The following is a 114,483-nucleotide window of genomic DNA, read 5'->3' as shown; positions in this document are numbered from 1 at the left end:
TTGAGGCCGCTCCGGTCACCGTGGCATGGCTGCCACCCCCTCCGGTTATGCGCGGCCCGGGGTTCCCAGGGCGGAGGCTGCCCGATAGATTGCGCGCCTGGTCCGGGGGCGCAACTGCACCATGGTCGTGGCATTTCGTATGGGATTGCGCCTTGTCGCCGTGGCGCTGCTGGCGGCGGGCCTCGCCGCCTGCGGCGAGCGGCCGGGCAGCCTGATGCTGCATCCGGTGGCGCCGACGACCATCGGCACGCCGGTCTCCGTCCTGGTCGTCACCACGCGCGAGCGCTCGACCACCGACCAGTTCGCCTTCACCGATCGCCGGGCGTCGGCGCTCAACTATGAGCGCTACGTGATTTCCATCCCGCCGAACCACCAGACCGGCCTCATCGAATGGCCGAGCCGGCCGCCCGGCGACCCCGCCCGCAATTTCGTGGTGACGGAGGCCCAGCGCCTCGACAAGGCGAGCTTCTCCGCCGATCTGACCGCCCGCCGCTCCGACGGCCGGCCCTATCACGGCGACGTGGTGGTGTTCGTGCACGGCTACAACACCAACTACCAGGAGGCGGTGTTCCGGGTGGCGCAGCTCACCAAGGACAGCGGCTTTCCCGGCCGCATGGTGGCCTTCGCCTGGCCCTCGCTCGGCACCCTGACCGGCTATGTCGCCGACCGTGAGAGCACGACCTATTCCCGCGACTTCCTGGAGCTCTTCCTCAACGACCTCGCCCGCACGCCGGGGGTGAAGCGTATCCATATCCTCGCCCACAGCATGGGCAATTGGCTGGCCGTGGAAACGCTGCGCCAGGCCCGGCTGCGCGGCAACTCGCCGTTCATGGCCAAGCTCGGGGAGGTGCTGCTGATGTCGCCCGACATCGACGTCGATGTGTTCCGGACCCAGCTCGACGTGATCGGCAAGCTCAACGAGCCCATCACCATCGCCGTCTCCAGCGACGATCGGGCGCTGGCGGCCTCGCAGCGCCTCGCCGGCGACGTGCCGCGCGTCGGCAACGTGCTGGTCGACACGCCGCAGGCCCAGGCCGCGATCAGGCATTACGGCCTCAGGGTGATCGACCTGTCGGACCAGGCCAGCGCGGACTCGATGCGCCACAGCAAGTTCCTCGGCATCCTGCCGTCGCTGCAGCAGGTGGTGCGACGCGACGCCATGGTGCAGCGCGGCAACCCGATCTCGCGCACCGGCACCTTCGTGGTCGACACCGCCGGCACCATCCTGACGGCGCCGCTGCGCCTCGGCGAGGCCGTGCTCGGGCAGTAGAACGTGGTACGCAGGCCGAACCTCTTCACGATCCCGCCCGGCGCGCCGTTCCTCGCGACGCTGGTCGACGCCCTGCTCGACGGCGTGCTGGTGCCGGGCTTTGCGCCGCGCGGCGACCCGCTGGCGCTGGCCTCCGCCACCCTGTTCCTGCCGACGCGGCGCTCGATCCGGGCGCTGCGCGCGGTGTTCCTGGAAAAGCTCGGCGGGGAGGCGGCGTTGCTGCCGCGCCTGCTCGCCCTGGGCGAAGTCGACGAGGCCGATGCCGCCTTCGACGCCGGCGCCGAGCCTCTCACCCTGCCCGAGCCGATCAGCGGCCTGGAGCGCCAGATCGCGCTCACCCGGTTGATCCTGGCCTGGAGCCGGAGCCTGCGCGGCGCGCTGCTGCCTGTCGCCGGCGAGGACGAGCCGCTGCTGATCCCCTCCTCCTCGGGCGACGCGGCGGCTCTGGCCGTGGAGCTTGGCCGCTTCATCGACGGCATGACCATCGAGCGCGTGCCGGCCGAGGCGCTGGAGACGCTCACCACCGAGCACCAGGGCCGCTACGACCGCTACTGGGACCTGACCATCCGCTTCCTGGAAATCGTCACGGCGCAATGGCCCGCCCATGTCGCGCAGCAGGGGCGCATCGACGCGAATGTGCGGCGCAACCTGCTGCTGGAGGCGGAAGTCCGGCGCTTCTCGGAAGGCGCGGCCGGACCGGTGATCGTCGCCGGCTCGACCGGCTCGATCCCGGCGACGCGCGACCTGATGCGGGCCGTCGCCGTAAACCCGCAGGGGGCGGTGGTGCTGCCGGGACTCGATTGCGACCTGGACGAGGCCTCCTGGCGGGCCATCACCGATGGCGACGGCGCGCCGGGCCATCCGCAGGCCGGCCTCAAGGCGCTGCTGGCGGCGATGGCGGCGGAGCGGGCGCTGGTGACGGTTCTCGGCCGGCTCGCACCGGCCAAGGCGGAACGCCAGCGCATCCTGTCCGATGCGCTGCGCCCGGCCGAGACCACGCATCTGTGGGCGGGGAATGCCGACCCCGGTCCCGCCGGCGGCGAGGACGCCTTCGCCGGCGTCGCTCTGGTGGAGGCGGCGAACGAGGCGGAGGAGGCGTCGGCCATCGCGCTTGCCCTGCGCGAGACGCTGGAGACGCCGGGGCGCCGCGCTGCGCTGATCACGCCCGACAGGGCCCTCGCCGCACGGGTGGCGGCGGAGCTCGGCCGCTGGGGCATCGAGGCCGACGACAGCGCCGGCCGCCCGCTGATCGCGACGCCGCCCGGGGTCTTTGCCCGGCTGGTCCTGGACGCGGCCCTGTCCGACTTCGCAGCGGTGCCCGTGCTGGCGCTGCTGAAGCATCCCTTCGCCACATTCGGCCTCGGCCGCGCAGCCGTGCGCCGCGCCACTCTGGCACTGGAGACCGGCGCGCTGCGCGGCCCGCAGCCGCCGCCCGGCATCGCCGGCCTGAGACAGGCGCTGGCGCTCGGCCATGCCGGCGCCGGCGGGCCGCATGTGCCGCGTCCGCGCCGGTTGCTGGATCGGGCCGACTGGGCCGCAGCCGGGGCTCTGCTGGATGCCCTGGACGCCGCCGTCGCGCCATTGCGCGCGGCGTTGCACCAGGCGGGCGCGGCGCCGGCCGCTCTCCTGTTCCGAGCCCATGTCGCCGCCGTCGAGGCTGCGGCGGCGGGTTCGACCCAACTTTACGGCCTGGACGCCGGCGAGGCCCTCGCGGGCTTCTTCGCCGAGCTTGCGGCGGTGCCGCCCGAGGCGCTCGACCTGCCGGTGGCGGAGTATCCCGGCCTGTTCGCCGCGCTGGCAGCCGGCCGCTCGGTGCGCGGCGGCGAGCCCCGCCATCCCGACGTCGCCATTTTCGGCCTCCTGGAAGCGCGCCTGATCCCGTTCGACCGCCTGATCCTCGGCGGCCTGGACGAAGGCGTCTGGCCGCCCGACGTGCGGGCGGATCCCTGGCTCAACCGGCCGATGCGGGCGGCGATCGGCCTTCCCGCGCCGGAGAAGCGCATCGGCCTCACCGCGCACGATTTCGAGCAGGCCTTCGGCGCCGACGACGTGATCGTGACGCGGGCCCTGAAGCGCGGCGGCGCACCGAGTGTCGCCGCCCGCTGGCTGCAGCGTCTCGCCGCCGCCCGGCCCGACATCCATGCGGCGATCGTCCGGCGCGGTGCGGTCTGGCGCGACCTCGCCGGCCGGCTGGACGCGCCGCGCCAGGCGCTGCCGGCGCTGCGCGCGCCTGAGCCGCGGCCGCCGCTGGCGCTGCGTCCTTCGTCCCTGTCGGTGACGCAGGTCGAGACGCTGGTGCGCGACCCCTACGCCGTCTACGCCCGCCATATCCTCGGCCTCGAGCCGCTCGACGACATCGCCACGCCGCCAGGCGCCGCCGACCGCGGCACGCTGATCCACGAGGCCGTCGCCGAATTCTCGGCGCTTTGCGCGGCCGGCGTGCCGGCGGATGCCGAAGCGCAGCTGCAGGCGATCGAGGCGCGCCTGTTCGCCGGGCTGACCGAGTATCCCGATGTCCAGGCCTTCTGGCGCCCGCGCTTCCAGCGCATCGCCGCCTTCCTGATCCGCTGGGAGCGGGAGCGGCGCGACCGGCTCGCCGACGTCTATTCCGAGATATCGGGCCGGGTGTCCTGGAGCACGGTGGCCGGGCGCATCTTCACCCTGAAGGCGCGGGCCGACCGGATCGAAGCCTGGCGCGACGGCGGCCAGGGCATCGTCGACTTCAAGACCGGGCAGCCGCCGACCAGCAAGCAGGTGCAGACGGGCCTGGCGCCGCAGCTCGCCCTGGAGGCGGCGATCCTGATGGGCGGCGGCTTTGCGACGGCTGCCGCCGGGCCGCTGGCCGGCCTCTCGATCGTGCGGCTGGCCGGCGACCAGGAAGGCGGGCGCGAGCGACCGATCGAATTCGAGGACGAGACCCTGGAGGAGGGCGCCGCACGTTCTCTCGCCCGGCTGAAGGGCTTGATCGACCGCTTCGAGAATCCGGCGACGCCCTATGCTTCCCGCCTGCACCCGATGTTCCGCAAGCGCTTCGTGGGCGACTACGACCATTTGGCGCGGGTGCGCGAATGGTCGCTGGCCGGCGAGGGGGAGGACGGGGAGTGAGCCGCCGGATCCCGCCGCTCACGATCGAGCGCCAGCGCCGCGCCTCCGATCCCGGCGTCTCGGCCTGGGTTTCGGCCAATGCCGGCTCGGGCAAGACCACGGTGCTGACGCGGCGGGTGGTGCGGCTGCTGCTGGCCGGGGCGGCGCCCTCGCGCATCCTGTGCCTGACCTTCACCAAGGCCGCGGCCGCCAACATGCAGAACCGCATCTTCCGCGACCTCGGCCGCTGGGCGCGCCTGCCCGACGCCGATCTGGGTCGCGAGATCGCCGCGATCGAGGGGCGGACACCCGACGCCGCCGGCCTGGCGCGGGCGCGGCGCCTGTTCGCGAGCGCGGTGGAGACGCCCGGCGGCCTCAAGCTCCTGACCATCCATGCCTTCTGCGAGCGCGTGCTGCACCTCTTCCCCTTCGAGGCGAACGTGCCGGCCCAGTTCTCGGTGCTCGACGATCGCGGCGCGGCCGAACTCCTGAACGGGTCGCGCGCGGCCATGCTGGTCGAGGCCAACCTCGCGCCCGAAGGCGAGCTCGGCCGGGCGATGGCGCGGGTGGTGGCGGAGGCTGGGGCGGAGGCCTTCGACCGGCTCGTGCTCGAGCTGACCGGCGAGCGCGAGGTGCTGCGCGCCATCCTGCGCAGGCACCGCTCGGCCGCCGGCGCCGCCGGCCGGCTGCGCCAGGCGCTGGGCCTTGCCGAGACGGAAACCGTCGCGGCTATCGGGCAGCGCATCCTCGAGGAAGGCCTGCCGGCCGCCGAGTGGCGCGCCATCGCCGCCGAGCTCCGGGCCGTCGGCGGCAAGACGCAGCTGGGCATGGCGGCAGCGTTCGAGGCCGCCTTCGCCGCGGCCGATGCGGGCGAGCGTCTCGACGCCTATGCCGGCATCTTTCTGACGAAGGAAGAGGCCCCGCGCGCGGTGCTGCTGACCCAGGACGGACGCAAGCGCCTGCCGGCCCTGGCCGAACGGCTCGACGCCGAGCAGGAGCGCGTCGCCGCCCTGGCCCCGCGCCGCCGCGCCGCGGCCTGCGTCGAGCGGTCGGAGGCGCTGCTGGTGCTGGCGCAGGGCCTGATCGACGGCTACGAGGCCGGCAAGCGCCGGCGTGCGGGGCTCGACTTCGACGACCTGGTGGCGCGGACGCTGACGCTGCTGCAGCGGGCCGGCGCGGACTGGGTGCTCTACAAGCTCGACCAGGGCATCGACCATATCCTGGTCGACGAGGCGCAGGACACCAGTCCCGAGCAGTGGCAGATCGTCGAGCTGCTGGCGGGCGAGTTCACCACCGGCGCGGGCGCCCGCGCCCTGCAGCGCACGCTGTTCGCGGTGGGTGACGAGAAGCAGTCGATCTACTCCTTCCAGGGGGCGGCGCCGGATGCCTTCGCCCGGATGCGCCGCAAGTTCGGCGGCCGCTTCCGCCAGGCCGAGCTGACGTTCGAGGAGATCGACCTCACCCATTCCTTCCGCTCGACCCGCGACGTGCTGGAGGCGGTCGATGCGGTGTTCGCCGATGTCGCCAACCGCCGGGGCCTGTCCTTCGACGACACGGCGACCGAGCATCCCACCGTCCGCGGCGAGGAGCCGGGGCGGGTCGAGGTCTGGCCGGTGGAGGTGCCGGACGCGGCGCCGGAGATCGAGGCCTGGGACGCCCCCTTCGACGAGACGCCGCAGTCGAGCCCGGCCGTCAAGGTGGCGCGGCGGGTGGCGCGCGAGATCAGGCGCCTGATCGACGAGGGCGACCCGGCCACCGGCGCGCGCTACCGGGCCGGCGACATGATGGTGCTGGTGCGCAGCCGCAACGCCGTGTTCGAAGCGGTGATCCGCGAGCTCAAGCTGCAGCGCGTGCCGGTCGCCGGCGCCGACCGGCTGGTGCTGACCGACCATATCGCCGTGATGGACCTGATCGCCCTGGCGCGCTTCGTGCTGGCGCCGCAGGACGACCTCACCCTGGCGGCGCTCCTGAAGACGCCGCTGGTCGGGCTGGACGACGAGGCGCTGATCCGCCTCGCGCCGGGCCGTGCCGGTTCGCTCTGGTCGGCGCTGACGGCGGCGGCCGAGCAGGATGCCGCCTGCCGCACCGCGCATCGCCGTCTCGCCGCCTGGGCCGACGAGGCCGCCTTCAAGTCGCCGACCGCCTTCTTCACCGACCTGCTGGCCCGCGACGGCGGCCGCCGGGCCATCCTGGCGCGGCTCGGACCGGAGGCGGTGGATGCGCTCGACGAATTCCTCAACGCGGCCGCCAACTACGAGCGAGCGGAGACGCCGAGCCTGCAGGGCTTCCTGGCCTGGCTTGCCGCGGCCGATGCGCAGGTCAAGCGCGACATGGACGTGGCGCGCGACGAGGTGCGCGTCATGACCGTGCACGGCGCCAAGGGGCTGGAGGCGAAGGTGGTGGTGCTGGCCGACACCTGCGGCACTCCTTCCGGCCGGCACGATCCGAAATTGTTCTTCCCGCCCGACCCGGCTTCGCCCCAGGGCGTGCCGCTCTTTGCCTGGTCCCCGAAGACCGCAGCCGACCCGCCGCTGGTGGCGGAGGAGCGGGCGCGGCTGCGCGCCGCTGCCGAAGGGGAGCACCGCCGCCTGCTCTACGTGGCGATGACCCGTGCCGAGGAGAGGCTGGTCGTCGCCGGCTTCGAGGGCAAGGCCCGACGCCGGCCCGGCAACTGGTACGACATGATCGCCGGGAGCCTGCGGGCCGGCGGAGCCCGGGAGGAGCCGATGCCCGGCGGCGAGGGGGCGCGGCTGGTCTGGGAGCGCGTGCCGCGTTCCGCCGTCGCCTCCGCCACGGCGCCGGCCGCGCCGGAGCCGGGACCCGAGCCGGCCTGGCTGCGCATGGCGGCACCGCCGCCGCGGCCGGCGGCGCTGACGCTGTTTCCTTCGGAGACGGCGCCGGCCGAGAGGGATGCGGTTGCGGTCGCTGCCTTGCGCGAGCGCGGCGGCGGCAGTTTCGCGGCCGATCGCGGCCGGCTGGCGCATCGTCTCCTGCAATCCCTGCCCGAGATCGCGCCGGCCGAGCGGACCGCGGCCGCCCGCCGCTTCCTGGCGCAGGCCGCGCCCGAGGCGGCGGCGGAGCACGACGCGCTGGTGGCGGAGATCACCGGCATTCTCGGCGATCCGGCCTTTGCGCCGCTGTTCGCTCCGGGCGGGCGGGCGGAAGTGCCGATCACCGGCTGCCTGCAGCGGCCGCACGGACCGGATTTCGCCGTGTCCGGCCGGATCGACCGGCTGTGGATCGGGGCCGGGGCGGTGCTGATCGTCGACTTCAAGACCAGCCGCGACCCGCCGGCGACGCTGGCCGAAGCCCCGGCGGACGCGGTGGCGCAGCTGGCGCTCTACCGTGCCCTGCTCGCGCGGCTCTATCCCGCCCATGCCGTGCGGGCCGCCCTGGTCTGGACGGCCGTGCCGGCGCTGATGGAGCTGCCGGCGGCGATGCTGGACGCGGCGCTGGCCAGGGTGCTGGCACCATAGCACCGCCGAGCGCCGGTGCTGCAAAAGATCGACAGGCTCCCCATATGCCTGCAATAAGACCCGTCCCTTCCCCGGAGGCAATGACTCTCGTGACCAAGTTCCGGTCCCTGGCGGCGGCACTCGCCGTCTTCTTCGCGGCGAGCGCGGTCGCCATCGACGACGCCGACGCCCGCCGCGCCGCCGGCGGCTTCGGCAGCCGCGGCGCCCGCACCTACTCGGCGCCGCCGCCGACGCCGACGGCTCCTCGAACCGCCGCACCGATCGACCAGAGCACGACGCCACGTCCGCCCGCCGCGGCTCCATCCGCCCCGACGGCGGCGCCGCAGGCCGTGCCCCGGCCGAGCCTGCTCGGCGGCGGCCTGATGCGCGGCCTGGTGATCGGCGGCCTGATCGGCCTCCTGTTCGGCCAAGGCTTCGGCGGCCTCGCCGGCGTCCTCGGCCTCATGCTGCAGGTCGGCCTGATCGCGCTCGCCGCCATGCTGGTGATGCGGTTCCTGGCCGCCCGCCGCCAGGCGAACCCGGCCATGGCCGGCTCGTCCTATCGCGTCGCCCCCGAAGCCGGCGCCGGCAACCGGCCGTCGGGCCTCGGCGGCGGCCTGTTCGGCATGGCGGCGCCGGCGCCGGCCACCCGCAAGCCGAAGGACGAGATCGGTATCGGCCAGCGCGACCTCGATACGTTCGAGCGCCTGCTCGGCGAGATCCAGACGGCCTATGGCCACCAGGACCGCGCCGCCCTGGCGGTGCGCAGCACTGCCGAGGTCAGCGCTTATTTCAACCAGGAGCTCGACGACAATGCCGCCCGCGGCCTGACCAACGAGGTCGCCGACGTGAAGCTGCTGCAGGGCGACCTGGCCGAAGCCTGGCGCGAGGGCCAGGCGGAGTATGCGACGGTCGCCATGCGCTATCAGAGCATCGACGCGGTGCGCGACCGCTCGGGCCGTGTCGTCGCGGGCAACGCCGACCGTCCGACGGAGGCCACCGAGGTGTGGACCTTCGTGCGCGACCGCGGCTCGGACTGGAAGCTGTCCGCCATCCAGGAAGCGGCCTGACCGAACGAAGCGCAAAACCCCTCTCCCGGGAGGAGAGGAGGTCTCGGCGCCTTCCCATCAAGCAAAAACCCGCGCCGGTCGCCCGGCGCGGGTTTTCGTTGGGGAGACGGCGGAGCCAATCCGCGGGATCGGCTCCGCCCGCTGTCCCTTACTTCTTCTCGTTGCGGGCGCGCAGCGCCGCGCCGAGGATGTCGCCGAGCGAAGCGCCGGCGTCGGACGAGCCGTACTGGGCGATCGCTTCCTTCTCCTCGGCCATTTCCAGCGCCTTGATCGAGACCTGGACCTTGCGGGCCTTGCGGTCGAACTGGATGACGCGGGCGTCGACCTTCTCGCCGGGGGCGAAGCGCTCGGGGCGCTGGTCGGCGCGGTCGCGGGCCAGATCGCCGCGGCGGATGAAGGCGGTCAGGTCGGTGCCGGCGATCTTGACGTCGATGCCGCCTTCCTTGACCTCGACCACCTCGCAGGTGACGACCTGGTTCTTCTTCAGCTCGCCGGCGTCGACGAAGGGATCACCCGCCAGCTGCTTGATGCCCAGCGAGATGCGCTCCTTCTCGATATCGACGTCGAGAACGACGGCCTTGACAAGGTCGCCCTTCTTGAACTCGTCGATGACCTGCTCGCCCGGACGGTTCCAGTCGAGGTCGGAGAGATGGACCATGCCGTCCACGTCGCCGTCCAGGCCGATGAACAGGCCGAACTCGGTCTTGTTCTTGACCTCGCCCTCGACGACGCTGCCGGTGGGATGGGCCTCGGCGAAGTCGCTCCACGGATTGCTCAGGGTCTGCTTCAGGCCCAGAGAGATGCGCCGCTTGATCGGATCGACCTCGAGGATCTGCACTTCCACTTCCTGCGAGGTCGAGACGATCTTGCCGGGGTGGACGTTCTTCTTGGTCCACGACATCTCGGAGACGTGGATGAGGCCTTCGATGCCCGGCTCCAGCTCCACGAAGGCGCCGTAGTCGGTGATGTTGGTGACGCGGCCCTTGAACTGGGCCTGGATCGGGTACTTCGCCTCGATGCCCAGCCACGGATCGGCCTGGAGCTGCTTCATGCCCAGCGAGATGCGGTGCGTCTCGTGGTTGATCTTGATGATCTTGACCTTGACCTGCTGGCCGATGGTCAGAAGCTCGGTCGGGTGGTTGACGCGGCGCCAGGCGATGTCGGTGACATGCAGCAGGCCGTCGATGCCGCCGAGGTCGACGAACGCACCGTAGTCGGTGATGTTCTTGACCACGCCGTCGACCGTCTGGCCCTCTTCGAGGTTCTGGACGATCTCGTGACGCTGCTCGGCGCGGCTTTCCTCCAGCACGGTGCGGCGGGAGACGACGATGTTGCCGCGGCGCCGGTCCATCTTCAGGATCTGGAAGGGCTGCGGGATGTTCATCAGCGGGCCGACGTCGCGGACCGGGCGGATGTCCACCTGGGAGCGCGGCAGGAAGGCCACGGCGCCGTCGAGGTCGACGGTGAAGCCGCCCTTGACCTGGTTGAAGATGACGCCCTCGACCTTCTCGTTGGCCTCGAACGACTTCTCCAGCTTGACCCAGCTCTCCTCGCGGCGGGCCTTGTCGCGCGAGATCACGGCCTCGCCGAGAGCATTCTCGATGCGCTCGAGATAGACCTCGACGATGTCACCGACCTTGATGCCGTTCTCACGGCCGGGGCCATTGAATTCCTTGAGGGCGACGCGGCCTTCGGTCTTCAGGCCCACGTCGATGACGGCGAGGTCCTTCTCGATGGCGACGACGGTGCCCTTGATGACGGAGCCCTCGGCGGCGTCGGCGGTGCCGAAGGACTCGTCCAGCATTGCGGCGAAATCTTCGCGCAGTGCGTCAGCGTGTGCGGACATACAGGTTTCCTGGCGCCGGCTGGTTGGTGTTGATCATCGCTCCAGCCGCACGGCACGGGGGCTCCTCTTCGAGGAGGCAACCCGCGACGGCGCGCCCCTGGTCTTCAGGCGGCGGAGCCGGCCGGCGCAAGGCCCGCAAGGCAGGAACGTCTTTCCATTGCTCGTCCGGGGGCCGGCTCGGAGGGCGCCTGCGCCTCTCCAAAACGGACAACGCCCCATGACCGCGGGATCATGGGGCAACCCGGAACGGGCGCTTCCTTAGCAATATGCCGGGCCTTCGGCAAGGGTGCCGGCGGCCCGGAGCGCAATCAGGCGTTGGAACGCACCAGGCGCTTGATCGGGATGCTGGGACGGCCGGACTTCTCGGCGATGTCGCGGTCCTGATCGATGAGGAACTGCAGCACCTTGGCGTCGCCGTCGAGGTCGCGGACGATCTCGCCGGGAACGCGCCGGTTGGAACGGCGGGAATCGTCCTCATAGATGACGTCGAACAGCACGAACGCGCTGTCGAGCGGCTTGGATTTCTTGCGGGCCATGGGTGTCCGATCCTGGAAAAGACGCCAGGGCGCAAAAACGACGGAGCGCTCGCTCGAGCCGCTCCCGCGCGCTGCCTGGCAGCTAGCCGATGGCGCGTAAATAGGCGGCCGCGGCCGGCAGGGCAAGCTTCTGCAGGGAATGGCTGCTATGAGCGGCAGGTGGGATGGTGTGATGGCTGTCCCGCCGCGCGCCAAGACGCTGGGCTGGCGGGTGTCCTATCGGAAGGCGCGGCAAGCCCCGATGCCCCGGTGCGATGTCGCCGGCGATCCCTCGCTCGCAAGCGAATGGGCCGGGAAGCCGAGCCAGTGCAGGCCCTAGGCGGCCTTGACCCGCAGGGTTTCCAGCGCCTGGCGCACCAGCGGGTCGAGGCCCGCGCCGCCGGCGTCGAGGTGGGCGAAGATGGCGTTGCGCATGCGCGGTTCCCAGAACTTGCGGATGTGCTCGGCGATGCCAGGCACGGCCTGCGTCTGCCCTTGGGAGGCGAAGAACTTGCCGATCTGGTTCGCCATCATCACGAGCTTGTCAGGCGACATGGGACAGGGACTCCGGAGCGATGCGGTCGGGGTGGGTGAAGATCTCGAAGCCGTCGCCGCGGGCGATGCCGACCAGGGTGATGCCCGCGGCCTCGGCGGTGCGGATGGCGAGGGCCGTCGGCGCGGACACGGCGATGATGACGGAGGCGCCGGCCACGGCGGTCTTCTGCACCATCTCCACCGAGACGCGGCTGGTCAGCAGCACAAGGCCCTGCGCCGTGTCCGTGTCGGACCGGGCGAGCGCGCCGACGAGCTTGTCGAGGGCGTTGTGGCGGCCGACGTCCTCGCGCACGGCGACGAGGCCGTTGGCGCGGGTCCAGAAGGCGGCGGCGTGCACCGCCCGGGTCTCGTGGTTGAGGCTCTGGGCCGGGGCGAGCGCCGCCAGGGCGGTCTCGATGTCGGCCGGGGTGAAGCGGACGTCCGCCGCGACGCCACGCGGCGTGCGCGTCGCCTCGGTCAGGCTGTCGATGCCGCACAGGCCGCAACCGGTGGGGCCGGCGATGCGCCGGCGGCGGCCGGCGAGAGCCTTGGCCCGGGAGTCCTTCAGCCAGAGGCGAAGCTCGATGCCGTTGTCATGCTCGACGGCCTCGAAATCCTCGATGTCGTCGAGGGCGCCGATCACGCCCTCGGTCAGCGAGAAGCCGGCGGCGAAATCCTCCAGGTCGGTCGGGCTGCCCATCATCACCGCATGGGAGCCGCCGTCATAGACCAGGGCAAGCGCCGTCTCCTCGGGGACCGCGCGGATCCCCTCGGCGAGGATGCCGCCCCGGAAGGCGAGGCGGCGGACGCGTTGCACGGGAGCCGGCATCAGCGGAACCTCGCCGCGGCGACCGTCACTCTGCCGCTTCCGGCAGGGTGATGCGGCGCGAATTCTTGGCCATGGCTTCGTACTCCTCCTGCCAGGCGGTCGGGCCGTTGGAGGGCATCACCTGCACGGCCGTGACCTTGTATTCCGGACAGTTGGTCGCCCAGTCGGAATAATCGGTGGTGATGACGTTGGCCTGAGTCGTCGGGTGGTGGAAGGTGGTGTAGACGACGCCCGGAGCGACGCGCTCGGTGATGGTGGCGCGCAGCGAGGTCGAGCCGGAGCGGCTCTCGAGCTTGATCCAGTCGCCCTCGCGGATGCCGCGCTGCTCGGCGTCGTGCGGATGGATCTCCAGGAGATCCTCGGGGTGCCACATCGAGTTGTCGGTGCGCCGGGTCTGGGCGCCGACATTGTACTGGCTGAGGATGCGGCCGGTGGTGAGCAGCAGCGGGAAGCGGGCGCCGGTGCGCTCGTCCGTCGGGATGTATTCGGTGATCATGAAGCGGCCCTGACCGCGCACGAAATGGCCGATATGCATGATCGGCGTGCCCTCCGGCGCCTTTTCGTTGCAGGGCCACTGCACCGAGCCGAGCTCCTCCAGCTTCTCGAAGGAGACGCCGGCGAAGGACGGGGTCAGGCGGGCGATCTCGTCCATGATCTCCGACGGGTGGCCGTAGCGCATGGGATGGCCGAGCGCCTCCGCCAGCAGCAGCGTCACCTCCCAGTCGGCATAGCCGGCCTTCGGCGCCATCACCTTGCGCACGCGCTGGATGCGGCGCTCGGCATTGGTGAAGGTGCCGTCCTTCTCCAGGAAGGTGGAGCCGGGCAGGAAGACATGGGCGTAGTTGGCGGTCTCGTTCAGGAACAGGTCCTGGACGATGACGCATTCCATCGCCGAAAGCCCGGCCGTGACGTGATGGGTGTCGGGGTCGGACTGGACGATGTCCTCGCCCTGCACGTAGAGGCCCTTGAACGAGCCGTCGACCGCGGCATCGAACATGTTGGGAATGCGCAGGCCCGGCTCCTTGTCGAGCTTGGCGCCCCAGAACTCCTCGAACATGGTGCGCACGCTGTCGGTGCCGATGTGGCGATAGCCCGGCAGCTCGTGCGGGAAGGAGCCCATGTCGCAGGAGCCCTGCACGTTGTTCTGGCCGCGCAGCGGGTTCACGCCGACGCCGTTGCGGCCGAGGTTGCCGGTGGCCATGGCGAGGTTGGCGATGGCCATCACCGTGGTCGAGCCCTGGCTGTGCTCGGTGACGCCGAGGCCGTAATAGATCGAGCCGTTGCCGCCGGTGGCATAGAGCCGGGCCGCGTCGCGCACGTCGGCCGCCTTGACGCCCGTGTACTTCTCCACCGCCTCGGGGCTGTGGCGCGGATCGGAGACGAACTCGGCCCAGGCCTGGAACGCCTCCATGTCGCAGCGCTCGCGCACGAAGGCCTCGTCGACCAGGCCTTCGGTGACGATGACATGGGCCAGCGCCGTCAGCATGGCGACGTTGGTGCCGGGCTTGAGCGGCAGGTGATGGTCGGCCTCGATATGGGCGGAGCGGACGATGTCGGTCCGGCGCGGGTCGATGACGATCAGCCGGGCGCCGGCGCGCAGGCGCTTCTTCAGGCGCGAGGCGAAGACGGGGTGGCCGTCGGTCGGGTTGGCGCCGATGATCAGGACGACGTCGGTCTCCTCGACCGAGTCGAAGTCCTGGGTGCCGGCGGAGGTGCCGAAGGTCTGGCCGAGGCCGTAGCCGGTCGGCGAATGGCAGACGCGGGCGCAGGTGTCGACATTGTTGTTGCCGAAGCCGGCGCGGATCAGCTTCTGCACCAGGAAGGTCTCCTCGTTGGTGCAGCGCGAGGAGGTGATGCCGCCGATGGAGTCCTTGCCATACTGGGCCTGGATGCGCCTGAGCTCGGAGGCGGCGTGGGCGATGGCCTGCTCCCAGCTCACTTCCTGCCAGGGATCGGTGATCTTCGAGCGGATCATCGGCTTGAGGATGCGCTCCTTGTGGGTGGCATAGCCCCAGGCGAAGCGGCCCTTGACGCAGGAATGGCCGCGATTGGCCTTGCCGTCCTTGTAGGGCACCATGCGCACCAGCTCCTCGCCGCGCATCTCGGCCTTGAAGGCGCAGCCGACGCCGCAATAGGCGCAGGTGGTGACGACCGAGTGCTCGGGCTGGCCGATCTCGATCACCTTCTTCTCCGTCAGCGTCGCCGTCGGACAGGCCTGGACGCAGGCGCCGCAGGACACGCATTCGGACTCGAAGAAGGCCTCGCCCATGCCCGGCGAGACGCGGCTGTCGAAGCCGCGGCCGGAAATGGTCAGCGCAAAGGTGCCCTGCACCTCCTCGCAGGCGCGGACGCAGCGCGAGCAGACGATGCACTTGGCCGGGTCATAGTTGAAATAGGGGTTGGAGCCGTCCTGCGGCATCCAGTTCTCGTTGGCCTCGCCGCCCATCTTGGCGAAGACGTGGTTCTCGCCCTCGTAGCCGTAGCGCACCTCGCGCAGGCCGACCTGGCCGGCGACGTCCTGCAGCTCGCAGTCGCCGTTGGCGGCGCAGGTCAGGCAGTCGAGCGGGTGGTCGGAGATGTAGAGCTCCATCACGCCCTTGCGGATGTCGTGCAGGCGCCGGGTCTGGGTGTGGACCACGAGGCCGGCCGCGACCGGCGTGGTGCAGGAGGCGGGCGTGCCGGCGCGGCCCTCGATCTCGACCAGGCACATGCGGCAGGAGCCCCAGGCATCCATCATGTCGGTGGCGCAGAGCTTGGGGATCTGCGTGCCCATCTCCATGGCGGCGCGCATGATCGAGGTTCCCTCGGGCACCGTCACCGAGACGCCGTCGATGGTCAGCGTCACCGTCTTCCCGGACTTCGAGAGCGGCGTGCCGTAATCGATTTCATGGACGAGAGACATGGCGGTACCCTCAGAATGCAAGAGGCTGGACGAGACGCTGTCTCGAAGCGGGGTGCGGCATTGCGGTCATCCCAGCCCGCGGCGGGCAGGGAGAATGGGGGCCGGTCGCCTCTCCCGGCGGCGAGGAGGGCAGGCTCGTGCGTCGAGCCTCGAAGTCCCGGATGCGGTTCGCCGTCGTCATTCCGCCGCCACCCGATAGGGCGTGACGTCGAAGTCCTCCGGGAAGTGCCGGATGGCGGAGAGCACGGGATAGGGCGTGAAGCCGCCGAGGGCGCAGAGCGAGCCGAACTTCATGGTCTGGCAAAGGTCCTCGACGACGGCGATGTTCCTGGCCACGTCCTGCCCGGCGATGATCTTGTCGATGGTCTCGACGCCGCGGACCGCGCCGATACGGCAGGGCGTGCATTTGCCGCAGGATTCGATGCCGCAGAACTCCATGGCGAAGCGCGCCTGGCGCTTCATGTCGACGGTGTCGTCGAACACGACGATGCCGCCATGGCCGATCAGGCCGTCGCGCCCGGCGAAGGCCTCGTAGTCGAACGGCGTGTCGAACAGGGCACGGGGGAAATAGGCGCCGAGCGGGCCGCCGACCTGGACGGCGCGCACCGGGCGGCCGGAGAGCGTACCGCCGCCGAAATCGTCGACCAGCTCGCCGAGGGTGACGCCGAAGGCGATCTCGACCAGGCCGCCATGGCGGATGTTGCCGGCGAGCTGCACCGGCATGGTGCCGCGCGAGCGGCCCATGCCGAAGTCGCGGTAATGGTCGGCGCCCTTGGCCAGGATGATCGGCACCGAGGCGAGGGAGAGCACGTTGTTGATGACGGTCGGCCGTTCGAACAGGCCCTTGTGCGCCGGCAGCGGCGGCTTGGCCCTGACGGTGCCGCGCTTGCCCTCGATGCTCTGCAGCAGCGAGGTCTCCTCGCCGCAGACATAGGCGCCGGCGCCGACCCGCACTTCCATGTCGAAGGCATGGGCCGAGCCGAGCACGCTTGCGCCGAGCACGCCGCCTCGCCGGGCGGCCAGGATCGCCGCCTCCATGGCCGCGACGGCATGGGGGTACTCGGAGCGGATATAGACGAAGCCCTTGGCGGCGCCGGTGGCGATGCCGGCGATGGCCATGCCCTCGATCAGGCAGAAGGGGTCGCCTTCCATCAGCATGCGGTCGGCGAAGGTGCCGCTGTCGCCCTCGTCGGCGTTGCAGACGATGTATTTGCGGTCGGCCCCGGCGTCGGCCACGGTCTTCCACTTGATGCCGGTCGGGAAGCCGGCGCCGCCGCGGCCGCGCAGGCCCGACTTGGTCACTGTGTCGATGATCGCCGCCGGGCCGATCTCCAGCGCCTTCTCCAGGCCTTCGAGGCCGCCATGCGCGCGGTAGTCGTCGAGCGAGCGCGGGTCGACGATGCCGGTGCGGGCCATGGTCAGGCGGGGCTGGCGCTTGAGGAAGGGCAGCTCCTCCGGCCGGCCGATGCGCAGGGCATGCTCGCCCGTGCCGGTGAAGGCATCGAGCAGGCTCGCGGCGTCGGCCGGCGTCGCCGGGCCGTAGCCGATGCGGCCGGCCCCGGTGGCGAGCTCGACCAGCGGCTCCAGCCAGTGGAGGCCGCGCGAGCCGGTGCGGGTGATCTCCAGCTCGAGGCCCCGGGCCAGCGCCGCGACCTTGAGCGCGGCCGCGACCTCGTCGGCGCCGACGGCGAGCGCGCCGGCATCGCGGGGAATGAAGAGGTGCAGCCTGGTCATCGCAGCGTCTCCGTCAGGATCGCGTCGAGGCGCTTCTCGTCGAGCCTCGCCACGACGCGGTCGTCGATCAGGGCCGCCGGGGAGAGGGAGCACAGGCCCAGGCAATAGACCGGTTCCAGGGTGACGCGGCCGTCCGGCGAGGTTTCGCCGAAGCCGATGCCGAGCCTGGCCTCCAGGTGGTCGGCCAGCCGTTCGCAGCCGGCGGCCTGGCAGGACTCGGCCCGGCACAGCTTGACGACGTGGCGGCCGGCCGGCTCGCGGCGGAAATCATGGTAGAAGGTGACGACGCCGTGCACCTCGGCGCGCGACAGGTTCAGCGCGTCGGCGACCATGGGCACGGCCGGCTCCGGCACATAGCCGAAGGCTTCCATGAAGCCGTGCAGGATGGGCAGCAGCGGCCCCTCGCGCTCCTTGCCGGCCTCGATGATGGCGGCGGCCCGCTCGGCGGTCCAATCCTCGTATGCGTGCATGTCCGGCCTCTTTCGAGAGGTTCTAAGCGGCGACCATGCGTGGCTGGGTGGGGGGAATCAAGAAAGCAGCTTCGTCATACGATAGAAATTTTCTATTGAGATGCGCCAATCTCATCGAAACGATCGGTTAAATAGCCATTTTCCGACGTTGCAAATCGTTTTCGTCGTGGAAAAACAACAAAAGATCGCGATTGCGAAGAAAAAAATTTCACTGACCCGCGGCCGGCCGCATCCGGTCGGCTGCGGGAATGTCGCCTCGGAGCCTGACTTGAACGTCGGCTCTCAGGCTCGCTTGATCAGCCGGATAATCAACAGGAGGATGATGGCGCCGATCGCCGCGGCGATGATCGCCCCGACGATGCCGCCGCCGAGGGACAGCCCGAGACGGGGGAAGAGGTAGCCGGCGATGAGGGCGCCGACGACGCCGACCGCGAGGTCGCCGACCAGTCCGAAACCGCCGCCCCTGACGACCTGTCCGGCGATCCAGCCGGCGACGATGCCGACGATGAGGAAGATAAGCAGGCTTTCCACGCCCATGGTTCGCGCCTCCGATGCGGTTGACGTGCTCGAGATAGTGGGGTGACGGGCCGAAATGACAAGGGATCTCGGATGCCGGGCCGTCAGCCGGCGAAGCGCCGCTCCGGCCGGCCCCGCACGCCGGCATCGACGGCGAACACCGCGCCCTCCAGCGGATGGGCGGCGAGATGCGCGTCCGTCATGGTGAAGCGGGCCGAGGTGACGTAGAGCGTCCCGAGATCCGGGCCGCCGAAGGCGCAACTCGTCGGCCAGGAGCAAGGCAGCTCGACCAGGCGGTCGAGCCGGCCGTCCGGCGCGATGCGGGCGATGCAGCTGCCGCCGGCGACGCGGCAGTTCCACAGATGGCCCTCGGCATCCAGGCAGGAGCCGTCGGGGAAGCCGCGGTCGAGGCCTTCGAACAGCGTCCGGCGCCGGCCGAGCGAGCCTCCGTCGGGGTCGACGGGATAGGCGTAGATCGCATTGGCCAGCGTGTCGGCGGTCAGGAAGCGGCCGTCATCGGTCCAGGCCATGGTGTTGGCGATGCCGAAACGGTCGTCCGACAGCGTCGTCACCGTTCCATCGGGGGCGACGCGGTGGAGCCGGCCCCGGGGCGCCGTGATGTCCCTGGGGCTGCCGTCGGGGCGGAGGTTGTTCTGCATGGTGCCGACCCAGTAGGAGCCGTCGGGGGCGACGCAGCCCTCGTTCAGGCGATTGTCCGGCTCGTCCGGCTCGGGCACGGCGAGGGTGCGGAAGTCGCCGCCGAAGTCCCACAGGGCGACGCGCCGGGTGAGGCCGACGATGGCGCCGCCGTCCTCGCGCAGGCCGATCGAGGTCGGGAACTCCGGCGTCGGCCAGATCTCGTGGCGGCCGTCCGCCAGTGCCAGGCGATGGATGCGCCGGCCGACGATGTCGACCCAGACCAGTGCGTTGCGGCGCTCGTCATGGATCATGCTCTCGCCGCAGATGTCCTGCGCCTCGACCAGGCAGGTGACGGGGGCGGGCAGCGTCATGGGTTTCCTCCTGCTGTGCCGGGCCGGCGGACCCCGGATGGGAGCCGGCCGGACGGTCCGCGCCGCAACGGCTCCTCGGGCCGCCGCGGCCTCTGCCTTGTCAATAGCGCACCGGCCTCGTGTCGTCCGGGTCCGCCCATCGCGTGTTCGGCAGCAGGGGGAACCAGTCCGGCCGGGCGGGATCGCGGTCATAGGTGTAGCCGCCGAGCGACTTGTACAGGTCGGCATACCGGCCGAGCTTGTCGCGGTCGAGCTCGACGCCGAGGCCGGGGCCGGTCGGCACTGCGATGGCGCCGCCCCGGTACTGCATCGGGCCGCCGACGATGACGTCGTCGACGAGGTGGTGGTAGTGGGCGTCGGCCTTGAAGGCGAGGTTGGGCACCACCGCGCCCATGTGCAGCATGGAGGCGAGCTGGATGCCGAGCTCGCCGGAGGAGTGCACGGCGACGCCGAGCTGGAAGGTCTCGCACACGCCCGCCGCCTTGATGCAGGGCCGGATGCCGCCCCAGAAGGTGGTGTCGAGCAGGATGACGTCCACCGCCGGGTTGAGGATGTTGGCGGCGAGTTGCTCGAAATTGATCACCACCGTGTTGGTGGCGAGCGGGATGCGCACGCCCTCGCGCACCCGGCGCATGCCGTTGAGGCCCCAGGTCGGATCCTCGTAATAGTCGTTGTTGAGGTCCTCGATCGCCCGGCCGAAGCGCAGGGCCTCCTCGACGCTGAAGGCGGCGTTGGGGTCGTAGCGCACGCTGTCGGAGCCGAGCGCCTTGGCCCAGGCCCGGTAGACTTCCAGCTCGTAGGCGGGCGGGAACACGCCGCTCTTGAGCTTGTGCGAGGTGAAGCCGCACTTCTGCTTCAGCGCCAGCGTGTCGGCGATGAGCTGGTCGGCGGTGCGCACCTCGCCCTTGCCGGTCTCCTGGTTGGGATGGCGGAAGAACATGTAGCTGGCAAAGGGGACCTCGTCGCGCACCTTGCCGCCGAGCAGGTCGCAGGCCGGCACGCCGAGCGTCTTGCCGATGATGTCGATGCAGGCGAACTCCAGCGCCGCGTGCAGCTGGGTGCGGTTGTTGTAGAGGCTGGCTGTCGGATTGGTGATCTTGAAGCGCATGGCCTCGAGCTCGAACGGGTCGTGGCCGACGAGATAGGTCTTGAGGCCGCGGAACGCGGCCTCCGCGCTCTCGCCGCCGCCGCCCATCTCGCCCAGGCCGATCAGGCCGGTGTCGGTCTCGACCTCGACGATCGTGCGCACGAAGCGGCCCCAATGCGCGCCGTTGGAGTGGCGCAGCGGCGCCTCGAGCGGCACGGTGACGGTGGTGGCGCGGATGTCGGTGATCTTCGGACGTTTCATCGGGGCAGCGTTCCGGCTGGGGTGGTCGGGGAGCGGCGGGGAGGGGCTCAGCTGATGAGCCGGGTCATCTCCTCGACGCTGGTGTCGTCGCGGGCGACGTCGGCGATCTTCTCGCCGCGCGCCATGATCACGATCCGGTCGGCGATCGGATGGATGTGGTGCAGGTTGTGGCTGATGAAGATGCTGGTGACGCCCTGTCCGCGCAACTCGACGACATGGTCCAGCACCTTGTTGGTCTCCTTGACCGAGAGGTGGTTGGTCGGCTCGTCGAGGATCAGCACCTTGGAGCGGAAATGCATGGCCCGGGCGATGGCGACACCCTGGCGCTGGCCGCCGGAGAGCGCCTTGACCGGCACGTCCGGCCCGCGCAGATGCAGGCCGACGCCTTTCAGACCCTCGATCGCCTCGGCCCGCATCCGGTCGGCATCGACGACGCCGAAGCCGCGCCGGCCCCATTTCAGCAATTCGCGGCCGATGAAGAAGTTCTGGGCGATGGTCATCTCCGGCACCATGGCGGTGTACTGGTAGATGGTCTCGATGCCGAGCTCCATGGCGGCGCGCGGGCCGGTGATCCGCACCGGGCGGCCGTCGACGACGATCTCGCCTTCGTCATGCGGGTGCACGCCCGACAGGATCTTGATCAGGGTCGACTTGCCGGCGCCGTTGTCGCCGACCAGGCCGATCACCTCGCCCTTGCCGACGTCGAAGTCGACATTCTTGAGGGCGTGCACCGCGCCGTACCATTTCTGCAGTCCGCGGCAGCGGATCAGGGGCTCGCTCGTCATCAGTGCCCCCTGCCGCCTTCGGCGTGCCGGCGCACGCGGGTGTTGAGGACGACGGCGACGACGATCATGGCGCCGACGGCGAACATGAACCAGTTGGCATTGATGCCGCCGAGGATGAGGATGTTCTCGATGATCGCCGTCAGCAGCACGCCGACGATCGCCCCGCTCACCGAGCCGATGCCGCCGGTGAGGGCGACGCCGCCGATGACCGCGGCGGCGATCACCTGCAGCTCCAGGCCGGTGCCGAGATTGGGCACGATCACCTTGATGCGGAAGCTCTGGATGATGCCGGCCAGTCCCGCCAGGGTCGAACACAGCACGAAGCAGACGGTCTTCACCCGGCGGATGTCGATGCCCATGTCGCGCGCCGCCTGGGGATGTCCGCCGGTGGCATAGACCCAGGCGCCGAAATCGGTGCGACGCATGACGAAGCCGAGCAGGGCGGCGATGGCGATCATGTAGAAGATGGAGGCGCGCGGCGTGACGCCGAGCATGTCGAGCCGCCCGACCAGCCATTCCACCGGCGCCTCGCGCGGGAAGATCGGCGGGAAGCCGCCGGCCACGACGATGGCGATCGAGCGCACCATGAACATCATGCCGAGGGTGGCGATGAAGGAGGGAATGCCGAGCCGCAGCGTGATCCAGGCATTGGCGAAGCCGACGGCCGCGGCGACGCCGAGGCCCGCCAGGATGGCCAGCGGCATCGGCAGGCCGCCGAGCGTCATCAACAGCACCGTCACCATCGGCGACAGGCAGAACACCGAGCCGACCGACAGGTCGAACTCGCCGGCGATGATCAGGATGGTGACGCCGATGGCGGCGATGGCCAGCTCCGGGATCGGCTGGAGGTAGACGGTGACGTTGCCGGGCGCGGCGAAGCGCGGATTGACGAAGCTGAACACCAGGCAGAGCAGGACGAACAGGGCGAGGGCCGAAATCTCGGGCCGCGCCAGCAGGCGCCGCGGCAGCGATGACATGGCGGGTGGCTCCCAGGAACGGGGGCGGGCGGGGCAGGCCGGGATGCGGCGGGCCGCATCCCGGGGGAGCCTCAGCGCACGCCCATCTTGACGAACTTCTCGACCGCCTCGACGTCCTTGGGCTCGACCAGGGCCTTGCCGGTGTTGACGTCGAAGGCGCTGAGGCCGAACTTCTTGATCATCGCCAGCTGCAGGATCGGCAGGTAGCCCTGGTAGTAGGGCTGCTGGTCGATGGTCAGGTCGATATAGCCCTTCTTCATCTCGTCGAGCACCACCGGCACCAGGTCGAACACGGCCATGTGCAGCTGGCCGGGCTTGACGCCGAGGTCGCGCAGGCACTCGCCGGCACCGGCGCCCCAGAAGCCGGCGTCGACATAGGCGTTGGTCTCGGGATGGCCCTGGACATACTGGCAGATGCGCGAGGCGGTGACCGAGATGTCGTTGGAGCTGTCGATCACCTCATAGGAGATCGACCGGCCGGGATTGGCGGCCTTGGCCTCGTCCAGGAACTTCCTGGCGCCGCCGATGCGGGCCTCCGCCCAGCTCTCGCCGGGGCGCGACAGGCCGAGCAGGGCGTGCACCGGCTGGTCGGCCGGGATCTTGGCGTAGAGGCCCTTCATCAGCACGTAGCCGGCCTGGAACAGGTCCTGGCCGACGAAGGCGAGGCGGGCATTGCCCTCGGCGCCCTTGGAATCGTCGACATTGGCGGTGATCACCGGGATGCCCTTGTCGACGGCGCGCTTGATCGCCTCGTCGTAGAGGTCGTCGTTGACGACAACGGTGACGATGCCGTCGACGCCCTGCTCGATCACCGTCTCCAGGTTCTGCAGGTGCTTCTGCAGGTCGCCGTTGGGCGTGGTGAAGATCAGCTGGCAGTCGGCGTCGAACTGGGCGCAGGCATCGTCCATGCCCTTCTTGATCGCCTGCCAGAAGCTGTTGTCGATGCCGGTCTGGGTCAGGTAGGCGAATTTGAGCTTGTCGGCGGCCTGGCCCGATCCGGCGCCGAGCAGCGTGGCGGCGGCAAGGGCGAGGGCGGAGATGGCGGTCTTCCAACGCATGGCTGTGGTTCCTCCCGAAGGCCGGCATCCCGGCTGCTGTTGTACCATGGCAGTGTTTTTCAAAAGGAGAGGCGGCATGCGCCGCCGCTTCCCGGTGTGGCTGCCCGCGCGGGTGGCCTATTCCTCGACGTGCCCGGTGACGCGCAGGATCTCGAAGCAGGCGCCGAAGGGGTGATAGTCGGTCTTGGCGGGCGGGCTCTTGAGGTCGCTGAGCGGCCGGCCGTCCGGGGCGCAGACCCGGTACCAGCCGCCGCGCTCGCGGTCGATCATGTGGCGCCAGCTGAAGTCCCAGAGCCGGTCATAGTCCTGCCAGAAGCGCGCCTCGCCGGTGCGCACGGCCAGGCAGGCGGCGGCGGCCACGGTCTCGCACATCACCCAGTGGTACTTGTCGAGGTCGTAGAGCCGGCCGTCGGGGCCGAAGCTGTAGTGCAGGCCGCCATGGGCGAGGTCGGCGCTGCGGGCCAGCGCCACCTCGTAGAGGCGCCGGGCCCGCGGCAGCATCCATTCGCGCGGCCGGTAGCGCTCGAGGATCAGCAGCAGCTTGGTCCACTCGGTCATGTGCCCGGGCAGGTAACCGAAGGGGCGGAACAGGTGCTTGGGATCGTCCTTGTTGTAGTCCCAGTCCACCGCCCAGTCGCGGGTGTAGTGCTCCCAGACGAGGTCGCCGGCCTCGGCGGCGAGATCCATGCAGATGCGCTGGGCCAGGGTCTCGGCCCGGTCGAGATAGCGCGTCTCGCCCGTCGCCTCGTAGGCGGCGAGCATCGCCTCGGCCATGTGCATGTTGCAGTTCTGGCCGCGATAGTCGGAGAGCGGCGTCCAGTCGCGGCGGAACTCGTCGGCATAGAGCCGGTGCTGCGGCAGCCAGAAGTGCCGCTCCAGAAGGTCCCAGGTCTCGGCGACCTTGCGCTTCATGCCGGGGATGCCCGCCTTGGCCGCGGTGGCGTGGGCGAGCAGCACGAAGGCGTGGCCGTAGCACTGCTTGGCGTCGTCGCTCGGCCGGTCGCGGTCGAGCACCCAGTAATAGCCGCCCATCTCGCGGTCGAGATGAGCCTCCTCCAGGTGCTTCAGGCCGTGCACGGCCGCCTCGCGATAGTCCGGCCGCTCGAACAGGCCGGCGGCCAGGGCGAAGTTGACGATGAAGCGCGTGGTGGAGACGAGGTGCTGCGTCGTCCGGTCGAGGATGGCGCCGTCGTCGCGATAGACGTTGTAGTAGCCGCCGTCCTCGGTGTTGAGACAGACCGGATGGTAGAAATCCATGATCTGCCGCATGTGCGACTTGAGAAAGGCGGGGGAACGGAAATCGGGTGGGGTCACCGGCGTCGCGTCCTTCATTCCGGCAGGACGATGCCGAGCTTCGACATCACGCCGCCGTCGATCTTGATGTCCGCGCCGGTGATGAAGCGGGCCTTGTCGCCGGCGAGGAAGGCGACGGCCTCGGCGATCTCCCAGGGCTGGCCGACGCGGCCGAGCGGATGGCCCTTGCCCCAGGCCGCCAGCGTCGCCTCGGCGGTGCCCTCGCCCTTGTAGAGGTCGGCGGCCCAGCGCAGCATCGGCGTGTCGACCGAGGCCGGGCAGACGGCGTTGACGGTGATGTTGTCGGGGGCGTGGTCGAGCGCCATGGCCCGCACCAGGGCGTTGATGCCGCCCTTGGAGGCGGTGTAGGCGGCGACCGAGGCCTGCGAGGCGAAGGCCTGCACCGAGGAGATGGCGATCACGGCGCCGCCGCCGCGCTTCTTCATCTCCGGCACGGCATATTTGGCGGCCAGGAAGATCCCCTTCAGGTTGACGTCGAGCACGTCGTCCCAGACCTCCTCGGGCGTGTCGATCACCGTGCCGTAGCGCTGGATGCCGGCGCAGCACACCAGGATGTCGACGCCGCCGAAGCTCGACGCGGCGAGCGCGGCCGCGGCCTGCATGTCGGCTGCCTTGCGCACGTCGCCGACCATGCCCCTGCTGCGGCCGCCGATCGCCGCGACGGCGGCGTCGACCGAGGCGGCGTCGTTGGCGACGATCAGCACGCCGGCCCCGCCGGCGGCGAAGCGCTCGGCGCAGGCCCGGCCCATGCCCAGGCTGCCTCCGGTGACGATCACCGATTTGCCTTCGAAGTCTCCCATCTGTCCTCCTGTGCCGGCTCCGGCCGGGCCGCGTCAGCGCGCGCGCTCGGCGCGCAGCGGCCTCTGGTTCGTATGGCGCGTCTCGAAATAGCTCGGCTGGGCCGCCTCGATCTCCGGCAGGCTGCGGAACAGGCCGTTGAGGTGCTCGCGCATGGCCTGGGCGGCCTGGTCGGGCGAGCCGGCGGCGATGCCGGCCAGGATGGCCCGGTGCTCGTCGACCAGCCGGCGCACCTTCAGGTCCTGCGGCAGGATCAGGTGGCGGACCCGGTCGATATGCACCTTGGCGCCCTGGATGAAGCGCCAGACCGCCTCGCGGCCGCAGGCCAGGCTGAAGGCCTGGTGCATCTGCTCGTCCAGCGCGAAGAAGGCGGCGTCGTCGCCGGCCTCCGCGGCGGCGGCCTGCCCGCCGATGTTGTGCTCGATCCGGGCGATCAGCAGCGGATCGGCGGCCTCAGCCACCTGGCGGACGATCGAGCATTCCAGGCTTTCGCGGATGAACTGGGCGTTGCCGAGGTGGCCGACGCGGATCGGCGCGACGAAGGTGCCGTATTGCGGATAGATGTCGACCAGCCCCTCCTCGGACAGGCGGATCAAGGCCTCGCGCACCGGCGTGCGGCTGACGCCGAGCACGGCGGCGATGTCCTTTTCCGACAGGGGGTAGAGCGGCGGCAGGCGCAGGTCGGCGACGCGGTCGCGCAGCACGCAATAGACCTGCGACCAGATCGGCGCCTGGCGGTTGAACGGCAGGACGCCCAGGACCTCGGCCAGGTCCGGGACGGTGGCCGGAACCGGCTGTTCGAGCGTCGTGGCCATGGCCAACTCCTCCCCTGCCCAGCAGCCTGAAGGGCTACCATATCAGTGCGAATTGCGCAACCATCGCCATGCCATATTAGTATGGCAGTTGGCCTCGCGCAGTTGCCGGGAGGGATTGATTCGCTCCCGCCGCGTTGTCGCGCCGCTCGGCCGGCACCGGTCTTCGCCGGCTTTTTTGCAGCTGTTTCCGAGGGGAGGGCGACCGGGACGGGGCGAAGCGGCCCGAAAACGTGGCGTTTGCCGGCGAACCGACTTATGAACGGGCGGGGGGCTGCGGCTATCGATTGCCGGGCGGGCGCCCGGGGGGAGCCTGGCTCCGGGCCCGGCGCGCGCCCGGTCCTTGCGATCTGCGGAATGTCCGGGTGCGCCTTGGCGGTGCCCCCGGCGGTCCGGCCTGGAGCCCCCCATGCGGGGATGGGAGACCCAGACCCTTGCGTATGCTTCGATCCGCCCTGCCGCTCGCGCTGCTGCTGATCCTGCTGGCGGCCACCACCACCTTCCTGGTGTCGGAATGGCGGTCGGCGAGCCGTGGGCGGGCCCTGATCGACCATTCCCGCGCGGTGATCGAGGCGAGCCTGTCGCTGACCGGGGCCATGGCCGATGCCGAGGCTGCCCGCGGCGGGTTCATCATCACCGGCGACCGGGCCTATCTGCAGCCGCTCGACGCGGCGATCGCGGCGCTGCCGGGCCGCTTCGCGACGTTGCGGCAACTGGCGGCCGGCAATCCCGAGCAACTGAGCCGTCTCGACACTCTCGCCGGACTCTGGAGCCGGCAGCAGGACCACATCGCCCGGTCCGTCGCGCTGGCCCAGGCCGGCGACATGGCGGGCGCCCGCGCCAGTCTCGCCGCCGAGGGCGCCAAGGCGGCCGTGGACGCCATTCAGGCCGAGGCCGACCGCTTCCAGGCGGCCGAGCGAAGCCGGCTGGACCAGCAGCTGGGCGAGAGCGACAACCAGCGCGACCGCCTGGGCTTTGCCATCGGCTGCGTGCTGGCGGTGGCGGGGGTCGGCATGGTCGTGTCGATCCTGGCGCTGTCGCGGCGCACCCGGGCGCTGGCTCGCGACGTGCGTTCGCAGCGCCAGATCGCCCGTTCGCTGGAGGAGGCGACCTTCGAGCTCGCCGACCAGGTCAGCACGGTGCGGGCGGAGCTCTCCGACACCGCCCGCCGCTTCGATGCGGCGCTGCGGACGGCGCCGATCGTGCTGGCGAGCCAGGACCGGGAGCTGCGCTACCTGTGGATGCGCAACAGCCTGCTCGGGCAGCCGCCGGAATGGTTCATCGGCAAGACCGACGCGCAGATCATGCCCGAGCCCGCCGGCTCGCGCATGATCGCCGCCAAGGAGGAGACGCTGCGCAGCGGCGAGCCGCGTGACTTCGAGATCTTCCTGTCGAGCCTGGAGCGACCCGACGACGGCAAATGGTACGACGTACACATCGAGTCCACCCGCAACGACAAGGGCTCGATCGACGGCGTCACCTCGGTGTTCATGGAGGTGACCGAGCGCAAGCGCCGCGAGCGGCATGTCCGCCTCCTGATGCGCGAGCTCGCCCATCGCTCCAAGAACACGCTGGCCGTGGCCCAGGCCATGGCGCGCCAGACCGCCGCCAACACCGCCGGCGTCGGCGAGTTCCTCGAACGCTTCTCGGAACGGCTGGAGGCGCTCGGCCGGGCGCACACGCTGCTGGTCAACGAGGGCTGGACCGGCGCCGGCATCGAGGACATGGTGCGCGCCCAGCTCGGCCATTACGCCGATCTCGTCGGCCGGCAGGTGTTCCTCGACGGCGAGCCGATCACCCTGCCGGCCGAGACGGTGCAGAACATCGGCCTCGCCCTGCACGAGCTGGCCACCAATGCGGCGAAGTACGGCGCCCTTTCGACCGCGGCCGGGCGGGTCGACATCGCCTGGACGGCCGGGCCCGGCGAGGGCGGCGGCACGGCGATCACCCTGAGCTGGCGCGAGAGCGGCGGCCCGCCGGTCGCGCCGCCGACGCGGCGCGGCTTCGGCCAGCTGGTGATCGAGCGCACCGTGGCCCGCGCCGTCGGCGGCGAGGTCGAGCTCGACTACCGCCGGGAGGGACTGAGCTGGGTGCTGCGCTTCGACAAGCCGGTCGAGGTCGGCGTCGAGGCGGCGTTGCCCGCGGCGGGAGGCAGCGACGGCGGCGGGCGGAACGGGCCGATATTTCGATCCGCGCTGCCGTGAGGGAGGCGACATCGCCGTCGCGGTGATGCGATCGGTCCGGTCCCGGTTTCGATCCACGCCTCCGCGAGGGAGGCGACGGGCCATCGGCGCCGCCGCGGGCCATCTCGGCCATGTTTCGATCCACGCCTCCGCGAGGGAGGCGACGATGCACCGACACGAGCTGCACGATGTCGGAAAGTTTCGATCCACGCCTCCGCGAGGGAGGCGACGGGTCTGCAAGCCTCCGATCGACGGAAAGGCCGAGGTTTCGATCCACGCCTCCGCGAGGGAGGCGACGAACGACGGAACCGGTCGTGGTGTCGACCAGGACGGTTTCGATCCACGCCTCCGCGAGGGAGGGTATGCCTACGGTGAGAGGCGCCTTCCGGCGCAGGATAGAAAGCAGCACTGTTAACAACGTGGTTTGGAGCGGTGTTAGCAGCGAGACATGGCCTATACGACGCTGATCACGGGGCCGGAGCGGCGCCGCCGCTGGAGCGAAGAGCAGAAGCGGGAGCTGCTGTCGCAAGCATTCGGGCCCGGCGGCAACGTGACGACGACGGCCCGGTGCGCAGACGTTCACACGAGTTTGCTGTATCGCTGGCGGCGCGCCTCGCTGACGCGGGTTGAGCCGCCGGCCTTCGCACCGGCGGTGCTGGTCGAGGTGCCGGAGCTTGGGTCGGAGCGGGCGGAGGTTCCCGTGATCGTCGTGGAGTTGTCCGGCGGCATCCGGGTGAGTATGACGGCCGACGCGCCGGCGGCGCTGGTGACGGCGACGCTGCAGGTCCTGCGATGATCCCGGTTCCGGCCAACGTCCGGGTGTGGATCGCCACCGGTCATACGGATATGCGCCGGGGGATGAACGGATTGGCGCTGCAGGTCCAGGAAGGCCTGCATCGGGACCCGCACGCTGGCGATCTGTACATATTCCGCGGAAGGAAAGGCGATCTGATCAAGATTCTCTGGCACGATGGGGTCGGCCTGTCGCTGTATGCCAAGCGCCTGGACCGGGGCCGGTTCGTCTGGCCAGTGACGAACGGCGGGCCTGTGGCGATGACGCCGGCGCAAATGGGGTATTTGCTCGAGGCGATCGACTGGCGCAATCCACAACACAGCTGGAGACCGTCGAGCGCCGGTTGAGCCACCAGGAAACTGCGGCGCCAGGCATTTTGGATGCCCAAATCGCGGTTTTTCTGATTCAATCTGGCGCATGGTCCTCACCGCCGACGCCCTGCCGGACGACATCGACGCCCTGAAGACGGCGCTGATCGCCGTACGGGCCGAACGCGCCGCCGCCCGCGCCAAAGCCTCCGACGACCTGGCCCAGATCGCCCACCTGAAGCTGCAGATCGCCAAGCTGCAGCGCCAGTTGTTCGGGCCGCATGCCGAGCGCACGCGCCGCCTGCTGGATCAGTTGGAATTGGAACTGGAGGAACTGGAGGCCGGCGCCACCGAGGACGAGATCGCCGCCGAGAAGGCTGGGGCCAAGACGACGACGGTGTCGGCCTTCACGCGCAAGCGCCCGTCCCGACAGCCGTTCCCCGAGCATCTGCCGCGCGAGCGCGTCGTGGAGCCCGCGCCGTGCGCCTGCCCGGCCTGCGGCGGGGCGCGGCTGTCCAAGCTGGGGGAGGATGTCACCGAGTCGCTGGAGGTGATCCCGCGCCAGTGGAAGGTGATCCAGCATGTGCGCGAGAAGTTCTCCTGCCGGGATTGCGAGGCGATCAGCCAGGCGCCGGCGCCATTCCACGTCACCCCGCGCGGCTGGGCCGGTCCGAGCTTCCTGGCCATGCTGCTGTTCGAGAAGTTCGGGCAGCATCAGCCGCTCAACCGCCAGGCCGAGCGCTATGCCCGTGAAGGCGTGCCGCTGAGCCTGTCGACCCTGGCCGACCAGGTGGGCGCCGGTGCGGCCGCGCTGATGCCGCTCTTCAAGCGCCTCGAGGCCCATGTGCTCGCCGCCGAGCGGCTGCACGGCGACGATACGACCGTGCCGGTCCTGGCCAAGGGCAAGACCGACATCGGCCGATTATGGGTCTATGTGCGCAACGACGGTCCCTTCGCCGGCCCGGCGCCGCCGGCGGCGGTGTTCTACTACTCGCGCGACCGCCGGGCCGAGCACCCCAACACGCATCTGGCGGGTTGGAGCGGGATCCTGCAGGCCGACGCCTATAGCGGCTTCGGCGATCTCTATGCGCCCGATCGCAAACCCGGGCCCGTTCTGGAGGCGAGTTGCTGGGCGCACGCCCGCCGCAAGGTCTTCGAACTCGCCGATGTCGAAGCCGCCGCCATCAAGAAGGCGCGCGGCGAAAAGCCCAAGCCTGTTTATCCGCTGGCATTGGAAGCCGTGCAGCGCATCGACGCGCTCTTCACCATCGAGCGGGAGGTGAGCGGGCTGCCGCCGGCGGAGCGCCTGGCCGTGCGTCGGGTCCGGAGCGCGCCGCTGGTCGCCGAGCTCGAGACCTGGATGATCGAGGCCCGCGACAAGCTCTCGCGCGGGCACGATCTGGCGAAGGCCTTCAATTACATGCTTCGCCGCTGGCCGTCCTTCACCCGCTTCCTGAGCGAGGGCCGCATCTGCCTCTCGAACAACGCCGCCGAGCGCGCATTGCGCGGCGTGGCCCTGGGGAGGAAGGCATGGCTCTTCTGCGGCTCGGATCGTGGCGGCCAGCGCGCCGCCGTCCTCTACAGCCTGATTGCGACGGCCAAGATGAACGATATCGACCCGCAGGCCTGGCTCGCAGACGTCCTCGCCCGACTGCCCGCCTATCCGGCCCACCGGATCGATGATCTGCTGCCGTGGCATTGGAGATGCGCAGACCTGCGAACCCCGCCAGCGGCGGCCTGATCATGCAGCGCAATAAAGTGCATCACGTCTACACCGTCGAGCGTGTCGCCAAGGTCCTCGGCGTCAGCGAAGAACTCATCCATGACTTGACGCTCTGTCTCGAGCCCGAGGATGGCGTCATCTGGGTCTACGGGATCAACGATGACGACGCGATCTTGGCCTGCACCGATGAAGGCCTTGAGGAGGTCGAACTCCTCCTCGAAGAACATCATCGCAACTCCCCATCGAAAACTTGACCCCGGTACCGTCGTGCTTGTGGTCGCCGGATATCGCGCGTCCACGATCTTCACGGGTGCGCATCGATCTGCCCACCTCGCGTCTGTACGAACGACTGCCCTGGGAGGGGAAGAGCCTGTGCAAGGCTGAAACCCCGCCGATCAGCCGGCCGCCTGCCTGACTGTCATGCCTGCCGCCATCATATAGACGTCTGGGCTCGCGCGCTTGGGCAAATCCCGCGGCCTTCGCCGTATGCGTACGAGGGAGGCGACGGCCAGCGCCCAGTACACGCTGACTGTGTGGACGTCGTTTCGATCCACGCCTCCGCGAGGGAGGCGACAGGTGCTTGCTGTTGGTCGGATCGTCGTCCCCGCAGTTTCGATCCACGCCTCCGCGAGGGAGGCGACTCCTGGCTCGCAAGCCGCTCATCGGCTCAGTTGCCGTTTCGATCCACGCCTCCGCGAGGGAGGCGACAACCGGAAGCGGCGCTTACCGGTGTCCTTCCGGAGGTTTCGATCCACGCCTCCGCGAGGGAGCGACGCGGGATCGATCTGACGTCGATCGAGCACCGGCACGTTTCGATCCACGCCTCCGCGGGGGAGGCGACGTGGGGACCGCCCATGGCGAGATCGACAAGACCGGGTTTCGATCCACGCCTCCGCGGGGGAGGCGACGCGCCAGCGCAGGCCGTGACCTTTGGCGATGGTCATGTTTCGATCCACGCCTCCGCGGGGGAGGCGACGGGCTCCGGATCTAGTCCGATAAATGCGGCAAGGGAGTTTCGATCCACGCCTCCGCGGGGGAGGCGACCTGCCGGGCGATGGTGATCTTGAGGCTGACAGGGCAGTTTCGATCCACGCCTCCGCGGGGGAGGCGACTCCCGATCAAAGGCGTCGCCGGGCCGACCGTCGTGGTTTCGATCCACGCCTCCGCGGGGGAGGCGACGAGGACAGGGGCGTTGGTCATGGCGTGACTCCGAGGGTTTCGATCCACGCCTCCGCGGGGGAGGCGACTGGCGTCCTCGCCGAACTCGTCGGCGCGGAATGGGTTTCGATCCACGCCTCCGCGGGGGAGGCGACGGTCTACCTGGTCCGCGGAGGCCGCGGTGATCACGTTTCGATCCACGCCTCCGCGGGGGAGGCGACGGCCCCGACCCGGCAACGCCACCACGACTTCGCCGTTTCGATCCACGCCTCCGCGGGGGAGGCGACCAAGAACATGGTGCGCCTCATCGATTGTCCAGCGACGTTTCGATCCACGCCTCCGCGGGGGAGGCGACAGGCGACAGTCCAGTTGTCGTCTCGGGTGGCGCGGGTTTCGATCCACGCCTCCGCGGGGGAGGCGACCCGGCGATCCGCGATGCGATGACCGCGGTCAAGATGTTTCGATCCACGCCTCCGCGGGGGAGGCGACGGCTGGTGACTTCCAGCTTCGTTATGGTTTCGTGCGGTTTCGATCCACGCCTCCGCGGGGGAGGCGACAATTGGCGGGCTTTTTATTGTTGACTTCATGCTATGTTTCGATCCACGCCTCCGCGGGGGAGGCGACGTTTCCTTCGGTTTGCATGGCCGTGCATGCGGGGTTTCGATCCACGCCTCCGCGGGGGAGGCGACATCCCCAACTCGCCCCAATCCGGCCGATTGTCGTGGTTTCGATCCACGCCTCCGCGGGGGAGGCGACGAGGGCGCCGGCGCACTGCAGGACAGAGATGTTGGTTTCGATCCACGCCTCCGCGGGGGAGGCGACGGGCCGACGCGGTCGGCCCCTCGCTGCGCTAGTTGTTTCGATCCACGCCTCCGCGGGGGAGGCGACGCGCCGATGCCCGCCTGCGGCCCACCTGCGGCCGCTAGTTTCGATCCACGCCTCCGCGGGGGAGGCGACGGGCCGACGCGGTCGGCCCCTCGCTGCGCTAGTTGTTTCGATCCACGCCTCCGCGGGGGAGGCGACTGGTCGCCGTCGCCCTCTAAGGCGTGGGGTTGACGTTTCGATCCACGCCTCCGCGGGGGAGGCGACATCAGGAGGCCGATGAGGGCTCGCGCGTCGGCGTGTTTCGATCCACGCCTCCGCGGGGGAGGCGACGAGTCCTCGCGCTTCTCGATGCTGACCTACTGCAACGTTTCGATCCACGCCTCCGCGGGGGAGGCGACAACCCCGACCGCGACTCCGAGGGCGACTTCCTCGTGTTTCGATCCACGCCTCCGCGGGGGAGGCGACCGGGCGCGCGCCACGCCTTGACGGTCAGGATGCGTTTCGATCCACGCCTCCGCGGGGGAGGCGACCGCCGCGATCAAGGTCGGCGCCGCCCAGGCCGACGAGTTTCGATCCACGCCTCCGCGGGGGAGGCGACCGCTGGCGACTACGCCGTCGGCGAAGGCTCGCCTAGCGTTTCGATCCACGCCTCCGCGGGGGAGGCGACCGCCCACGGCGGAAGCGACCCCCCACGGAAGCGCGGTTTCGATCCACGCCTCCGCGGGGGAGGCGACGCGCGCGCGAGGGCGAGGGACTCGTCAGAGATGTTGTTTCGATCCACGCCTCCGCGGGGGAGGCGACGCCCTCATGCTAACGCATTCTTCGATCGCCACAAATTCCGTCACTTGCGCGAACCGGCGCGTGTGCGCATCCGTCGATCGGACGAAACTGTCGGCATGTTGAAAATTATCTCGTGATTTCAAATGTTTGCGCCCAGCGCGAACCTCCCGGGAAATCCTGGCTCGCTTGGGGTTCGCGCTTGGGCGGGTCAGACGATCAGCGGACCGCCGAGATCGACGGCGGGCTTGGCGCCGACATGCTCGACGCGGCGGGTCCAATTGGCGCCGAGATAGTAATAACGCAGGCTGTCATGCGCCGGCTCGATCAGGCCTTCGAGCCTGGCCTTGAGACGGACCCATTGCGCCGGGTCGACTTCGATTTCGAACACTGAATATTGCACGCGTTGCCCGTAGTCTCTGCAGGCCTTGGCGACGCGGCGCAGGCGGGCATCGCCGCCCGGCTCGCCGGTGCGCACGTCGTAGGTCACCAGCACGAGCATCGCGGCCTCCTCGGCGTCGGGCATTCGCCCCGGTCATTTCCACAGCCAGGGTGGATAGGCGTCGAGATCGCCGCGCAGGTGGCGGGCGAGGAGCTGGGCCTGCAGATGGGGCGTGAGGCCGAGCGGCGCCGTCTCTTCCAGGAAGGGATGGCGGCGCTCCTCCTTCTTGCGCTCCTGCCAGGCGGCAAGCACGGTGCGCCGCCCCTCCTCGGTCAGGAGCACGGCGCCGCCGTCGCGGGTCTCGAAATCGTCGGCACGCAACTGGCGGCGATTGAGCAGCGACAGGGCCAGGCGGTCGGCGAGGGGCGGGCGCAACTCCTCCATCAGGTCGAGCGCCAGGCTCGGCCGTCCCGGCCGGTCGCGGTGCAGGAAGCCTACGGCCGGGTCGAGGCCGACGCCCTCGGCGGCGCTGCGGCAGTCATGGGTAAGAAGCGTGTAGAGGAAGGAGAGCAAGGCGTTGACCGGGTCGAGCGGCGGGCGGCGGCTGCGGCCGAGGAAGCAGATCTGCGGGTCGGGCGAGCGGACGAGGTTGCCGAAGACCGAGAAATAGACCTGAGCCGCCTCGCCCTCGGCGCCCCGCAGGGCGTCGAGGCCGTCATCGCCGAGGGCGGCGCGCTGCAGGATGCGGCCGAGCCGGTCGACGGCCTGCTCGATCCCGGCCCGCCGCTCATCTGCCATCTCGGCGCCGGTGTCGCGCAGCGCCCGCTGCAGCACGGTGCGCTGATTGGCGATCTTGCCGGAGACGAGGCTGCGCACGATCTCGTCCGGCTGCTCGGCGGCGCGGTATTGCGCCCGGCGCAGCAGCACGTTGCCGCTGACGGGGCCTTCGACCCGCGCCTGGAACCGGCCGGCCCGGTCCAGCAGGACGATGGTGACGCCCGTGGGGGCCAGCGCCTGGATCAGCGGCGGCGACAGGAAGACGCCGCCGAAGACGACGACGGAGCCCAGCATGTGGAAGGGCACGCGGGCACGCTCGACGCCTTCCACCTCCGCCACGAGGTTCTCGCCGTCCTTGCGCAGGGCGGCGCCCTCCGTGGTGACGTAGAGCGTGTTGAGCAGCTTCTTCACGGTGGGTCCTCCCCGTCGTCGGCGAGGATCGCCTCGACCGAGGCGGCGCGAAAGCCGAGCGCGGATCTGGACCCGGCCTTGGGCCGGCAGATCTCGATCAGCGAGCAGGCGCGGCAGCGGTCGGCCCTGTAGGTCGCTGGCGGCGTGCGCCCGGCGGCGAACAGGGCGCCGAGCGCGTCGGCTGTCTCCTCGGTGAGGCGGCGCAGCTCGGCATCGAAGGGAACCGGCGCCCGCCTTTTGGTCTCGGCGTAGTACAGTGCGCCTTCCGGCACCGGCCGGCCGGTCATCTCCTCCAGGCAGAGGGCCTGGGCGCAGAGCTGGACCTCGTCGGCCCGATGCAGCTTGGCCTTGCCGCGCTTGTACTCCACGGGATAGGCGGTCTCACCGTCCGGCCCGGCCCGAAACTCGACGAGGTCGGCGACGCCGGCGAGGTTCAGCCGGCGGCAGGCGAGCGGCAGCGCCGTGACGCGGCGCAGGCCGCCGCGCTTGCGGCTGCCGGGATCGTGGGCCGCCTCGTGCAGCACGCGGCCCTCGGCGGTGAAGCGGTTCTCCTCCCACGATCGCTCGATGTGGATGAGCGCCGCCTGGCGCAGGCAATAGACCGCATGCTGCAGCGCCGACAGCGGGATGGGCTCGTCGGGCTCCGGCATCGCGCCGGCCCGTTCAGAACAGCTCGATCACCTCGACCCCTTCCGGCAGGCCGTCGCGGTCGATGGTGACGGCGTAGTCGCCGAAGCGGCGCGCCGGCCGCTGGTTGCCGAGCCGGTCGCTGTCGAGGTCGTACAGCTCATCGCCGATCCGGCGCCGCACCTGCACCCGGTCGAACAGCCCCTGGGCATGGGCGTTGCCGAGCGCCGAGGCGTGCCTGAAGGCGATGCCGCGGCGCGAGGCCATCTCGCCGCGTGCCGCCGAGCGGTCATGCTCGAACATCGCGGACAGGCTGGCGAAGAGGTGGTCGAGGTCGGCCTGGCCGAAGCCGGTGCGCTCGGCCAGCTTGGCGTTGACGAAGATATGGGCGCGATAGAGGCCGTAGGGCACGATGTGCTTGCGGCCCATGGTGCGGTTCTCGGTGCGCTCGTCGCCCTCGCTGCCCTTCTCCCGGTCGGCCTTCTCCTTCTCGTTGGTGGCGGCCATGCGGGTGATCGAGATCTCCAGCGGCAGGATCGGCTCGACCGAGGCGGCGAAGGCGACCTGCACCGGGCCGCGCACCTGGCCGGCATTGATGCCGGTGCTCATCACCGCGCCGAAGGTGCGGACGTCGAAGAAGTTGTCGCACATGAAGCGGGTGATCGCCCGGGCTTCCCCGTCGTTCTGCGGGTTGAGCTTGGCGTCCTTGCCCACCTTGTCGCTGTCGCCGCGGATCGCCCTGTAGGCCTCGCGGTGCCGGTCGTTGAGGATGGCGCCTTCCTGCACATAGATGCGATAGCCCGGCTCCTCGCCGCGGGCGAGCTCGGTGTAGTTGCGGATCTTGCGCTTGAGGCAGACGTCGCTGACCAGGCCGTGGCCGGTCTCCGGGTCGATGCGCGGCAGGTTGCCGGCATCCGGGTCGCCGTTGGGATTGCCGTTGGTGACGTCGAAGAGGAAGACGATGTCGTAGCGATTGGCGAGAGCGGTCATTGCGATGCGGCCTCGGCAGCGGGTTTCTCGGACTTGCGGAAGAATTCGTTGCGCTGGTGGTAATAGCCGAGCGCGAACAGGGCCTGGCTCTTCTCGGCGAGGCTGGCCGGGAACGGATCGCCGCCCGGGGTCATCGCGTCCATGATCTCGCCGATCAGCCGTTCCAGGTTGACCTTCTGGCCCGGCCTGATCTTGCCGAGCTTGGACAGGTGCGGCGCCGAGCCGCGGTCGAGCAGCGGGAAGACCTTGCGCGGCTGGGCCGAGGCGGAGCTGTAGAACTTGTCCTTGATCGTGGCGTTGACCTCGCGGCCGAGCGCCGCGGACTGGACCTGCTCGTAGGCGGCGAACAGGCGGCCGAGCAGGTAGCCCGGATCCTTGAAGTCGGTGTCGAGCGACACGGGCGCCTCCGTTTTGAAGTTCTGGATCAGGATGGATTTGAGGATGGCGACGCGCAGCGCGTTGACGTCGTGGTCGGCGCGCAGGCGCATGATCAGCGTCGAGAGCAGGGTGAGCGGGTAGGGCGTATCGGTCAGGATCGCCCGCATCCATTCGCCGGCGAGGTTGGGCTGGATATTCTCGCTCTTGCGCAGCACGGCCGTCTCGATCAGCAGCCGCCACATCGAGGGCGTCTCGTGCCGCGGCGGCGGCTCGATGCGCATGCGCTGGAGGTGGGCGAGGTAGCGCACGGCGATGACGCCGAACTCGTCCTCCAGGTAGAAGCGCTGGGACAGGCGCGCGGCGTTCGGGGCGAGGCCGAGCACGAAGAAGCGCACGCCGGCCGGCATGTCGGGCTTCAGGCTGTCGATCGGCAGGCCATCGCGCAGCTTGGCGAGCCACGCCTCGATCCTGCGCTCCTCGACCGTGTCCGCCTCGCGCTCGTCGACGAAGAAGGCGGCGAACAGCGCCTCGGCCTCCTCGGCCAGGGCGCCGGACGCGTCGGCCCAGAACACGGTGGAGGCGTCGCCGACCTGGATGCGGTGGCCGCTGTCGCGTTCGAGGAAGCGGTTGAGGGCGGAGGTGTAGGCGAAGGCCGCGGCCTCGGAGACGGGGGCGTTGTCGCCCTGCTCATGGCCGTAGGAGGTGAAGGCGTCGAGGTTGAACGAGACGATCGACGCGCCGGAGGATTGCGCTCCCCAGACGCCCTTCACCGCCGGATGCAGGCGTGCGACCGGCTTGCGCTCCCCGGTGACGAGGCAGGCGGCCTCGGTCCGATCGCCCGCGGCCGAGAGGCGGGCCCAGAGGTCTCGCGCCGCCCGGCGGTCGTGGATGCAGATCCTGTCGAGGCGCTCGTTCTCGAGCGCGAAGACGATGTTCTGGTCCTTCATCTCCTCGGGCCAGCCCAGTTCGGCATAGCGCTCCGGCTTCCACGTCTCCAGGAAGCGCAGCAGCGCCTGCAAGCCCTCGTCGTCGGAGCCCGCGAGCCATTCCCGGTGCCGCGCGACGAAGGCTTCATGCTCGGCAGCGGTGCGCTTGCCCTCGCCGGCAGTAACGCCGAGTACATAGGCTGTCTTGTCCCAAAGGAAATTCGGTGCGATTCCGGAGGTGCGCTTGGCCGGCTGCGGCACAGCCATCAGCCTCGGCACCCGTTTGCGTCCCTCGCTCTGACGCAGGTCGATGGGGGCTCCGGCCGGCGTCCCGTCCTCGTTCAACGCGATCAGGACGCCGATCTTCTCCTGCGAATAGCCGAAGGCCGGCACGTCACCGCGCTCGGCCATGCGGTCATAGGAACGGACGAGGGAGGCGAGGGCGCTCATCGGCGGATCTCCGGCGAGTCGGGCGGGGGCACCTTGATCACCCCCTTGTCGAGCCGGGCGCGGAAGAACAGCGAGCTGCGGTCGCCGCCATGGTCGATGTCGTAGAGCATGAAGCCGAGGTCGCGGCTGTCGTCCACCGTCGCCGGCAGCGGCTCGTCCGGCTCGATCAGGCGGAAGGCCGCCGGGAACTCGCGCGTGCCGAGGCAGGGCTGGTGGAAGCACTGCCCCTTGCGGGCGCGCCGCCTGAAGGTGTCGAGGTGCTTGCCCTCGTTGTCGTCGGGGCCGGCCTTCGCCGTCAGGGCGAAACGCGCGGCGATGACATAGGCGACGTCGCTCAGCACGGTCGAGGCGCGCTGCTGCCGGTTGTCCTCGACCACGAGGGTGAGGTCGCCGATCTCGCCGGTCCTCATCGCCGTTCGCGCCGCCCGCTCCGGCGCCTTGGCGCCGACCTCGTTGCGGCGGATCGACTGGAAGCGGATCGGCTTGAGCACGCGGATCTCGTCGACGATCCATCGGATAGCCGGCTTCCAATGGATCGCCTCGAGGATGCCGCGGGCGGCGGATGGCGTCATCACGTCGTAGGAGACGCGCTCGACCTTCATCTCGGGACGCGTGAACAGGGCATGTTTGCCGGAAACGAGGAGACGGATTCCGTAGGACATTTGCGGGTAAGCCTGTGGCTCTCAAGGCATCTTACGTTGCGGAATCTTTTGCTGTCTGTGCCCTGGTCATGCGTGCTTCGAGTTTTCCACCGGATTGTGCCGGCGGCTGCCGACAGGAGCGGCGATCACACAATGCCGTCCCATCCCAGCTCGTCCGCCGTCTCCCAGGCCAGGCCGACATCGCGGGTGTAGAGGCTGGCGGTCTTCAGCTCCGCGAACTGGTCCGCGAAGCCCTCGACATAGGCGACGTGGCCGTTCTCGATCAGTCGGGCGCGGTCCTTCGGCGGGATCTGGACGATGTAGGGCTGGAGGCGGCGCGCGACGGCGACCGGCGGCCGGCCGCCGCGCAGGGCCGCCAGCGCCGCCTTCGCCTCGTCGTCCTGCGCCACGATCACCGGCGCCATGCCATCCTCGATCAGGCGGACCTTGTCGGCGACGGTGCGGTAGAGGAAGTTCGTCTCCCGCGGGCCGATGACGAAGGCCTGCCCGACGCCGTGTCTGTCGAGGCCCTCGCCGCGCTGCCAGTAGACCTCGGAGAAATAGGCGCGGATCGCGTCCGGCGAGAGCAGGTCGTCGCCATGCCTCGGGGCGACGCGGCTCGTCGCCTCGGCAAAGGCCGTCAGTTCGCGCGGCGGCTTCGCGTCGGTCGGGCGGAAGATGGTGACGACGCTGTCCTCGACCGGCCGGAGCCCCTCGCGGTTGCAGCGCCCCGCCGCCTGGGCGATCTGGTCGAGGCCGGCTTCGGCGCGCCAGACCCGGGGGAAGTCGACGTCGACGCCGGCCTCGATCAGGCTGGTGGCGATGACCCGGCAGGGCAGCCCGTCCTCGAGCCTCTGCCGGACCTCGGCCAGGATCCGCCGCCGGTCCGCCGCGGTCTGGCGCGTGGTGAGATGCACCAGGCCGGCGAGCCCGGCCGCCTCGCCGGCGCGGTGGAGCAGCAGGGCGTGCTTGCGGCCGTTGACGATCACCAGCCCTTGCCGCACGGCGCCGAGCTCGGCGATGATCGCCTCGTCGGACATCTCACCGGCGCGGCGCAGTGTCACGCGCCGTAACTCCCGATGCAGCCTCGGCGGATCTGGCGCCAGCTCGCGCTCCGGACCGAGTGTGAAGCCGCCCTCGAACCGCGGCGCCTTCAGGGCGGGCTGCGTCGCGGTGCAGAGCACGATGCTGCAGCCGTAATTGCGGGCCAGCTCCTCCAGGGCGGCGACACAGGGGCGCAGCACCGGCAGGGGAATGGTCTGGGCCTCGTCCAGGATGATCACCGCCTTCGCCAGGTTGTGCAGCTTGCGGCAGCGGGCCGGACGGTTGGCGAACAGGCTCTCGAACAGCTGCACGTTGGTGGTGACCACCACTGGCGCGGCCCAGTTCTCCATGGCGAGGCGCAGCCTGGCCGCGGAGGCGCCTTCGCGGTCCTCCCGCTCCGGCTCCCGCTCCTTGGGCGCGGCCGACGTCTCGATGGCCGAATGATGCTCCAGCACGACGTCGTCGCCGAGGATGTCGCGAAAGATCGCCGCCGTCTGGTCGATGATCGAGGTGAAGGGGATGGCATAGACGATGCGCTCGTGCCCCCAGCGCCGGGCGTGGTCCAGGGCGAAGGCGAGCGAGGCCAGGGTCTTGCCGCCGCCGGTCGGCACGTCGAGGGTGAAGACGCCGGGCTCCAGCGCCGCCTTGCCGCGCACATGCGCCAGGATCTCGCCGCGCCGGCGGTTGAGCGGGGTGTCGCCGGCGCGCTTGCCCGCCATGTGGGCGTCGAAGGAACCGATCAACCCCTCCACCCGGTCCGGCAGGAACGGCCAGGCGCGGTCGACGGCATGGCCGTTCACCCCGGCGTAGAAGGCCTCGGTGTCGAGGAAGTCCGCGTCGACCAGGCAGGAGAAGATCATGCGGCCGAGGAAGGCGAGCTGGAAGCTGCTCGGCCGCTGGCCGGAGGCGGGCCTGAGGCCCTGCGGGTAGAGGCCCGTCGCGTCCGGGGCGATCTCGCGGCGCCAGATCGGATCCGGCGCCGCGCCCGCGGCATTCAGCCGGTCGTTGAGGCCGCCGGTCGGCGCTTCCCTGTCGGGCAGCCCGCCGTGGTGCCCGGCGATGGCGTAGGCGAGGATATCGGCGACGAGCCTGTCGAGAAGCGTGGCCGCCAGCGTCAGCACATGCCTGGCGCCGGCGTCGGCATGGCCGACACCCTTGCCGCGGCCCATGATGTAGGCTTGGAACTCGGGGGAATATTTGCCGAGGTCGTGCAGCCATCCGGCCAGTGCCGCGGCCCTGTCCGCGCCGAACTTGGACGCGAAGGCGGCCGCCAGCCGGGCGACATTCCGCAGATGTTCGTTCAGCGGTTGCCAGTCTGAGTGATCCGTCGTTTCGGTCGAGTGCGCGTAGTGCATTTCAGGTGATCGCGATGGAGAATTTCGGCATAGTATGCATTATTCAATACCGTAAGGGAATTTTGCGATTCTCGCGAGCGATTTTTATGAGATCGCTATCTTTTCGAAATCTGGTTTTCAATGATGGAAATCATTGAAATTTGATGAACATTCTGATCCTGCCTTCCTCATGGGACTCTGTCTGTCGATGGGCAGGCGGAGCGGTCGAGCGGGCCAGGGCGACCATGCGGATGTGCTCGGTCGCTGCCGATCGCCGGGATCGCTCGATCGTCTCGACCTTTTCCGCGCGAACCCCAAGCGAGCCAAGATTCTCCGGCAGGTTCGCGCTCCAGGCAAGAGATTGAAAGCATGGGAGAATTTCCGGCATCCCGACAATTTTGCGGGGAGAGAACGCTCACTGGCGCAGAGGTTCGCGCAGATGGCGGGATTTGTCTCGGTCGAAGAATGGGTTAGCGTAAGGCGGTCGCCTCCCGCTCGGAGGCGTGGATAGAAACTATATAAACCCCCCCCCTCCACCCTACCCCCTCCGTCGCCTCCCGCTCGGAGGCGTGGATAGAAACGAGGCCTGTGCGTTGAGGCCCCGGGCCATGTCGCGGTCGCCTCCCGCTCGGAGGCGTGGATAGAAACGCCTAGACCTTGAAAAAAGACTTGGTATCCCCAAGGTCGCCTCCCGCTCGGAGGCGTGGATAGAAACTCCGCCCCCTCCACCCCAGCAAGGACTAGTCGCCAGTCGCCTCCCGCTCGGAGGCGTGGATAGAAACAGGTCGGCGCATCCGCCGCGTCCCTCGCCGTCAAGTCGCCTCCCGCTCGGAGGCGTGGATAGAAACGGCCATCATCCAACTGACGCTTCTCCGTCACGACGGTCGCCTCCCGCTCGGAGGCGTGGATAGAAACCACCATGACCAACGCCTCTGTCCTCACCTCCCTTGTCGCCTCCCGCTCGGAGGCGTGGATAGAAACTGCCTGAATTGCGGAATGCCGAAGGCGGTCACCAAGTCGCCTCCCGCTCGGAGGCGTGGATAGAAACAATGCCCGCCGAAAGCGTCATGGGAACATTTTGACGTCGCCTCCCGCTCGGAGGCGTGGATAGAAACGGCCCCTATGCCACCGCGCACGAAGCACACCGCGAGTCGCCTCCCGCTCGGAGGCGTGGATAGAAACAACGCGTGGATGCGCGGAAAACTTATGATCATTGGTCGCCTCCCGCTCGGAGGCGTGGATAGAAACCAATGGCGTCCGCGAATGGCCGTATGCTTCCACCAGTCGCCTCCCGCTCGGAGGCGTGGATAGAAACATCGCCAGTGAGCGAACCGAACCATTTGTCAATGGTCGCCTCCCGCTCGGAGGCGTGGATAGAAACTTCCCAGATTGCACGCAATTCCTGTTCGGACGCGTGTCGCCTCCCGCTCGGAGGCGTGGATAGAAACTGGAAGGGAGGCGGCGTCGAAACCGGGTCCTGGACGTCGCCTCCCGCTCGGAGGCGTGGATAGAAACGCGATCAGGGCCTTGACGGTCGCGAGCAACGCCGCGTCGCCTCCCGCTCGGAGGCGTGGATAGAAACCACGGGCTAATGGCCCAGATACCGGAGTCGCTGAGTCGCCTCCCGCTCGGAGGCGTGGATAGAAACTCGATATTCATTCTAAGCTCCTTGGCCAGTCTCTCGTCGCCTCCCGCTCGGAGGCGTGGATAGAAACATTGAGGATGGCGGCTACCCGACTGAGCCGCCGGAGTCGCCTCCCGCTCGGAGGCGTGGATAGAAACTGCGCATAGGTCAGCGCCTCGGCCTCGGTGCAGCGTCGCCTCCCGCTCGGAGGCGTGGATAGAAACGAGCGCTTCGCCGGCTGCCCCGGCACGGTGCTCGACGTCGCCTCCCGCTCGGAGGCGTGGATAGAAACGTCCATGGCCGTCTGCGGCGACTCCGGCTCCGGAGGTCGCCTCCCGCTCGGAGGCGTGGATAGAAACGCCCATGAAGCTCAGCCCGAACGCGTGCTTGGCCGGTCGCCTCCCGCTCGGAGGCGTGGATAGAAACGTGCACTTCTTGCTTGGGTGTCTTACCGAAGCCCGTCGCCTCCCGCTCGGAGGCGTGGATAGAAACGAGATGGTCGCGCCGGAGGCCGTCAAGTGGTCCGGGTCGCCTCCCGCTCGGAGGCGTGGATAGAAACCGTCGTTCCGGGCTTCGCGCTCACCGACGATGCCGTCGCCTCCCGCTCGGAGGCGTGGATAGAAACGCCTTGAGATAGCTGCGCTTCAGCAACCGACTGGGTCGCCTCCCGCTCGGAGGCGTGGATAGAAACGACACCGCGACCGGGCGCTGCCAGATGGTCAGCGTGTCGCCTCCCGCTCGGAGGCGTGGATAGAAACGTGGACGTCCTCCAGGACCGAGGCGAGGCGGGTGGTCGCCTCCCGCTCGGAGGCGTGGATAGAAACTCGGCCTGCTCAAGAGCGAGTGCCGATTCATCCCGGGTCGCCTCCCGCTCGGAGGCGTGGATAGAAACGATCCCGGCACCCAGAGCGCGCGTGCCTGCGGCGAGTCGCCTCCCGCTCGGAGGCGTGGATAGAAACTTACCGTCTAGGAAAGACTCACTTGACGAATGAGGAGTCGCCTCCCGCTCGGAGGCGTGGATAGAAACCCCGAAGTCCCTAACGAGCCCTTGGCGGTCGGCCAGCGTCGCCTCCCGCTCGGAGGCGTGGATAGAAACAGCCGGTCGGTGACGCCGCTGCTGTCACCGCCGCCCGTCGCCTCCCGCTCGGAGGCGTGGATAGAAACGCCGCGAACGCCATGCGCGTGGCCGCATTGCGGAGTCGCCTCCCGCTCGGAGGCGTGGATAGAAACGGGCAGATGGGGAGGACTCCGGTTGCGAGGGGGAGATGTCGCCTCCCGCTCGGAGGCGTGGATAGAAACGCGGCCGGGCGGGCCTACAAGACGACGCTGGCCGAGTCGCCTCCCGCTCGGAGGCGTGGATAGAAACGAAGTCAGGGTGCGTCGGGCCGCACGATGGATCGTCGCCTCCCACCCCGGGAGGCGTGGATCGAAACCGGGAGGCCGGCAGCGCCTGGCCCGTCGCCGGGGTGGTGCCGCCTGCCCGGAGGCATGATCGCGTCGTCGGGACGAGCGAGCGTGCCGCCGCCTCCGCTCGTCCGCCGCCGCGCAGCCGATCGACAGCGGCGGACGAAGCTTCGATTCACCTCCCCGAAACCCCCGCCGTGCCAGTGTCGCCGCCTGCCGCCAGCAAGGTGCCTTCCCGTGCTCGCCCTCCGCATCCGGCAATTGCGCAAGACCTTCGACCGGCCGGCGGTCGACGGGCTCGACCTGTCGGTGCGGGCCGGGGAATTCTACGCCCTGCTCGGGCCCAACGGCGCCGGCAAGACCACGACGCTGCGCATGGTCGCCGGCCTGCTGCGGCCGGACGGCGGTTCGGTGTCGGTCTTCGGCATCGACGCGCTCGCCGATCCGGTCGCGGCCAAGCGGATCACCGCCTGGGTGTCGGACGAGCCGATGATCTACGACAAGCTGACGCCGCTGGAATATCTGGAATTCGTCGCCGGCCTGTGGGGCATCGCCGCCGGCGAGGCGCAGGCGCGGGCCGAGGATCTGCTGGGCTGGCTCGGCCTGGCCGCCCATGCGCACACGCGCTGCGAGGGGTTCTCCAAGGGCATGCGCCAAAAGGTAGCGCTGGCGGGGGCGCTGGTGCACGAGCCGCGCCTGATCATCCTCGACGAGCCGCTGACCGGCCTCGACGCCGGCTCGGCACGGCAGGTCAAGGACGTGCTGCTGCAGCGGGTCCGCGCCGGCGGCACGGTGATCATGACCACCCATATCCTCGAGGTCGCCGAGCGCATGGCCGAGCGCATCGGCGTCATTGCCGGCGGCCGGCTGATCGCCGAGGGCACGCTGGAGGAGCTGCGCGGCCGGGCCGGCCTCGGCGGCGCCAGCCTGGAGGATGTCTTCCTCGGCCTCGTCGCCGGCCGGGACCTGGCGGCGTGAGCGCCGTCGCCGGTCCGCTCTGGCTGGCGCGCCACGAGCTGCGCTTCGCCTGGCGCGATTTTCACGCCGTGGTGACGGCGGGCCGGCGGCATCGGGCCTGGGCCGTGCTGCTGGCCGCGGCGGCCATGGCGGCTTTCCTGCACGCCTTGGCCTGGCGGATCGCCGGGCCCTATGCGCAGGCGCAGTTCCCGCCCGACACGCCGACCCTGCTGGCGGTGGCGGGCAGCGCCGTCCTCGCCTGGACGCTGATGCTGTCGCAGGCGATGGAATCGGTGACGCGCGCCTTCTATGCCCGCGCCGACCTCGACCTGATCCTGTCCTCGCCGGTCTCCGCCCGCTTCGTCTTCTCGGTGCGGATCGGCGCCGTCGCCGCCGGCACCGCGGCGATGGCGATGCTGCTGGTCGGCCCCTTCGTCAACGTGCTGGCCGTCCTGGGCGGGGCGCGCTGGCTCGCGGCCTATGGCGTGCTCGTCGTCATGGCCGCGGCGGCGACCGGGCTGGCCGTGGCGGCGACGACGGCGCTGTTCGCGATGGTCGGGCCGAAGCGCACGCGCCTGATCGCCCAGATCGTCGCCGCGGTGGTCGGCGCCGCCTTCGTCATCGGCGTGCAGGCGGTGTCGATCATGAGCTTCGGCACCCTGTCGCGCCTCGACGCCTTCCGGTCCGAATGGATGCTGCGGCATGCGCCGGACCCGTCCAGCCTGTTGTGGCTGCCGGCCCGGGCGGCGATGGGCGAGGCCGGGCCCCTTGCGGCGGTCGCCGCCGCCGCGCTCGCCGTGCTGGCCCTCGCCACCGCCGCCTGCGCCGGCCGCTTCGGCGGCTATGCCATGGCCGCCGCGGGGGTGGGACGCGGCGAGACGCGCCAGCGCCGCCGCTTCCGTTTCCGGGCGGAGACGCCGGCCCGGGCCCTGCGCCGGAAGGAGTGGGTGCTGCTGGTCCGCGACCCCTGGCTGATGTCGCAGACGCTGATGCAGATCCTGTATCTCATTCCGCCGGCCCTGCTGCTCTGGCACAGCTACGGCGACAGCGCCGGGGCGACGGCGATCGTCGCGCCAGTGCTGGTGATGGCGTCCGGGCAACTCGCGGGCGGCCTCGCCTGGCTTGCCATCTCGGGCGAGGATGCGCCGGATCTGGTGGCGACGGCGCCGGTCGGCCGCGGCGCCGTCCTGCGCGCCAAGGCCGAGGCGGTGCTCGGCGCCGTGGCCCTGGTGCTGGCGCCGATCCTGGCGGTCCTGGCCTGGCTGTCGCCGCCGGTGGCGGCGATCACCGCGGCCGGGGCGCTGGCGGCGACGGCGTCGGCCACCGCCATCCAGTTCTTCTTCCGCACCCAGGCCCGGCGCAGCCATTTTCGCCGCCGCCAGACCTCGTCGCGCGCCGCCACCTTCGCCGAAGCCTTCGCCTCGATCGGCTGGGCGGCCGCCGCCGGCCTCGCCGCGGCCGGCCAGCCCGGCGCCGCGCTGCTGCCGGCGGCGCTGGCGATCGCCGTCGTTGCCCTGGCGCGGATGATCGCCCCGAAGGCGGGCTGAGCCCGGGTCTGCGGGCATCGCGGTCCGTGCGAGCGCGGCGGCGCGAGAGCGTCTTGCGATTTGACGGAATCGCGTCAAGCCGCAAAGACGCGTCGAAACAAGGCGTTGGAGCAAGGCGCGTTTCCGCCAAAACGCGCTTTGCTCTTGGGGGAGGCGGCCGGTGCCGGCCGCCCGCGGCCTCCTGTTATTTTGCCGTCATGCTGGCGGGCTAGGGGCTCGATGCCACCCGACATGGGCATTCCCACCTCAGGCAGGACCAAATTCTTATGCGTAAAATCCTCATGGCCGCGGCCGTCGCGGCCGGCATTTTTTCCGGCATCGGCTCCGCCTCCGCGGAGTTCGTGAATCCCTTCCAGTATCCGCAGCCCAAGGAAGGCGGCGACTTCTTCGCCGTCATCGAGATCCCCGCCGGCAGCTTCACCAAGTACGAGATCGACGCCAAGAACGGCCATGTCGTCGTGGACCGCTACCAGTCCATGCCGGTCGTCTACCCCGCCAATTACGGCTCGATCCCGAGCTCGCTTGCCGGCGACGGTGATCCGCTCGACGTTCTGGTCTACACGCGCGAGCCGATCGTTCCAGGCGCGCTGATCAAGGTCCGGGCCATCGGCGTGCTCAAGATGGTCGACGGCGGCGAGACGGACGACAAGATCGTCGCGGTGCCGGCGTCCGACATCGACCCGACCTATGACCGGGTGAAATCCATCGGCGACCTCCCCGAAATGGAGCGCGCCCGCCTGGAGGCGTTCTTCCGGGTCTACAAGCAGCTTCCTGCCGGCCGGAAGGAGGTCGTGCTCAACGGCTTCGAGGACGCCAAGGTCGCCGAGGAGCTCGTCGCGGCCGCGATCACCAGCTATCGCGGCAAGAACCAGTAGCCCGGCCTCCGGGCATGGCCCGGGACGACGCGCGGACGGCGGGGCCTTGCGACCCGCGCGTCGATCCCGCCCGGCAGGCGATGTCGCGCCCCTGCATCGAGACGATCGATCGTCCCGCCGGAGCCCGGGACGCGGCGCTCAGGGGGCCGTCAGCAACCCCTCCGGTATCGGTCGATCGTCGGTTTCCCTTTCCCAGGCCTGCGCCGCGATCCTCCAGTGTCCGTCGCTCTTGACGAGCAGCATCATCTCGAGATTGCGGCTGACGTCGCGCCCATTCTCCGTGTTCTCGCAAGCGGCTGCCGCCATGGCCACATTGCCGAAGATCAAGATCTTCGTTCCGACCACCTTCTCATGAAACGACGCCAGCGTCGTCCGCGCCAGTTCGCCCATGCGCTGCGTGAATTCCTCGAGCGATTTCGCCGTGGCGGGGCGAGCCGACGGATAGAGCGGCGCGTCCGGGAGGAAGTCGCTCCTGAACGCGGTCGTGTCGGGGCCCGCCATCGCCGTCCAGCTCATGCTCGCGAACTGGCGATCGATGAGCGCCCGGATCGCCTGCAGGTCGGCCGTCCTTTCGTCCATTCGAGATCTCCGAGCCGAAGTGATCATTCGACGCATCGACCCTATCATCCGATTTGACGCCGTGCAGGCAGCCGGATGCGGATCCGGCCCTGGCGGGCTCCGGCGCCGCGGCGATCGATCCCGGGTCATCAAGGCGAAAAAAAACGGCCCGGCGTGCGGAGCCGGGCCTTGTGAGTTCGGTAACTGGACCGGGCGTTGGGGGAGACGCCCGTGCCCCAACAATGCCGGCCCGCCCGACTTTGTTCCGACCCGGTGCATGCCGGCCCGATGATGCAGCGCCGGGCCGGGCAGGCTGCCCGTGTCCGGCCTGCGGTCCGCGCCGACGCAGGCGTCCGGCGCCGTGGCCATTGGAACTCTCGATTTGGTGAATTGACGCAGGGGTATGCGCCAATATGGTGAGGGCGGCCGCAATGGCGCCTACCGATGCGGTCCGGGGCCGGGGAGCACTCGCTCGGAGGCGTTCCTCGGTCCCTTCTCCGGAAGCGCGATCGAGGCTGACGGCCTTCATCGCCACGGCGGGTGATCTGCGGATTGCCTTTCACGCGATCAACCGGGATGACGCTCGCCCACGGCCTCGGCCGCCTTGCCGTGATGTCACCGGAGATGATGCGCCGGTCGTGGCAGGCCCGGCCGCGCCGGCCGGGCCGTCGCCTTCGCCCGGCACAACGGCGAGGATGCCGCGCTTGGCCATTTATCCCGGCGCGGCAAGCCTGTATGAACGGCCCGTGAAGGCAGGGACGGCCAGGGCGTGAAGACACAGAACGGGGACGTTGCGGCGCCGTCGGGGGCGACATCGAAGACACAGGACCGGCAGCCCGGCATCCGCGCGCGGGCATCCGGCTTCGCCGACATGTTCGACCGTTCGACCGGCGGCGCGCTGACGCCCCTCAGCGTGGTGATCGACAAGGTCCTCGGGCCGGTGCACGCCGTGATCGAGGGGCGGCCGACCCTGATGTTCGGCACCAATTCCTATCTCGGCCTGAACTTCGAGGAGAGCTGCATCGAGGCGGCGACGCAGGCGCTGCGCAAGTTCGGCGCCGGCTCGACCGCCTCGCGCGTCGCCAGCGGCAACCAGAAGCTGCACGTGGCGCTGGAGAAGGCCGTCGCCGACCTCTACGGCCGTTCGGAGGCGGTGGTGTTCTCCACCGGCTTCATGGCCAATCTCGGCGCCATCGGCGGCCTGGTGCGCGAGGGCGACGCCATCGCGCTCGACGCCCATTGCCATGCCTCGATCTTCGACGCCTGCCGGCTGAGCGGCGCCAAGGTCGCCACCTTCCGCCACAATGATGCTGCCGACCTCGCGCGGGTGATGGCGGCGAGCGGCGTGGCGCCGCAGCGCACGCTCATCGTGGCCGAGGGCGTCTACAGCGTGCTCGGCGACGTCGCCGACCTGCCCGCCATCGTTTCGGTCGCCCGCGGCAGCGGCGCGGTGCTGCTGGTCGACGAGGCCCATTCGCTCGGGCTCTACGGCGCCGGCTCGCGCGGCGTCGCCGAGGAGCAGGGGGTGGAGGACGATGTCGACGTCATCGTCGGCACCTTCTCCAAGAGCGTCGGCGTGGTCGGCGGCTATTGCGTCACCCGCGACCGCGCCTTCCGGGCGCTGCGCTTCGCCGCCCGGCCCTATCTCTACACCGCTTCGCTGCCGCCGCCGGTGGTGGCGGCGGCGCACCGGGCGATCGACCTGATCCGCGACGATGATTCGCGCCGGCAGAAGGCCTGGCGCAACGCCCACGCCTTCCACGCGGGCCTCGCCGCGCTCGGCCTGCCGCCCTGCGCCCCGCCCGGCCCGGTCGGCGCGCTGCGCATGCCCGGCATCAAGCAGGGCCTCGACATGTGGCGCACGCTCCTCACAGCCGGCGTCTACGTCAACATGCTGATTCCGCCGGCCACGCCCAACGGCGAGGTGGTGCTGCGCTACAGCGTCTCGGCTGCGCACGAGCCGGCGGACATCGCGGCGGCGCTGGCGGCGATCGAGCGCTCGGCCCGGGCCGTGGGCATCCCGGCGCCGGCCGTCGCGCAGGGATAGCCCGCCCGGAGCCTGCTCCCGAAAATCGCCCCCTGCCCGACCGGCGAGAATCCCTCGGCGGCCCCGGGCCTCCGCCTTTCGGGGCAGGCTCAGGACGCGGCGGGAGGCGCCGCCGGCGGCAGGCCGATCAGGTCGAGCCCTTCCGAGACCGTGGCGATGGTCAGGCCCCGGCCCCGCACCCGCTCCAGCGCGTGCTCGAGGATGGCGGGCGTGCAGCCATAGGGGCTCGGCGGGTCTGCGACGTCGTGTGTCGTCAGGATCAGCCAGCCATTCTGGCGGATGGTGCGCTCGATCGCCGCGTCGATGCCGCCGGGCTCGCGCATCGAGCGGTCGAGCAGGATCGAGTGCAGGAAATGCGGGTCGACCCAGCCGGCATTGATCCCGGGATGGGTCGTGCGGCTGGAGCGCACGAGCCGGCCGAGGATCGCCCTGTGCACCAGGCTGGAATAGCCGTAGGGATAGGCGAAGTTCTCCAGCTTCGCCCCCGGAACCAGGCCGGCCAGGATGCGGCGGCACTCCATCATGTCGGCGTGGAAAGCGGCGGCGTCGAGGCGGGATACCGGCAGGTGGCCATGGGTGTGCAGCGCGATCTCGTGGCCGTGCGCGGCCAGGGCCGCGGTCGCATCCGGCTCGGCGACGGTCCAGTGGTCGGTGGAGCGGCCGAACAGCGAGGTGGCGATGTAGAAGGTGCCGCGGGCGCCGAAATCCTCCAGCATGCGGGCTCCCACCGCCGCGGCGGAGACGGGGATGTCGTCGAAGCTGAAGCTGACCAGCGGCCGGTCGTTGCGCATCCGGTGGCGCCGCAGCGGCAGGTAGCGCGCCACGCGATGCGCCAGACGCATGCGCAGGCCGATCCGTTGCGGCGGAATGGTCTGGTTCGTTGCTGCTGAAACCGGCATGGTCGGGGCAAATTCGACTGGCGCACGCGATGGCATGCATGGTGATATGTCTGCGATCTCCCAACTTCGAGGAAAAACACATCGGAAGCCTTAACGCGGGCGCATGGGCGGTGCGTGAGGCGGCGGATTGATGCGGGCGGCGTAATGATTCCTGTCGATATCGGATCCTGCCTGGGCTGGATCCATCCGGGCGCGAGCGCGCGCGGCGTCGTGCTGTGCGGCGCGCTCGACTATGAAGGCCTGTGCACCTACCGGGCCTGGCACGACCTGGCCGAGGGCATCGCCGCGGCGGGCTGCCCGGTGCTGCGCTTCGACTATCCCGGGCGCGGCGATTCGCTCGACCCGCGCGCCGGCGCCGACCTGTTCGAATCCTGCGTCGCCGCGGCGCGCGCGGCGATCGAACGGCTGCGGGCGGAAGCCGGCGTCGAGGAGGTCGTGCTGGCGGGCCTGCGCTTCGGCGCCCTGGTGGCGGCGCAGGCCGCCGCCGGGCGCGACGATGTCGAGGCCCTGGTCCTGCTGGCCCCGGCCGCCTCCGGCAGGGCCTTCGCCCGCGAACTGACGATCCAGGCCCGCCTGCTCGCCTCCAGCCTGCCGGCCGCGGCGGTCGGCGATCCCGCCCCGGGCGTGGCGGTGGCGGGCTTCGTCCTGTCCGAGGCCGATCTCGCCGGCATCAAGCGCGTCGACCTCGCCAAGGTCGCGGGCCTCGCGCCGCGCCACATCCTGCTGGCGGAGCCGCAGGATCGGGCCGACAAGGCGCTGGCGGCGCATCTGGCAACCCTCGGCGGGACTGTCGAGCAGGAGACCTTCGCCGGCTATGAGGATCTGATGCGCAGCCCGACGATGGCGCGGGCGCCGGCGGCCTGGGCGCGGGTGACCGGCTGGATCGCCGCCGGCCGGCCCGAGCGGCCGGCGCGACCCGTCGAGCCGGGCCCCGTCGCCTTCCAAGGGCCGGACTGGCGGGAGACGGTGGTGCGGTTCGGCCCGGACCGCGGGCTGCCCGGCATCGTCTGCCGTCCCTCGGAGCCGCGGCCCTCGGCGCCCTTCGTGGTGCTGGCCAATTCCGGGCGCAACCCGCGCTCGGGCTGGGCGCGCTCGGCGACGGTGCTCGCCCGTCGCCTGGCCGGGGAGGGATTCGCCTCGCTGCGCTTCGACGGCACCGGCATCGGCGACGGCCGGCCGGCGCCGGCCGGAGCCGAGCCGCTCTATTCGCGCGAGGCCCAGGCCGACCTGCGCGCTGCCCTCGACGCCATGGAGCAGGCCGGCGAGCGCGACTTCCTGTTGCTCGGCGCCTGCAGCGGCGCCTATGCCGTGTTCCATGCGGCGGTCGAGGACCGGCGCGTCGGCGCGGCGGCCTGCGTCAATCTGCAGCGCTTCATCTGGCGCCACGGCGACAGCCTGGAGGTGGTGATGCGCCAGGCGGTCAAGCCGGCGGAGTTCTACCGCCGCAACCTGTTCCGGCGCGAGACGCTGTCGCGGCTCCTGCGCGGCGACATCGATGTCGGCTCGATCGCCGCCGGCCTGTTCCGGCGCAAGATCGGCAAGCCGGTCGGCCGCATCCTCGGCGCGGTCGCCGGCCGTATCGGCATCCCGACGCCGACGGCCCGGGTCAGGGCCTGGATGCAGGGGCTGGAGAAACGCGGCGCGCGCCTCCTGCTCGTCCACAGCGCCGGCGATCCCGGCCTCGACGAGATGCTGCACCATTTCGGCCCGGGCGAGGCCTGGCTGTCGCGGCGCCGCAACGTCGGGCGGGTGCTGATCGCCGACAGCGACCACGACCTCACCCCGGCCCGGGCGCGCGAGGATCTGTGGCAGGCGCTCATCAGCTTCCTCGGCGGTGCCCGGCCGGTGGCGGCGGAGGCGCCGGCGGTGCGTGCCGATGGCAATTGACGGGCCAGCCGGGGCCGCGCATCAACCGGGCATTAATCATGTTTCGGCGAAGCTGCGCCCATGGCACACGGGGGCAGCAGCCTAAGATGATCGATGACCGCACGGACGCCGCCCCAGGCGACCGGCCGGCCGTTGCGCGCGCCCCGGCCACGCCGCCGCTCGCCGGGCTGACGCCGGCGCTGGTCGTGCGCGCGGCCTTGCGCCGCAAATGGCTGGTCGCCGCCGTCACGGTGTTGACCGTCCTCGCCGTCGCCTTCGGCGCCAGCCTGCTCAAGCCGCGTTTCGTGGCGACGTCGCAGGTCTTCATCGACCCGCGCGGGCTGCAGGTGGTGCAGACCGACATCACCGCCAACAATGTCGACTCCCAGGCCTTCACCAACCTCGTCGAAAGCCAGGTGGTGATCGTGCTGTCCGACAAGGTGATCCGCCCGGTCGTCGATTCCGCCAAGCTCTATGCGGACCGGGATTTCGCCGGGCGCGCGACGGTGGCCGAGGACACCACCGATTCGGCGGCGCTCGAGGCGGCGCGCAAGGCAGCCGCGGAGACGCTGAAGCGCCAGACCAGCGTGCGCCGGCCCGAGCGCACCTCGATCATCGAGATCACGGTGACGGCGGCGACCGCGGAGCGGGCGGCCGAGCTCGCCAACGCCATCGCCCTGAGCTACCTGGCGCAGGTCACCGCCACTCAGACCGAGCTCGCCCAGCGCACCACCAACCTGCTCAACGACCGCCTGGACGCGCTGCAGCGCCGCGTGCGCGACGCCGAGACCCGCATCCAGGAGTACAAGACCAAGAACAACCTGATCGGCACCCAGTCCATATCGGTGACCGAAGCCCAGCTCTCCGATGTCAACGCCCGGCTCACCGCGGCGCGGGCCCGCGTCACCGAGGCGCAGGTGCGCTACGACCAGATCCTCGCCGCCCAGCGCTCGCCCGAGGCCATCGGCGCCCTGCCGGAAGCGGTCGGCTCGACCACGATCGGCAATCTGCGCGTCCAGAACGTCGAGGCGCGCCGCACCCTGGCCTCGCTCTCGGCCGTGCTCGGATCCCAGCATCCGAGCGTGCGGGCCGCGGCCGCGCAGGTGGAGGACACGCGCCGTTCGCTGGCGGCCGAGCTCGGCCGTGTCGCCTCCTCCACCCGGGTCGAGCTCAACCGGGCCAAGGAAGCCGAGAGCGATCTCGCCAGGTCGCTGGAGACCCTGAAGGGCCAGGTCTCCGACGCGGGCCAGGCGTCGGTGCAGCTGCGCGAGCTCGAGCGCGAGGCGGATGCGAGCCGCAACGTCTACCAGGCCTTCCTGGCCCGTTCGCGCGAGACCGGCGAGCTCGCCGGCCTCGGCGCCACCAATGCCAGCCTCGTCACCGCGGCGACGCCGCCGCCGGCCCGCTCCTTCCCGCCTCGCCTCAGCCTGCTGCTGGTTCTGGGCGCCGTGCTCGGCTGCCTGCTCGGCCTCGCCCTGGCCGTGCTCCTGGAAATGGTGCAGGCCGCGTTCGGCGCGCCGGCCGCCATCGGCACCGCCGGCGAGGCCGCCGCCGCCCTGGCGAAGGCGGCCCGGCTGGCCGAAGCCGCTTCGCCGGCCGCCGAAGCGGCCGGCTCGACCGTCACGCTGCTGGCGCCGTTCCCGCCGGCCGTGCGCCGCGCCCAGGAGCGGGGCCAGCTCGACCTGCGCCAGATCGGGCTGCCGGTGCTGGTGCCCGGCGCCGAGGAGCATCGGCTCTTCCTCGCCTCCGTGGTCGACGGCATCGAGCCCGCATCCACGCCGTCGCAGCCGCGCTGCCTGATGGTGGCGGGCGTCAATGCGGGGCTCGAGCGCACGACGCTGGCCCTGAATCTCGCCCTGGCGGCGCAAGCGCGCGGCGCGCGCGTCATGCTGATGGACTACGACCAGGGCGCCCGCGCCCTGACCGGCATGGTCGCCGGCGCGCTGCGCCATCCGCTGATCGGCGCAGCCGGGGGCTCGGGCCGGCTGTTCCATCCGACCCTGACCGGCGTCGGCCTCATCCTGTTCCCCGAGCGCACGCCGATGTCGCAGATCGACCCGCTGCAGATCTGCGACACCGTGTTCGACGGCGAAGGCAGCTTCGACCTCCTGGTCTGCGACGGTCCGGAGACGCTGGCCCAGATCCGCCAGGAGGGTGGCGCCGACCTCGCCCGTATCGGCATCGTGCTGACGGTGGATGCCCCCGCCGCGGCGGAAGACCTCGCCGGCGAGGCCCCGGCCGCCCGCATCCTCAAGGTCGTCGCGGTCTCCCGGGGCGAGCCGGTGGCCGACACGGCCTCGAAGCCGGCGGCCTGACAGCGCCGACGGGCTCGCGGTCCCATGGGGATCGGAGGGGCGGCCTGCAGGCCGCTGCCGCTCCCGAGGCCTCCCCGGGGGCCGCGGACGGGCCCCGGGACGGCAGGGGTCACGCGCCCTTGGCGCTGAAGTCCCAGGGCAGCGACCAGATCCGTTTGCCCGTGGCGGCGAACACCGCATTGGCGACCGACGGAGCCACCGGCGGCACCCCCGGCTCGCCGACGCCGGACGGAGCCTCGGTCGAGGGCACGATATGCACCTCCACCTTCGGCATTTCCGACAGGCGCAGCGGCTCGTACGTGTCGAAATTGGCCTGGTCGACGACCCCGTCCGTCAGGGTGATCTGGTTGCGCAGGGCAGCGCCGAGGCCGTAGCCGACGCCGCCTTCGATCTGGGCCCGGACCACGTCGGGATTGACGGCGATGCCGCAGTCGATCGCCGCGACGACGCGGTCGACCTTGACGCCGCCGTCCGGCTTGGCGGTCACCTCCGCCACCATGGCGACGAAGCTGCCGAAGCTCTCGTGCACGGCGACGCCGCGGCCGCGCCCCTTCTCGATCGGGCTGCCCCAGCCGGCCTTCTCCGCCGCCAGCCGGAGCACGGCGGCATGGCGCGGATGGTCCTTGAGCAGGTCGAGTCGGAAGTGGACGGGGTCCTTGCCGGCGGCGACTGCCAGGGCATCGATCGTCATCTCCACCGCATGGGCGGTGTGGGTGTGGCCGACCGAGCGCCACCACAGCGTCGTGATCGGCGAATCGGCCCGCTGCCACTCCACCCGGAGGCTGGGAATGGCGTAGGGCATGTCGGACGCGCCCTCGACCGCGGTGGCGTCGACGCCGTCCTTCACCACCATGGCCTCCATCAGCGTGCCGACGGCGAAGGACTGGCCGACGAGGCGATGCTCCCAGGCGACCGGGTTGCCCTGGGCATCGAGGCCGGCGCGCACGACGTGATGGAACATCGGCCGGTAGCGTCCGCCGCGGATGTCGTCCTCGCGCGTCCACACCAGGTGGATCGGCGCCTTGCCGCCGGTCGCCTTGGCCAGCAGGGCCATCTCGGCGACATAGTCGGCGTTCGGCGTGGCGCGGCGGCCGAAGGAGCCGCCGGCCCATTGGGTGTGGATGCGCACCTGCTCCGGCTTCAGGCCGAGGATGGCGGCGACCGTCGCCTGCTCAACCGTCTGGAACTGCGATCCGGCCCAGATGTCGACGCCGCCATCCGCCGCCATCTCGATGACGCCGTTGAGCGGCTCCATCGGCGCATGGGCGAGATAGGGGAAGGAGAACTCCGCCTCGACCAGCCTGGCCGCGCCCTTCAGCGCTGCGGCCGCGTCGCCCCGGCCGGCCGCGGTCGCGCCGGGCTTGGCGGCGAGCGCCCGGTAATCGGCCTTCATGGCGTCGCTCGAGCGCATCTCCGCCTTGGAGTCGTCCCACTCCACCTTGAGGGCGTCGCGCCCGCGCATGGCCGACCAGGTGTCGCGGGCGAGGACCGCGACGCCGACGGGCAGCGTCACCACGTCGACCACGCCCTTCACCGCCTTGGCGGCGGCGGCGTCGACCGACTTGACCGTGCCGCCGAAGCGGGGCGGGCGGGCGATCACCGCGGTGAGCTGGCCCGGCCGGCGGATGTCGAGCGCGTAGATCGCTTGCCCCGTGGTCTTGGCGACGGAATCCAGCCGCGGCAGCGGCTTGCCGATATAGACCCATTGCTCCGGCGTCTTCAGCGTCACGTCCCGGGGCACGGGCAGGGCCGCGGCCTTGGCGGCGAAGGCGCCGAAGCCGGCGCTGCGGCCGGAGGCATGGCTGATCACGCCCTTCGACACGGCGATCTCCCCAGCCGGCACGCCCCATTCGGCGGCCGCGGCGGCGACGAGCATCGCCCTGGCGGCGGCGCCGGCCATGCGCAGCTGCATCCAGGAATTGGCGGTGGAGGTCGAGCCGCCCGTGCCCTGGATCGGGCCGAAGAACAGGTTGTTGTAGAGCTTGGCATCGGCGGGCGCGAATTCGGCCCGGACCTTCGACCAGTCGGCGTCGAGCTCGTCGGCGACGATGGTCGACAGGCCGGTGGCGATGCCCTGGCCCTTGTCGAGATGCTTGATCAGCACGGTGACGCTGTCGTCGGCGCCGATCCGCACGAAGGCGTTCGGGGCCGGGCCGTCCTGCGGCGTGGCGGCGAGGGCGGCGCCGCGGCCGCCGAAATCGACCACGGTGCCGATGACGAGCGCGCCGGCGGCGGCGCCGGCTCCCTGCAGGAAGGCGCGGCGGGTTGCGGGGACCGCCTTGGCGGCGCGGCCGCGGATCCGGTCGAGCTGGGCTGTGGTGAACATGGTCCGGCCTCCTCAGGCGAGAGCTTTGGCGGCTTCGTGGACGGCGGCGCGGATGCGCACATAGGTGGCGCAGCGACAGACATTGCCGTCGAGCGCGCCGTCGATGTCCGCATCGGTCGGCTTGGGATTGGCCGCGAGCAGGCCGATCGCCGACATGATCTGGCCGGACTGGCAATAGCCGCACTGCACCACGTCGAGGCGCTGCCAGGCGGCCTGCACGGCCTTGGCGACCTTGCCCTCGACGCCTTCGATGGTGGTGATGCTGCGGTCGGCCGCGTCCTGCACCTGGATCTGGCACGAGCGCATCGGCTCGCCGTCCACGTGCACGGTGCAGGCGCCGCACAGCGCCATGCCGCAGCCGAACTTGGTGCCGGTCAGGTTGAGGTGATCCCGGATGGCCCAGAGCAGCGGCATGTCGGGCTCGACATCGAGATCGTGCGTTTGTCCGTTGACGGTGATGCGTGTCACGCGACGAACCTCCGATTGGGGATGATGATGGGCGCGGAGCCCGGACATGCCCCGGCGAGGGCTGCGAGCCGGCTCCCTGGAATGCAGCTAATCCGTGCGGCGGACCACTGGCAAGACGGCACCCGAAGGAACTATACTAACCCGATGGATACCAAGGTCCCTGCCGGAACCTCCGAAACCTGCGCCCTGTCGCCGGCCAGGCAGGCGCTGGTGCACGACATCCTGGAGCGTGTCGCCGACAAATGGACGCTGCTGGTGCTCGATGCGCTGGAAGGCGAGACGGAGATGCGCTTCTCACGACTTCGCGAGCGGGTCGGCGGCGTCAGCCAGAAGATGCTGACCAAGACGCTGCGCCAGCTCGAGCGCAACGGCCTCGTCACCCGCCGCGTCCATGCGGAGGTGCCGCCGCGCGTCGACTACCGGCTGACGCCGCTCGGCGAGAGCCTGAGCATGGCGCTCTGCGGCGTGTGGACATGGGCCGACGCCAATATCGAAGCGGTCGAGCGTGCTCGCGCCGTCTATGACGGAACGGCAAATTAACTCCCTGGCGGGTAGACACGGGAGCGAGCCAGCCGGCGCCGGCATGGCGTCTCGAATCAGGGAACGAGCGTTGTCGGGCACCATTTCCCTCGTCACCCCGAGCTATCGCGGCGATCTGGAACGATCGGCGCTGCTGTTCGAGAGCGTCGACAAGCATGTGCGCTCGTTCGAGAAGCACTACGTCATCGTGCATGACGAGGATCTGGAGCTGTTCCGGCCGTTCCACCGGGGAAGGCGCCAGATCCTGCCCGTGTCGCAGTTCCTGCCGAAATGGCTGCGCGAGGTGCCGCCTTTCCTGCGCTGGCGCGGCCGCCTCTACTGGTGGTCGTTCCGGGCCCGGCCGATCCGCGGCTGGCACACCCAGCAGATCGTCAAGATCCGGGCCGTCGCGACGCTGCCGGAAGAGCGCTACTGCCTGATCGATTCCGACAACGCCTTCTTCCGTTCGTTCGATGTCGCCGCGCTCGCCAGCCCGGCGCCGATGCCGCTCTATGCCGACCCCAAGGCGGTGGCGGCCGACAGCCCTCTGCATGCCCGCTGGCTGCACGCCGCCCACCGGATGCTCGGCTTGCCGCCCCCGACCTTTCCGGCCGACGACTACATCGGCCAGATCATCGTCTGGGACAAGGCGACGGTGAACGCCATGATCCGCCGGATCGAGAGCGTCACCCGCCGCGAATGGGTCGAGGCGCTGTGCCGCGAGCACGGCTTCTCCGAATACCTGACCTATGGCGCCTTCGTGTCGAGCGATCCGGCCATCCGCGCCGGCTACCTCACGACGTCCCACAGCTTCTGTCGGGCGTACTGGGACGGGGAGACGCTCGACCGCGACGGCCTGATCGGCCTGCTGCAGTCCTCCGCGCCGGACCAGGTGGCGATCTGCGTCCAGTCCTTCGGCGCCACGCCGCTGGCGACGATCCGCTCCAGCATCGAGGATTTCCAGGCCGGCGGCATGACCATGGCCGCGCCAGTCCCGGAGAGCCGGAAGGCGCCCTGATGACGCTGGTCCGGCAGACGGCCACCTACTTCGTCGCCAATGCCGGCTCGGCGGCCTTCGGCCTGCTCAACGTCGTGCTGTTCACCCGGCTGCTCGGGCCGGCCGAATACGGCGTCTACGTCATCGGCAACGGCCTTGCCGCCATCCTCGGCGCCCTGCTCTTCACCTGGCTCAAGCAGGCGGTGCTGCGCGAGGAGGCCAAGGGGGACGGCACCGACATCCGCGGCACCGTGCTGCTCGGCTTCCTCCTGAGCTGCCTGGCCTTCCCGCTGCTCTATCTCGTCTCGTCCTGGTTCGTCGCCATGGATGGGCGGGCGATCGCCGCGTCGATCGTCCTGGCCCTGTGCGTGGGCTATTTCGAGCTCGGCCAGGAGTTGCAGCGCGCCCGCCTGCAGGCCGGCCTGTTCCTGCGGGCGACGCTGGTGCGGGCGGTGCTGGTGTCGATCTTCGGCACGGCGGCGACCCTGATCGGCGGAGGCCTGTTCCTCCTCCTGTCGGGCGCGACCGCCTATCTGGCCAGCGCCGCCCTGTCGCTGCGTGGGGTCTGGGCGGGCACGAGGCTGAGGCTGCGCGACCCGCGCCTCAGGCCGCTGATCGTCTGGGGCCTGCCTCTCACCGTCTCCATGTCGATCCTCGCCCTGTCCGGAGCGATCGACCGCTTCATCGTCGCCCATTTTCTCGGCTCGGCGGCAGCCGGCGAGTATGGCGCCTCGGTCGACCTGGTGCGCCAGGCCCTGATCATCCCGGCGATCAGCGCCTCCTCGGCCTTCGTGCCGATGGCGGTGCGCCTGCTCGCCAACGAGGGCGAGGCGGCGACGCGCAGCCATCTCGGCGACTGCATGGAGCTGCTGCTCGCCGTCACCCTGCCGTGCTGCATCGGCTTTGCCCTGACGGCCTCGCACGTCGCCAACGTGATCCTCGGCCAGGACTTCCGGCCGACGGCGCAGGCGATCATGCCGATCGTCACGCTGGCGGTGATCTTCCAGGTCGCCACCCACCAGTACCTGCACATCAGCTTCCTGCTGGCGAACCGCAACATCTTCTACATCGTCAACACCGCCTCCACGCTCCTGCTCAACGTGATCGTCTCGGTCGTGCTGGTGCAGATCCACGGCGTCGTCGGCGCCGCCTGGGGCCGGGTCGTCACCGAGGTGTTCGGCTTCCTCAACGCGCTGGTCCTGGCGCGCTGGGCCTTTCCCATGCCGCTGCCGCTGCCGCGCCTCGGCCGCGTCGCCGCGGCGGTGGCGGTCATGGCCCTCGCCGTCGCCGGCCTCGACCGGCTGCTCGACGGAGCTTGGGACCGCATCGCGCTCCTGGTGCTGGTGCCGGGCGGGGCGCTCGCCTATGTCGCCGCCTGCTGGGTCCTCGACGTGGCGGAGATCCGGGCAAGGCTGGCGCGCTTCGTCGGCCGGGCCATGGCGGCCCGCTCTACCGGCAATAGCGCTCGATGACGCGCATCAGCGGCTTCTCGCGATAGTCGGCGTCGAGCGGCAGCGGCCGGTTGGGCAGGCCGTCGCTGCGCTTGAAGAAGGTCGGCACCCAGGTGAAGCGGTCGGTGATGCCCCAGGTCAGCACCGCCTGCGGCCGGGCCGCGGCGAACAGGGCGCCGAGGAAGGCGTCCGCGGTCGCCGCGACGGCGGCGTCGACGGCCGCGGCCGGGCCCGGCAGGCGGAAGTCGATGACGTCGAGCTCGGTCACCAGCACGCCGACGCCGAGATCGGCGAGAGCCCGGACGAAGTCGTCGAGGCCCTGCCGGTCGATGTCGCGCTCGGCCCGCAGATGGCCCTGCAGGCCGACGGCATGCAGCGGCACGCCGCGCCGGCGCAAATTGCGCGCCAGCTGCAGCATCGCCGCGCGCCTGGTGCGATAGGGCTCGCCGGCATATTCGAGGTCGTAGTCGTTGATCACCAGCTGGGCGAGCGGGTCGGCCTCCGCCGCGGCCCGCAGCGCCGTCTCGATATAGGCCGGCCCGAGCCGCCGCAGCCAGATCGAGGGGCGCAGGTCGTCCGGGCCGGTCGGCTTCTCGGCGATCGGTTCGTTGACCACGTCCCAGCTGCGGATCGTCGCGGCATAGCGCCGGATCATCGTGCGGACATGGCCGGTCATCAGCGCCTCGGCCTCGTCCGCGCCGATGCCCTCGGTCCAGGCCGGCATGGCGCCGGCCCAGACCAGGGTGTGGCCGCGCGGCGTCAGGCCGTAGCGGCGGGCGAAGGCGACATAGGCGTCGCCCTTGGCATAGTCGAACGCGTCGCGCTCGGGCCGCACGTCGATCCATTTCATGCCGCCGCCGAGCACGATCTGGCTGCAATAGCGCAGCACCGCGGCGCGATAGGGCTCTCCGCCGGCGGCAAGATCGTCCGGCGTAATGGCGGCGCCATAGGGCACGGTCCAGCGGGCCGGCACCGGCGCCGGTTCCTCGGCAGAGCCCGGACCGGCGAGACCGAGGCCGGCAAGGCCGGCCGCGCCGCGCAGCAGGCCGCGCCGTCCGATCCGTCGCGGAGGCGCCGCACCGCTTCCCGTCACGATCGTCCTCCCGGGCGCGACTCCGCCGGCGGCTGCAGCGCCTCGGCCAGCGCTGCCGCCGCATCGTCCCAGCAGGCGGCGAAGTCGATCCGGACGGGGGCCGGCGGCCGGTCGCGCACGGCCAGGATGGCCTCGGCATAGGCATCGGCGCCGGCGTCGATCGGCACCAGCGTCAGCCGGCGCGCCGCCAGCAGGGCGCCATAGGCGCGGTGATGGGCGAATTCGCCGGTAGCGGCGGGGGCGTTGACCACCACCGGACGGTCGGATTGCAGGCAGGCGAGCACGCTGCCGCGCCGCGAGGTCAGCCCCTCGTGGAAGATATAGGCGAAGGCGTCGACCTCGGCGAACAGGCCGAACAGCGTGGCTTCGTCGGCGATGTAGCCGCTGACATGGACGTCGCCCTCCAGGCCGACCTCGCGCACCCGGGCCTGGAACGCCTCTTCGACATTGTCCTCGCCGCGCACGAAACTGCCGAGCAGCACCAGCACGGGCCTTTCGCCGCGCCGCTTGAGCTCGACTGCGATGTCGAGCAGCTTCGGTGTCTGCTTCCTGGGATAGATCGAGCCGAAGGAGGCGAGCACGAGGCGGCCCTGGGCGCGCCAGGCGTGCATCTCGCGGGCGAGCGGGCTCTCGGCGGTGTGTTCGGGCGGTCGGAGATTGGGCGGGATTGGCAGCACGCCGCGCACCCGGCGTCTGGCCCAGGCCACGCTGCGGTCCGCCTCGAACTGGGCGCGGACATAGGGCGAGGAGAACAGCACGGCGCTGGCGCAGGCGAGGTAGAGGGCATAGAAGGCCCGCCGCTTCCAGTCGAGGTCGCGCCATTCGTGCAGGACCACCACCCGCTCGGCCCGTTTCAGCCAGGCCAGTGCCAGCGCGATGAACGGCGCGAAGACGTTGCGCTTCCAGGCGACGACGGGCAGGTTGCACACCAGCGCGTCGCCCGGGCGCAGCGCCGCTGCGATGGCGGAAAGATCGGGCGGGCTGCCGCTCAGCGGCAGGCTCCGCGCCTCCGCGCCGCGCCGGGCGGTCGCCTCGGCCAGCAGCCGGGCGAAGGCCTCGACGCCGCAGGTCGAGCCGGCGCGGGACACGAGAAAGACGAAGCGGCGGGGGGGCGAAGCGGCCATCAGTCGAGGCCTCGCAGAGGGTGACGCGCGGCGATGCGCAGGCCGAGGAATCCGAGCAGGAAGATCAGCCAGATCGCCGAGGTGCTGGCGAAGAACACCGATTCCAGGTTGCCGAGGTAGATGCCGAACAGCCAGATCTGCAGGAACAGCGCCAGCAGCGGGCCGCCGGCCTGGCGTCGCTCCGCCACGAAATAGTCACGCATCGGCAGGGCGACGAAGGTGGCCAGGACCAGGACGAGCCCGGGCAGGCCGAGGCTGATGACCGTGTCGAGGTAGCCGTTGTGGCCGTCGACCGCCATGCCCGCCCACTCGCCCGGACCCGTGCCGTAGCGCGTCGCCTCGGTGTTCCAGAAGGCCTGGAATCCGTAGCCGGTGGCAAGATGATTGCGCAGCCGATCGATGGCGAAGACCCAGATGTCGGTGCGGCCGGTGAAGCTGGCATCGACCGGCAAGCTGCGGGTGAAGGCGCCGAGAGCCGGAACGAGCACGGAGCCCAGGGTCAGCACCAGCAGCAGCACCAGCGGCGCCATCGCCACGGCGACGCGCAGCACCTTGCTGCGGCTCCGAGCCCAGAACAGGCTGATGGCGATGGTGAGCACCACCAGCATCATGGCGCTCTTGCCGCCGGCCAGCACGACGAAGAGGGCGGATCCGGCCGTGATCGCCAGGCCGACGAGCAGCATCCGGCTGCGCGCCACGAACAGTCCGAGGAAGACGCAGACGGCGAACGCCGCGGCTGCGCCGTTCTTGTGCACGAACACGCCGCGCCAGTCGCCGGCGAGCTGCGGTTCGAGCAGGTCGGTCGCCTGATGGATGGTCAGCTCCGGCGCAAGCAGCACGCCGCCGTAGCTGAGGACCAGCAGCGGCCCGGTGAAGGCGGCGATGAAGCGGGCAAGCTCGCGCTGGTTGCGCGGCAGCAGGAAGAGGCTCGCCGCCAGGAGGCCGGACATGCCGCACAGCGCCAGGCGGCGCGCCGACCCGGCCGGATCCTGGGACAGCGCCACGCAGACCGCCAGCCAGGCCGCCAGCGCCAGGACGGGCGGGGCGCCCAGGCAAGGCACGAGATGGCGCAGCCGGCCGCCGATGCTCGCCACCGACAGGGCGCTCAGCCCGGCGACGGCGGCGTAGGTGACGATCAGGTTGCCGCTGGACAGTTCCAGCAAGGCGCGTGACGACAGGTCCTGGAAGGGCTGCAGCGAGATGGTGAACTGCCACAGGATCGCGACGAAGATCGCTCCGCGTGCCAGAGGGCTGCTCAGGGACAGGCGCAGTTGCGCCACCGCCGAATAGGGCGCGGCGCTCGATGGACCTAGGCCGTGGGGCATCGCGAGCCTGGAAGGGTGCGATTGCCGGGCCGGTCGGCGGGCCGGCCGCCCAGGGCGGCGTTCATGCCCGAACCGTTGTAGGACATTCCGGAGGGAAACTGCGACAAGATCGCACTGGCATGATCGGATGGAGGGCTTTTCTTCGCGCCGTATAGCGGACGAGCCGCATCGACCGCAACGATGCCGTTTCTCCCGGACGTTTCTTGGCTAACGCAGGCGGATCGAGGCGGCGGGAAAGGCACGTGCTCACCGCTCCGCGCCTTTCAGCCGATGGCAGGCGGCGAAGCGCAGGCCGAAGACGGCGAACAGGAACGTCACCCAGATGGCGTTGGCGTTGTAGAACAGGAACGTCTCCACGGCCGACAGATAGATGCCGAAGAGCCAGATCTGCAGCAGCATGACGATCAGCGCCGGGTCGGCGTGCCGCCGCTCGGCGGCGAAGAAGTCGCGCATCGGCATGACGATGAACACGAGGACCACCAGGAAGAGGCCCGGCAGGCCCATGTTGATCACCATGTCGAGATAGCCGTTATGGGCGTGGGCGGCGGTGCCGGCCCATCCGTCCTCGTCGGAGCCGAAGCGAGTCTCCTCGGTGTTCCAGAAGGCCTGGTAGCCGAATCCCGTGACCAGATGGCCCGGCAGCTTGCCGACTGCGAACTCCCAGATGTCGGTGCGGCCGGTGAAGGAGGCGTCGACCGGCAGCGCCTTGGTGATGCTGGCGAGGGACGGGATCAGCACGCCGCCGATGCCGATCGCCAGCAGGCCGGTGAGCGGAACAAGGGCGAGGACGACACGGAGCCTGCGGCTGCGGCCATATTCCCACACCAGGCTGACGAGATAGCTCGTCACCACCAGCACCAGGGCGCTCTTGCCGCCTGCATTGAGGACGAACAGGCACGAAGCGAGCGCGATCAGCCCGCCGATCCAGCGCAGGCCGGTGCGGGCGATGAAGAGTCCCATGAAGACGAACAGCGAGAACACCGCCGCCGCATCGTTCTTGTGGCCGAAGACGCCGCGCCAGTCGCCGGCGAGCTGGGCTTCGAGCGTGTCCGTGGCCTGGTGTATGGTGAGCTCGGGCGCCACCAGCATGCCGCCATAGGACAGGACCAGCACGACGCCGGTGGCGATGGCCAGGAACCGCGCCAGGTCGCGCTGGTCGCGCGGCATCAACAGCAGGCAGACCGTCGTCGTGATGATCAGCGTGGTCAGCGCCAGGTTCTTGACCGAGGTCGAGGGGTCCTGCGACACCACGGAGGTGACGACCAGCCAGCCGCCGAGGGCGAGGATCGGCAGCGGCCTGAGGCAGGGGACGAGATGGCGCAGGCGCGGGCCGGCCAGCGCCAGCGTCGACATGGCCAGGAAGGCGAACGCGAAGTACAGCGCCGCCTTGTTGCCGGTGGACAGCGCCAGCAGGCTGCTCGACTGCAGGCTCTGGAACGGGTTGAACGTCACCCAGGCGAGGACGAGGGTGCCGACGAAGACGGTGCCGCGCAGCCCGACCATCAGCCCGGCGGCGTCGCCGGCGTCCGAGGCATGGCCGTGTGCCGCGCTGCTCATCGCGCCCGGTACTGCTCGGTCTCGAAGCCCAGGCTGGCGAGGATGCGCCCGAGGGCGAGGACGACGTGGTGGCTGGCGGGGAAGAGGCCCTTGCCGCGGGCAAGATCGCGCACCGCGCGCCACAGGCTCACCGGCACCAGCGCGGCGTTCTTGGCGTGGACGCGCAGGATCTGCGAGGGGGAAGCGGCGTTGCGGCGGTCAAGCAGATAGTTGATGGCGCCGATGCGCAGGCTGCGGCGCAGGATCCAGCGAGGCTGCGTCCGCGCCGCCGGCACCGTCTCCTCGATCCGGGCCTCGCTCGCCCAGTGGAAGCGGAAGCCGGCCCGGCGGCAGCGGGTGAAGAAATCGGTGTCGCCGCCGCCGAGGAAATTGAAGCGCGTGTCGAATTCCGGCTGGGCCAGCCGTGCCAGGGCAGCCTGGCGGACCAGGAAATTGCCGCTGCCATAGATCATCGGCACGGCGCCGGAGGCGGTGAAGGCGGGCTGGAACACCGGATGGGTGGCGATGGACGGACCGACCGCATCGGCGAAGACCGGCCACACCGGCCCGCCGACCACGTCGGCGCCGGTGCGCTCGGCCGTGTCGACGAGGCTCTGCAGCCAAGCGGGCGAGGCGATCTCGTCGTCGTCGATCATCAGGAGATAGGACGCTTCGGGATAGTGCGCCCGGGCGGCGCGGATCGCCGTGTTGATGGCGTGGCAATTGCCCTGGCTGGCCTCGGTGAGGGCGAGGCCGGACAGGGCGCCCGTCGCGAACACGGCCTCGGCCGCCCTCAGGCCCTCGCGGCCCGCGGCGTCGTTGTCGACCACGACCACGTGGAACGGCGTGGCCGCCTCCTGCCGGGCCAGGGAGTCCAGCGTCGCCGTCAGCATGGCCGGGCGGCGGAAGGTCGGCACCAGCACCACCGCCGAAGCCGGTCCGGGCCGGGAGATGGCAGCCTGCAGGCTGCCGGGGGCGGCCGTGCTCATGCGCAGTCCTCGGCGGCATGCCGGGCGGGGCGGAAAAGGCCCATGGTCCAGCCTATTTCGAACGGCGGATGATGTGCAGCATCGCCTTCGGGTTGGTGACGAGATAGCGCCAGAACAGGCGGCGCGGTTCGAGCCAGGTGCGGAAGACCCATTCCAAGCCGGCCTTCTGCATCCAGGCCGGGGCGCGGGCATTGGTGCCGGACAGGAAGTTGAACAGCCCGCCGCTGGTCTTGATCATGCCGACATTCTTGAGGTGCGGCGACCAGGTGACGACGAAGGCCTGCTCGCGCGGAATACCCAGGCCGAGCCAGAGGATGTCGGGCGCCAGGGCGTCGATCTCCTCCACTTTGCGCCGGAGATCCTCGCCCTGGAGGAACCCGTGCGAGCGACCGAGGATCCTCAGGGTCGGAAACCGGCAGGCGACCGCCTCGACCGCCTTGCGGTTCTCGTCCTCGGTGGCGCCGAGGAAATAGAAGCCGAGGCCCTCGCGGGCGGCGGCCGCGGCCATGGCGGGGAACAGGTCGGTCGTCGCCACCCGTTCGGGGAGGGCCCGCGCGCACAGATAGCGCGAGGCCAGCACCAGGGGCTGGCCGTCGGCGTTGATCATGTCGGCCTTGTCGAACAAGGCCGCGATCGCCGGGTCGTCGTGATAGCGCGAGACCACCTCGCCATTGGCCGAGGTCAGGTAGAGCGGGCGGTAGCCGCGCGGACGCTCCCTGGCGGCGCGCAGCATGATGGCGACGGTCTCGTCGATGCTGAGCGCGGCGATCGGCAGGCCGCCGATGGTGACGCTCGGATAGGTGCCGGCGAGCGCGGGCTCAGGCGGCTGCGGCGCCGGCCAGGAAGCCTCGTCCTCTCTCACCGACATCGACGTTTCTCCCATCGAAGCCATGGCCTTCCCGTAACGCGCATCATCGTCATTTCAACACTTGGCGGGAACGAGCAGCCTCTGCGTGCACTCGAGCCTCGCGCACTTCTAATCCGGGTGGAGATAATTTGACTTTAATGTGCTTCGACGAATCCCGTTAACATGGGGTAATCGGTGTTTTCCTTGAGTTTCCCGGGGCTTGGCGCAAGGTTCCGTTAGCCATCCCAAAACTTGTCGCCGGCACTTTAATCGGACATTATCCTCTTCCGCCCCAACAGTCTCGCCATATCACACCCGGTTCCGCAGCCCATTTTTCTCCAGAATGGCGGCGACACCGGGTATAGAGCTGAAAGCCCGCCCTGGCCCGAGGCGCCATGGCCTGGCCGGAGAACGTCATGTCGGAACGTATACGAGAAATCCTGGGCAATGTCGCGTCCCTGGCGACGCCGCTCGACAAATTGTCGGATCACGACGACCTCTATGATGCGGGCCTGACGTCGTTCGCCTCGGTGCAACTGATGCTGGCGCTGGAGTCGACCTTCGACATCGAGTTTCCCGAGCATATGCTGACGCGCAAGACCTTCTCGTCCATCGCCGCGATTGCCAGCTCGATCGCCGAGCTCGCTCCCCAGCAAGCCTGACATCCGCAGAAAGGGTCGGCCATGGCCGTCGTCGAAACCGCGCCCGCGCATGAGACCGCGGCGCAGCGCATGCAGCGCGTCGCCACCCAGGTCGCGGCGCGGCACGCCGGCGATGTCGATGCCGCGGCGCGCTTTCCCGCCGAGACCGTGGCCGCGCTGAAGCAGGAGCGCCTGCTCGGGGTGATGGTGCCGGTGGCGCTGGGCGGGGAGGGGGCGTCCCTGGCCGAGATCGCCGATCTGTGCACCATCCTGGCCCAGGCCTGCGGTTCCAGCGGCATGATCTTCGCCATGCATCAGATCAAGCTGACGAGCCTGATCTCGCACGGCCTGACCAGCGAATGGCACCGGGCCTTCGCCCGCGAGATCGCCGCCCGCCAGTTGCTCATCGCATCCTCCACCACCGAGGCCGGTATCGGCGGCGACCTGCGCAACTCGATCTGCGCGGTCGAGACCGCCAATGGCCGCTTCCGGCTGGCGAAGGACGCGCCGGTGATCTCCTACGGCTCCCATGCCGACGCCATCCTGGTCACGGCGCGCAAGGGACCGGAGGCCGCGAGCTCCGACCAGGTGCTCGTCTGCCTGCGCCACAGCGACTATGCGCTGGAGCGCACCGGCGGCTGGGACACGCTGGGCATGCGCGGCACCTGCTCGGAGGGCTTCAAGCTCTCCAGCGAGGGCAGCGTCGAGCAGATCATTCCCAAGCCCTTTTCCGAGATCGCGGCGCAGTCCATGCTGGCGACCTCGCACATCTTCTGGAGCAGCGTCTGGTTCGGCATCGCGGTCGACGCCCTCAACAAGGCGCAGTCCTTCGTCCGTGCCGCTGCCCGCCGCCAGCCCGGCACGCTGCCGCCCGGCGCCCTGCGTCTCGCCGAAGGCACCACCAGGCTGCATGCGCTGAAGGCGGTGATCCGCAGTGCCCTCGCCCGCTTCGAGGCGGCCAAGGCCTCCGAGGACGACCTGTCCTCGATCGGCTTCGCGGTGGAGATGAACAACCTCAAGGTCACGGTGTCGACGGGTGCCGCCGAAGTGGTGCAGATCGCTCTGATGATCACCGGCATCTCCGGCTACAAGAACGACACGCCCTTCACCGTCGGCCGCAATCTGCGCGACGTGCTCTCCGCCGCGATCATGATCTCCAACGATCGCATTCTCACCAACACGTCGAACCTGCTCCTGGTGAGCCGCTTCGATGCAAGCCTTGCAGGCTGATGCCATGAACGCTCCCGCCGCAGCTCCCGCCACCAAGGCCGTGGACTTCCTCGATGCGCTTTTCGACGCCGGCCTGCTGATGCAGACCGGGGTCGACGGCGTCTATGGCCGCGCCGGCATCTTCGAGGAGGTGATCGACCGCTTCGAGGCCCTGGTGACCAGGGCTGGAGCCGAGGACAAGGCGACGCGCATCCATTTCCCGCCGGGCATGCCGCGCCGGATGCTGGAGCGCAGCGGCTACCTCAAGAGCTTTCCGCAGCTTGCCGGCTGCGTCCACTCCTTCATGGGCGACGAGCGCGGCCATGCCCAGTTGCTCGCGATGCTGGAGAAGGGCGAGGACTGGACCGAGCTGCAGCAGGCCACCGAGGTGGTGCTGACGCCGGCTGCCTGCTACCCGCTCTACCCGACCGTCGCGGCGCAGGGGCCGCTGCCGGCGGAGGGGCGGCTGTTCGACCTCAAGTCCTACTGCTTCCGGCACGAGCCCTCCAAGGACCCGGCCCGCATGCAGCTGTTCCGCATGCGCGAATATGTCCGCCTGGGCACGGCCGAGCAGGTGATGTCGTTCCGACAGGCCTGGCTGGAGCGGGGCAAGGCGCTGATCGACGCGCTCGGCCTGCCCTGCGAGATCGATCTCGCCAATGATCCGTTCTTCGGCCGGGCCGGCAAGATGCTGGCCAACAACCAGCGCGACCAGGGCCTGAAGTTCGAACTGCTCATCCCGGTGGCCAGCGACGAGAAGCCGACGGCCTGCCTGTCCTTCAACTATCACCAGGACCATTTCGGCTCGACCTGGGGACTGAAATTCGAGAGCGGCGAGACCGTGCATTCGGCCTGCGTCGGCTTCGGCCTAGAGCGTACGGCGCTGGCGCTGTTCCGCCATCACGGCACCGACGTCGAGGCCTGGCCCGCGGCGGTCCGCGCCCAGCTGTGGGGCTGACCGTGGCCGCGGCGATCCCCGGCATCGCGGTCGCGACCTATCGGCGCCACGCGCTGCACGATTCCGCGCGCCACTGGCCCGAGACCAACTGCTTCGTCGACCTGTGGATCGAGGTGCTCTCGGCCTCGGGTTTCGATCCGACGGCAGTGATGGGCTTCACCCTGGCGCAGGACTTCGAGGGCGACCAGTTCACCTTCTTCAAGATGCCGACGGGCGACATGGCGCGCCTCTACGGCGTCGACGTGCAGGAGCTGGCGCTGTTCGACCGGCTCGAGACCCATGTGATCGAGCAGGTGGCACGCGGTCGCCTGCCGATGGTCGAGGTCGACTCGCACTACCTGCCGGACACGCGCGGCGTCAGCTACCGCATCAGCCATTCCAAGACGACGATCGGCATCAACCGCATCGACCCGGCGGCCCGTACGGTCGAATATTTCCACAATGCCGGCTATTTCGCCCTCGAGGGCGAGGACTACGACGCCATCCTGCGCGTGGAAAGCGCCGGCGGGCTGCCGCTGTTCCCCTATACCGAGTTCGCCAAGTTTGGCGCCTCGCCGCCCTCGCGCGATCTCCTCGGCGACGCGCTGGCGCTGTTCGATCATCACCTGGCGCGCCGTCCGGCGCTGAACCCCCTCAAGGCCTGGCGGGCCGCCTTCGGGGCCCATGCCGCCGATCTCGCCGGCCGGCCGCCGGACTGGTTCCACGTCTACGCCTTCAACACGCTGCGCCAGCTCGGCGCCAATTTCGAGCTGCTGGGCAGCCATCTCGCCTGGCTGGACGAGCGCGGCGAGGCCGGCCTCGAGCGGCCGCGCGCCGCCGCCTCGAGCATCGCCGAGACCGCCAAGGCCATGCAGTTCAAGCTCGCCCGGGCCATGGCGCGCAAGACCTTCGACGGGCTGCTGCCGCAGATCGATGCCATGGCGGACACCTATGACGAACTGTTCGGCCGGCTCGAGGAGCGGCAGGCCGTGAAACGCTCGGCGGCGGCCTGACCGCCGCGGCGGCCGGTGACGCTGCGCCCGGCCGGAGCCGCAAGGAGGGGGCGTTGGAGAATCCCGGGATGGCGGAGAGCTGGGAGCTGGCGCTGTCGGCGGCCGGCGCATTCGGGCGGCCCGAGGACGCCGGCGCCGCCGAATGGCTGCCGGCCTGCGTGCCCGGCACGGCCGCCGCGGCGCTGCAGGCCGCCGGGCGCTGGAGCCTCGATCGGCCCGAGCCGCTGCACGACAAGGATGTCTGGTACCGCACCCGGCTCTCCGGCCGCGGCCGCCATGTCCTGCGCTTCCACGGGCTTGCGACCATTGCCGAGGCCTGGCTCGACGATACGCCGGTCCTGGCCTCTCGCAGCATGTTCGAGGTGCACGAGGTCGCGGTCGAGCTGGCAGGCGAGCACCGGCTCCACATCGCCTTCCGCAGCCTCGACACCGCGCTGCAGGCCGCGACGGGGCCGCGGGCGCGCTGGAAGCCGCGGATGATCCCGGAGCAGCGGCTGCGCCTGGTGCGCACCACCCTGCTCGGTCACGTGCCCGGCTGGTGCCCGCCGGTGCATGCGGTGGGGCCGTGGCGGCCGGTGGAACTGCTGGCTGAAGAGACGCTGCGCGTCGGACAGCGCCGGATCGCCGCCGCCCTGGCGGGCGATGACGGACGCCTCGACGTGATGCTGACCCTGGCCGGGCACGTCCCGGACGGCCCTGTCACGCTGTCCTGCGGCGGGCAGAGCGTGCCGATGCGGCGCGAGGGCGACGGGGGCCTGGTCGCGACATTGACGATCCCGCGGGTCGAGCGCTGGTGGCCGCACACGCTCGGCACGCCGCGCCTCTACGACGTCGAGGCGCGGATCGGCGCGGTGCGGCTCGACCTCGGCCACGTCGGCTTCCGCAGCCTGTCCGTCGACCGCGGCGCCGACGGACAGGGCTTCGCCTTGCTGGTCAACGGCGTGCGCCTGTTCTGCGGCGGCGCCTGCTGGACCAGCCCGGACATCGTCGGCCTGCCCTGTTCGCGCGAGGTCTATGCACGCGAGCTGGCGCTGGCCAAGGCGGCGAACGTCGCGATGCTGCGGGTCGGCGGCACCATGGCCTATGAGGCGCCGGCCTTCTTCGAGCTCTGCGCCGAACTGGGCATCCTGGTCTGGCAGGACGCGATGTTCGCCAATTTCGACTACCCGGCCGCCGACGAGGCGTTTCTTGCCTCGGTCCGGCGCGAGATCGCCGGCCTCCTCGACGGCATCGGCGCATCACCGGCGCTGGCCGTGCTGTGCGGCGGCAGCGAGGTGTTCCAGCAGGCGGCCATGCTCGGCCTGCCGGCGGCGCGCTGGTCGAGCCCCCTGTTCGACGCCGTGCTGCCGGACCTGCTGGCGGAGCACCGGCCGGATGCCGTCTACGTGCCGTCCTCGCCCTCGGGCGGCGTGCTGCCCTTCCTCGCCGGCGGCGGCCCGACCCATTATTACGGCGTCGGCGCCTATTGTCGGCCGCTGGAGGATGCGCGGCGCGCCGATGTGCGCTTCGCCTCCGAATGCCTGGCCTTCGCCCATGTGCCGGAAGAGCCGACGCTGCACGGCCTCGGCGCGCCGGCCGTGCACCATCCGCGCTGGAAGGAGCGGGTGCCGCGTGACGCCGGCGCCTCCTGGGATTTCGAGGACACGCGCGAGCATTACCTCGAGGCGCTCTGGAGCGTCGAGGCCCGCCGCCTGCGGCTGGAGGATCCCGGGCGCTATCTCGCGCTCTCCCGCGCCACGACGGTGGAAGTGACCGAGCGCACCATCGACGAGTGGCGCCGGCCGGCCTCGAACACGGCCGGCGCCCTGGTCTGGTTCTGGAAGGATCTGTGGCCCGGCGCCGGCTGGGGGGTGGTCGATTCGTTCGGCCGGCCGAAATCGGCCTGGCATGCGCTGCGCCGGGCTTTCGCGCCGCTGCGGCTGATCATCTCGGACGAGGGCGTCAACGGCCTGCAGCTGCATCTGGTCAATGCGGGGGCCGAGGCCGTGGCCGGCCGGCTGGTGCTCGAATGCCTGCGCGAGGGGGCGCTGCCCGTCGCCTCGGGCCGGCGCATGGTCGAGGTCGGGCCGCGCGGCGGGCTGACGGTTTCGGCGTTCGAGCTGTTCGGTGCCTTCTTCGACGCCGGCTATGCCTATCGGTTCGGTCCCTGTGCCCACGACATCGTCGTCGCCCGGCTCGAATCGGACGGCGGCGAGACGCTGGCCGAAGCCTTCCACCTGCTGCCGCAGGCGCGAATCGGCCGCCATCGCATCGAGCTGTCCGCGGCCGTGGACCGTGACGACCAGGGCTGGTTCCTGCGTCTCGTCAGCCCGCGCGCCCTGCTGTTCGCGCATGTTACCGACGAGACAGGCCGGCCGGAGGAAAACTGGTTCCATCTGGCGCCGAAGCGGGAAAAACGCGTCCGGCTCTCGGCTGCGCGCGGCTTCGGTTCGGTCCGCACCCCCAGGGGGGACGTCGCGGCGATCAACATGGTCGGAGGAACCCGGTACGATGCAACGGCGACGGCGACATCCGCCGGTCATGCCGGCGACGCATAGTCCCGCCGGGCCTGCTTTCGGTTCAGGTCCGACTTGGGAGTTGCCCATATCCTTGTTGCGATGCAATATAGTGGGCGTCGCGGGCGCGTGATTGCTGATTTTCATTCCAGATTGGGGAAGTATGAACGTCATTGTCCCATTGATCGTCTGCGGGGGCTCCGGCACCCGGCTTTGGCCTTCTTCTCGCGCCAGCCGTCCCAAGCAGTTCCTGCCGCTCTTCGGCGACTCCTCGACATTCCAGGAAACCCTCAGGCGGGCCTCCGCGCCGGGCCTGTTCGGGCGCCCGGTGATCGTCACCAACCGTGACCACCGCCACCTTGTCGACGAGCAGCTCGAAGCGATCGGCGCCGAGGCCGACGTGCTGCTGGAGCCGGAAGCCCGCGATTCCGGGCCGGCCATCCTGGCAGGCGCCCGGTTCATCGCCGACCGTGACGGCGACAGCGCCGTCGCCCTGTCCCTGGCCGCCGACCACATGGTGCGGGACGTCGACCAGTTCATCGCGTCCTGCCGCGCCGCGCTGGCCGTGGCGCAGTCGGGCTATATCGCCACCTTCGGCATCATTCCCGATCATCCCGCGACCGGTTTCGGCTATATCGAGCCGGGCGATGCGCTGTCCCAGGGCGGCTTTGCCGTCAAGCGCTTCGTCGAGAAGCCGGATGCGGAGACGGCGGCGCGCTATATGCGCGACGGCTTCTTCTGGAACGCCGGCAACTTCATGTTCCAGGCCGGCGTGCTCTGGCGCGAATATTCGGCCTTCGAGCCGGACACCGCCGCGGCAGTGGCGGCGGCCGTGGGCGAGGCGGCGGTGGATCGGCATGTCCGGCACATCCATGCGGCCTCCTTCGCGGGCGCCGGCAAGCGCTCGATCGACTATGCGGTGATGGAGAAGACCAAGCGCATCGCCGTGGTGCCGGCGAGCTTCGACTGGTCCGACGTCGGCTCCTGGGGCGCCGTCCACGAGCTGACCGAGCAGGACGAGGCCGGCAATGCGGCGCGCGGCGACGCGGTCTTCGTCAACGCCCGCAGCAATTTCGTCTCCAGCGACGGACCGCTGGTATCGGTCGTCGGCCTCGACGACGTCGCCGTCATCGCCACCGAGGATGCCGTCCTGGTCGCACGGCGCGACGATTCGGCCGGCGTGAAGAAGCTGGTCGAGACGCTGAAGTCGACCGCGGAGCACCTGACGCTCGAGCATCGCGAGGCCCGGCGTCCCTGGGGCAGCTTCCGGTCCCTCGACCAGGGCGCGCGCCACCAGGTCAAGAGCATCGTGGTGAGGCCCGGCGAGCAATTGTCGCTGCAAAAGCACCTGCATCGCTCGGAGCATTGGATCGTGGTGCGCGGCACGGCGGTCGTCACCGTCGGGGCCCAGGTCAAGACCGTGCACGAGAACGAATCGGTCTTCATCCCGGCCGGGGCGGTGCACCGGCTGGAGAACCCCGGCAAGATCGAGCTGGAGGTGATCGAGGTCCAGAGCGGCAGCTATCTCGGCGAAGACGACATCATCCGCATCGAAGACGTCTACAACCGGGCAGCATCGTGACCGCATCATCCTTTCCCAAGCCGGCGTCCGCGCTGACGCCGAACACGGCCGCGTTCGAGTCCACCCCTCTCGTCAAGCCGACCGGCTTTCGCGAATATGACGCGCGCTGGTGGTTCGGCCATCCCGCCTCCGGCGTGCCGCCGGAACTCAACCTGATGGGCGTCCAGGCGCTCGGCATGGGCCTCGGCACGCTGCTGGCCGAGCTCGGACGGCCGCGCGAGGTGGTGACGGGGCACGATTTCCGCGGCTACTCCGCCGCGATCAAGCAGGCGCTGATCAACGGCCTGATGGCCTCGGGCTGCAAGGTGCACGACATCGGGCTCGCCCTGTCGCCGATGGCCTATTTCGCCCAGTTCGCCCTCGACGTCCCGGCCGTGGCCATGGTCACGGCCTCGCACAACGACAATGGCTGGACCGGCGTCAAGATGGGCTGCGACCGGCCCGTGACCTTCGGCCCCGAGGAGATGGGGCGGCTGAAGGAGATCGTTCTGGCCGGGGCCTACGACCTGCCCGGCGGCGGCTCCTACCGCTTCCACGAAGGCTTCGCCGAGACCTACATCGCCGACCTGACCACCCGGCCGCGGCTCACCCGCAAGCTCAAGGTGGTCGCGGCCTGCGGCAACGGCACGGCCGGCGCCTTCGCGCCGCGCATCCTGGAAGCGCTGGGCTGCGAGGTGATCCCGCTCGACTGCGAGCTCGACCATTCCTTTCCGCGCTACAATCCCAACCCCGAAGACATGGAGATGCTCCATGCCATCGCGGCGGCGGTGCGCTCGCACGGGGCGGATGTCGGCCTGGGCTTCGACGGCGACGGCGACCGTTGCGGCGTCGTCGACAATGAGGGCGAGGAGATCTTCGCCGACAAGATCGGCGTGATGCTGGCGCGGGATCTGTCCTCGCTGCATCCCGGCTCGACCTTCGTGGTCGACGTCAAGTCGACCGGCCTCTACCAGACCGATCCGGTTCTGGCCGAGCGGGGCGTCGTCACCGACTACTGGAAGACCGGACACTCCTACATCAAGCGCCGGGTGCGCGACCTGAAGGCCCTGGCGGGCTTCGAGAAGTCCGGACACTTCTTCTTCAACGCGCCGGTGGGCCGCGGCTATGACGACGGCATGGTGACCGGCATCGCCGTGCTCGACATGCTCGACCGCAACCCCGGCAGGAGCATGGCCGACCTCTATCGCGCCCTGCCCAAGACCTATGGCTCGCCGACCATGTCGCCCCATTGCGGCGACGAGGTGAAGTACGGCGTGATCGAGCGTGTGATCGAGCGCGTCCGCGCCAGGCAGGCCGCGGGCGAGTCGATGGCCGGCAATCGCATCGTCGACCTCATCACCGTCAACGGGGTGCGTATCGTCACCGAGGACGGCACCTGGGGTCTGGTGCGCGCCTCCTCCAACAAGCCCGAACTGGTGGTGGTGGTCGAAAGCCCGGTGTCCGAGGACAAGAAGCGGGCGATGTTCCATGACCTCGACGCCGTGATCCGCGAGAACCCGGAAGTCGGGGCCTACAACCAGACGATCTGACCGATCGAACCGCCGGCGGGGCGATGCCTCGCCGGCGGTTCGGCGTCATCCCCCTGCCGCTCCGGTCCGGCGCTCCGGCGGCGCGTGCGCGGCATCGGGGCCGCCGGCGTTCTTGGGCGTGCGCACGAACTCGCTGCGCTTGCGGAAGATCGCTTCGCGCTGGGCCGCGCCGACCGTGCCGCCGAGAGCGAACAGCTTGCGGGACACGATCAGGAAGGCCGGCAGGAACCGGCGCGGCGAGGCGGTGTTCGGCCGCAGCGACAACTGGCCGGCCCAGAGGAACACGAACAGCGTGAGATAGCCGATCACGATCTGGGCGATCAGCAGGAGGCCGAGCGACCAGAACAGCGGCGGATGGAGCAGGATTGCCGCGATCCCGGCCGGCAGCGCCAGAGCCCATGCGGGCCCCGACCACCATACGCCCAGATGCAGCAGCGCGGCGAGCCGCCTGCGCCAGGGCAGGCGGGCATCGGCGAGGATCGGCCCGAGGGTGCGGATCGTCACTTCGCCGAATCCCTTGGCCCAGCGGCGCTGCTGTGTCTTCCACACCGGCATGGTCTCAGGCAGCTCGCCCGGCACCGGCACGGTCATCAGGAAGCGTCCGCGCCAGCCCAGCCGCCAGGCCCGGTAGGACAGATCGAGATCCTCGGCCAGGGTCGAGCCGTGCCAGCCGCCGGCTTCCTCGATCGCCTCGCGTCGCCAGACGCCGCAGGTGCCGTTGAACGGCATGGGGTGGCCGGCCCAGCTCCGCGTCGCCTGCTCGATGGCCAGATGCGCGTCGAGCAGCACGGCCTGCGCCCGCGTCAGGTCGTTGGCGCCGGCGTTGAGATAGTCGAACCGCGCCTGGATGAAGGCGAGCTGCGGCTCGGCCAGCAGGCAGGCCATGGTCCGGCGCAGGAAATCCGGCGCCGGCACGTAGTCGACGTCGAGGATGGCGAAATAGCCGTGCGGCGTCATCGTCATGGCGTTGGCGAGGGCGCCGGCCTTGAACTCCCAGCGGTCGGTGCGGTGGATCAGCACGACATCGAAGCCGCGGGCGCGGAACGCCTCGACCTCGGCCCGCGCGATGCCGACGGAGTCGTCGGTCGAATCGTCGAGCACCTGGATGTGCAGCTTCGCGCGCGGCCAGTCGAGCGCGGTGGCCGCCGCGAGGGCCCGCGCCACCATCGTGCCTTCGTTGAAGGTGGGGATCTGCACCACGACGTCGGGCAGCCCGGCATCGGGTGGCAGGGGCTGGGCCAGCCGCCCGGCCTCGTCCGCCAGGCCGGCGGGACGCAGCCGCCAATGCCGGGCCAGAAGGTAGAGCATGGCGAGCGTCGACGCCACGGTGACGATCCAGCCGACCAGGGACAGGGCGCCGAGGACGAGGCCGATCCAGGCCAGGATCACGAAGAAGGTCGACACGTCAGGCTATCCGATCCGTCAGCGTCCGGTCTTGGGTGTCCGGACGAAATGTTGCTCGCCCTTGAAGGCGGCCGCGACGATCGCCGCGGAATTGGCCGCCGCCAGATATGCGAAGAGCGGCGGCAGCGATGCGAGAGTGACCGCGTAGCGGAGGAAGCCGCCGCGGCGCAAGCGCCGGTAGGACGGCCAGGTCAGCGCCACGGCGAAAAGCGTGCCGATCGCCGCTGCCGCGAGCAGGACGAAGCCGTGGGCGGCGCCGAAGCCGCGAATCGCTCCGTCGAGGCCGAGGGCGGTCGCCGCGACCAGCAAGCAGGGGAGCGCCAGCTGCAGGCAGACCAGTCCGGTCGCCTCGAGCCGCACCCGCAGCGGCCAGGCGGCGCGCCAGATGCGCGGCAGGCTCTTGAGTGCGACCTGGACGAAGCCCTTCGACCAGCGCTGCTGCTGGATGCGCCAGCTGGCGACGTCGGCCGGGGCCTCGCAAGGGACCGGCGGGGTCAGCGCCAGCCTGGCGCCCCAGCCGCGGGCGAAGACACGGATGGCGAGGTCGAGATCCTCTGCCAGGGTATCGGACGACCAGCCGCCGGCGTCCTCGATGGCGGCGCGGCGCCACACTCCCGCCGTGCCGTTGAACTGGAACGGCCCGCCGCCGGCCATGCGGCCGGGCTGTTCGGCCAGGAAGTGGGCGTCGACGGTGAGCTGCTGGACGCGTGTCATCCAGTTGTGGTCGCGATTGGCGAACTCGAAGCGGAACTGGGCGAAGGCGGCGTCGGCATGGGCGTCCAGCAGGCCGACGGCACGGCGCAGCCAGTCGGGCGGGGCGCGGAAATCGGCGTCGAGGACGGCGACGAAGGGCGCATCGGAGCGGGCCAGTCCGGCGGCGAGCGCTCCGGCCTTGTAGCCGCTGCGCTCGCGCCGGCGCAGGTGTTCGATCCTCGGCCCGCCCGGCGGCAGGCGGGCCATCGCCGCGGCGGCGACGGCGCCGGTATCGTCGGTCGAATCGTCGAGGAGCTGGATGACGAGACGGTCGCGTGGCCAGTCGAAGGCGGCCGCCGCCTCGATCGCTCCGGCCACCGAGCCCGGCTCGTTGAACACCGGGATCTGCACCAGCACCGCCGGCAGGTCGGCACGATCGAGGCGTGGCGGCGGCGCCTCGAGCAGGGCGGCGCCGGCCGCCGCGCCGCGGCGGACCAGGACAAGGTGCTGCGCCAGCACGGCCAGGAGGACCAGCGCGGCGGCGAGGCCCGCCGCGTCGATGGTCGCGAGGATCATGGAGCCGGATGCTGCCCGGGCGCCAGGCGGATGCGAGGTTCGGTCGGCTCGCCCCAGCCGTCGCCGCGAGCCTTCAGCGCCGCCCACCAGAAGGTCGGCATGAGCCCCTCGCGTGCCAGGATCGCCAGGGGCGTCCAGGCCGAAGCCGGCCAGCGCTTGAGCAGGGCGAGGCCGGTCTCCACGACCACCCAGGCGACCAGTGTCAGGAGAACCATGGTCGACGGCGACGAGCCGAAGGCCGGAGCGCCCAGGGCACCGGCGACGCAGGCGGCGACGGCGCCGATGAACGGTTCCACGAAGAACACCGGCGGCGCCTCGCGGCGGCGGCACAGGGCCCAGCGCCGATGGCGTTCGCGGATGGCGGGCAGGCTGCGGCGCTCCAGCGTCTGGTCGACGGTGATGTCGGCCAGCGCCGTGCGGAGCCCGACGGCCTTCAGTGCCTTGGCGAGGGCGTGGTCGTCGGCGACCGACTTGGCCATGGCATCCAGGCCGTCGGCCCGGGCGATGTCGCTGCGCCGGACCAGCATGGCGGCGCCGATGCCGACATTCAGTCCGAGCGCCGACGCCGCCAGCAGGAAGCGCGCGCCGAGCGTGTTGACGATCGCCTGCTCGGTGCGGGCGAGGAAGCCCTTGGCGCCGCGGGCGATCGGCACGGCGCAGACCAGCCCGACGCCCGGGCCGAGCGAGCGCATCATCGCCCTCAGGCCGCCGACCGGCAGGCGGGTGGCGGCATCCTTGAGCAGGAGATGGTCGTGGGTCGCCGTCGCGATCGGCTCGACCAGGTTGGCGACCTTGGGGTTGGCGATGCCGGCGGCCGGCAGGGTGCGGCGGACCAGGGCGGGGCGATCCTTGGTGACCCTGAGCACCGTCCGGATGGCGGGCGAGCTTTCGTCGACGGAGGAGAAGGTCACATCGAAGGCGGGATAGCGCTGGTTGAAGATGGAGCTCGTCGCCGCCGACAGCCCCGGAATGTTGTCCTTCAGGGGCACCAGGATCGACACCGGAGGCATCTGGGCGTTCTTCGCCCGGCGGCGGGCCAGGAACGGCTGGGCCAGCGCCAGGATCGCCGAGCCGACCAGGATGGCCATCAGGATGCACCACCAGAGCGCGGCGATATGGAAGATGATCGTCATGCTGCTACCGTTTCGGCCCTCTGAAAACTCATCGTATAGGTTGCGCCCGCTCCGGCGTTTCTGGAACCTCGATGCCCGGCCGGTCAAGGATGGAATCGCCGATCCGGGGCGGCAGCAGGCCGAGAAGCTTGAGACCGGCGTAGAGCGTCCAGGGAAAGGCGATCATCGGCCGGCCGCGATCGAGGCCGCGCCGAATGATGGTTGCGGCCCTGTCGGCGCTGACCTGGAGTGGCCGTGGCGCGACGATATCGCGGTTGAGCGGGGTTTCGACGAAACCGGGGGCGATGATGCTGACCGTGACGCCATGGCGGCGCAGCTTCGGCCGGATCGCCTCGGCATAGGCGTGGACCGCGGCCTTGGCAGCGGAATAGGCGGGAGAGGAGGGCAGGCCGCGCAGGCCGCCGAGGGAGCCGACCATGGCGATATGGCCACGGCCGCGGGCGGACATCGGCGCCAGCAGCGGCTCGACGGTGTTGAGCACGCCGACGAGGTCGGCCGCCAGCACGGCGCGCACGGCCTGCGGCGCTTCAAGATCGCGGCCGGCGCCCAGGCCCGAGGTGATGCCGGCGCAGGCGATGGCGAGGTCCGTCGGCCGGGCCGCGTCCCAGGCCAGGAGCCGTTCGGCCAGGGCCTCCCGGTCGCGGATGTCGACGAGGGCGGTCTCGACGGCGGCCCCCGCGGCGGCGCAGAGGCCGGCCGCTTCGGCCATGCGCTGCGCATTGCGCCCGACAAGGCGCAGCTCGCAGGCCGGTCCGGCATAGGCGAGGGCGAGGGCGCGGCCGATGCCGCTGGTCGCGCCGGTGATCAGGATGACGCGCCGGGTCACGAGCCTGCCGCCACCAGCGTCGCCTCGCCGATGCTGGCGAGCGTGCCGGCGCCGTCGCGCAGGAACAGGCGCAGGATGGCGCTCGTGCCCTCCACCTTGACGATCCGTCCGGAGATCTCGACGCTGTCGCCGACCGCGACCGGGGCGAGGAAGCGGGTCGAAAGGGCCGTCACCGCGATGCCCGGCCGCAGGCGGCAGGCCGCTTCGTGCATGAAGGCGACGAGCTGCATGCCGTGCACCGGCGCCGCCCCGAGGCCGATGCGCCGCGCAGCTTCCGGATCGACATGGATCGGGTTGCGGTCGCCGGAGACCTCGGCGAAGGCGCGCACGCGCTCGGCCGTGACCGGGCCGATGCGCAGGGGCGGCAGCAGGTCGCCGGATGCGAAGCTGCTCATGGTCAGGCCTGGGCGAACAGGCGGTAGGACGCGGCGAACTCGGCCGCGACGGCGCCGTCCGGCGCATGCACGACCGCCTCGATCACGAAGGCGTCGGGATCGGCGGCGTCGGCACGGCGGTCGATCTCGAAGCGGTAGGCCTCGCCGATGCGCAGGGGCCGGCGATAGGCGAAGCGCTGCGCCGTCAGCACCGGCGCCTTGCCGCCGGCCGCGGTCTCGGCCACCGCCGCCTGCGCCTCGGGATGCCACAGCCAGATCGCCGGGAAGGTCGCAGGCACCAGGCCGTCATCCCTGGCGGCGCCGTCGATCGCGGTGGCGGCGGCATAGGCTGCCACGGCCTCCGGCTCGATCCTGGCCTCGATCGGCCCGATATGCAGGGTTGCCAACGTCCCGGATGCTTCGCTCACACGCCCTCGACCTTCGCCAGCACAAGGACGGCGTTGATACCACCGAACGCGAAGGAGTTCGACATGGCGACGCGGATCGGCCAGGGCCGCGCCGCGCCTGGGACGCAGTCGAGCTCGCATTTGGGATCGGGCGTGGTCCAGTTGACGGTCGGAGGCGCCACGCCCTCGCGCAAGGCCGCCAGCGTCACCGCCAGCTCGATCGCGCCGGCCGCCCCGAGCGCATGGCCGTGGATCGGCTTGGTCGAGGAGACGGGGATGGCGGCCAGCCGCTCGCCGAAGACCTGGCGCATCGCCGCCGCCTCGGCTGCGTCGTTGGCGATGGTGCCGGTGCCGTGCGCGTTGACATAGTCGATGGCGTCGGCATCGAGGCCGGCGTCGCGCAGCGCCGCCGCGGCCGCCGCGGCCGCGCCGGCCGCGTCCGGGCGGACGATGTCGCCGGCATCGCTGGTGGTGCCGTAGCCCATGAGCTCGGCCAGGGGCGCGGCGCCGCGCCGGGCCGCCACGTCCTCGCTCTCGAGCACGAAGATGGCGGCGCCCTCGCCGAGGGCCATGCCGTTGCGGTCCCTGGAGAAGGGGCGGCAGAAATCCGGCGAGAGCACGCGCAGCGCCTCCCAGCTCTTCATGCCGGAGGCGGTGATGCAGGCCTCCGCACCGCCGACGACGGCGCGGTCGACCAGCCCGGCCCGTACCATCTGGGCGCCGATGCCGATGGCCTGCGCGCCCGAGGCGCAGGCGCTGGAGACGGCGAAGGAAGGCCCCTGGGCGCCGGTGCGGGCGCTGACCTGGGAGGCGGCGGCATTCGGCATCAGCCGCGGCACGCTCCAGGGATCGACGCGCTGGCCGGTGACATAGGCGTTGTGGATGCCGGCTTCGATGGTCTCGGCGCCGCCGATGCCGGTACCGACGATCACGGCGGTGCGCGGACCGAGCCGCTCGCCGCGCGGCAGGCCGGCCTGGCCGAGGGCCTCGTCGCAGGCGACGAGAGCGAACTGGCTGAACCGGTCGCAGAAGGGCAGGACCGAGGCTTCGATATGGGCGGCGGGGTCGAAGGCGGCGAGGCGCGCGCCGATGCGGATGTTGCTCTTGAGCGGCCGGGCAAGGTCGAGCGGGCCCACGGCGCTGACGCCGTCGCGCGCCGCCCGCCACAGTGCTTCGACACCCAGGCCCGCGGCCGTGACCGCGCCGGCGCCGGTGATGAGAACGCGTCGACGCACCTAGCTCTGCTCGCTGGCGATCCGCCGGATGACGCCGTCGATGAAGGACTTCAGGTCCTTGGCCTCGGCGATCGAGCCGTCCATCGGAATGTAGACGTCGAACTTCTCCTCCACGGCGGTGAGGATCATCACGATGTCGATCGACTTGAGGCCCAGCGTCTCGAACGTGGCATCCGGCGTCACCTTCTCACGCTCGACCATGCCTTCGGAGACGATCAGATCGACCACCTGCTCATAGACCTGCTGCGGGTTGGCTAGGATATCGTCCTTGGAGAGAGTCGGCATGGTGTCCCTAGGGTTGGTGTCCCCGTGGCGCGGCCCATTCTTCTGTCGGAACCGTCGGGATCGTCTTCTCGAAGACGCCGAAGCGGCGCGTGAATGTGGCGCCCAGCCACTGGACAACGCTCGTCATGGCATAATTATCGTCGAGAATCCAACCGCATTCGAGGTCCTGCACACCTGTGCGTTGCGCCCGGCGCATCAACTCGTCAACCAGGAGCAGCGCGACGTTGGCGCCGGAAACCGAGCCGACCATGCGCGCGGCGACGCCGAACAGCACGCCCCGTCCGCCGGTGAAGCGGCCGCGCCAGGCGCGCCAGGCGAGCCTGGCCCAGCCGAGCGGCGAGGGGGCGCCGCCGAGGTCGCCGGCGATCTCGAACAGGTTGGGCAGGAACAGGGCGAAGCCGACCAGCTCGCCCTGCTTCTCGACGAAGACGCCGTATTCGGGCTTCAGCAGCGGCCGGAACGCCTTGATCAGCGCCGCCATCTCGACGGCGGAGACGGGAACGAAGCCCCAGTTGCCGGCCCACGAGCCGTTGAACAGGGCCCTGGCGGCCTCCGCATCCTCGGCCAGGCGGTCCATGCGCATGTCGCGGACGGTGAAGCCGGCGCGCCGGCGCTCCAGGTGCAGGCCGGCCAGACGGCGGGCGAGATCGCCGCTGCGGTTGTCGAAGGCGTAGGAATTGAGCGTCTTGGCCAGGCGATAGCCGGCGGCTTCGACATGGGCGGCGAGATAGGCGGGATGCCAGGGCATCATCACCATGGGCGGCCGGTCCTGGCCTTCGAGCAGCAGGCCCGATTCGCCGTTGATCGAGAGCAGGAAGGGGCCGCGGGCGATTCGCCGGCCCTGCGCGGCCAGCCAGGCCTCGGCCGTGCCCAGGAGGTCGGCGACCACGCCGGCGTCGTCGATCGCGTCGAGGCAGCCGAAGCAGCCGACGCCCTCGTGCATCGGCCCGGCGGCGAGGTCGTCGATCTGGGCCGAGATGCGGCCGACGGCCCGCCCGTCCCGCCGCGCGATCCAGTAGGCGGCGCGGCCGTGGGTGTGGAAGGCGCCGGCAGCGGGGTCGAGGAGCTGGCGGCGGTCGTGGTCGAGCGGGGGGACATAGGACGGCACGCCGGCATAGAGCCGTCGCGGCAGGGCGATGAACTCGCCAAGCTCGGCGTCCGTCGAGACTTGGGCGAGGATCGGCGGCATTCGGTCTGGTCTCTGCAGGGGCAGCCGGGAGGAGGCGCCGCGTGCGACTCTTGTCCGAACAGGGCTGTTTCGCTATGGCTCCCCGCGGTTTAACCGAGACCGGCTTGTTGCTTCAACCCTCCTCCGCAGCGCTCCAGCCGTTTGCCGACGCCTGGCGGCATAGGGAGCTGTTTCGCGCCATCCTCACCCGTGAGTTGCAGGTGCGATTCCGCGGCTCGGTGTTCGGCTGGGCCTGGGCGATCCTGGCGCCGCTGGCGATGCTGTCGGTCTACACGCTGGTGTTCTCCGGCGCGCTGAAGCTGGACGCGGCGCGCCAGGGCGGGCGGTTCGACTACGCCTTCTCGATCTTTGCCGGGCTGATCGTGTTCAACCTCTTCGCCGAGATCGCCTATCGTTCGCCGCTGCTGCTGGCCGAGCACAAGCACATCATCCGGCGCTCGATCTTCCCGCCGCAGATCCTGGCCTGGATCGCCGTGGCCCGGGCGCTGGTCTATGCGGCGATCGCCCTGGCGGTGCTGCTGGCCGGGCAGATCCTGATCAACCAGACGATGCACTGGTCCTGGCTGGCGCTGCCCTTCGTGCTGCTGCCGCTGTGCCTGACGCTGCTGGGCGTGGTGTGGATCCTGTCCACCATCGGCGCGCTGACCAGCGACCTCAACCACCTGATCATCTCGATCATCCCGGTGGCGATGTTCGCCACGCCCGTGTTCTACGAAGTGGCCAACGTGCCGGAAGGCTGGCGCTGGCTGCTCTATGCCAATCCGCTGACGGCGATCATCGAGATGCTGCGGGCCATCCTGCTGCGCGGCGAGCTGCCGGACGCCGCGACCTATGTCGCCGCCTTCGCGGCGTCGCTGGCGGTGTTCTATCTCGGCCGCACCCTGTTCATGCGAAAGAAGACCATCCTTGTCGACATCATCTGAGCCCGGCGCCGGCGACCTGGCGGTGCGCTGCGAGGGCCTGGGCAAGGCCTACCAGTTCTATCGCCGGCCGATCGACCAGGTGAAGCAGGTCTTCCTCGGTGGCAAGAGACGCTACTACGACGAGTACTGGGCGCTGCGGGACATCAGTTTCTCCATCGCCAAGGGCGAAGCGGTCGGCATCATCGGCCGCAACGGCTCGGGCAAGTCGACCCTGCTGCAGGTGATCTGCGGCATCACGGCTCCAACCGTCGGCACGGTCCAGGTCGAGGGACGCATCGCGCCGGTGCTGGCGTTGGGAGCGGCCTTCGACTACGAGCTGACCGGCCGGGAGAACGCCTATCTGTCCGGCGCGATCCTCGGCCTCAGGCGCGCCGAAGTCACGGCGAAGATGGAGGCGATCCAAGAGCTCTGCGGTCTCGGCGACTTCTTCGACCAGCCGGTGAAGCTCTATTCCAGTGGAATGGGGGCACGGCTCGCCTTCGCGGTCTGCGCTCATGCCGACGGCGACGTGCTGATCGTCGACGAGGCCCTGGCGGTGGGCGACGAGGCTTTCCGCCAGCGCTGCCAGATGCTGATCCGCAGCTTCCGCCAGCGCGGCACGCTGCTGTTCGTCTCGCATGACGCCGGACAGGTCGCCAGCCTTTGCGATCGCGCCATCTGGATCGACCGCGGCGCGATCCGGGCGGACGGCCCGCCGGAGCCGACGCTCGCCGCCTATCGCCAGGCGCTGGTCGACGAGCCGGACGATCCGAACCGCTTCCATTTCATGAACTGAGCGCCGGCGCCGGCTCGACCGCGGCGCCTCGGGCTCACCCTCGGATCGCCGCTGCAAGGCGTGCGACGAGCCCGGAGCGGGGCGGGGGAGGCTCGGGCTCGGGGACAGGCTCCGGCTCGGCGGACGGGCGGGCGCCTCGCGGCGGCTCGCCGAGATGGACGGCAAGGCGCCCTGCCGTCAGAAGATGGTCGAGGTTCTGGGAGGTGAAGAAGTCCTGCGGCGGCCTGTCGCCCAGGTGGATGTCACCCTTGTCCGGGCTGACGCGGCGGCGGTTGTAGGGCTGCGTCCACCAGCCGTCCGAGAACGGATCGAACAGCGGCGCCTCGGTGCGGCGGAACAGGGCCGTGGTCGAGACGGTCTCGACCAGCTCGAACATCGGATCCTCGAACAGGAAGTCGGCGAAACGGCCGATGGTGGGGATATGCACGTCGTCGACGATGAGGTGGCCGCCGGGGCGGATATGCGGATAGAGGAAATAATATTCGAGCTCGACGAAGGGGTAGCCGTGCGGCCCGTCGAGCAGCACGACGTCGAAGGGGCCGGCCGCCGCCAGTTCGGAGCGCGGCAGGGTCGCCTGGGTCGGGCCGAAGACGAAGCGGCAGGCCTCGGGACGGAACAGCGGGCTGGCCTCGACGAAGGCGACGCTGGAGTCCCGCTGCGACCGGTCGTCGAGGGCGAAGCACAGGTGCTGCCGGGCCGTGCGCGAGAAGAAGATCGTGCTCTTGCCGCAGCCGGTCTCGAGCGTGCGCTCGAAGCGCGATCCGATCAACTCCTCGAGCCGCTGCAGGACGCGGTCCCCGAACGTGCCGGCGTGATGGGTCGCCTGCTCGGTCAGGGATTCCGCGATTTGGACGGCGACGCTCATGGCAGGGCCTCATGCGCGGGGCAGGAGCCCTGTGTTGCCATGGCGACGGCGCCGCCGCAACGCCGTCAAGCGGTCAGGAACCCGCCGATCTTGCCGTGGATCGATTCGCGGCGGCGCGGCTTGAGCAGGTCGCGAGCGGCCCGTTCGGCTGCACGCGGCGAGGCGAAGGTCATGCCGTCGATCGGGTTGAAGCGACGATCGGAGGCATGGAAGCGGAAGGTCCGCCCATCGCGGGCGACGATGCCGGCCGTCTGGCCGCGGACCTCGATGATGTAGGCGTCGGACTGGTAGGGATTGGACATGTCAGATTTTCCCGCCGCCGGCAGGGCCGGCGTCTGTTCCGGATAGGGATGGAAGGCGGCCGGTCAGGCGCGAGACATCCGACAGGATACGGAGCGGGGGAAAATCGGGGGGGACGCGAAGTTACGACGAGTCATGATGTGCCCTCGTGTTCGGGAGCCCACGGCCATGGCCGTGGCGCTTTAGCGTGGGTAACGCGGCGCAAGCTGCTTCCTTCAAATCCCGCGGTGGCGTCGATGACCTCGAACCACGGGACGACTCTGCTCCATTCGCGCTCCTCTCGCAAGACGAGGAGAATTCTTTTCCTCGTCAGGCCGGGAGAAGCGGGCCTTCTCCCCTGGCTGCGGTGGAGAACGATCTTGCTGCACCATTGTTCCCGGCGATTCGCAGGGGACCATGCCCGCGGCCGATTGCGCCCTGATGACGGCCGCGGCGCGCTCAGAGCGTGCGGTAGGCGGTGGTCGCCTTGATGCGCTCCATGGCGAAGCGGGAGGTGACGTTCTTGAGCGGCACGGCTGCGATCAGGCGCTTGTAGAAGTCGTCATAGGCGGCGATCTCGGGCACCACCACGCGCAGCATGTAGTCGACATCGCCGGCCATGCGGTAGAATTCCATCACCTCCGGCATGCCGGCGATGGCCTGGGAGAAGCGGGAGAGCCATTCCTGCGAATGGTCGCCGCTTTCGATCGAGACGAAGACGGTGAGGCCGAGACCGATCGCCTCGGGCGAGAGGATCGCCACCCGCCGCTCGATCACGCCGCTGGCTTCCAGGCGCTGGATGCGCTTCCAGCAGGGGGTCTGCGACAGGGCGACTTCGCGGGCGATCTCGGCGAGCGACAATGTCGCATCCTCCTGCAGGAGCCGCAGGATCTTGCGGTCCATGGCGTCGATGCGCGGGAGTGGGAACTGGACGGTCATGCGGCTGCCGGAGGATGGATGTCGGACAATCCCGTCCACATAGGAAAAGCCCTTCTCTTTCGTCAACATTTATTCTATAGAAATAGTATATTATTTGTACGAGACGGAGATCGGCGACGCCCGGTTGCGGTCGGGAAGAGGGCGGGGTCTCAGGTCAGCGCAGTCCGGCCGATGATCGACATGCCGTCGCCGATATCCGCTTCGATCGCCGCGCGCAGATCCGCCGCGTCGCCGCGGGCGATGGCGGCGATGGCGCGTTCGTGCTGGTCGACGATCGTGGCCATGTCGACATGCTCGTAGACCAGCCGCATGAAGGGGCCGAACTGCAGCCAGAGCGTCTCGATCAGCGGCACCAGCACGCTGGAGGGCGCGGCGCGGTAGATGGCGAAGTGGAAGGCGTGGTTTGCCTCCATGTAGCCGGCGGCATCGTCGGCGGCCAGGCAGGCCTCCAGGCGCTGGTCGTGCCGCTCGATCTCGGCCAGCCGCGCCGCATCGATGGCCGGCAGGGCACGCTCGGCCGCCTCGCCCTCCAGCAGGATGCGGGCCCGCACCAGTTCGTCGAACCGGCCCGACGTCATGGCCGGTACGCTGACACGCCGGGTCGGCGTCATCGCCAGCGCGCCTTCGGCCACCAGCCGGGTCACGGCGGCGCGGACCGGCATCGGGCTGACGCCGAGCATGTCCGCCAGGCCCCGCAGCGTCACCGAACGGCCGGGCACGAAGACGCCGCCGACGAGGCCGGCCCGGATGGTCTCATAGACCTGGCCATGTATCGGCGCACGGGGTGGGGGGTGGGGATCCCTGTCCGGGCAGGGAAGGCCGGTGGCGATAGGGGGCATCTCGGAATCCATGGCTCGATCCAATCCTGCTGTCAGGACGGCAGACGCGGGGCGTCCGCGCGGGTGGCGGATGGGAGGACGACGGGGCCCGGATCCGCGCGCACCGGGCCGCTGCCCGGCTGCCGATCGTCGATCCATTTGACACCATCCCAATTTGTGATCACAATTATATCCGATGAAGAGGTCGTCAAGCCCCCGGCGATCCTCAAACTCCGGTGCATCATGGGTTTTCAGGCGTCCGGCGCAAGCTTGGCCGGCGGAGATACGGGTCATGCGCCCGCGGCCGACGAGATCGACCTCGTCGAAGTGCTCCTGCCGGACACCAGCGGTATCCTCCGCGGCAAGTGGCTGCCCGGCTCGGCGCTCGACAAGGTGCTCAAGGACGGCGTCGCCATGCCGATGTCGATGTTCGGCCTCGACGTCTGGGGGCGCGAGGTCGAGGAGACCGGCATCCATATCGAGACCGGCGACAGGGACGGCCTGTGCCGGCCGGTGCCCGGCACGCTCAAGCCCGTTCCCTGGTCGCCGCGCCGGGCGGTGCAGACGCTGCTTTCGATGTACCGGCCGGACGGCACCCCCTGGGAGCTCGACCCGCGCCATGCGCTGCAGGCCGCGATCGACCGGCTGGCCGCCAAGGGGTTGACGCCGGTGGTGGCGTTCGAGCTCGAATTCTACCTGCTCAAGGCCGAAAGCGGCGCCGACGGCACGCCTCGGACCGTGTTCGACCGGCCTTCCGGCCCGGCCCGGCAGAACATGTACTCGATCTCCGACCTCGACGACCATGCCGGCATGCTGCAGGAGATGCGCGAGGCGGCGGCGATCCAGGGGCTGCCGGCCGACAGCATCATCTCGGAGGCGGCGCCGGGCCAGTTCGAGATCAACCTCTACCATCGCGCCGATCCCATGGCGGCGGCCGACGACGCGGTGCTGCTCCGGCGCATGATCCAGGGCGTGGCCAGGAAGCACGGCTGCCGCGCCACCTTCATGGCCAAGCCCTACATGGACACCGCCGGCTCGGGCATGCACGTGCATTGCAGCCTGGTCGACAAGGCCGGCAGCAACGTCTTCGCCGACGGGCCGGACGGCGCGGCGCGGCTGCGCCACGCCGTCGGCGGGCTCCTGGAGACCATGCCCGGCGCGGCGCTGATGTTCGTGTCGAGCTACAACGGCTTCCGCCGCCTGATGCCGGGATCCTATGCGCCGGTTTCGCTGACCTGGGGTTACGACAACCGCTCCGTGGCGCTGCGCATCCCCAACGGCAAGCCGGCGGCGACGCGGATCGAGCACCGCATCGCCGGCGCCGACGCCAATCCCTACCTCGTGCTGGCGGCGATCCTGGCCGGCATGGACGAGGGCATGGAGCGCCGGACGCCCGCGCCGGAGCCGATCACCGGCAACGCCTATGACCTCGGGGCAGAGCGGCTGTCGGGCTCGATGCGCGAGGCCATCGCCAATTTCCGGGCGAGCGACTTCTGCGCCCGCACCTTCGGCGAGACCTATGTGCGCGTCTACGCCATCATGAAGGAGATGGAATGCGCCGAGTTCGAGCGGCTGATCTCGCGGCTCGAATACGAGACCTACCTGTAACGACCCGTTCGGCCGGCGCATGGCTTGCGCCATGATGCCTCAGCCGGAGGTGCCGATGTGGTGCAGGGTTGAGCATCGCTCCGGCACGCACTAGCCTGCCCTTACTGCATCAGGCATCGTCCGATGGCCCTGGGAACCGGCCGCAACGGGCGATGCTCCCGCTGATTCAGCGCGCAGCGTCCCGGGAAGGCGCTGCGCGGCATCCAGAGGAGAACTCCCATGCGTAATGCCTGCCTGTTGGGCGCGGCGGTCGTGGCCGCGCTGCTGGCCACACCTGCCTTGGCGCAGACCAAGGTGGTCAACGTCTATAACTGGTCGGACTATATCGATCCGTCGGTGCTGGAGGATTTCACCAAGGAGACCGGCATCAAGGTCGTCTACGACACCATGGACTCCAACGAAGTGCTGGAGACCAAGCTGCTGGCCGGCAAGACGGGCTACGACGTCGTGGTGCCGACCGGCTCCTTCCTGCAGCGCCAGATCAAGGCAGGCGTCTACCAGAAGCTCGACAAGGCCAAGATCCCCAACCTGCAATATGCCTGGGACAAGGTGTTCACCAAGCTCGCCGTCTACGATCCGGGCAACGAGCACGCCGTCAACTACATGTGGGGCACCACCGGCATCGGCTACAACGTCGCCAAGGCCAAGGAGCGCATGGGCGACGTGCCGATGAACAGCTGGGACGTGATCTTCAAGCCCGAGCTGATCGCGAAGTTCGAGGATTGCGGCATCTACGTGCTGGACGCGCCGGAAGAGCTGATCCCGGGCGCGCTGAAATATCTCGGCCTCGACCCGGATTCCAAGGATCCCAAGGACATCGAGAAGGCCGGCGCGCTGCTCGAGAGCGTGCGCAAGTACATCAAGAAGTTCAATTCCTCCGAATATATCAACGCCCTGGCCAATGGCGACATCTGCCTGGTCGTCGGCTGGTCGGGTGACGTCATCCAGGCCAAGAACCGCGCGATCGAGGCGCACCAGAAGTCGCCCGACAAGCCGCTGGTCGACATCAACTACGTCATTCCGAAGGAAGGCGCGCTGATGTGGTTCGACAACTTCGCCATTCCGAAGGATGCCGAGCATGTCGACGAAGCTTATGCCTTCATCGACTTCATGATGCGGCCTGACGTGGCGGCGAAGAACTCCAACTTCGTCTCCTATGCCAACGGCAACCTTGCCTCGCAGGACAAGATCGACGACGCCGTGAAGAAGAACCCCGAAATCTATCCCGATGCGGAGATGATGGGCCGGCTCTTCACCGTCACCGCCTATCCCGCCAAGGTGCAGCGCGTCGTGACCCGTGTCTGGACCAAGTTCAAGACCGGGCAGTGACCGGCCACGGGCCCGCGGCGATCGCGGCGGGCCCGGCTTCGGCCTCCCTTGCCGGCGGCGTCGTCCGGCAAGGGAATGAATCGTGATTGTGGTATGATTCGGTTTCGGCCAAGGGCTGTGAGCCGGCTCACAAGATCAGCCTGGAATTCCTGCAAGGAGTGCGCGAGATCTGCGCGCGAAGTTCCCGCGGGAACTTCGCCGGTCCACTTCCCCTCTCGACGCACCCGGCCGATCCATGCTTGATGGCGCCGCCACCTCGCCATTTTGTCAAAAGGGATTCGGCATATGCTCACCAAGGATTTCGAGGTCATCGATCCGCGCTTCGAGAAGCTCGTGTTCGGCAATGTGCACCTCGAGCGCCTCTACACCGGCACGCGCTGGGCGGAGGGACCGGCCTATATTCCGGCCGGCAAGTACCTGATCTGGTCGGACATCCCCAACAACCGGCTGATGCGCTACGACGAGACCGACGGCAGCGTCTCGGTCTTCCTGGAGGGCAGCAACAACCAGAACGGCCACACGGTCGACCGGGAGGGCCGGCTCCTGTGCTGCGAGCATCGGGGGCGCTGCGTCTCGCGCATCGAGCATGACGGGTCGCGCACGGCGGTGGTCACCAAGTTCGAAGGCAAGCGCCTGAACTCGCCGAACGACATCGTGGTGAAGTCCGACGGGTCGCTCTGGTTCACCGATCCGACCTACGGCATCGATTCCGAATATGAGGGCGATGCGGCGCCGTCCGAGATCGGCGCCTCCAACGTCTACCGCTTCGACATGCGCAACAAGAAGCTCACCGTCGTCGCCGGCGATTTCGTCAAGCCGAACGGCATCGCCTTCTCGCCGGACGAGAAGAAGCTCTATATCGCCGACACCGGCGCGACCCATGTCGTCAACGGGCCGCGTCACATCCGCGTGTTCGACGTGAAGGACGACGGCATGTCGCTTGCCGGTCCCGGCAAGGTGTTCGCCACCTGCCCGGTCGGCCTGTTCGACGGCTTCCGCGTCGACATCCACGGCAATGTCTGGACCTCGGCCGGCGACGGCGTCTACTGCTACGCGCCGGACGGGACGCTGCTCGGCAAGATCAACCTGCCGGAAGTGGTCGCCAACGTCGCCTTCGGCGGCCCGAAGCGCAACCGGCTGTTCATCTGCGCCACGACCTCGCTCTATTCGGTCTACCTCAACACCCAGGGCGCGCTGCGCCCCAAGCCCTGATGCTCCGTGCCGGCGGGGCGGGCGTCGCGCCCGGCCCGCCGGCCCTCTCCCGACGAAGCGGCCGGGCCCCGCGCGGGCCCGGCCGATGGACCATGGTTGGCGCAGAGGCCGGGGTTGCGCTAAGCAGGAGCGAGAACCGTTCCGAAGCTGTCATGTCCCTGGTCAAGATCTGTGGTCTCTCCACGCCCGAAACGCTCGACGCCGCGCTCGATGCCGGCGCCGATATGGTCGGCTTCGTCTTCTTCGAGAAGTCGCCGCGGCACGTGACGCTCGAGCGCGCCGCCGAGCTCGCTGGCCGGGTGCAGGGGCGGGCCCGGTGCGTGGCGCTGACGGTCGACGCCGCCGACGACCTCGTCGATGCGATCATGCGGGTCCTCGGGCCCGACCTCATGCAGCTCCACGGCCGCGAGACGCCGGAGCGGGTCGCCGCGATCAAGGCGCGTACCGGCCTGCCGGCGATGAAGGCGGTCGGCCTGTCGACGGCGGCGGATCTCGCCGCACTGCCGGCCTATGCCGGCCTCGCCGACATCATCCTCGCCGACGCGAAGCCGCCGAAGGACGCCATGCTGCCGGGCGGCAATGGCCGGGCCTTCGACTGGACGCTGCTGGCGCGCTCCGACGGCGCGCCCCGTCCCTCGCCGCTGATGCTCTCGGGCGGGCTCGACCCCGCCAACGTCGCCGAGGCCATCCGCATCGTCCGCCCCGACGGTGTCGACGTCTCGTCTGGCGTCGAAGATCGGCCCGGCGTAAAGAACCCCGACAGGATTTTCGCCTTCGTGGCCGCCGCCCGCGCGGCATTCGCGGCCACGCCCGACCCATCATTGTCTGATGCCCTGCCCGGCGGCGCCAAGCCCGCCGTGCCGGATGGGGCCTTGCCCGGAGAGCCACGCCGATGACCGCTGTGCCGCAGCACAATTCCTTCCGCAACGGGCCGGACGACCGCGGGCATTTCGGCCAGTTCGGCGGCCGCTTCGTCGCCGAGACGCTGATGCCGCTGATCCTGTCGCTGGAGGAAGCCTACGCCCAGGCCAAGGCGGATCCGGCGTTCCAGCGCGAGATGGACGGTCATCTCGCCCATTATGTCGGCCGGCCGAGCCCGCTCTACTACGCCCAGCGCCTGACCGAGCACCTCGGCGGGGCCAAGATCTACCTCAAGCGCGAGGAGCTGAACCATACCGGCTCGCACAAGGTGAACAATGTGCTGGGCCAGATCATGCTGGCGCTGCGCATGGGCAAGCCGCGCGTCATCGCCGAGACGGGCGCCGGCCAGCACGGCGTGGCCACGGCGACGCTGTGCGCCCGCTTCGGCCTGAAATGCGCGGTCTACATGGGCGCGGTCGACGTGGCGCGGCAGGCTCCGAACGTCACGCGCATGAAGCTGCTCGGGGCCGAGGTGGTGCCGGTGCAGTCGGGGTCCAAGACGCTGAAGGACGCCATGAACGAGGCGTTGCGCGACTGGGTCACCAATGTGCACGACACCTTCTACTGCATCGGCACGGTGGCGGGCCCGCACCCCTATCCGGCCATGGTGCGTGATTTCCAGTCGATCATCGGCCGCGAGACGCGGGCGCAGATGCAGGAGGCCGAGGGCCGCCTGCCCGACAGCCTGATCGCCTGCATCGGCGGTGGCTCCAACGCCATGGGCCTGTTCCATCCTTTCCTCGACGATCCCTCCGTCGAGATCTTCGGGGTGGAAGCGGCCGGCCATGGCCTCGACAAGCTGCACGCCGCCTCGATCGCCGGCGGCCGCCCCGGCGTGCTGCACGGCAACCGTACCTATCTCCTGATGGACGACGACGGCCAGATCCAGGAGGCGCATTCGATCTCGGCCGGCCTCGACTACCCCGGCATCGGCCCCGAGCATTCCTGGCTGCACGATGTCGGCCGGGTCAAATATCTCTCGGCCACGGACGAGGAGGCGCTGGAGTCCTTCCAGCTGCTGTCACGCCTGGAAGGCATCATTCCGGCGCTGGAACCGGCGCATGCCCTGGCGCGGGTGGTCGAGCTGGCGCCGCAGCGACCCAAGGACCACCTGATGGTGGTCAGCCTCTCGGGCCGGGGCGACAAGGACGTGGCGCAGGTCGCCGACATGCTGGCTGGGCGGCTCTGATGACCGCAGGGCGCTGGTTGCCGCGGGCTGTGATCCGGCCCGAGCCCTGGTCCTGCGGCGGCATGTCGCTGAAGACCTACGGCATCCTCGCCGACGCATCCCGCCCGCTCGACGAGGCGCTCGTCGTCGCGGCGCGGCAGACGATCGAAGGCGCGGCCGCCGCGGTGGCCGCCACCGAGCACGAGGGGGTCGGCTTCGTCATCCTGCACCGGGGCGCGCAGGGCGTCTGGCTCCTGCTGCATTGGTGGACCCAGGGCAGCATCTGCGCCCAGCGGCTGTGGCGCAGCGACCTGGCGGGGCCTGTCGCCTTCGTGTCCCTCGACCGGCCACTGATGGCCTGCGTCTGGGAGCTGGCCCTGATCGACCATGAGCGCCGCGCCTATGTCCGCACCATGATGGCGGGCCACGACGCCGAGGCCTACCGCGCCGACATCTACCGCCCGGACTTTTGCTGAACCGGCCGCCGTTCGCTACTGCGAATGGCACATGCTCAGCCCGACCCAGCTGCAGGTCTTGCTGACGATGTTCCTGGACTTGCCCGGCGCGCACACACCCCCAGGCATGTCGTTGCAGCTGAAGCGCCCATCGATGCAGGTTGTCGCGGTGACGAGGTCGCCGGCCTTGGTCTTGTAGGTGATGTCGACCTGGCAGACATGGGTCAGCACCGCGCCCTCATTGTTGCTTTCGGCCGAAGCCGCCCCGTGGCCTGCGGCGAGCGCGGAGGCCGCCACGCCGAGGGCTGCAACCACATGCAGCATCCTACCCATCTGCGTCATCCAACCATAGTCCGTCGCCACCTCACCACGATGCCGGTGGTGGGGCAAGGGGAGGTTTGCCCGCCGGGATTGCACCGTCGCGGCCGAACGGCGATGATGCCCTTTCGCCACGGATCCCGGCGTGCTAGCAGCATCTCATGACAACCCGCCTCGCCGCCCGCTTCGCCGCTCTCGCCCAGCAGAACCGCGCCGCGCTCGTGACCTTCGTCACGGCCGGCGATCCCGACCCTCAGACCTCGTTCGAGATCATCGCCGGACTGCCGAAGGCCGGCGCCGACGTGATCGAGATCGGCATGCCCTTCACCGATCCGATGGCCGACGGCCCGGCGATCCAGGCCGCGGGGCTCCGGGCGCTCAAGGCCGGCATGACGCTCAACGGCACGCTCGACATCGTGCGGCGCTTCCGCCGGGGCGACGATGCCACGCCGATCGTGCTGATGGGCTATTTCAACCCGATCTATATCTACGGCGTCGAGCGTTTCCTCGCCGACGCCAAGGCTGCCGGGGTCGATGGCCTGATCGTGGTCGACCTGCCGCCGGAGGAGGACCACGAGCTCTGCCTGCCGGCGCTGCAGGCCGGCCTCAACTTCATCCGCCTGGCGACGCCGACCACCGACGACCGGCGCCTGCCCAAGGTGCTGCAGAACACCTCCGGCTTCGTCTACTACGTCTCGATCACCGGCATCACCGGCGCACGCACGCCGGACTTCACCGAGGTCGCCACGGCCGTGGCGCGAATCAAGCGCCACACCGACCTGCCGGTCTGCGTCGGCTTCGGCGTTCGCACGGCCGACCATGCCCGGGCGATCGGCCGGGGCGCCGACGGCGTGGTGATCGGCTCGGCGCTGGTGGAGGCGGTCAGGGCCTCGCTCGACGCCGGGGACCGCGCCACCGACCGGACGGTGCCGGCCGTGCTCTCCCTCGTGACGGCAGTGGCCGAAGGCGCCCATACGGCGCGGGACTGAACGCCGAGCCGGTGATTGGCCTCAGGCGAACAGCTCCGGACGCCGCAGGCGCAGGGTCTGGAGCAGCAACAGGGTCTTGAGGTCGGCCAGCTCGCCGTGGTCCGCCCGTGCGGCGAGCTCGGCGAGCGGCAGCTCCAGCACCTCGATCTCCTCAACCTCCTCGGCCAGGCCCCCGCCCTCGGCCACGCGATCGGCCGCCGCATATTCGGCGAGGAAGAGATGCATCTTCTCGGTGGAGACGCCGGGCATCGGGAATGCCGCGCCGAGCGGAATCAGGGTCTTCAGCGCCAGGCCCGCTTCTTCCATCGCCTCGCGCCGGGCGCACTCGTCCGGGGCCTCGCTGTCGAGGATGCCGGCCGGCGCCTCGAGCGAAGCCTGCTCGCCGTGTCCCTTGAGCAGCGGCACCCGCATCTGCCGCACCAGCAGCGCCACCCGCCGGACCGAATCGAACGGCAGCACCGCGACGGCGTCGCCATGGTCCTCGACGCTGCGGTCTATCACCGAGCCGCGCGTGGTCCGCGCCTTGACGATGGACAGGCGATTCCAGCCGGAATGGACGGTGTTTTCTGCGAGAATGGCGGCCGACACGGCATGCTCCCTTGCTGCCCGGGCAGGTGACAGGACCCGGCGTGCAAAAGCAAGTGCAGGAAAGTGTCGGAGTGCGTTGACAATCCCTCCGGGCCTCCCTAGAAGCATCCCCGCGCCCAGATGGCGGAATTGGTAGACGCGCACGGTTCAGGTCCGTGTTCCGCAAGGAGTGGAGGTTCGAGTCCTCTTCTGGGCACCATCAACGCATTAACGCGTTGATTCCGCATAGGTTCTTGATATTGAAGGGCTTCCGGCTCGCTCACCTGTTACGCACGGGTGCTGCACATGCCGATTCGAATGGCCCGACCTATGAAGCGTGAAGGCTCCTCCTTCATTCAGTTCCGGCAACGCATCCCGCAGGATGTTCTCGCGAAGGCGCGGGGCCTCGCCCTGGCTCTGCCGGTGGGGCCGCAAGTGGTCCACAAGCGCCTCTCGGCTACGGCCGACACGGTGGTCCTCTCGTTGCAGACCCGCGACCCCGGCGAAGCGAAGATCAGGCAGGCCGCCATTGCCGCCTATCTGGAAACCGTATGGTCTGCTTTGCGCCGGCAGACGATTGCCTCCCTCACCCATCAGCAGGCGACGGCCCTTGCCGGCGACCTCTATCGCTCCTGGGCGGACAGCGAGGCCCCGACGCGGTCCGTCTCGGGGGAGATCGGATGGGACGGCACATGGACGCTGTTGGCCGGTGGCGTCGAGAGCGATGCGGAGCAGCGGGCTGTCTGGGCTTCGGTCAACGAGCGCTGGAACGAACTGGGCGAGGAGGCGCAGAGCGACCCTCAGTTCCTAGAGCCGCACCTCGGGCCTCTCGTGAACCGTCTGCTTCTCGCCAAAGGCATCTGGGCGGTGGATGCGGAGAGCCGGGCCTTGCTCCTCGAAGCGTTCTGGCTGGCGCTGCGGGATGCCTTCGAGAGCCGCCAGCGCAACGCCGAGGGCGACTATGCGCCAGACCCCAAGGCCGCCCGCTTTCCGGCTTGGCGGGCTCCTAGCGGCCCCAGCCACACGAGTGGCCCCGCTAGCGCCGGCCTCACGGAGAGGCCGCCTACGGTCTCCCTGAAGGGCCTGGTCGAGGATTGGTGGACGGAAGCCAAGGCGGCCGGCCGGACAGTCAGCACCTATGAGAGCTACCGGAACACAATGGGCCGCCTCGTGGCCTTCCTGAAGCACGACGACGCGGCTGCCGTGACGGTGGACGATGTGATTGCCTTCAAGAACCATCGCCTTGCCGGCGGCGCCAGCCCGAAGACGGTGGGGGACAGCGACATTGCCGGCCTGCGGTCTGTCTTCGTGTGGGCTGTCGCGAACCGGAAGATAGGGAAGAACCCGACCGATGGCGTCAAGGTCACCCGCTCGAAGCTCACCCGGACCCGGGGCAAGGAGTTCACCTCGGCGGAGGCCACGGCAATCCTGCGGCACGCCCTCGCCCATAAGCCGGTCGGCCGCGAGACCCCGAAGATGGCTGCCGCCAAACGCAGGGTTCCCTGGCTCTGCGCCTATACCGGGGCTCGGGTAGGCGAGCTGGCGCAGCTCCGCAAGGAGGACGTGAAGCGGGAAGGGGAGGAGTGGGTCATCACCATTACCCCCGAGGCCTACACCGTGAAGGACAAGGAGGCCCGCGACGTGGTCCTGCACCGCCACTTGGTGGACCTCGGGTTGGCGGGGTCCATGAGGCTGGGCTTCAGGTGGTCCGCGGTGCGGGCAAGGAGGGCCGACACCTCGTTGGGCGAGGAGAGCTTTTGCCAGGGGATGCCCTCCCCGGCGCCGAACCTGTGGCCGGCCGCGAGGGCTGCATCCCAGTTGCCGTTGTGGTCCGCGAGGGCCTTGGCGTCGTCCCGGGTGGACTTGATGAGGCTGGCGAGCCCCTCATCGGAGATGATGGGGACGGCTAGAGGCGGGGCCGCCGGGGTGGCCGGAGCGCGTTCCACACCACCCACATCAGGGTGTTGCTGATCACTATCAAAATGCCCGTCCATACCCTGGGATGGGCGCTCGCTTGTGCCCACAGGCTGCCCGGGAAGACGACCAGCCCCGCCGCCAGGACCGCCAGTATCGCCCGCAACAGTCGGAGCATCGCTCCCTCCCTCAGCGGTTGGCCGGCTCATATTGGGCTTGCCTTCCGCAGCGTCAAGGAACTGCTTCGCGGTGTTGACGTTGGCCGGGATGGGAGGCTGGGGCGGGGAGGCCTCCTGTCCTGCCGGAGGAACACTCTGCGGCGCATCAGACCCCACAGGCAGCGGGTTCTTGTTGGCCGCCTTGTTGTTGTTGCCGGGGAACTCCCGGAGGTTCTGATTGTCGGCCCCGGCTGCCGGTATCTCGCCCTTGTTGACCGCTTGCGGGTCGAAAGGTGTCATCTGGGGGACCGTTGAGGCCGGCCCCGCGGTCACGCCGTCCCCGGGCTTCAGGGCGAGGTTGCCGTCTGCGAAAGCCCCCGCAGGCGCATTGACTGCCCCATTGTCGTTCCCTGAGACCAGGGGACCCACGCCAACTTGCCAAGGCCGATGAGGCCGGCGGTGAACTGCCCCAGGCCCTCAGAGAAGCTACCCGCGAGGCCCGCAGCAGCAGCGGCACGGCGGGTCTCCTCCTCACTGGCGAGCCGGAAGGAGGACTTGGGGCCGCCGCTGAGGTCGGTCCCGAGGGCATAGTCAATGCCGGAGGCGGCAAGGTCCTTCATCTGGAAGCCGCCTTCCATGACACCGCCGCCGAAGGCAGAGCCGGCATTGAAGACCCCTCGCGCCAACTGCTGGGCTCTCTCCGGCGCCCCGGCGGTCACAGGCCCGACGATGTCCCCGGCATGGCCGATGAGCCCCTTGCTGCTTTCCCGGATGCGGGACATGACATCGCCCGTTGGGGCCGGGGTCTGGTCGCCCACGATGAGGTCGCTGAGGGTCCGTTGGCCGGCCGGATGGCTGGGCTGTCCCTGGGGAGCCTGGGGAGCCTGTGCCTCAGCGTCTGCGGCCTGGGCATCTTCGATGGCCGCCTGAAGCAGGGCATCTTCAAGGGCCGCATCCTCCTCGTTCTGGCCAGGAGGAGGAGCGGTGGCGGAGGCTCGCTGAGCGTTGTCTGTGGGCATGGCAATGGGGTCTTCTGTTGGCCTCTCAGGGGCGAAAGGAAACGGGACAGGGGGAGGCAACACATGTGGCGTGCTGCGGGACGGACGTTGGGAGTCTTGGCGGCTCTCGGGGTGGGCCTTCTGGTCGCGGTAGGGCTCTTCTCGAACCGCTTCACGATTGCCCTGCGGCTGATGACGTAGAAGCTTGCGGTTTGGCCTTTTGTGTTTGATCAGTAGTAACCTGAGGGAGGGGTCGGTATGATTTCGATTGACCGCATCAACGAGATGTCATCCAAGTTGACTATTGTTGGCTGGTTTGCCGGCCTCGGGTATTATGGGTGGGTGAGGACGCCACCTATAGAGGCCCCGGGATGGTCGTGGTTGGTGCTGATAGCCGTGGGCATATTCGCGGCTCCCATCATCGGGGCCGGCCTTGCCCTGGTTGCGGCGATGTTCACGAAGGTGGCAACGGGCAATAGTCGCGGCAGCCCTTATGGATATGCATGGATGGCCATCATGGCTCCCGCAGCGGCGTTCAACACGGCCGGTGCCACACTGGGCCTCTTCGCGGCCAACTAGACCGCCGAAGCGTCTATGTCTCACCACCAAGAGGAGGAGATTAGACCCCGACCGCCGGTCCTCCTCCTTGCTTCTCTTGCCGTCCCTCAATGGGCTCTATGTGCCAGGGCTCCCAGCTCATCGGGAAGGTGAGCCCGAAGTACCTTGCGTTCTGGTGGACCCACCGGAGGACCTCCGGAGGGGCGTGCCTGAGGCTCTTGCCCCGGTAGGCAAGGTCCACGGCGTTCCCGAACTCATGCCGTGAATTCCCCGGGCGGGCGACCATATGGCCCGTCTTGTCGGAGGCATCCCAGAGTGCCTGCTGGTGTGCCCGGGACCTCCTCGCGGAGTAGATGCCAAGGTACTGGCCGACCTCCGGAGGGGCCGCCTGGAAGAGGGCCGCGAGCCTGCCCCTGAAGGTGGGGCTGAGACCCTCGACATTCTCCGTGCCCTTCACTCTCCGGCTATTCAGGAAGAAGAGGGCTTGGTGCTCTTGGACGGAGGCGAACTGCCAGCCTCCTTGCCCATCGTCCTCGCCTGTGGCCCGCATGATGCCCCGCTCAATGAGGGCCTCGGGGTACATCCCGCCGGACTTGCCGTGCTCCTGAAGGATCAGACCCCGCATGTAGGCGCCGAACCAAGATGGTGCGGATGGTCCGCCTTCATCCGTTGGGACAGCCCTCTCATGGTCTCGGGGTTCGAAATGCCGATGGCCGCTTGGTACGATCTGACGGACATTAAGAAGGTTGCGTCCGACAGTAGGCCCCCGGCTTCACCGCAGGCATGACCTGAAGGGCTCGCCACTGTCCGAACGGCAGCTTGCCTCTGCACCACATGGGTATTACACAAAGCGAATTGAGTGAGCGAAAAAGCTCAATGATATCAATGCCAGCTGCCCAAAGTTGGCCAATCCTCTTCTGGGCACCAGTTTCAAGAAGGCTCGATGCGGCTGGTGCCCGTCGAGCCTTTTTGTCTTGGAGCGATCGTTGATCCGCCACGGGTTCGCACCCGTGGCGATTTCGGTCGAGCCACCGTAATCCGAGGTGCGCAGAGAGCGCGTGACCTTTCGGAGAACGTGGTATCACCCCGGCGGCAGACACGTGCCGACCACCGGGAGACATATGGCCGACGAAGGATCAACCCAACGCTCATTGGCGGTCATCATCGCCGATCAGGCGACGCCGGCCGAGCGTACCGCCATAGGACTGTGGGCTCAGCAACTCCTCGCTATCCGAAACAGCGACCTGACGCCCGTTGCGAAGGGCCGGGCGGCAATCGGCGCTACACTCACCGCCAAGATCATATGGCCGACCCTCCAAATCGCTGCACGGAAGGTGAAGGAACTCGGCTGGGACAACCGTAGCCGGACCGCGCGGCTCGGGCTGGGCGGTGCAGCCGTAGGCCTCGCCCTGTTCGGCGGGCAGGGGGCGGGGATTGCCGCGCTGGGCACCGCCATCGGCGTTCCGCTCTGGGTGGTCCTGGGCGCCGGCGCCGCGTTTGCCAACGTGCTGCTTGAAGAGGTAGGACGGAGAGGCGAATAAGACCGAATGGGTCGTCCCCATGAGACCCCGGCGCTCCCTCGACGGCTTGATAGAGTGCCGGGAGATGCGCCGCACCGCCGAAGCCGAGGATCCCGATGCGTCAACCCAAGTCGATGGCCGCCCTGGAAGATCTCGGCCGCGTCCGACTGTCGCCGAATTTCTACATGCGCGACTTCCTCTATTCGGAGATCGCGAACTTCTACGGCATCCCCAATATTCCCGACGATCCGGGGCTTGCGGTTGCTGCCGGGCAGCGTCTCTGCCAGGATCTTCTTGAGCCGCTCCGGGCAATTTTCGGCCACTTGGCGATCCGCTCAGCGTACCGGTCGTCCGCGGTCAACGACTTCGGTGCCAAGAACGGGCTGAACTGCGCCCGCAACGAGGCCAACTACGCCCATCATATCTGGGACCGGCGCGACGCCCACGGGCTGATGGGGGCAACCGCGTGCATCGTCGTTCCCTGGTTCGCAGACCGCCGGGAGACGGGCGCCGACTGGCGGGCACTCGCGTGGTGGATCCACGATCACCTGCCATATTCCTCCCTCCAGTTTTTTCCGAAGCTTACGGCCTTCAATATCAACTGGCACGAGCGCCCGGTCCGCAGGATCGACAGCCACATCACCCCGACAGGCACGTTGACCAAGCCCGGAATGCCCAACCAAGGCGGGCGGCATGACGAGTGGTATCGCGACTTTCCCCCGGTCCGCGCTGTCGATTCGTCCGCGCCGAACATTGTTCCGTCCAATGGCGGCAAGGTGTTCGCCAACATTGCCGGACGTCGCGAGCCATTCGTGGCGGCGCCCGGCGAGTACGCGCATTTCCTCGCGACTTACCCGCTGACGGACCGTCAGCGGGCCATGCTCGTCGCCCATGCCGCCGCCGGCGTGATGACAGCGACCGAATTGGCTGCCGCTGGCGGGTGGAGCACCTTTTCCTCCGCCAATCTCCACTACGGAAAACTCGGCAAGGCGGCCGCTGGTGCTCTAGGGCTGACCCTTCCGACGGAACGGAATGGCACAACCACTTGGACTTACGCCTTCGCTTCGGAGGCCGGGAACGGGGGACCGGAGTGGCAGTGGCGAATCCATCCGGAGCTGGTGGAAGGCCTTCGAATCGCGGGCATAATCCGCTGACCCTTGTCTCTCCGGACCTTTGGGGGCAAGCCCGCCGTCGCCATCGCGGCCGCGGTGAACGTGCTGATCGGAATGAGCGTCCACATGGCAGCGACCATCCGGCGCGGAGTTGCCTTCCGCAGCCAGACGAGTCGTTCCTCTATCATCAGGTGGTGGTAGCCCACGGCCAGTATCACCATCCCCGCCAGGACGAGGCCGACGATCGCCATCACCACACTGCCCAACAGGCCCATCTGCGGTTCCCGGCGTCGGAATATCGGGCTCCCCGCTCCGCTGCGGCAAGGAACTGGCGAGCGACATCGTGTTGGCCGGTGGCGGGGCCGGTCCCGATGTTCCCATAGGATGACGAGACGACCCGGCTCGGGGAAGCCGCGCGGCGGTCTTTTCCCGGCGTCGCCGCCTCAGCCCCTGGCGTTCCGGCCGCCCGTCGCTCTCACGGCTTGATCGCCCGATCCACCGCGTCGATGATCTGCGCCACCGGCACCGTCCAGACGCCGCCCCGGGCCTTCTTCCATTCCCTGATTCCGGGCGCTGCCGAGGGGAATTTCGCGGACTTGTCGCTCAGGCGGGTGACGCTGGCATCGAGCGCCGTCCCCGAAACGGGCGCATGGGCCAGATGCGGCTGCATCTGCTTGTCAGTCCAGTTCAGGCCGATGACGGAAATGTGATAGACGAATCCGATCCTGGCGGAACGGATATCGGCATCGATGCGCTGGATCTTCAGCAATGAGCCTTTGTCTTGCTCACGTTCCTTGTATTCCCAGACTTGGCCGACGGCATAAGTTTTGGGACCGGCCGCGGCGGACATTGCCGAGGCGGCCACGAGCAGAGCCGCAATTCCAATCGCCTTCATCCGCACCTCGTCGCGCCGTGCACGCCTATCTTGCGTCACATCGCCCGGGTGGGCAACCGTCGCCGCGGAGGCACCCGGCGTCCGGCAGTCATGCAGCCCGATGTCGGCATCGATCCGCGGCGCCGCGAGGCCCCGCCGGCGACCGCGTCCGGTCCCGGCACGGGACCCGCGTGAATCGCGCATGACGCGGGGATGCAGGGCGTGGGCGCCGCTGCGATGATGGACGGAGGGCGGCCTCCCGTCGATTGCCGGGGCAGGCTCGGGGGCGAGGACCGGGACGGGAAGGCGGCGTCGGCGCTCACGCCTTGCGGCGCGCCGGTCTCAATGCGGCGCAGTCCGGCTGCCATGGCGGTTCGGGAGCAGGCCGGCTCATCCGGCCGTCAGGCTCTGCGGGCCGGTCAGGATCCGCACGAGATCGATCTGGCGATGCGTGCCGGTCTTCGCGAAGATCGCCTTGAGCTGCGAGCGCACCGTGGCGGCCGAGACGCCGCGCGCCGTGGCGATGGCGCCGAGCGTGCGCCCGGCGGCGAGGTCGCGGGCGACGGCGGCCTCGGCTGCTGTGAGGTCGAACAGGCCGGAGAGGATGCGGGCGTCCGGCGCCGTCGGGTCCCTGGCGGGGACGATCACCAGCAGCATGTCGGCGACGCTGAAGATGTCGCGTCCGGCGCCGACGATCGGCAGGACATGGACGATCATGGTCGGCTGGCCGGCCGCGGCCGCGATCGGGAAGGTGCCGCCGGGGGCGGCGGCCTCGACCAGGGCGCGCCAGCAGGCGTCGGCGGCCTCCTGCACGAAGGTCAGGCGCGCCTGCCGGTCCTGAGCGACGGCCGGCAGCAGCGGCTCGAAGCCCTTGTTGGCCATGACCAGCCGGCCCCGGCGCACGGCGGCGGTCGGCAGGCCGACGATGTCGAACGCGTCGATGGCGGCGCGGACCTGCTCGAAGCGCAGCCGGGCGGTGAGCAGGGCGGCGCGGGCCAGATGCGGGCGCAGGGCCGTCAGGCGATGTGCCACGGCGGGGTCGAGCGGGCCGGCCTCGTAGCTGCGGAGGACCGACAGCTTGATGATGTCGCCGCTCGGCCCGCCGATCGAAGTGCCGGCGTGCCAGTAGATGCCGTGCGGCCGCATGAAGTCCTGGTAGTAGCGGTTGCGCCCCATCTCCTCGGCCGACATCACCTCGGTGTCGAGCAGGAAGCGCGGCTCGTCGAAACGGGCCCGCCGTTCCGCCGTTTCCAGATAGGGATTCAGCGCCACCCAGTTCTCGCGGACATAGACCTCCATCTTCGGGGCGCAGGCCGCGTTCGTGGCCCAGCCGTTGAGCCCGCGGTCGCCGACGGCCAACAGCACGGCGTCCGTGCAGTCGCCGAAGACGGCCAGCCGGTCGAGGACGCCGCGGCCGCTCCACAGCTCCGGCACCGCGGCCGCCTCGTAGATCCGCTCGATCATCTCGTCGTGGGACATGCCGGGCCATCTCCCTCTCGCCGGCGGTTCGCCGGATATCTCAAGATATCCTCCATTTGGGCGATGTGCCGCAACCGCGCCTCGCCTATAAGTGGTGTCGCTGCGTGGCGGACGGGGGAGCAAGGGTCACCGACACCGGACCATTGATCGAGAACACCCCGCACGGGCCCTGCGCGACGGTTCCGGCGACTGGCCGGGCCGATCCGCGACGCCGGATCACAACGGCGCCGCCGGACAGGCGCAGGGGACATGCGGACGGGTTCCGACCAGCGGCCCGGCAGGCGACCGCGGCAGGCTGAGGCGATCCACTACGGCGGCGTATTCCTCTCCTGGAGCAAGGCCATGCCGATCCTGCGCGTCCCCGCCGACTTCCCGACGATTGCCGATGCCTCCGCGCACGCATCCCCGGGCGATACGATCCTCGTTGCCTCCACCTATGCCGGCAACGAGACGGCCACCATATCGGTCGAGAACCTGACCGTCAGCGCCCCCGCCGCCGTTCACGGCCTCAACCTGATCATGGGTGACGGCGTGGCGAAGCTCACGCTCGGCGGCGATTCCGACATCAACGTCACCGGCAACGCCCTCAACAACACCATCATCGGCAATGCCGGCAACAACGTCCTGAACGGCCTCGGCGGCCAGGATCACTATTACGGGCTCGCCGGCAACGACACTTTCGGCGGCGGCGGCGGCGCCGACATGGACATCGCCGACTACAGCAAGGATGCGTCCCGCGGCGCCACGCACGGCGTCGTGGTCAACCAGTCGGCGAAGACCGTGCAGGGCAGCGTCCTGCCCGACACGGTGATCGACGGCTTCGGCAACCATGATTCGATCGTCGGCATCCGCAACATCACCGGCACGGATTTCGCCGACAAGATCTACGGCGGCGGGCACGCCAACGTGCTCAAGGGCCTCGGCGGCAACGACCTGATCGTGGGCAACGACGGAGCCGACACGATCGACGGCGGCTCGGGCAATGACACGCTGATCGGCGGGCTCGGCGCCGACAAGCTGACCGGCGGTCTCGGCGCCGATACCTTCGTGTTCAACGCGATCGGCGAGAGCACGCCGGCGGCGGCCTCGCGCGACACCATCCTCGATTTCAGCCACGGCCAGGGCGACAAGCTCGACCTGCACCTCATCGACGCGCGGACCGACGTCGCCGGCAACCAGGCCTTCACCTTCATCGGCACCGCAGCCTTCTCGCACCATTCCGGCGAACTGCGCTATGCCGTGCAGAACGGCAATGTCTATGTCTACGGGGACACGAACGGCGACGGCACCGCCGATTTCTCGGTCCAGCTCAACCATATCACAGCGCTCCAGGCGGGCGACGTCATCCTCTGACGGCCTTGCGTGCGCGGCGGGGCGGCGAAGGCCCTGCCGTGCCGAATTTCGGCCGGGGCGACGGCGATATCGGGAACCGGAACCGGCAGCGGTGCGTTTCCTTCGCGGTTGAAGCCCATGTCCCCGGGGGTTTCGATGAAGACGACAACCGCCTTTCTCGCCGTCGCCCTGGCGAGCCTCGCCGTTCCCGCCCCAGCCCAGGATTTTGCGCCGCCGGCCGTCCCGCCGGCGCCCGTCGGCCATCTTCAGCCGCGTCCTGCGGGGCCGCCCGAGCGGCGGGCCGAAGGCAGCGTCGGCGCCGCCGACAAGGACGACCCGGCCCGGCTGGATCGGCAACTCCAGGCGTCCGACGATGCCGCGATCCGCAGCATCTGTTCCGACTGCCTGAAGCGCCGGCCGCCGGCCGGTCGACCCTAAAACGCCTTGCGATTTGACGGAATCGCGTCAAGTCGTAAAGACGCGTCGAAACAAGGCGTTGGAGCAAAGCGCGTTTCCACCGGAACGCGCTCCGCTCGGGAATGAGGACAGGTCCGGCCCGTCAGGCTTCGCCGCCTTGTGCCCCGATCTTCGCCAGCTCGCGCCGGCTGTCCTCGCGCAGCTTTTCGACGCGAAGCGCGAGGTAGCGGGCGATCAGCCATTTGCCGCGCCTCTCGGCTTCCTCCCTCGCCGTCTCGTATATGACCGTCCGGCTCGCCAGGGCGATGGCGCGGGAGGCGGCTTTGCTGGCGAAACGATCGAGCATGACGGCCTCATCGTAGGTCGGTCCGGGGCCTGCGCCAATGGCCGATGATGCAGGGCCGGACCGGCCGGCGATGCGGCGATGAGGGGGCTGGCTGCCGCGCCCGGTCATCGCGCGTTGAGGAGAGCCTTGCGGAAGCGCAGGGCGGCAAGGGTGAAATAGGCCATGCCGATCGCGGCGAGCGACGCCATCTGCGGCCAGATGATCGCCAGGCCGGCGCCGCGATAGAGGATGGCCTGCGACAGGCTGACGAAATGCGGCGCGGGCACGAATTGCATGGCCTGCTGCAGCCAGGCCGGCATGCTCTCCATCGGGGTGGTGCTGCCGGACAGCAGGGTCATGACGATGATCACCGGCATGACAATGAGGCCGAACTGGGCCATGGAGGTCGACACCGTTGCGATCAGGATGCCGAGGGCCGTGACGGAGAACAGGTAGAGCACGGTCGCCGCCACGAAGAGCGGGACCGAGCCGGCGCCCGGCACGCCGAGGATGCCCCTGACCACGATCAGGAGCGAGAGCGTCGCCGCGACGACGATGACGAGGCCGTTCGCCCAGATCTTGGCGAGCATGATCTCCATGGGCGAGACCGGCATCACCAGGAGGTGCTCGATGGTGCCGTGCTCGCGCTCGCGGATCAGGGCGGCGCCGGACAGGATCACCGCCAGCATGGTGACGTTGTTGATCACCTGCATGACCGCGGTGAACCATTCGGACTGGAGGTTCGGGTTGAAGCGCGCATGGGTGACGAGATTGACCGGATCGGCCCCGGCCCGGCCCGGCAGGGCCGCCCGCACCTCCTGCAGGACGATGCTGCGGATATAGGCGGCGCCGTTGCCGGCCAGGGACATGGCGGTCGCGTCGACGTCGAGCTGGACGGTGGGCTGGCGGCCGGCGATCACGTCCTGCTCGAATTTCGGCGGTATCTCCAGGACGAAGACGAACCGGCCCGCATCCATCGCCGCATCGACCGCGTCGGCGTCGATCAGCGCCGCCGGCTTGAAGAACGGCTCGATCAGGGCGTCGCGCAGGCGCTGCGACAGCATCGAGCGATCCTCGTCCACCACCGCGACGGATGCGTTCCTGACATCGAAGTTCTGCCCGGTCGCCACGGTGTAGACGGCGAAGGTGAAGGTGTAGACGATCAGCAGCACGAGCACGGGGTCGGCCTTGAGGCTGCGGAGCTCCTTGATGCCGAGGCGCAGGATGTTCGCCAGATGGGCGCGCATGTCAGGCTCCCCGCTTGCGCAGCGCCAGCACGGCGGCTGCGATGAAGCCGAGGGCGAAGAGCACGAGGACGGCGATGTTGGGCCAGAGCTCGGCAAATCCCAGGCCCTTGGCGAAGACGCCGACGCTCACCGGCTGGTACCAGGCGGCGGGAAAGGCCAGGCCCATCAGGCGCGCGCCGCCGGAGAGCGAGGAAACCGGCACGAGCAGGCCGGAGAAGTTCACCGCCGGGATGATGGCGATGATGGCGGTGGCGAAGATCGCGGCGACCTGGCTGCGCACGAAGCTCGACACGAACAGGCCGAAGCCGGTGGTGGCGAACACATAGGCCAGGGAGGCGACGGCGAGCGTCGGCAGCGAGCCCTTGAGCGGCACGTCGAAGACCAGCCGGGCGAGCGCGACGAGCGTGACGAAGCTCAGGAAGGCGATGGCCGCATAGGGCAATTGCTTGCCCAGGAGGAATTCCACCTTCGTCACCGGCGTCGCCTGGAAGTTCGTGATCGAGCCGGTCTCCTTCTCCTTGACGATGCCGAGTGCGGTCATGATGGCCGGGATGAGCACCAGCATCAGCGCGATGACGCCGGGCACGATGGCATTCGCGCTCCGGAAGGCCTGATTGTAGCGGAAGCGCGTCTCGATGTTGACGGGAAGAGCGGCGGCGGCGCCCCGGCCGTCGCGGCGCATCGCCGCGTCCGCCAGGTAGCTCGCCGCGAGGCCTGAGACGTAGCCGCGCGTGGTCTCGGCCCGGAACGGCATGGCGCCGTCGAGCCAGACCGCGACCTCCGGCTGCCGGCCGCGCATCAGGTCTTTGCCGAAGCTGGGCGGGATCTCGATGGCGAGCTTCAACTCGCCGCTCTTCAGCCGCTCGTCGAGCTCCTCGGCGGTGGCGACCTCCGGCCGTTCCACGAAATAGCGCGAGCCCTGGAAGCTCTCCAGCAGTTGCCGGCTTTGCGCCGTCCGGTCCTGGTCGAAGGCCGCGAAGGGCAGGTGCTCCACATCGAAGGAGATGCCATAGCCGAAGGTGAGGAGCAGGAGCGCCGGGCCGAGCAGCGCGAAGGCGAGGCGCGTCGGATCGCGCAGGATTTCCAGCGTCTCCCGCCAGGCATAGGCCCAGAGCCGGCGCGGATCGACGCGCCGGGGCTGCACCGACGCGGCCGAGACCGGAGGTTTCTCCGGCGAGGAGGCCGTGCCGTCGCCCTCCATGCCGGCCTCTTCCAGCACCTCGACGAAGACCTCCTCGAGCGACTCGGTCCCGCGGGCTGCCTTGAGCTCGGCCGGGCTGCCGGCCGCGAGCACCCGGCCCTGGTGCATCAGCGAGATGCGGTCGCAGCGCTCGGCTTCGTTCATGAAGTGGGTGGACAGGAAGATGGTGACGCCCTCGTCCCGTGACAGGGCGAGAAGGAACCGCCAGAAGCCGTCGCGGGCGACCGGGTCGACGCCCGAGGTCGGCTCGTCGAGGATCAGGATCTCGGGGCGATGGATGACGGCCACCGCCAGCTGCAGACGCTGGCGTATGCCGAGCGGCAGGCTGTCGGGGCGGGCATCGGCGACGTCGGCGAGGTCGAAGCGGGCCAGCATCTCCCCGACGCGCGCCTCGATCGCGCCGCCGGCAAGCTGGAACAGATGCGCATGCAGCACGAGGTTCTGCCGCACGGTGAGCTCGCTGTAGAGCGAGAAGGACTGCGACATGTAGCCGACGCGCCGTCGCGTCTCCATGCCGGTTCCGGTGATCGGCTTGCCGAAGAGGCGCGCTTCGCCTTCGCTCGCCGGCAGGAGGCCGGTGAGCATCTTCATCGTCGTGCTCTTGCCGCAGCCGTTCGAGCCGAGGAAACCGAAGATCTCCCCCTTCTCGATCCGGAAGCTGACATGGTCGACGGCGGTGAAGGTGCCGAAGCGGCAGGTGAGGCCCTCGGCCTCGATGGCGGGCGCACCGTCATGGGCCACGCGCGGCGTGACCGGCAGGGGCGTGTCGGCCCGCCTGATATCCTCGGGCAGGAGGGCGACGAAGGCGCGCTCGAGGCTGGCCTCTCCGGTGCGCTCCCGGATCTCGCCGAGCCCCCCGGCGGCGATCACCCGTCCGCCATGCATGGCGGCGAGCCAGTCGAAGCGTTCGGCTTCCTCCATGTAGGCGGTGGCGACGACGACGCTCATGCCGGGCCGGCGGTCGCGCATCCGGTCGATCAGGTCCCAGAACTGCCGCCGGGACAGCGGATCGACGCCGGTCGTCGGCTCGTCGAGGATGAGCAGGTCGGGGTCGTGGATCAGGGCGGCGCAGATGCCGAGCTTCTGCTTCATGCCGCCGGAGAGCTTGGCGGCCGGACGGTCCCGGAACGGGGCGAGGCCCGTGGCCTGCAGCAGCTCGGCGATCCGGGCATCGCGCTCGGCCCGGTCCTGGCCGAACAGCCGGCCGAAGAAGTCGAGGTTCTCGGCGACGCTGAGCGTCGGGTAGAGATTGCGGCCGAGACCCTGGGGCATGTAGGCGATGCGGGCACAACCGGCCCGGCGGGCCGCGGCCTCCGCCATGTCGCCGCCCAGCACGTGGACGCGCCCGCGCTGGATCCGGGTGACGCCGGCGGCGAGCGAGAGCAGGGTCGACTTGCCGACGCCGTCAGGGCCGATGAGGCCGGCCATGCAGCCGGACGGGACGGCAAGGTCGACCCCGTCGAGCGCCGCCCTCGGCCCGTAGCGATGGTCGACGCCCTCGAGCCGGATGACGGCTTCGGAGCCGGACCGGATGTCGGCCGGGTCGGCCCGACGGGGCTCGCCGCCGACCAGCGGGCCGCCGATCTCGCCGATATCCCCGCTCATTGCGGGAGTTTCACGTCGAGTTCCGCCGGCCAGGCGGCCGTCCGGCTGGTGCGGACATAGGCGACGCCGCGCACGCCGGTCTTCACCTGAGCCTCGTACTGCTTGAGCAGCTCGGGCGCGATGCGCAGCTTCAGGCGGAACATCAGCTTCTCGCGTTCGTCGGCGGTCTCGACGGTCTTCGGCGTGAACTGCGCCTCCGATGCCACGAAGGAGACGGTGGCGGGCACG

At 69.8% G+C, this 114,483-nt stretch carries 96 protein-coding genes, 1 tRNA gene, 1 pseudogene and 2 CRISPR repeat arrays (2 of these 100 running past the window's edge); of the genes and pseudogenes, 42 read left to right on the top strand and 56 right to left on the bottom strand.

Going from position 1 to position 114,483, the window contains the following annotated elements:
* From AC27L4_RS08060 to AC27L4_RS08040, 5 genes are all read left to right on the top strand, one after another.
* Window positions 1–4, top strand: partial view of an enoyl-CoA hydratase-related protein gene (locus tag AC27L4_RS08060; RefSeq protein ID WP_487141567.1) — the 3' end only. The gene continues 785 nt to the left of window position 1, outside the view; 4 of the gene's 789 nt are visible here — the last part of the coding sequence; the start codon falls outside the window, past its left edge; its stop codon occupies window positions 2–4.
* A 135-nt stretch (window positions 5–139) separates the two neighbouring features.
* Entirely contained in the window at window positions 140–1,270 is a 1,131-nt protein-coding gene (locus tag AC27L4_RS08055) for an alpha/beta hydrolase (protein WP_487141566.1), read from the top strand.
* A 3-nt stretch (window positions 1,271–1,273) separates the two neighbouring features.
* Entirely contained in the window at window positions 1,274–4,375 is a 3,102-nt protein-coding gene (addB, locus tag AC27L4_RS08050) for a double-strand break repair protein AddB (RefSeq protein WP_487141565.1), read from the top strand.
* Window positions 4,372–7,830 carry a double-strand break repair helicase AddA gene (addA, locus tag AC27L4_RS08045; protein WP_487141564.1) on the top strand — a complete coding sequence of 1,153 codons (3,459 nt, stop codon included), beginning with the start codon at window positions 4,372–4,374 and terminating at the stop codon, window positions 7,828–7,830. The genes addB and addA overlap by 4 nt, the downstream gene beginning before the upstream one ends.
* Window positions 7,831–7,910: 80 nt before the next feature.
* On the top strand, window positions 7,911–8,879 hold the full coding sequence (locus AC27L4_RS08040; RefSeq protein WP_487141563.1) for a Tim44 domain-containing protein: 969 nt from the start codon (window positions 7,911–7,913) through the stop codon (window positions 8,877–8,879).
* 148 nt (window positions 8,880–9,027) lie between these two features.
* On the opposite strand, the gene rpsA is transcribed toward AC27L4_RS08040, so the two are convergent.
* The 16 genes from rpsA to AC27L4_RS07960 all read right to left on the bottom strand — a co-directional run bounded on the left by rpsA (window position 9,028) and on the right by AC27L4_RS07960 (window position 26,330).
* Complete coding sequence (rpsA, locus tag AC27L4_RS08035; protein WP_487141562.1) at window positions 9,028–10,725, bottom strand: 30S ribosomal protein S1; 1,698 nt, start codon at window positions 10,723–10,725, stop codon at window positions 9,028–9,030.
* Window positions 10,726–11,033: 308 nt separating this feature from the next.
* Window positions 11,034–11,261 carry a hypothetical protein gene (locus AC27L4_RS08030; protein ID WP_487141561.1) on the bottom strand — a complete coding sequence of 76 codons (228 nt, stop codon included), beginning with the start codon at window positions 11,259–11,261 and terminating at the stop codon, window positions 11,034–11,036.
* A gap of 315 nt (window positions 11,262–11,576) precedes the next feature.
* Entirely contained in the window at window positions 11,577–11,795 is a 219-nt protein-coding gene (locus tag AC27L4_RS08025) for a formate dehydrogenase subunit delta (protein WP_487141560.1), read from the bottom strand.
* Window positions 11,785–12,603 carry a formate dehydrogenase accessory sulfurtransferase FdhD gene (fdhD, locus tag AC27L4_RS08020; protein WP_487141559.1) on the bottom strand — a complete coding sequence of 273 codons (819 nt, stop codon included), beginning with the start codon at window positions 12,601–12,603 and terminating at the stop codon, window positions 11,785–11,787. Before fdhD ends, AC27L4_RS08025 begins: the two co-directional genes overlap by 11 nt.
* Window positions 12,604–12,628: 25 nt before the next feature.
* On the bottom strand, window positions 12,629–15,505 hold the full coding sequence (gene fdhF, locus AC27L4_RS08015; protein WP_487141558.1) for a formate dehydrogenase subunit alpha: 2,877 nt from the start codon (window positions 15,503–15,505) through the stop codon (window positions 12,629–12,631).
* 177 nt (window positions 15,506–15,682) lie between these two features.
* On the bottom strand, window positions 15,683–17,239 hold the full coding sequence (locus AC27L4_RS08010; protein WP_487141557.1) for a formate dehydrogenase beta subunit: 1,557 nt from the start codon (window positions 17,237–17,239) through the stop codon (window positions 15,683–15,685).
* Window positions 17,236–17,709: a formate dehydrogenase subunit gamma gene (locus tag AC27L4_RS08005; protein ID WP_487141556.1), complete on the bottom strand. Its 474-nt coding sequence runs from the start codon at window positions 17,707–17,709 to the stop codon at window positions 17,236–17,238. Before AC27L4_RS08005 ends, AC27L4_RS08010 begins: the two co-directional genes overlap by 4 nt.
* A 282-nt stretch (window positions 17,710–17,991) precedes the next feature.
* Window positions 17,992–18,246, bottom strand: coding sequence for a GlsB/YeaQ/YmgE family stress response membrane protein (locus tag AC27L4_RS08000; protein WP_487141555.1), 255 nt, complete (start codon window positions 18,244–18,246; stop codon window positions 17,992–17,994).
* Window positions 18,247–18,329: 83 nt separating this feature from the next.
* Window positions 18,330–19,229, bottom strand: coding sequence for an SMP-30/gluconolactonase/LRE family protein (locus AC27L4_RS07995; protein ID WP_487141928.1), 900 nt, complete (start codon window positions 19,227–19,229; stop codon window positions 18,330–18,332).
* A 106-nt stretch (window positions 19,230–19,335) separates the two neighbouring features.
* Window positions 19,336–20,583, bottom strand: a complete 1,248-nt coding sequence (locus AC27L4_RS07990) for an enolase C-terminal domain-like protein (protein ID WP_487141554.1) — start codon at window positions 20,581–20,583, stop codon at window positions 19,336–19,338.
* Between the two features lie 47 nt (window positions 20,584–20,630).
* Window positions 20,631–21,368: an ATP-binding cassette domain-containing protein gene (locus tag AC27L4_RS07985; RefSeq protein WP_487141553.1), complete on the bottom strand. Its 738-nt coding sequence runs from the start codon at window positions 21,366–21,368 to the stop codon at window positions 20,631–20,633.
* Entirely contained in the window at window positions 21,368–22,345 is a 978-nt protein-coding gene (locus AC27L4_RS07980) for an ABC transporter permease (protein ID WP_487141552.1), read from the bottom strand. Before AC27L4_RS07980 ends, AC27L4_RS07985 begins: the two co-directional genes overlap by 1 nt.
* Before the next feature lie 71 nt (window positions 22,346–22,416).
* Window positions 22,417–23,403 (bottom strand): substrate-binding domain-containing protein, encoded by a 987-nt coding sequence (locus AC27L4_RS07975; RefSeq protein WP_487141551.1) that lies wholly within the window; start codon window positions 23,401–23,403, stop codon window positions 22,417–22,419.
* A gap of 117 nt (window positions 23,404–23,520) precedes the next feature.
* Window positions 23,521–24,672: an AGE family epimerase/isomerase gene (locus AC27L4_RS07970; RefSeq protein ID WP_487141927.1), complete on the bottom strand. Its 1,152-nt coding sequence runs from the start codon at window positions 24,670–24,672 to the stop codon at window positions 23,521–23,523.
* A 59-nt stretch (window positions 24,673–24,731) separates the two neighbouring features.
* Window positions 24,732–25,517, bottom strand: coding sequence for an SDR family NAD(P)-dependent oxidoreductase (locus tag AC27L4_RS07965; protein WP_487141550.1), 786 nt, complete (start codon window positions 25,515–25,517; stop codon window positions 24,732–24,734).
* 33 nt (window positions 25,518–25,550) lie between these two features.
* Entirely contained in the window at window positions 25,551–26,330 is a 780-nt protein-coding gene (locus AC27L4_RS07960) for a GntR family transcriptional regulator (protein WP_487141549.1), read from the bottom strand.
* Window positions 26,331–26,767: 437 nt separating this feature from the next.
* On the opposite strand from AC27L4_RS07960, the gene AC27L4_RS07955 reads away from it, so the two are divergent.
* From AC27L4_RS07955 to AC27L4_RS07935, 5 genes are all read left to right on the top strand, one after another.
* Window positions 26,768–28,531, top strand: coding sequence for a CHASE3 domain-containing protein (locus tag AC27L4_RS07955; RefSeq protein WP_487141926.1), 1,764 nt, complete (start codon window positions 26,768–26,770; stop codon window positions 28,529–28,531).
* A 427-nt stretch (window positions 28,532–28,958) separates the two neighbouring features.
* Window positions 28,959–29,306, top strand: a complete 348-nt coding sequence (locus AC27L4_RS07950) for a transposase (protein WP_487141548.1) — start codon at window positions 28,959–28,961, stop codon at window positions 29,304–29,306.
* A complete protein-coding gene (gene tnpB, locus AC27L4_RS07945) occupies window positions 29,303–29,650 on the top strand; it encodes an IS66 family insertion sequence element accessory protein TnpB (RefSeq protein WP_487141547.1) in 348 nt (115 codons plus the stop codon). Before AC27L4_RS07950 ends, tnpB begins: the two co-directional genes overlap by 4 nt.
* A 70-nt stretch (window positions 29,651–29,720) precedes the next feature.
* Window positions 29,721–31,352, top strand: coding sequence for an IS66 family transposase (gene tnpC / locus AC27L4_RS07940; RefSeq protein ID WP_487141546.1), 1,632 nt, complete (start codon window positions 29,721–29,723; stop codon window positions 31,350–31,352).
* Window positions 31,316–31,588, top strand: coding sequence for a hypothetical protein (locus tag AC27L4_RS07935; RefSeq protein WP_487141545.1), 273 nt, complete (start codon window positions 31,316–31,318; stop codon window positions 31,586–31,588). The genes tnpC and AC27L4_RS07935 overlap by 37 nt, the downstream gene beginning before the upstream one ends.
* Window positions 31,589–31,876: 288 nt before the next feature.
* Window positions 31,877–34,118: a CRISPR direct-repeat array (repeat unit 32 nt; unit sequence GTTTCGATCCACGCCTCCGCGGGGGAGGCGAC).
* A 187-nt stretch (window positions 34,119–34,305) separates the two neighbouring features.
* Here the strand turns inward: AC27L4_RS07935 and cas2 are convergent.
* The 7 genes from cas2 to AC27L4_RS07900 all read right to left on the bottom strand — a co-directional run bounded on the left by cas2 (window position 34,306) and on the right by AC27L4_RS07900 (window position 42,075).
* Window positions 34,306–34,596 (bottom strand): CRISPR-associated endonuclease Cas2, encoded by a 291-nt coding sequence (cas2, locus tag AC27L4_RS07930; RefSeq protein ID WP_487141925.1) that lies wholly within the window; start codon window positions 34,594–34,596, stop codon window positions 34,306–34,308.
* A 33-nt stretch (window positions 34,597–34,629) separates the two neighbouring features.
* On the bottom strand, window positions 34,630–35,664 hold the full coding sequence (gene cas1c / locus AC27L4_RS07925; protein WP_487141544.1) for a type I-C CRISPR-associated endonuclease Cas1c: 1,035 nt from the start codon (window positions 35,662–35,664) through the stop codon (window positions 34,630–34,632).
* A complete protein-coding gene (cas4, locus tag AC27L4_RS07920) occupies window positions 35,661–36,314 on the bottom strand; it encodes a CRISPR-associated protein Cas4 (RefSeq protein ID WP_487141543.1) in 654 nt (217 codons plus the stop codon). Before cas4 ends, cas1c begins: the two co-directional genes overlap by 4 nt.
* Window positions 36,315–36,327: 13 nt before the next feature.
* Window positions 36,328–37,281 (bottom strand): type I-C CRISPR-associated protein Cas7/Csd2, encoded by a 954-nt coding sequence (gene cas7c, locus AC27L4_RS07915; protein ID WP_487141542.1) that lies wholly within the window; start codon window positions 37,279–37,281, stop codon window positions 36,328–36,330.
* Entirely contained in the window at window positions 37,278–39,035 is a 1,758-nt protein-coding gene (gene cas8c / locus AC27L4_RS07910; RefSeq protein WP_487141541.1) for a type I-C CRISPR-associated protein Cas8c/Csd1, read from the bottom strand. The genes cas7c and cas8c overlap by 4 nt, the downstream gene beginning before the upstream one ends.
* Entirely contained in the window at window positions 39,032–39,697 is a 666-nt protein-coding gene (cas5c, locus tag AC27L4_RS07905; RefSeq protein ID WP_487141540.1) for a type I-C CRISPR-associated protein Cas5c, read from the bottom strand. Before cas5c ends, cas8c begins: the two co-directional genes overlap by 4 nt.
* A gap of 125 nt (window positions 39,698–39,822) precedes the next feature.
* Window positions 39,823–42,075 carry a CRISPR-associated endonuclease Cas3'' gene (locus tag AC27L4_RS07900; RefSeq protein ID WP_487141539.1) on the bottom strand — a complete coding sequence of 751 codons (2,253 nt, stop codon included), beginning with the start codon at window positions 42,073–42,075 and terminating at the stop codon, window positions 39,823–39,825.
* A gap of 462 nt (window positions 42,076–42,537) precedes the next feature.
* Window positions 42,538–45,044: a CRISPR direct-repeat array (repeat unit 32 nt; unit sequence GTCGCCTCCCGCTCGGAGGCGTGGATAGAAAC).
* A 275-nt stretch (window positions 45,045–45,319) separates the two neighbouring features.
* Between AC27L4_RS07900 and AC27L4_RS07895 the strand changes: the two genes are divergently transcribed.
* The 3 genes from AC27L4_RS07895 to AC27L4_RS07885 all read left to right on the top strand — a co-directional run bounded on the left by AC27L4_RS07895 (window position 45,320) and on the right by AC27L4_RS07885 (window position 48,461).
* Window positions 45,320–46,060: an ABC transporter ATP-binding protein gene (locus AC27L4_RS07895; RefSeq protein WP_487141538.1), complete on the top strand. Its 741-nt coding sequence runs from the start codon at window positions 45,320–45,322 to the stop codon at window positions 46,058–46,060.
* On the top strand, window positions 46,057–47,586 hold the full coding sequence (locus AC27L4_RS07890; protein ID WP_487141537.1) for a permease: 1,530 nt from the start codon (window positions 46,057–46,059) through the stop codon (window positions 47,584–47,586). The genes AC27L4_RS07895 and AC27L4_RS07890 overlap by 4 nt, the downstream gene beginning before the upstream one ends.
* Before the next feature lie 266 nt (window positions 47,587–47,852).
* Entirely contained in the window at window positions 47,853–48,461 is a 609-nt protein-coding gene (locus tag AC27L4_RS07885; RefSeq protein ID WP_487141536.1) for an inorganic diphosphatase, read from the top strand.
* A 138-nt stretch (window positions 48,462–48,599) separates the two neighbouring features.
* Here AC27L4_RS07885 and AC27L4_RS07880 read toward each other — a convergent pair whose 3' ends face one another.
* Window positions 48,600–49,040, bottom strand: a complete 441-nt coding sequence (locus tag AC27L4_RS07880; protein ID WP_487141535.1) for a nuclear transport factor 2 family protein — start codon at window positions 49,038–49,040, stop codon at window positions 48,600–48,602.
* A gap of 748 nt (window positions 49,041–49,788) precedes the next feature.
* Here AC27L4_RS07880 and AC27L4_RS07875 point away from each other — a divergent pair.
* Window positions 49,789–51,066 (top strand): aminotransferase class I/II-fold pyridoxal phosphate-dependent enzyme, encoded by a 1,278-nt coding sequence (locus AC27L4_RS07875; RefSeq protein ID WP_487141534.1) that lies wholly within the window; start codon window positions 49,789–49,791, stop codon window positions 51,064–51,066.
* Between the two features lie 89 nt (window positions 51,067–51,155).
* Here the strand turns inward: AC27L4_RS07875 and AC27L4_RS07870 are convergent, their stop codons facing one another.
* The gene (locus AC27L4_RS07870; RefSeq protein WP_487141533.1) at window positions 51,156–51,908 is read right to left on the bottom strand and encodes a polysaccharide deacetylase family protein; all 753 of its coding nucleotides are present in this window, start codon (window positions 51,906–51,908) and stop codon (window positions 51,156–51,158) included.
* 201 nt (window positions 51,909–52,109) lie between these two features.
* Between AC27L4_RS07870 and AC27L4_RS07865 the strand changes: the two genes are divergently transcribed.
* A complete protein-coding gene (locus tag AC27L4_RS07865; RefSeq protein WP_487141532.1) occupies window positions 52,110–53,852 on the top strand; it encodes an alpha/beta hydrolase in 1,743 nt (580 codons plus the stop codon).
* A gap of 86 nt (window positions 53,853–53,938) precedes the next feature.
* Window positions 53,939–56,146 (top strand): GumC family protein, encoded by a 2,208-nt coding sequence (locus AC27L4_RS07860; RefSeq protein WP_487141531.1) that lies wholly within the window; start codon window positions 53,939–53,941, stop codon window positions 56,144–56,146.
* A 109-nt stretch (window positions 56,147–56,255) separates the two neighbouring features.
* On the opposite strand, the gene AC27L4_RS07855 is transcribed toward AC27L4_RS07860, so the two are convergent.
* Together AC27L4_RS07855 and AC27L4_RS07850 are read right to left on the bottom strand one after the other, a co-directional pair.
* A complete protein-coding gene (locus tag AC27L4_RS07855; protein ID WP_487141530.1) occupies window positions 56,256–58,472 on the bottom strand; it encodes a xanthine dehydrogenase family protein molybdopterin-binding subunit in 2,217 nt (738 codons plus the stop codon).
* A gap of 12 nt (window positions 58,473–58,484) precedes the next feature.
* The gene (locus AC27L4_RS07850) at window positions 58,485–58,940 is read right to left on the bottom strand and encodes a (2Fe-2S)-binding protein (RefSeq protein WP_487141529.1); all 456 of its coding nucleotides are present in this window, start codon (window positions 58,938–58,940) and stop codon (window positions 58,485–58,487) included.
* Between the two features lie 144 nt (window positions 58,941–59,084).
* Here AC27L4_RS07850 and AC27L4_RS07845 point away from each other — a divergent pair, with 144 nt between their 5' ends.
* From AC27L4_RS07845 to AC27L4_RS07835, 3 genes are all read left to right on the top strand, one after another.
* Entirely contained in the window at window positions 59,085–59,480 is a 396-nt protein-coding gene (locus tag AC27L4_RS07845; protein ID WP_487141528.1) for a winged helix-turn-helix transcriptional regulator, read from the top strand.
* 70 nt (window positions 59,481–59,550) lie between these two features.
* Entirely contained in the window at window positions 59,551–60,477 is a 927-nt protein-coding gene (locus AC27L4_RS07840) for a DUF6492 family protein (protein ID WP_487141527.1), read from the top strand.
* On the top strand, window positions 60,477–61,928 hold the full coding sequence (locus AC27L4_RS07835) for a lipopolysaccharide biosynthesis protein (RefSeq protein ID WP_487141526.1): 1,452 nt from the start codon (window positions 60,477–60,479) through the stop codon (window positions 61,926–61,928). The genes AC27L4_RS07840 and AC27L4_RS07835 overlap by 1 nt, the downstream gene beginning before the upstream one ends.
* On the opposite strand, the gene AC27L4_RS07830 is transcribed toward AC27L4_RS07835, so the two are convergent.
* From AC27L4_RS07830 to AC27L4_RS07805, 6 genes are all read right to left on the bottom strand, one after another.
* The gene (locus AC27L4_RS07830) at window positions 61,906–63,000 is read right to left on the bottom strand and encodes an endo-1,4-beta-xylanase (protein WP_487141525.1); all 1,095 of its coding nucleotides are present in this window, start codon (window positions 62,998–63,000) and stop codon (window positions 61,906–61,908) included. The two genes, AC27L4_RS07835 and AC27L4_RS07830, sit on opposite strands and share 23 nt — an antisense overlap.
* Window positions 62,997–64,124 carry a glycosyltransferase family protein gene (locus AC27L4_RS07825; protein WP_487141524.1) on the bottom strand — a complete coding sequence of 376 codons (1,128 nt, stop codon included), beginning with the start codon at window positions 64,122–64,124 and terminating at the stop codon, window positions 62,997–62,999. Before AC27L4_RS07825 ends, AC27L4_RS07830 begins: the two co-directional genes overlap by 4 nt.
* A complete protein-coding gene (locus AC27L4_RS07820; protein WP_487141523.1) occupies window positions 64,124–65,449 on the bottom strand; it encodes an O-antigen ligase family protein in 1,326 nt (441 codons plus the stop codon). Before AC27L4_RS07820 ends, AC27L4_RS07825 begins: the two co-directional genes overlap by 1 nt.
* 246 nt (window positions 65,450–65,695) lie before the next feature.
* On the bottom strand, window positions 65,696–67,006 hold the full coding sequence (locus AC27L4_RS07815) for an O-antigen ligase family protein (RefSeq protein ID WP_487141522.1): 1,311 nt from the start codon (window positions 67,004–67,006) through the stop codon (window positions 65,696–65,698).
* Window positions 67,003–67,974, bottom strand: coding sequence for a glycosyltransferase family 2 protein (locus tag AC27L4_RS07810; protein WP_487141521.1), 972 nt, complete (start codon window positions 67,972–67,974; stop codon window positions 67,003–67,005). The genes AC27L4_RS07815 and AC27L4_RS07810 overlap by 4 nt, the downstream gene beginning before the upstream one ends.
* 52 nt (window positions 67,975–68,026) lie before the next feature.
* Complete coding sequence (locus tag AC27L4_RS07805; RefSeq protein ID WP_487141520.1) at window positions 68,027–68,842, bottom strand: WecB/TagA/CpsF family glycosyltransferase; 816 nt, start codon at window positions 68,840–68,842, stop codon at window positions 68,027–68,029.
* Window positions 68,843–69,237: 395 nt separating this feature from the next.
* Between AC27L4_RS07805 and AC27L4_RS07800 the strand changes: the two genes are divergently transcribed.
* The 7 genes from AC27L4_RS07800 (at window position 69,238) to AC27L4_RS07770 (ending at window position 78,227) form a co-directional block, all read left to right on the top strand.
* Window positions 69,238–69,483, top strand: coding sequence for an acyl carrier protein (locus AC27L4_RS07800; RefSeq protein ID WP_487141519.1), 246 nt, complete (start codon window positions 69,238–69,240; stop codon window positions 69,481–69,483).
* Window positions 69,484–69,504: 21 nt separating this feature from the next.
* Window positions 69,505–70,692, top strand: a complete 1,188-nt coding sequence (locus AC27L4_RS07795) for an acyl-CoA dehydrogenase family protein (RefSeq protein WP_487141518.1) — start codon at window positions 69,505–69,507, stop codon at window positions 70,690–70,692.
* A gap of 4 nt (window positions 70,693–70,696) precedes the next feature.
* The gene (locus AC27L4_RS07790; protein WP_487141517.1) at window positions 70,697–71,629 is read left to right on the top strand and encodes an amino acid--[acyl-carrier-protein] ligase; all 933 of its coding nucleotides are present in this window, start codon (window positions 70,697–70,699) and stop codon (window positions 71,627–71,629) included.
* A 2-nt stretch (window positions 71,630–71,631) separates the two neighbouring features.
* Entirely contained in the window at window positions 71,632–72,621 is a 990-nt protein-coding gene (locus AC27L4_RS07785) for a DUF1839 family protein (protein ID WP_487141516.1), read from the top strand.
* A 68-nt stretch (window positions 72,622–72,689) separates the two neighbouring features.
* Window positions 72,690–75,158, top strand: coding sequence for a glycosyl hydrolase 2 galactose-binding domain-containing protein (locus AC27L4_RS07780; protein ID WP_487141515.1), 2,469 nt, complete (start codon window positions 72,690–72,692; stop codon window positions 75,156–75,158).
* A 121-nt stretch (window positions 75,159–75,279) separates the two neighbouring features.
* Window positions 75,280–76,698, top strand: coding sequence for a mannose-1-phosphate guanylyltransferase/mannose-6-phosphate isomerase (locus tag AC27L4_RS07775; protein WP_487141514.1), 1,419 nt, complete (start codon window positions 75,280–75,282; stop codon window positions 76,696–76,698).
* Entirely contained in the window at window positions 76,695–78,227 is a 1,533-nt protein-coding gene (locus AC27L4_RS07770) for a phosphomannomutase/phosphoglucomutase (protein WP_487141513.1), read from the top strand. The genes AC27L4_RS07775 and AC27L4_RS07770 overlap by 4 nt, the downstream gene beginning before the upstream one ends.
* 45 nt (window positions 78,228–78,272) lie before the next feature.
* Here the strand turns inward: AC27L4_RS07770 and AC27L4_RS07765 are convergent, their stop codons facing one another.
* From AC27L4_RS07765 to AC27L4_RS07725, 9 genes are read right to left on the bottom strand one after another with little or no spacing between them, the layout of a single operon-like run.
* Entirely contained in the window at window positions 78,273–79,631 is a 1,359-nt protein-coding gene (locus tag AC27L4_RS07765; protein ID WP_487141512.1) for a glycosyltransferase family 2 protein, read from the bottom strand.
* A gap of 18 nt (window positions 79,632–79,649) precedes the next feature.
* Entirely contained in the window at window positions 79,650–80,900 is a 1,251-nt protein-coding gene (locus tag AC27L4_RS07760; RefSeq protein ID WP_487141511.1) for a glycosyltransferase family 2 protein, read from the bottom strand.
* Window positions 80,897–82,033 carry a glycosyltransferase family 2 protein gene (locus AC27L4_RS07755; protein WP_487141510.1) on the bottom strand — a complete coding sequence of 379 codons (1,137 nt, stop codon included), beginning with the start codon at window positions 82,031–82,033 and terminating at the stop codon, window positions 80,897–80,899. The genes AC27L4_RS07760 and AC27L4_RS07755 overlap by 4 nt, the downstream gene beginning before the upstream one ends.
* Before the next feature lie 28 nt (window positions 82,034–82,061).
* Complete coding sequence (locus AC27L4_RS07750; RefSeq protein ID WP_487141509.1) at window positions 82,062–82,859, bottom strand: SDR family NAD(P)-dependent oxidoreductase; 798 nt, start codon at window positions 82,857–82,859, stop codon at window positions 82,062–82,064.
* Window positions 82,856–83,254: a MaoC family dehydratase gene (locus AC27L4_RS07745; RefSeq protein WP_487141508.1), complete on the bottom strand. Its 399-nt coding sequence runs from the start codon at window positions 83,252–83,254 to the stop codon at window positions 82,856–82,858. Before AC27L4_RS07745 ends, AC27L4_RS07750 begins: the two co-directional genes overlap by 4 nt.
* 2 nt (window positions 83,255–83,256) lie before the next feature.
* Window positions 83,257–83,661 carry a hypothetical protein gene (locus tag AC27L4_RS07740; protein ID WP_487141507.1) on the bottom strand — a complete coding sequence of 135 codons (405 nt, stop codon included), beginning with the start codon at window positions 83,659–83,661 and terminating at the stop codon, window positions 83,257–83,259.
* The gene (locus AC27L4_RS07735; protein ID WP_487141506.1) at window positions 83,658–84,875 is read right to left on the bottom strand and encodes a beta-ketoacyl-[acyl-carrier-protein] synthase family protein; all 1,218 of its coding nucleotides are present in this window, start codon (window positions 84,873–84,875) and stop codon (window positions 83,658–83,660) included. Before AC27L4_RS07735 ends, AC27L4_RS07740 begins: the two co-directional genes overlap by 4 nt.
* Window positions 84,876–85,160, bottom strand: a complete 285-nt coding sequence (locus AC27L4_RS07730) for an acyl carrier protein (protein WP_487141505.1) — start codon at window positions 85,158–85,160, stop codon at window positions 84,876–84,878.
* Between the two features lie 7 nt (window positions 85,161–85,167).
* Window positions 85,168–86,349 carry a hypothetical protein gene (locus tag AC27L4_RS07725; RefSeq protein WP_487141504.1) on the bottom strand — a complete coding sequence of 394 codons (1,182 nt, stop codon included), beginning with the start codon at window positions 86,347–86,349 and terminating at the stop codon, window positions 85,168–85,170.
* A gap of 104 nt (window positions 86,350–86,453) precedes the next feature.
* Here AC27L4_RS07725 and AC27L4_RS07720 point away from each other — a divergent pair, with 104 nt between their 5' ends.
* Window positions 86,454–87,272 carry an ABC transporter permease gene (locus AC27L4_RS07720; protein ID WP_487141503.1) on the top strand — a complete coding sequence of 273 codons (819 nt, stop codon included), beginning with the start codon at window positions 86,454–86,456 and terminating at the stop codon, window positions 87,270–87,272.
* Window positions 87,256–88,047, top strand: a complete 792-nt coding sequence (locus AC27L4_RS07715; protein ID WP_487141502.1) for an ABC transporter ATP-binding protein — start codon at window positions 87,256–87,258, stop codon at window positions 88,045–88,047. Before AC27L4_RS07720 ends, AC27L4_RS07715 begins: the two co-directional genes overlap by 17 nt.
* A 34-nt stretch (window positions 88,048–88,081) precedes the next feature.
* Here AC27L4_RS07715 and AC27L4_RS07710 read toward each other — a convergent pair whose 3' ends face one another.
* The 4 genes from AC27L4_RS07710 to AC27L4_RS07695 form a co-directional block, all read right to left on the bottom strand.
* On the bottom strand, window positions 88,082–88,912 hold the full coding sequence (locus tag AC27L4_RS07710; protein WP_487141501.1) for a class I SAM-dependent methyltransferase: 831 nt from the start codon (window positions 88,910–88,912) through the stop codon (window positions 88,082–88,084).
* 65 nt (window positions 88,913–88,977) lie between these two features.
* Complete coding sequence (locus AC27L4_RS07705) at window positions 88,978–89,214, bottom strand: hypothetical protein (protein ID WP_487141500.1); 237 nt, start codon at window positions 89,212–89,214, stop codon at window positions 88,978–88,980.
* Between the two features lie 436 nt (window positions 89,215–89,650).
* Window positions 89,651–90,130 carry an Lrp/AsnC family transcriptional regulator gene (locus AC27L4_RS07700; RefSeq protein WP_487141499.1) on the bottom strand — a complete coding sequence of 160 codons (480 nt, stop codon included), beginning with the start codon at window positions 90,128–90,130 and terminating at the stop codon, window positions 89,651–89,653.
* A 149-nt stretch (window positions 90,131–90,279) separates the two neighbouring features.
* On the bottom strand, window positions 90,280–90,969 hold the full coding sequence (locus AC27L4_RS07695; protein WP_487141498.1) for a GntR family transcriptional regulator: 690 nt from the start codon (window positions 90,967–90,969) through the stop codon (window positions 90,280–90,282).
* Window positions 90,970–91,218: 249 nt separating this feature from the next.
* Between AC27L4_RS07695 and AC27L4_RS07690 the strand changes: the two genes are divergently transcribed.
* The 6 genes from AC27L4_RS07690 to AC27L4_RS07665 all read left to right on the top strand — a co-directional run bounded on the left by AC27L4_RS07690 (window position 91,219) and on the right by AC27L4_RS07665 (window position 97,662).
* On the top strand, window positions 91,219–92,556 hold the full coding sequence (locus AC27L4_RS07690) for a glutamine synthetase family protein (RefSeq protein WP_487141497.1): 1,338 nt from the start codon (window positions 91,219–91,221) through the stop codon (window positions 92,554–92,556).
* 219 nt (window positions 92,557–92,775) lie between these two features.
* Window positions 92,776–93,885 carry a polyamine ABC transporter substrate-binding protein gene (locus AC27L4_RS07685; protein ID WP_487141496.1) on the top strand — a complete coding sequence of 370 codons (1,110 nt, stop codon included), beginning with the start codon at window positions 92,776–92,778 and terminating at the stop codon, window positions 93,883–93,885.
* A gap of 285 nt (window positions 93,886–94,170) precedes the next feature.
* Window positions 94,171–95,097, top strand: a complete 927-nt coding sequence (locus AC27L4_RS07680) for an SMP-30/gluconolactonase/LRE family protein (protein WP_487141495.1) — start codon at window positions 94,171–94,173, stop codon at window positions 95,095–95,097.
* A 152-nt stretch (window positions 95,098–95,249) separates the two neighbouring features.
* A complete protein-coding gene (locus tag AC27L4_RS07675; RefSeq protein ID WP_487141494.1) occupies window positions 95,250–95,993 on the top strand; it encodes a phosphoribosylanthranilate isomerase in 744 nt (247 codons plus the stop codon).
* A complete protein-coding gene (gene trpB, locus AC27L4_RS07670; RefSeq protein WP_487141493.1) occupies window positions 95,990–97,207 on the top strand; it encodes a tryptophan synthase subunit beta in 1,218 nt (405 codons plus the stop codon). Before AC27L4_RS07675 ends, trpB begins: the two co-directional genes overlap by 4 nt.
* Window positions 97,207–97,662: a hypothetical protein gene (locus AC27L4_RS07665; protein WP_487141492.1), complete on the top strand. Its 456-nt coding sequence runs from the start codon at window positions 97,207–97,209 to the stop codon at window positions 97,660–97,662. Before trpB ends, AC27L4_RS07665 begins: the two co-directional genes overlap by 1 nt.
* A 15-nt stretch (window positions 97,663–97,677) precedes the next feature.
* Here AC27L4_RS07665 and AC27L4_RS07660 read toward each other — a convergent pair whose 3' ends face one another.
* A complete protein-coding gene (locus tag AC27L4_RS07660) occupies window positions 97,678–97,974 on the bottom strand; it encodes a hypothetical protein (RefSeq protein ID WP_487141491.1) in 297 nt (98 codons plus the stop codon).
* A gap of 146 nt (window positions 97,975–98,120) precedes the next feature.
* On the opposite strand from AC27L4_RS07660, the gene trpA reads away from it, so the two are divergent.
* The gene (gene trpA / locus AC27L4_RS07655) at window positions 98,121–98,948 is read left to right on the top strand and encodes a tryptophan synthase subunit alpha (protein ID WP_487141490.1); all 828 of its coding nucleotides are present in this window, start codon (window positions 98,121–98,123) and stop codon (window positions 98,946–98,948) included.
* A 21-nt stretch (window positions 98,949–98,969) separates the two neighbouring features.
* Here trpA and AC27L4_RS07650 read toward each other — a convergent pair whose 3' ends face one another.
* Entirely contained in the window at window positions 98,970–99,536 is a 567-nt protein-coding gene (locus tag AC27L4_RS07650) for an NUDIX domain-containing protein (RefSeq protein WP_487141489.1), read from the bottom strand.
* A 114-nt stretch (window positions 99,537–99,650) separates the two neighbouring features.
* Here AC27L4_RS07650 and AC27L4_RS07645 point away from each other — a divergent pair.
* A tRNA-Leu gene (locus tag AC27L4_RS07645) sits at window positions 99,651–99,735 on the top strand.
* Between the two features lie 110 nt (window positions 99,736–99,845).
* Window positions 99,846–101,486: a tyrosine-type recombinase/integrase gene (locus AC27L4_RS07640; RefSeq protein ID WP_487141488.1), complete on the top strand. Its 1,641-nt coding sequence runs from the start codon at window positions 99,846–99,848 to the stop codon at window positions 101,484–101,486.
* Between the two features lie 448 nt (window positions 101,487–101,934).
* Here AC27L4_RS07640 and AC27L4_RS07635 read toward each other — a convergent pair whose 3' ends face one another.
* Window positions 101,935–102,606, bottom strand: a complete 672-nt coding sequence (locus AC27L4_RS07635) for a hypothetical protein (RefSeq protein WP_487141487.1) — start codon at window positions 102,604–102,606, stop codon at window positions 101,935–101,937.
* A gap of 237 nt (window positions 102,607–102,843) precedes the next feature.
* Here AC27L4_RS07635 and AC27L4_RS07630 point away from each other — a divergent pair, with 237 nt between their 5' ends.
* Window positions 102,844–103,164: a hypothetical protein gene (locus AC27L4_RS07630; RefSeq protein WP_487141486.1), complete on the top strand. Its 321-nt coding sequence runs from the start codon at window positions 102,844–102,846 to the stop codon at window positions 103,162–103,164.
* Window positions 103,165–103,204: 40 nt separating this feature from the next.
* On the opposite strand, the gene AC27L4_RS07625 is transcribed toward AC27L4_RS07630, so the two are convergent.
* Window positions 103,205–103,768: a M15 family metallopeptidase gene (locus AC27L4_RS07625; RefSeq protein WP_487141485.1), complete on the bottom strand. Its 564-nt coding sequence runs from the start codon at window positions 103,766–103,768 to the stop codon at window positions 103,205–103,207.
* A 496-nt stretch (window positions 103,769–104,264) separates the two neighbouring features.
* On the opposite strand from AC27L4_RS07625, the gene AC27L4_RS07620 reads away from it, so the two are divergent.
* A complete protein-coding gene (locus tag AC27L4_RS07620) occupies window positions 104,265–104,684 on the top strand; it encodes a hypothetical protein (protein ID WP_487141484.1) in 420 nt (139 codons plus the stop codon).
* A 95-nt stretch (window positions 104,685–104,779) separates the two neighbouring features.
* Window positions 104,780–105,391: pseudogene (locus AC27L4_RS07615) on the top strand (hypothetical protein); the annotation flags it as partial.
* Window positions 105,392–106,250: 859 nt separating this feature from the next.
* Here the strand turns inward: AC27L4_RS07615 and AC27L4_RS07610 are convergent.
* The gene (locus AC27L4_RS07610; RefSeq protein WP_487141483.1) at window positions 106,251–106,853 is read right to left on the bottom strand and encodes a hypothetical protein; all 603 of its coding nucleotides are present in this window, start codon (window positions 106,851–106,853) and stop codon (window positions 106,251–106,253) included.
* 186 nt (window positions 106,854–107,039) lie between these two features.
* Window positions 107,040–108,128 carry a helix-turn-helix transcriptional regulator gene (locus tag AC27L4_RS07605; RefSeq protein WP_487141482.1) on the bottom strand — a complete coding sequence of 363 codons (1,089 nt, stop codon included), beginning with the start codon at window positions 108,126–108,128 and terminating at the stop codon, window positions 107,040–107,042.
* A gap of 249 nt (window positions 108,129–108,377) precedes the next feature.
* Between AC27L4_RS07605 and AC27L4_RS07600 the strand changes: the two genes are divergently transcribed.
* Both AC27L4_RS07600 and AC27L4_RS07595 read left to right on the top strand, forming a co-directional pair.
* A complete protein-coding gene (locus AC27L4_RS07600; RefSeq protein WP_487141481.1) occupies window positions 108,378–109,481 on the top strand; it encodes a calcium-binding protein in 1,104 nt (367 codons plus the stop codon).
* Window positions 109,482–109,616: 135 nt separating this feature from the next.
* A complete protein-coding gene (locus AC27L4_RS07595; protein ID WP_487141480.1) occupies window positions 109,617–109,898 on the top strand; it encodes a hypothetical protein in 282 nt (93 codons plus the stop codon).
* 121 nt (window positions 109,899–110,019) lie between these two features.
* On the opposite strand, the gene AC27L4_RS07590 is transcribed toward AC27L4_RS07595, so the two are convergent.
* The 4 genes from AC27L4_RS07590 to AC27L4_RS07575 all read right to left on the bottom strand — a co-directional run.
* A complete protein-coding gene (locus AC27L4_RS07590; protein WP_487141479.1) occupies window positions 110,020–110,223 on the bottom strand; it encodes a hypothetical protein in 204 nt (67 codons plus the stop codon).
* A 104-nt stretch (window positions 110,224–110,327) separates the two neighbouring features.
* Window positions 110,328–111,449, bottom strand: coding sequence for an ABC transporter permease (locus AC27L4_RS07585; protein WP_487141478.1), 1,122 nt, complete (start codon window positions 111,447–111,449; stop codon window positions 110,328–110,330).
* A 1-nt stretch (window position 111,450) separates the two neighbouring features.
* Window positions 111,451–114,255: a ribosome-associated ATPase/putative transporter RbbA gene (gene rbbA / locus AC27L4_RS07580; protein ID WP_487141477.1), complete on the bottom strand. Its 2,805-nt coding sequence runs from the start codon at window positions 114,253–114,255 to the stop codon at window positions 111,451–111,453.
* A protein-coding gene (locus AC27L4_RS07575; RefSeq protein ID WP_487141476.1) for an HlyD family secretion protein crosses the window boundary here: on the bottom strand, window positions 114,252–114,483 show its final stretch. The gene runs 797 nt beyond the window's last position; the window shows 232 of its 1,029 coding nt (coding positions 798–1,029); the start codon falls outside the window, past its right edge; the stop codon is at window positions 114,252–114,254. The genes rbbA and AC27L4_RS07575 overlap by 4 nt, the downstream gene beginning before the upstream one ends.

It is taken from the genome of Labrys sp. Lb11 (assembly GCF_057554225.1).
This window is presented reverse-complemented; position numbering and strand designations above follow the sequence as displayed.

Excerpts from the sequence above, each read along its gene's own strand:
- AC27L4_RS08055 (WP_487141566.1), top strand. The coding sequence starts at position 140 with ATGGGATTGCGCCTTGTCGCCGTGGCGCTGCTGGCGGCGGGCCTCGCC.
- AC27L4_RS08040 (WP_487141563.1), top strand. The coding sequence starts at position 7,911 with ATGACTCTCGTGACCAAGTTCCGGTCCCTGGCGGCGGCACTCGCCGTC.
- rpsA (WP_487141562.1), bottom strand. The coding sequence starts at position 10,725 with ATGTCCGCACACGCTGACGCACTGCGCGAAGATTTCGCCGCAATGCTG.
- AC27L4_RS08030 (WP_487141561.1), bottom strand. The coding sequence starts at position 11,261 with ATGGCCCGCAAGAAATCCAAGCCGCTCGACAGCGCGTTCGTGCTGTTC.
- AC27L4_RS08025 (WP_487141560.1), bottom strand. The coding sequence starts at position 11,795 with ATGTCGCCTGACAAGCTCGTGATGATGGCGAACCAGATCGGCAAGTTC.
- fdhD (WP_487141559.1), bottom strand. The coding sequence starts at position 12,603 with ATGCCGGCTCCCGTGCAACGCGTCCGCCGCCTCGCCTTCCGGGGCGGC.
- fdhF (WP_487141558.1), bottom strand. The coding sequence starts at position 15,505 with ATGTCTCTCGTCCATGAAATCGATTACGGCACGCCGCTCTCGAAGTCC.
- AC27L4_RS08010 (WP_487141557.1), bottom strand. The coding sequence starts at position 17,239 with ATGACCAGGCTGCACCTCTTCATTCCCCGCGATGCCGGCGCGCTCGCC.
- AC27L4_RS08005 (WP_487141556.1), bottom strand. The coding sequence starts at position 17,709 with ATGCACGCATACGAGGATTGGACCGCCGAGCGGGCCGCCGCCATCATC.
- AC27L4_RS08000 (WP_487141555.1), bottom strand. The coding sequence starts at position 18,246 with ATGGGCGTGGAAAGCCTGCTTATCTTCCTCATCGTCGGCATCGTCGCC.
- AC27L4_RS07990 (WP_487141554.1), bottom strand. The coding sequence starts at position 20,583 with ATGAAACGTCCGAAGATCACCGACATCCGCGCCACCACCGTCACCGTG.
- AC27L4_RS07985 (WP_487141553.1), bottom strand. The coding sequence starts at position 21,368 with ATGACGAGCGAGCCCCTGATCCGCTGCCGCGGACTGCAGAAATGGTAC.
- AC27L4_RS07980 (WP_487141552.1), bottom strand. The coding sequence starts at position 22,345 with ATGTCATCGCTGCCGCGGCGCCTGCTGGCGCGGCCCGAGATTTCGGCC.
- AC27L4_RS07975 (WP_487141551.1), bottom strand. The coding sequence starts at position 23,403 with ATGCGTTGGAAGACCGCCATCTCCGCCCTCGCCCTTGCCGCCGCCACG.
- AC27L4_RS07970 (WP_487141927.1), bottom strand. The coding sequence starts at position 24,672 with ATGCGGCAGATCATGGATTTCTACCATCCGGTCTGTCTCAACACCGAG.
- AC27L4_RS07965 (WP_487141550.1), bottom strand. The coding sequence starts at position 25,517 with ATGGGAGACTTCGAAGGCAAATCGGTGATCGTCACCGGAGGCAGCCTG.
- AC27L4_RS07960 (WP_487141549.1), bottom strand. The coding sequence starts at position 26,330 with ATGGCCACGACGCTCGAACAGCCGGTTCCGGCCACCGTCCCGGACCTG.
- AC27L4_RS07955 (WP_487141926.1), top strand. The coding sequence starts at position 26,768 with ATGCTTCGATCCGCCCTGCCGCTCGCGCTGCTGCTGATCCTGCTGGCG.
- AC27L4_RS07950 (WP_487141548.1), top strand. The coding sequence starts at position 28,959 with ATGGCCTATACGACGCTGATCACGGGGCCGGAGCGGCGCCGCCGCTGG.
- tnpB (WP_487141547.1), top strand. The coding sequence starts at position 29,303 with ATGATCCCGGTTCCGGCCAACGTCCGGGTGTGGATCGCCACCGGTCAT.
- tnpC (WP_487141546.1), top strand. The coding sequence starts at position 29,721 with ATGGTCCTCACCGCCGACGCCCTGCCGGACGACATCGACGCCCTGAAG.
- AC27L4_RS07935 (WP_487141545.1), top strand. The coding sequence starts at position 31,316 with ATGCGCAGACCTGCGAACCCCGCCAGCGGCGGCCTGATCATGCAGCGC.
- cas2 (WP_487141925.1), bottom strand. The coding sequence starts at position 34,596 with ATGCTCGTGCTGGTGACCTACGACGTGCGCACCGGCGAGCCGGGCGGC.
- cas4 (WP_487141543.1), bottom strand. The coding sequence starts at position 36,314 with ATGCCGGAGCCCGACGAGCCCATCCCGCTGTCGGCGCTGCAGCATGCG.
- cas7c (WP_487141542.1), bottom strand. The coding sequence starts at position 37,281 with ATGACCGCTCTCGCCAATCGCTACGACATCGTCTTCCTCTTCGACGTC.
- cas8c (WP_487141541.1), bottom strand. The coding sequence starts at position 39,035 with ATGAGCGCCCTCGCCTCCCTCGTCCGTTCCTATGACCGCATGGCCGAG.
- cas5c (WP_487141540.1), bottom strand. The coding sequence starts at position 39,697 with ATGTCCTACGGAATCCGTCTCCTCGTTTCCGGCAAACATGCCCTGTTC.
- AC27L4_RS07900 (WP_487141539.1), bottom strand. The coding sequence starts at position 42,075 with ATGCACTACGCGCACTCGACCGAAACGACGGATCACTCAGACTGGCAA.
- AC27L4_RS07885 (WP_487141536.1), top strand. The coding sequence starts at position 47,853 with ATGCGTAAAATCCTCATGGCCGCGGCCGTCGCGGCCGGCATTTTTTCC.
- AC27L4_RS07880 (WP_487141535.1), bottom strand. The coding sequence starts at position 49,040 with ATGGACGAAAGGACGGCCGACCTGCAGGCGATCCGGGCGCTCATCGAT.
- AC27L4_RS07870 (WP_487141533.1), bottom strand. The coding sequence starts at position 51,908 with ATGCGTCTGGCGCATCGCGTGGCGCGCTACCTGCCGCTGCGGCGCCAC.
- AC27L4_RS07865 (WP_487141532.1), top strand. The coding sequence starts at position 52,110 with ATGATTCCTGTCGATATCGGATCCTGCCTGGGCTGGATCCATCCGGGC.
- AC27L4_RS07860 (WP_487141531.1), top strand. The coding sequence starts at position 53,939 with ATGATCGATGACCGCACGGACGCCGCCCCAGGCGACCGGCCGGCCGTT.
- AC27L4_RS07855 (WP_487141530.1), bottom strand. The coding sequence starts at position 58,472 with ATGTTCACCACAGCCCAGCTCGACCGGATCCGCGGCCGCGCCGCCAAG.
- AC27L4_RS07845 (WP_487141528.1), top strand. The coding sequence starts at position 59,085 with ATGGATACCAAGGTCCCTGCCGGAACCTCCGAAACCTGCGCCCTGTCG.
- AC27L4_RS07835 (WP_487141526.1), top strand. The coding sequence starts at position 60,477 with ATGACGCTGGTCCGGCAGACGGCCACCTACTTCGTCGCCAATGCCGGC.
- AC27L4_RS07825 (WP_487141524.1), bottom strand. The coding sequence starts at position 64,124 with ATGGCCGCTTCGCCCCCCCGCCGCTTCGTCTTTCTCGTGTCCCGCGCC.
- AC27L4_RS07820 (WP_487141523.1), bottom strand. The coding sequence starts at position 65,449 with ATGCCCCACGGCCTAGGTCCATCGAGCGCCGCGCCCTATTCGGCGGTG.
- AC27L4_RS07815 (WP_487141522.1), bottom strand. The coding sequence starts at position 67,006 with ATGAGCAGCGCGGCACACGGCCATGCCTCGGACGCCGGCGACGCCGCC.
- AC27L4_RS07810 (WP_487141521.1), bottom strand. The coding sequence starts at position 67,974 with ATGAGCACGGCCGCCCCCGGCAGCCTGCAGGCTGCCATCTCCCGGCCC.
- AC27L4_RS07805 (WP_487141520.1), bottom strand. The coding sequence starts at position 68,842 with ATGTCGGTGAGAGAGGACGAGGCTTCCTGGCCGGCGCCGCAGCCGCCT.
- AC27L4_RS07800 (WP_487141519.1), top strand. The coding sequence starts at position 69,238 with ATGTCGGAACGTATACGAGAAATCCTGGGCAATGTCGCGTCCCTGGCG.
- AC27L4_RS07795 (WP_487141518.1), top strand. The coding sequence starts at position 69,505 with ATGGCCGTCGTCGAAACCGCGCCCGCGCATGAGACCGCGGCGCAGCGC.
- AC27L4_RS07790 (WP_487141517.1), top strand. The coding sequence starts at position 70,697 with ATGAACGCTCCCGCCGCAGCTCCCGCCACCAAGGCCGTGGACTTCCTC.
- AC27L4_RS07780 (WP_487141515.1), top strand. The coding sequence starts at position 72,690 with ATGGCGGAGAGCTGGGAGCTGGCGCTGTCGGCGGCCGGCGCATTCGGG.
- AC27L4_RS07775 (WP_487141514.1), top strand. The coding sequence starts at position 75,280 with ATGAACGTCATTGTCCCATTGATCGTCTGCGGGGGCTCCGGCACCCGG.
- AC27L4_RS07760 (WP_487141511.1), bottom strand. The coding sequence starts at position 80,900 with ATGATCCTCGCGACCATCGACGCGGCGGGCCTCGCCGCCGCGCTGGTC.
- AC27L4_RS07755 (WP_487141510.1), bottom strand. The coding sequence starts at position 82,033 with ATGACGATCATCTTCCATATCGCCGCGCTCTGGTGGTGCATCCTGATG.
- AC27L4_RS07745 (WP_487141508.1), bottom strand. The coding sequence starts at position 83,254 with ATGAGCAGCTTCGCATCCGGCGACCTGCTGCCGCCCCTGCGCATCGGC.
- AC27L4_RS07730 (WP_487141505.1), bottom strand. The coding sequence starts at position 85,160 with ATGCCGACTCTCTCCAAGGACGATATCCTAGCCAACCCGCAGCAGGTC.
- AC27L4_RS07725 (WP_487141504.1), bottom strand. The coding sequence starts at position 86,349 with ATGCCGCCGATCCTCGCCCAAGTCTCGACGGACGCCGAGCTTGGCGAG.
- AC27L4_RS07710 (WP_487141501.1), bottom strand. The coding sequence starts at position 88,912 with ATGAGCGTCGCCGTCCAAATCGCGGAATCCCTGACCGAGCAGGCGACC.
- AC27L4_RS07705 (WP_487141500.1), bottom strand. The coding sequence starts at position 89,214 with ATGTCCAATCCCTACCAGTCCGACGCCTACATCATCGAGGTCCGCGGC.
- AC27L4_RS07700 (WP_487141499.1), bottom strand. The coding sequence starts at position 90,130 with ATGACCGTCCAGTTCCCACTCCCGCGCATCGACGCCATGGACCGCAAG.
- AC27L4_RS07695 (WP_487141498.1), bottom strand. The coding sequence starts at position 90,969 with ATGCCCCCTATCGCCACCGGCCTTCCCTGCCCGGACAGGGATCCCCAC.
- AC27L4_RS07685 (WP_487141496.1), top strand. The coding sequence starts at position 92,776 with ATGCGTAATGCCTGCCTGTTGGGCGCGGCGGTCGTGGCCGCGCTGCTG.
- AC27L4_RS07680 (WP_487141495.1), top strand. The coding sequence starts at position 94,171 with ATGCTCACCAAGGATTTCGAGGTCATCGATCCGCGCTTCGAGAAGCTC.
- AC27L4_RS07675 (WP_487141494.1), top strand. The coding sequence starts at position 95,250 with ATGTCCCTGGTCAAGATCTGTGGTCTCTCCACGCCCGAAACGCTCGAC.
- trpB (WP_487141493.1), top strand. The coding sequence starts at position 95,990 with ATGACCGCTGTGCCGCAGCACAATTCCTTCCGCAACGGGCCGGACGAC.
- AC27L4_RS07665 (WP_487141492.1), top strand. The coding sequence starts at position 97,207 with ATGACCGCAGGGCGCTGGTTGCCGCGGGCTGTGATCCGGCCCGAGCCC.
- AC27L4_RS07660 (WP_487141491.1), bottom strand. The coding sequence starts at position 97,974 with ATGGGTAGGATGCTGCATGTGGTTGCAGCCCTCGGCGTGGCGGCCTCC.
- trpA (WP_487141490.1), top strand. The coding sequence starts at position 98,121 with ATGACAACCCGCCTCGCCGCCCGCTTCGCCGCTCTCGCCCAGCAGAAC.
- AC27L4_RS07640 (WP_487141488.1), top strand. The coding sequence starts at position 99,846 with ATGAAGCGTGAAGGCTCCTCCTTCATTCAGTTCCGGCAACGCATCCCG.
- AC27L4_RS07635 (WP_487141487.1), bottom strand. The coding sequence starts at position 102,606 with ATGCCCACAGACAACGCTCAGCGAGCCTCCGCCACCGCTCCTCCTCCT.
- AC27L4_RS07630 (WP_487141486.1), top strand. The coding sequence starts at position 102,844 with ATGATTTCGATTGACCGCATCAACGAGATGTCATCCAAGTTGACTATT.
- AC27L4_RS07625 (WP_487141485.1), bottom strand. The coding sequence starts at position 103,768 with ATGCGGGGTCTGATCCTTCAGGAGCACGGCAAGTCCGGCGGGATGTAC.
- AC27L4_RS07620 (WP_487141484.1), top strand. The coding sequence starts at position 104,265 with ATGGCCGACGAAGGATCAACCCAACGCTCATTGGCGGTCATCATCGCC.
- AC27L4_RS07610 (WP_487141483.1), bottom strand. The coding sequence starts at position 106,853 with ATGCGCGATTCACGCGGGTCCCGTGCCGGGACCGGACGCGGTCGCCGG.
- AC27L4_RS07605 (WP_487141482.1), bottom strand. The coding sequence starts at position 108,128 with ATGTCCCACGACGAGATGATCGAGCGGATCTACGAGGCGGCCGCGGTG.
- AC27L4_RS07600 (WP_487141481.1), top strand. The coding sequence starts at position 108,378 with ATGCGGACGGGTTCCGACCAGCGGCCCGGCAGGCGACCGCGGCAGGCT.
- AC27L4_RS07595 (WP_487141480.1), top strand. The coding sequence starts at position 109,617 with ATGAAGACGACAACCGCCTTTCTCGCCGTCGCCCTGGCGAGCCTCGCC.
- AC27L4_RS07590 (WP_487141479.1), bottom strand. The coding sequence starts at position 110,223 with ATGCTCGATCGTTTCGCCAGCAAAGCCGCCTCCCGCGCCATCGCCCTG.
- AC27L4_RS07585 (WP_487141478.1), bottom strand. The coding sequence starts at position 111,449 with ATGCGCGCCCATCTGGCGAACATCCTGCGCCTCGGCATCAAGGAGCTC.
- rbbA (WP_487141477.1), bottom strand. The coding sequence starts at position 114,255 with ATGAGCGGGGATATCGGCGAGATCGGCGGCCCGCTGGTCGGCGGCGAG.